Source organism: Enterococcus sp. AZ194, from assembly GCF_051713825.1.
Taxonomy (GTDB): Bacteria; Bacillota; Bacilli; order Lactobacillales; family Enterococcaceae; genus Enterococcus_K.
Genome location: NZ_JBIOQR010000001.1, coordinates 3,140,415 through 3,255,757, shown reverse-complemented (window position 1 = coordinate 3,255,757; position 115,343 = coordinate 3,140,415). Strand labels below are relative to the sequence as shown.

The following is a 115,343-nucleotide window of genomic DNA, read 5'->3' as shown; positions in this document are numbered from 1 at the left end:
ATGTTGGCTTCAAATATTGCCCAATCGGGTGCAACTTTTGCGGTTGCTATGAAAACTAAAAATAAAGAATTAAAACAATTAGCTGCTTCTTCTGGATTAACTGCTCTGATGGGGATTACGGAGCCATCTTTATATGGGGTTACTTTAAAGCTGAAAAAACCATTAATTGCGTCAATGATTGGTGGTGCGTTAGGTGGTTTGTATGCTGGTCTTAGCGGATTGGTACGTTATGCCTTTGTTTCACCAGGACTAGCTGCTTTACCAGCTTTTATTGGAGAAAATCCAATGAATATCGTTCATGCAATTGTGACTTGTCTGATTGCCTTTGTTTCTACTTTTATCATTGCTTACATTATTGGCTTTGAAGATATTCCAGAAACTGGAGAAGCTGCATATGAAGGCACTACTGACTCAACAATCGATATCCAAGCACCTGTAAAAGGAAGGGTTCTCCCTCTTGCTGAAGTAAATGACGGTGTATTTTCAAAAGAGCTGTTAGGCAAAGGTGTAGCCATTAAGCCTGAAAGCAATATGATTACCTCACCTGTTGCTGGAGAAGTTCTAACTGTGTTAGAGTCTAAACATGCTATTGGTATCCGTTCAGAAGCTGGTGTTGAATTATTGATTCATGTGGGAATTGATACAGTTAATTTAAAAGGTGCGCCTTTTGAGGTCTTTGTAAAAGACGGTGATTTTGTGACTGTAGGACAACCATTAATGAAGGTGGATTTTGAACAAATTAATGCAGCTGGTTATGATGAGACAGTGATTCTTGTTGTAACAAATAGCGAAAGCTTTTCCACTATTAATGAACATACTGGCAATTTAGCTGAGCTTGAGCCAGTTATAGATATACTTTAGGAGGAAGAAATTACCATGCATTACCATAAATTAGAGCAATTTCCAAAAGATTTTTTATGGGGTGCCTCTATTAGTGCTTATCAAGCAGAAGGTGCCTTTGACGAAGATGACAAGCTATTATCAATTATTGATAAATATAATCACCCCAAAGATGTCGCAAACTTTGAGGTCGCCTCTGACTTTTATCATCATTTTAAAGAGGATATTCAATTGTTAGCAGAGATGGGACTTAAAGCTTTTCGTTTTTCTATTGCCTGGACTCGAATCATGACGTTTGATGAGTCTCGCGTGAATAAAAAAGGAATTGCCTTTTATCATCAGGTCATTGATGAATGTTTAAAACATGGAATTGAACCAATTGTAACCATGTACCACTTTGACCTACCTTATTGTTTAGAAGAAAAAGGGGGTTGGGCAAATAGGGCGACTATTGACCAATTTTTAGATTACGTACAGGTGCTATTTCAAGAATATGGCGATAAGGTTAACTATTGGTTGACAATTAATGAACAAAATACGATGATTCTTCATCCGGGAGCTATTGGAATACCTGAAACTGGCGAATTGCCAACAAAAAAAGAACTATTTCAAATCAATCATCATGTATTACTAGCACAAGCCAAAGCGTTTAAACTGTATCATGACTTACATCTTAAAGGCCAGATTGGACCAGCGATTAACCTAACTGCTATGTACCAAGCAACTGCCGCACCAGCAGATGCTATTGCTGCTCACAACTGGGAAACGTTAAGAGGCTGGTCGTTCTTAGATACAGCTGTTCGAGGAACTTATAACTATCTATTTGAGAAATATTTAATGGATCGTAAACTATATCCTACGGTAAACAATGGGGATTTTGATATACTAAAGGCAGGAAAGCCAGATTTTATCGCCATCAATTATTATTCAACGGCAACCATCGCTGCTAGTAAAAATGACGGAACCGATCAGTCTGCACGTGCAGGTGATCAACAAATTATGCTTGGTGAAGAAGGGGTTTATCGTGCGGCTGAAAATCCATATGTAGATAAAACCCCTTATGGTTGGGTTGTTGACCCCATTGGTTTAAGATTAACTTTAAGAAAGTTATATGACCGCTACGGATTACCCATACTTATAACGGAAAATGGCTATGGCGCACCTGATACCTTAGAAGTAAATGGCTCTATCCATGACCCTGAGCGGATTAACTATTTGGCGCAACATATCTATGCAATTCAAGAGGCGATTACTGATGGAGTGCAAGTTATTGGTTACTTACCATGGTCTGCTATTGATGTTGTCAGCACACACCAAGGCTTTAATAAACGATATGGCTTTATTTATGTGGATCGGACGGATTCAGATTTGAAGGAATTAAAGCGATGGAAAAAAGATAGTTTTTATTGGTATCAAAAGGTGATTCAACGCAATGGACTAAATTAGAAAAAAGGGAGTCGAATCAAATGAAGGTATTGAAATCTTTGAATAATAGTCTCATCCTTTGTCTTGATAGTAATGGCGCTGAAGTCATCTTAATGGGGAAAGGGCTGGGGTTCCAACTCACAAAAGGTGACCGTGTTCCTTTAGATAAAGTGGAAAAAACTTTTATCTTGGATTCTCTTTCCCAATCTGTAAAAAATGACTATATCCATTTATTTGAGAAGGTCTCCGATGAATTAATTTTAAGTGTAAAGAAAATCATTGATTATGCCAATACTCAATTTGACTCCCCTCTTAGTAGAAACCTTTTCTTTACATTAGTAGATCATTTAAAATATGCCATTGAACGAAATAAAAATGGGATTATTTTTCAGAATAAATTATTAGTAGAGATTCAGAAATACTATCCAAAAGAATTTGCGATTGGCCTTTATGGAATTGATGTGGTGAATAAAGCTCTTGATATTGAGCTTCCAGAAGAAGAAGCTGGCAACATCGCGTTTCATATTGTCAACGGCCACGATGAACAAACAAATATGGAAGAAACGATTCAGTATATTCGTATGTTAAAGGATATTTTAATGCTGTTAGACTACCTTTTCCCTGAAAAAGAAGTGGAGAAGGAATCCATGCTCTACTTAAGGTTTGTTACTCATTTGCAATTTTTCCTGAACCGCATGCTAAAAGGAGAAGAGCTTCCTAACAAAGATGATTTTTTGTTAAACTCGGTAAAAGTTCGCTTAGTAAAAGAGTATGAGGCTGCAAAGAAAATAAAAGACTATATAGAAGAAGAATTACCTGTTAGTGTTAATAATGATGAGGTACTCTACTTGACTTTGCATATTTCTAGAATATATTAACTCACTAGCGTAGATATTATCTGAGTATTTAGATAATTGCTTATGTGTTACTCAAATATATGGTAGTGAAATACACGTTTTAGTTGAAAAATATGGCGGTAAGTCCTATAGTTGTTTTGAGTAAAGGGAATCTATTCTGGCCATGAAAGCTTGCTTCATCTATCTCAACGAACGAAAGGAGTTTTCCAGTGGAAGCATATAAAATAGAAAATACCGATATTATTCGTGTGAAGAGCGATGAGGTGTTGATTAAAGATACACAGTCGGCCTTGGATTTTGTTATGAGTGTGACTTTTGAGAATACGAGCAATCGAGTGATTATTGATCAAGCGGTTATTGCTGAGGAATTTTTTGATCTGAAGACGAGATTATTGGGCGAGGCGTTTCAAAAGTTTATCACGTATCAGATTAAACTCGCGATTATTGGTGAGTTTGAAAAGTATAATAGCAAAAGTTTGAATGATTATATTTTAGAATCAAACAAAGGCAATTCGATATTTTTTGTAGCGGATGAACAGCAAGCAATTGAGAAGTTATCTCACTAAAAAAGGAGGTAGAAGGCTAAATATAGCTCTTCTGCCTCCTTTTATATTGAATACCTCATTAGAAAGTATAAAAGTTGAGTCGTAATAAATGAATAATAACTACAGATCAACAATTACTATTCAACTAACCATTGACTTTTCGAATAACGTACGATACTTTTAAAGTGCACCAAGGCTTAATGCACGTTTATGTTTTATAAATGAGATTGGGACAGAAGTGTTTAACTTCGAGAAATAAGAAGGAATTCACGGAAATTGCTCTTCAAATTTTGTGACCAGGTAGGTATTGTTCTACATCTATTTACTTTGTAAATAGTGTTTCACAGCAATTTCAGCTTATTTTTCGAACCTTCAACTCTAGCATGTCCCATGCGTAGAAGTTGTTGAGAGCGGAACGCAGTCCACCAATTCTAAAGGTGTTCCACCTTTAGAAATTGATGGGGCGGAGTGAAGATGGAGTTGCTTCTGTACCCACCGTTTATTCGGATAAAAAGAGGGTGAGTAGGGTCTAGTTAGGTCCTATTATTTACTTAATCACTTAAATCCATATCTTACATAGGTGGGACAATTTCCCAGATAAAGCCACCAATTAAGCCCCAAATGAATGAACACATATTTTCTCCTCCTTCCTAATTACTGTCTCTAATTTATATGATTGCTTGTACCAATATATTTTTTTGTCCGTTACTTCGTCAAAAGAAGGTGAATACAATGGGGCATTCAAGTTTAGTGAAACGTTTGCGAATTGAAAGAGGATATTCTCAAGAACGATTAGCAAGTGGAATATCGAAACGTAGTACGCTAGCGTCCTTTGACAATAAGGCAACGAAAATTTCTTATGATACGCTTGTTCAATATTTAGAGAGGTTGAATATCACCTTAGAAGAGTATCAATTTTTGCTTGATAATTATAAGGAAAGTGAGAAAAAGGAGATTTCTGCGCGATTCTATCAAAAACTGAAACAAAAGTATGACAAGGAGTTCCAAGGGTTTCTCGAACATAAGTATTGTGAGACGGATAATCGATACTTTGAGTTATTGAAGGCTGTTTACTTGTTGGTGATGTCTAGAATATATCCTGAATTAGGACTCGAAATTGAATCAAGTAAATTAGTTGTTTCAAGTTATTTAGACCCGATTAAAACATGGGGACGATTTGAGTTATCCATCTTCATAAATACTCTTTTCTGCTTCGATAGCCAGTATATTCAGATTCATTTCAGACGATCAATCAAAAAAATGAAAGGGTATACAGATAGTTTGTATTATAGTCGAGACTTATTGGCTTTCCTAATGAATGGCGTGCAACTAGCTTATGAAAGAAATGAGAAGAAGCTGTTCGATGAATTTTTTTCTGAACTGAGATTTTTAGCAGATGAGCTGAATAATATGGAAGCTAATGTAGTTTGTAAGGTGTTTCATTTTTTGTCCTGTTCTGAATCTCGAAGTCAAAAGGAAAAGTACGAGTTGTTTTTTGTTCTTGAGTTTCTAGGTAAGGAAGATTATATCTTGTATATTGAGGAAATGCTAAGTAATAAAAAGGAAGAATAAAAAAACACAAATACTGACGGAATAAGGGTCATTTTCAGTTATAAAATTATTAACTGGGGATAATGATTGGTAAGGACAGGTTGCCATGGAACTTGTTCAAAAATATAGGAGGAAGCATCATGAAGAAAAATGCGTTAGTCTTATTTGTGGGAATATGCATATTGATGGGCTCTGGGATAGCAGCCCTTGCGGATTCTGGTTCTGGTCATTATGGCGGTTGGATCGGAATTCAATGAATAGTGGGTGTAATAGTGTTTATAATATGTGGCTGGAGACTAGGTGTTAGCTTATGTCATCAAATCACTGCTGTAGACCGGAGTGGTGCAAACACAGATGCGAATTTATGCATGGCTGAAGATTTCAGAGCTAGCTTGAATACTCCTACGTAATGAAATCTACAATAATACTAGAGTTTTTAGAAGATACTTCCTCTTTTGAAGTATCATCTACATCTATGTGATTACCTAATGTCGTATAAATATATTTATGAATGGAGAAGATATACATGAAAAAAATAGTAGTATCAATTTTTGTGTTATTAGCAGGATTTACTATTGGGGCAAAGCAAGTAACTGCATATGTCCTTAATAGTCAGAATGTTGGTTATACCTGCCAATATAATAATTTATCATCAGCAAGTGGGTATACCGGAAATCTTAATAAAGCCACCGCTTGGAACTATCAAGGTGCGTTGGTATATGTTAAATTAGGCTCTTCTGGGAAAATTAATATCTATCAAGGTGTGGTTAATACAGACAACGGAAATTATGGTGTATGTTATTACAATACGAGTTCCGAAAGTGATATCCGATATTATAAAGCTTTTATTAATGCAAACACTGATACCAGAAATGAAACGGTAGTTCATGAAGTTGGACACGCCATCGGATTAAGTCATACCCAAGCTCAAAATAATACAAAAGCGGTTATGAGAGCACTTGGATTCAACAAAAAAGCGTATCCATTGTCAGATGATAAGGCTGGTATGAATAAAAAATATAAATAATAAGCGACGGGAGTGCTATAAGCTATGAAAAAACCTATTTTAGTTGTTGCTGTTATTGGTTTATTTGCTGTAACACTAGGAGGCTGGTATGTTAAAAATAATTTTATGGAAGCAAATAAGGGGGATACTGTTGATCAATCAGAATTGCATGATAATGGGATGGAAGGGCACATTTTTGGTAAGGAAATGTATCTTGATGCCAAACTGGATGAGTTTAATTGTCTCGAGGATGTTGAAGCTACAGCAGATGAGATTGTAGTTGCGCAGAAAATTTCTCAAGACTAAGTGTAAAATATATTGCGGTAAGATTTGAAAAAAAGAAAGAAGACCATTATTCTAATTGTTAGGTTTAGCGGCCAATAACAATAAGAGGATGGTCTTCATGGAAACTATTGTAAACGAAATTGCAGAAATTTTAAAGAGTGAATCGCATTTTATTGCAAAAGAAAAAGCATTAGTCATTTATCTCGCCAATTTGATCCGAGAAATCATCACAATGGCCTTTGAACAAATAGATGATGATTTAATTGGAGAATACAAAAAACAAGGGTATCAAATAGAAAAAAAGAACGATCGGAAATTATTGACAGTATTCGGCGAAATTCAATTCCGTAGAAGGCGATACATCAAGGAAGGCGAGTCTTCAGTTTATGCGTTAGATGTCTTTTTAGGATTGAAAAGCCATGATAGGTACAGTCATTTACTCAAACGAAATGTTGCGGAGCTTGCCAGCAAAATGACGTATCGGAATAGTGAGAAAGCCATAGAACTCTTGACTTCCTTCACCATGAGTCATCGAAAAATAAACCGGTTGGTCTTACAGGTGGGTGAAGAAATTAAAAGCCAACAAACGGCGGAAGAACGCTATGATGAAAGAAAAGATAAAAAGAGAAGACCTTCAGCGATTTACATTGAAGGAGACGGTATTCAAATTAAAGGTCAGAAAAAAAACCAATTAGAAATTTATCGATTTCAAGTATGTGAAGGTTCAAGACCAGTCGGGAAAAATCGAAGACAGTTGAAAAATTATCATGAGTTTGTAAGCCTTAGCCGTAAGCAAGCACTAAAAGAAACACAAGAGTACCTAGCAAACACGTATCGCCTTGAAAAAACCATTGTCATCAGTAATAGTGATGGTGGTTCAGGCTTTGAAAAAAATGTATTTGAAGAGCTAGCGGGAAATTGTAGACGGCATGAATTCTTTTTAGACGCGTACCATGTTAATCGAAAAATTAAAGAAAGACTCTCTAACTTCAAAGATTTACAGCCGTATCTAATGGAGGCTATTTGGCAAGCTTATAGTTGGGACAAGGTCGTTGTAGCGTTAGATACGGCGGCGAGCCTGTTAGTGGACGAGCAAGACACAGAAAAAAACCGAGAATCTCTGCGTCTATTAGAAAACTACTTAACTAGAAACTGGAAGTGGCTACAACCTTTTGAACAACGAAATTTAGCTGGGATTCAAAAATGCATAGGCACCTGTGAAAGCAATCATAGAGTGTACAGCTATCGAATGAAACGACAAGGACGCTATTGGACAAAGAGTGGAGCTGAAGCCATGGTGCGAGTGATATCAAGTATAAAAAACAAAGAAATTGAACAATGCTTGATGACAGATTATGCACCAGCAGAAGCGGAAGACGCGTTGAAGAAACGCTGCCAACAAGCATTAAGAAATACGACTAGTAAGCGTTGGAATCGTTTTGAAGAGCATGTAGGCATTCAATACGGACATGTAACAGGAAAAGAAAAAACATCAACGGGCATGGGAAAACTGATTCGCGGATTATGTAGTTAAAAAAATTCATAATGCCCTACCAAATGGCAATTGTGTCAAGTAAATTATTTTTAGCAAAAATGATTTACTTGACACAATTCAACCAAGCGAAGCGCGGTAGGAAAGTGAAATAATATAAATAGAGCCGTACCTATCACTCTAAAATAATGGTTACCGCAAAATACTTGACACATACTTCTCAAGAGGCTCCGACAATAAAAAATGGAGCAGAGGGTAGAATAGATATTGCGTATACATTATCAAAATTTAGAGTGAAAAAGGTTATTTCTGGTGAAAGTCTCAAAGACGAGGATACGTTTACGATGCTTGAAAATGAAGCTTACGACCAGGAAAAGAAGATAACTTATCATATTGCCGGGTACAACTTAATAGAGGCGGATAAAAATTATCTTCTGATTTTGAGACACTCGGAAACGGATCCCTATTACATTGTTTCTGGCGTAAACTACGGAAAAGTCAGTTTGGAAGAGACAGAGACGGACTATCCTAAAGGTCTCAAAGATGCAAACACTGATTATAGTAAAGAGATTCTTTTTGAATATGCCAAGCAAGAAAAAATTCGAAATGATGCAAGAACTAAATATGACAAGGATATTAAGCCATTTATTAATTAAGTATTTAGTACAGATGAGAGAATAATGGAGAAGCAGGTACTAGTTATGGCGTCCTCATGTAACAGATTAGGCTGAAAAGCTATTTATGTAATTTCATTTCATCTCATCTTATATTCCCGATGAGTAACCAGGGGAGGTAACTTTGAAAAAACAATTGGAGTTTTCCCGATTTTTATTCTAGTGTTGTTATTTATCATGACCGTTTTTTTTAATGATATGAACGAACACATTATGATGAATTCAGTGGCTATCAACAAAAGTTTTTTAGTATATTAGAATAGGTGAGCTCACTAGTGTTGCAAAGACTCCTCAACCTATCTAAAACTTGATATAAAGCTATCCAGACAAAAAAAAATCCTTTATACTACTCTTGGATGACTTATCCAAGACCAATAAAAAGGACCACAACATGGATAAGTATAACTCAAAAACTTCATTTCAGAAATGGTTTTCTTCAATAAATTTGAATAATTTATCGGAAGAAGCCAAAAATTGGATGCAACAATTTAATTCTTACAGTAAAAAACTGGACTTCACGACCACAATTAAAGTTCTGTTACATGCCGTTTATGAAGAGCTTCCAAGCTTTCGCGAAATGGACAGATCCTTTATGGATCGAAGTCTTCGCCAAGAAATAGGCATAGATTCGCTGTGCTACAGTTCACTTTCTCGTAAAATTCCTGAAATCAGTCAAGAAGTTCTAATGGAGATCTTTGCGCAGTTGGCTCAGAAAGTGGCAAAAGAACGACCAAGTTCAAAAACAACTAGCCTTCAACTTGTTGATTCAACCACGATCCCGTTGAATAAGACGCGGTTTCCATGGGCAAATTTTCGGAAAACTAAAGCAGGTATCAAGCTTCATTTGAACCTCTGTTATCTGGACAAAACCAATCAATACCCAGAACATTTTACGATTACTAATGCCGAAGAACATGACCGGAATCATTTCGAATGTTTAGTGGACAAAACAGAAGCGACCTATGTTGTGGATCGCGGCTATTTTGATTACAAACTGCTGGATCGCCTGCACAATGACGGTTATTTCTTTGTGACACGAACAAAATCCAATACGACGATTACAGTCTTAGAACAAATTGAACTCGTGAATCCAAAAACAACAGACGGTCAACTTATCAGTGATCAACACGTCATTTTAGGCGGCGGAAACAATCACGTCACCGAACGATTTCGTCTTGTGACCGTTTTGACGAAAGGTCAACGTCTCTTGCGAATCGTTACCAATCGTTTTGATATTTCGCCAAATGAAGTCGCCGACATGCATCAAGCACGTTGGCAAATTGAGCTGTTTTTCAAACATTTAAAACAGAATCTGGCAATCAAGCAACTTTACTCACGAAGCGAACAAGGTGCAATTAATCAAGTGATTCTCACCCTTATCGCGACGCTGTTAACCTATTTGGTAAAGATCGAATTGAATTCGGTAGCGACACTTTTCCAGTTAAAGCGCTCATTTCATTATCTACGTTTTGAGCCTGCAGAAATCTGGTTAGAGCGCCACAGACCCGGGTGATTTTGACTAAATACGTTGTCGACGCTTTTAGGATTCAGTTAAATACGACCAAAATTTTCTGGAAAAAAGTCATCCCTTGCGTAAGCATTCGACTTTTTTTAAAATTTTAGCGAAAGATTGTTTTCAGATTATTCTGACTATATTTGCGCAACACTAGTGAGGTGAGCTCAATCAAAAATAAATAATAGAGGAACTATTTTCTGCCACGAAAGAAAAAGTGGCCAGAGATAGGAAAAACTCTGCACCAGAAATCGCTGAAGCATCTGACAGCGTTTCTGGGGCTATTTTTGTGTTTCTGAATTTTTTTGATGAATGTAGGAATGTCCATCGTTCACCTTTCTTTCGTTTATTGGATGAAAAGGAATAGGTTAAGCCTGTTACTATAATCTTTAAATTGTACTATTCATTTAATGAAAGCGTTTTTGTAAAATGAGTGTATTAAATTGTGAGAAAAGAGTGTGACCTATGCATCCAGTTTTTAACCTGTTAGATTTGTCCTCTCCACGACTTAAAGAGGTAGAGATGGCCGTTCGTGCAAATAATGAGTCAAAGGCACTAGATGAGTTACTTATGTATTACCAAAAAAGAACAGACTATCAAGGGTTTGTTTTTACTGATGAGCAAACACCAAGTGAGCTTCGTAAACAAATGGCGCAGATTCCAGAGTCAGAGAAGGCGCATATTTTTGAGGTTGCAACCCAGTTATCCAAAAAATTATTTTTGTTCCAAGAACCTTGGGATATGGAGAGGACGCAGGTGCCGTTTCAGTTTGAGACTGAGATTGATTGGCAAATGAATCCTGATTATGATCCTGAATGGACATTTATGATAAATCGAATGAATTATTTGAATGTGTTGGCACAGGCCTATCTTTTGACGAATGATCATCACTACACGGAAATTTATACAGGCTTGTTAAGTGACTGGCTTGAAAAAAACAGAGAACCAGATGGGTTACGTTATACGAGCTGGCGTAGTATTGATTCGGCTATTCGGTTGCGAAACTGGGTGAAGTCCTTAGAAATTTTTTTACTAGATCCGGAATTTCCCAAAGAGTTGTTAGCAGAGATTTTAGTTTCCTGTGTGGTCCATTTTGATTATTTACAAGAAGGCTGGACAATGAACCGCCTACAAACAAATTGGGTTATTTTAGAAGCAAATGGGGCTTATTTGGGTGCTTTATTTTTTAAAGAATTGATGTGTGCAAGTCACTTTGAAGCGGTTAGCTTGCCTTACGTTACGCGAGCGGCGCTAACCCAAGAAACCTCTGAAGGCATGCATTGGGAACAATCGTACCAATATCATCATGAGGTTTTACTGAAGCTAGCAGAGATTTATTTGTTAGGGCGTCGTAATCATAAAGAACTACCAAGCGACCTAAAAGCTGTCATTGATCGCATGTCAGTCGTCGCGGCTCATGCAAGAAAACCAGATGGCACGCAGGATAATTATGGGGATAGTGACCGTGAATCGGTGGATGAACTATTGGTCTTGCTGGAGCAAATCACAGGGCTAACATTGTTAGATTCGCATGAATTTGTAGGGCCAAATCGTTTTGTTCTAACGCATTTTGGTAAGGTCGTCAAAAAACGAGACGTGAAGGAGCAGTATCAAGATTCATGTGCGTTTGATGAAGCTGGCATTTATATTTTGAAGGATTCGAGCCATCAGTTTCATGCACAGTTTAAGTGTGGCTTTTTAGGTCATGGTCATGGACATGATGATCTATTGCATCTATCTGTTTTCGATGATGGAGAGGATTTTTTAGTAGATGCAGGTCGTTATAGTTATGAAGAGGCGCATCATCATCGATTGGCATTTAAATCACCGGAATATCATAATACAACGATGGTCGATGGACGCCCAATCAATGAACATGCTAACTGTTGGGATGCTAAAAAGGTCGCACATCAGGTGAATTCAAAGTATCGTTTTCACGAAAAAATGGCTTTTGTTGAAGGCGGACATTTAGGTTATCTAGATTTAACCAACCCAGTGTATACCAATCGAAAGGTACTCTACATCAAACCGGATATCTTAGTGATTGTTGATGAATTTTTAGGACGTGGGAAGCATCAGTTTACTCAGAATCTTCATTTTAAACTGGACCAGTTAGAAAAAGTGGCGCATAACAAATTGCGTTATACAAATAGTAAAAATAAGGAGTACCCAATTACTGTTTTTGTTTCAGATTCAGAGGCAGAATATGCGTGGGAGCTGAGTCAACAATTTGTTTCAGATGATTATAATGAACAGCATTTGACACCCAAAGCGACATTATCTGTCATAAGTGAGGCCCCGTTTACGATGTGTACTTTTATTGGGTTAGGTAATCAAGAGATGAATATTGAGCCAGTTGATGTTTTTAACGAATATGAAGGTCTTCGAAAGAGAAGTACCGCTTCGGCTTTTAAAATGAACGATCTTGATAACAAAGCAACGGATGTAACAAAATATGTCGTGGTTAATCATTATGAAGATGCTGATTCTAGGCGAGCCTATATTGTTGAGGGACATCAGGTGTATGGTCGTGTGGTTTTAGTTGAAGTTCAAGATCAAAAAGAGCAAGTGACCCGTATTTATTAGATAGAGAGAGGAACGGCAGTGATGACAAAATACTTTGAACGAATTTTATACGGTGGAGATTATAACCCGGAACAATGGCCGCAAGATGTTTGGCAAGAGGATATGCGTATATTTAAAAATGCTGCAATTAATAGTGCAACAATCAACGTGTTTGCTTGGTCAAAATTACAGCCTTCAGAAAATGAATATGATTTTTCTGAGTTAGACGCAATTGTCGCTATGTTAGAAAAAGAGCACTATGATATTATCCTAGCAACTTCAACGGCGGCAATACCTGCCTGGTTATTTAAGAAATATCCGGAAGTTGCGCGGACCACGTATGAAGGTCTGCATAACAAATTTGCGAGTCGCCACAATTTTTGCCCGAACAGTTTAATTTATCAAAAATATGCGAAAGCATTGACTGAAAAAATTGTCGCCCGGTATGCTTCCAACAAGCATGTGAAATGTTGGCATATCAATAATGAGTATAATGGCATTTGTTATTGTGACAACTGTGAAAAGGCCTTTCGAGTATGGCTGAAGGAGAAATACCAGATCTTGGACGCGTTGAATGAAGCGTGGTATATGGATTTTTGGAGTCATCGTATTTATGATTGGGATGAGATTGTGGTGCCAAATGCTCGCGCAGAAGGAGTGCACAAAACAAATCCGTATTTTGCTGGTATTTCATTGGATTATCAACGTTTTAATTCGGACTCTTTGTTGAATCTGTTTAAAATGGAACGAGATATTGTTCGAGCATCGGGTTCTAAGGCGCCTATTACAACTAATTTGATGGGAACCTATAAAGGTTTAGATTATTTTAAATGGGCAAAAGAAATGGATATTGTCTCATGGGATAGTTATCCGGCTTATGATACGCCATGGTATGAAGTGGCAATGAGCCATGATTTGATGAGAGGTTTGAAGGATCAATCGTTTATGTTGATGGAACAGACCCCGAGCCAACAAAACTACCAACAATATAATGCACTCAAACGTCCAGGACAGTTGCGTGCTCAAAGTTACCAAACGTTAGCACATGGTGCAGACTCGATTCTCTACTTCCAATTAAGACGTTCAAAAGGAGCAGCTGAAAAATTCCATGGCGCCGTTATTGAACATGGTGGTCGTGACAATACGCGAGTGCTCAGAGAAGTTTCACAAATTGGTCAGGAGCTAAGAGAATTAGGCGACGGCTTTGTGGGTGCATCTATTCAAGCGGAGGCTGGCATACTCTTTGATTGGGAAAGTTATTGGGGGTTAGAGTATACAAGCGGACCGACCAAAGATTTGTATTATGTTCCACAAATTAAATATTATTATAAACAATTTTATGAGAGAAATGTGCCTGTGAATTTCATTTCTACTGAGACGGATTTTTCAAGATATAAAGTCGTAGTTGCACCTGTTTTCTATATGGTGAAAGAGGGAATGAAAGAGAAACTGGAGGCCTATGTCAAAGCTGGTGGAATTTTGGTTACAACTTTCATGAGTGGGTTAGTGGATCAGTCAGATAATGTTCATCTAGGTGGTTACCCAGGACCGTTAAAAGACTTAGCTGGGATATGGGTGGAGGAGATTGACGCCTTGGCGAAAGATACACAGAATCAACTGCAGTTTTCAGATGGAACAAAATCTAGTGGGCGTCTTCTTTGTGATTTAATTCATCTGGAAGGTGCGGAGAGTTTAGCGGATTACACAACTGATTTTTATCAAGGAATGCCGGCCATTACAAGAAACCAGTTTGGAAAAGGAAGTGTCTATTATCTAGGTACGCAACTTGAGGAGGGGGGATTAGGTAAGGTCTTGCAACTGATTTTTGACGAAGTGGCCATTGAACCTATAATAAAAGAACCCTCAGCCTTAGAAATTACAAAACGTGTGATAAATGAGGATGCGTACTTTTTCTTATTGAATTTCACAGAAGAAAAGGTTGCTGTTCCCAAAGAGTTTATTGGTTTAACCGATTTGATTTCTAATCAGCCAATTTCTTCTGAGAGTAAGCTAGCCAAATACGAGGTAATGATTGTAAAAAAATAACTAATTTGAAAGCTGTGACTGTCTACTGAGTAATAGTTACAGCTTTTTTCTAAATAAGTGACAACCTTGACGTTAAGCACTCTGGAAAGTAGAATTAAAGCATTACACTTACAGAGAAGGGGCCAAAATGAGAAAGAAAAAAAACCAAGAACGTTTATTGTCCATGCGATATTTATTATTAATTTACTGTTTATTTATTGTAGTCATATTTGTTTCATTTGGCATCATGAGTTATCAATCTGTCAAACAAATTGAAAACGATGTCATAAACAATGCTGAACGCCAGTTGAACTATATGGATAAGCGTCTGGATAATGCATTTCAATCGATTCAGTTCAGCGTGGCGGGGTTATTAAAAAATCAGGACGTTGCAAACTACCGAAAGATCGCTACTACAGATGAGACGGATGAGGTCATTCATGGCCGAGAACGTGTGCGCTCTAGTTTACAAAACGCTGCAGGCTCTTCTCAGGTCCTTGGTTCAGCAATGGTCTTTTACCAAAGCGCGCAACAATATGTATTTTCAAATTCAATGAATGATGAGAATCAAAAAAAAATAACTGATTTTCTAAAAGAAGTCGATCAATCGGGTTGGTATCGAGTAGACGGGGTGTCATTATACTATGTCAATTTTTCACCATTTCAAGCACGAACGTTTCAAACGAATAGTTTTAATTACGCAATTGCTGGGAAAATAAGGCAGGATTTTATTTATGACTTGTTAGCTGATTCAAACAATGATGCGGATATCCATACATTTTTTTCTTTTTCGGATGGTCAATCTATTCAAGTGAATCAAATACCAAAGAGCCTGCAAGCGAAAATAGACACACTGATTGCTAAGGACGATTTGCCCGCTATAGTTGAACTACGTTTAGATGGTAAAAATTATCAAGTTTTGTCACGATATAATGCACGAACAGCGACTTGGTTGACGTCGTATTTGGATACGAGCATCTTTTCGAAACGAATGATTCGAACGGTCGTTTTCTCAGGGTCTATTCTAGCTTTATTGACGACCTTAGCCTTTTTGGTGTTGGCCTTGTTTTATAGTAAAATCTATCGAAATATGCAAAACATGTTTCATGCTTTATCGGCAGTTGAGAAGGGTGATTATTCGGCACGAATGCCAATGTCACGCGATTCAGATTTTAACTATGTCTTTTTAAAATACAACACGATGCTAGATCAGACAGAGCGTTTATTAATTCGCTTGAAAAAAGAAACTGTTTTGCGAGAGACTGCTGAATTCCGGCAATTACAAGCACATATCAATCCTCATTTTCTCTATAATAACTTGCTGTTTATCATGTCGATGGCCGAGACCTCGCCCAAAGCTGTAGTGATGATGACGAGTCATTTGGCTGACTATTACCGGTATGTGACAAAAAAGAATACGACCGAGGTAACGCTTGAGCAAGAGTTAACCTTAGCAGAGAACTACTTGACAATCTTGGCCTTACGTAAGGAAATCGATTTTTATGTTGATTATCCAGAAGCGTTAGGGAGACAGCCATTTATGCAGCTAGTCATACAGCCTTTAGTTGAAAATGCTATTTTCCATGGTGTAGAGATGCGCTTGGGAAGTCATGAAGTGAATTTGGTAGTAGAGCAGGAAGAAGAAGGTTATCGTATTTCTGTCATTGATGATGGAGTGGGCTTGAGTAATCAGAGAATTGAGGAGCTTTATGAACAAATTAGTAAGGATACACCCAGAACAGATGGTAGTGTAGGACTTTGGAATGTCCATCAACGTCTAATCAATCGTTATGGTGTAAAAAGTGGCTTGTTGATTCAAAGTGATCTGAAACAAAAAGGGTATGGAACGACTGTTTCAATGTGGATTCCAATTATTAAGGATGGGGGTACGTAAAAAGATGAGCGTTTTAATCGTAGATGATGAATCTTATATTGTCGAATACTTACAACATTTGATCAACTGGAAACATTACGGATTTACAGAGGTACTAGCGACAAGTCAACCTCAACAAGCACTACAAATTTTACAAGAAAAAGCCATTGATTTGGTTATCTCAGATATTCGAATGCCTGGTATCAGTGGCCTTGATTTGATTAAAATGATTCACCAAGACTATCCCAAGACGCATGTGATGTTTCTTTCAGGCTATTCAGATTTTGAGTATGCGCAAACGGGGATTCATTATGGTGTAGAGGACTATCTGTTAAAACCAATTACAAAGTTGGATTTAGAAACAGCTCTACAACGATATGTAACGCATCATTGTCCATCAAAGCCAGCAAATCCTGAACATTTAATTGATCATTTTAACTGGCTGATTACAAATGTCGGTTTTTATGCAACACCAGAAGTTAACCCGCAAATCATACCAGAGACATCGTATGTTTTCTTTAAACAAAAAGGGAGAGTGGTGCAGCCAAGCGAAGCGGTAGTCATTTGGTCCGCTAAAGAGACCTCTTTTGGTTTTCTACCAAAAGAGTATGTTGATCAGTTACCAAAAGCGACTGTCTCTCAGCCGTTTTCTTTTGAAAATAGTGATCAATTAAGACAAGTCTTCTATTGTTTTTTTGCCAATCAAAACTATCGCCAGAAAGATTTGAAAAAGGTGTTATTCCTTCCTGCCTTGCAACAATTAAAGACAGAAGAGCGTAACCTGAAGATATTTGAAGAAGGTTATGAGCAAGCGCAAGGTTCAGAAAAACTGATCTATTTACTAGAATGTTTACCTGTATTATTGGGGCAACAAATCCCAGTTGATCCTGGCATTCTGTTAGAAATGGCACAAACCGAGCTGTTTAAAGCGAAGCTCAGTGAATATTTTAAGAAGCTGTTTACTCAGGCAAACGAAAAAAACTCGGTGAAGCGAGTCATTGATCGGGTTAATGAGTACATTGGGAAAAATCTGAGTGAAAACCTAACATTAGAGGTAGTGGCCAACAAAGTCTATGTCCATCCAGCCTATTTATCAAAACTATATAAACAAGAAACAGGTGAAAACTTTTCTGTTTATTTGGCTAACAAACGCATGGAGGCTGCGGCTCAACTTTTAATGGATTCAAATTTGATGGTTTCTGATATCGGAAAACTAGTTGGTTATCGTACATCACAGTATTTTATCAAGGTATTCAAGGAAAAATATCATATGACCCCTCAGCAGTATCGGCGTGCCCATTTATGAGGAGAAGAAGTATCCATCTATAGAACTAGTAAATTTAGGCGCATCAATTATAAGCAGGGAGTCTATCCAATGAATGAAAGCGGAATCAAACAAGTTAAATTTGTCCTTATAATCTTAAAATAGTACTATTCGAAAGTTGAAAGCGTTTTTGTATAGTAATGATGTAATCAAAAAGCATAAATGGGAGGAACAAAAATGAAGAAGAAAAAACTTACCTTGGCTTTTGCTACACTTGCTTGTCTGGGGTTATTGACTGCTTGTGGTTCTAAGGGCAGCTCAAGTGAGGACAAAGGGGCGGAGAAGGCTGATGGTGTAACTTTATGGACGCCGTTTACTATGCCTTCACAAACCGTATCAAGCTGGCGCGAATCTCCGTTTCATAAAGGCTTGGCAGAGGCTTCGGGTGTGGATGTGGATTGGCAGTTTCCATCTGAGGGAACAGATTCAGTCCAAGCGTTTAATTTAATGATGTCAGAGAAAACCTTACCTGATATCATCTGTTATGGAGTAAGAAATGACGCGCAATCATATATTGATGATGATGTTATTTACGACTTAACAGATATGTTGAAAGAAAAGGCACCAAACTATTGGAAGTTCTTGCAAGAAAATCCTGATTTTGATAAGGCAATGAAAACGGATAGTGGACGATACTACGGCTTCGGCTTTTTCCGAGATCCGAGACAGCCTGCAACGTTCATTGGGCCAATGATTCGAAAAGATTGGTTAGATGAAAACAAGTTGCCTATGCCAACAAATATCGCGCAATGGGAAACAACGTTTAAGACCTTTAAAGATAAATATGGCGCAAATATGGCTTGGGTATACGATAAGATGGATCCAGGATTTGCAGGAGCATTTGGGGCATATGGAACAGCTATCCCAACATTTTATCTAGATGATGATAAAAAGATTCAATTTGCTCAAGCGCAACCCGAGTGGAAAGAGTATATGACTTGGATGAACAAGATGTATCAAAAGGGGTATATTGATCCGGATATTGTGACGTTAGATGATGAAGGCTTAAAAACAAAGGTGGCTAATGATAAAGTCGGGATTTCTAATTCTTACGCTTCACAGGTAACGGTCTTCAATGAAAATGCAAAATCAAGTAACACAAAGGCTGAATGGGTCCCAACAATTTATCCAGATCAAGCAAATGGGAAACCAAGTGCGGCAATCTTTGATGATGGCTCTGTTCAGTTTCCGACATACGTGATTACTAAGTCATGTAAAGGAAAAGATTTAGATGAAGCATTTAAATGGTTAGATTTTGCATTCACTGAAAAAGGTTCAAACTATTGGAACTTTGGTAAAGAAGGCGATTCATGGAAAATGGTTGACGGCGTTCCTAAATTTACAGATAAAGTCTTTAAAAATGAATTGGGTATTTTTGAAGCGAAAACGTTGTATACAGGAAATCGTGGCACAGGATTGGGCTTACAAAAGGTAGAAGCAACAGCTATTAGTGCAGAGGATGACCCATTAAAAACTTCTGTATCAACTACTTGGTACAATAAGAATGATGAAGCGAGAGAACACCGTTTGAATGTCCCATTGACGTTTACCTCAGAGGAAGGAAAACAAGTGGCCACCATCAAAGATACGTTGGATTCTTATGTAAAAGAAAATACGTATGATTTTATTACCGGAGATCGTTCATTGGATACATTTGACGATTTTGTTAATGAAATGAATGATTTAGGTCTTAAGGATTTACAAAAAATTAATCAAGATGCCTACGATCGTTATCTAAGTAGGTAGAAAATAGATGAGCTGTGACTGAAGAATAATCTTCAGCACAGCTCTTTTTGAGTGAGGTCGGGACCTAATTGAACCTAGGCTTGCTTGTTCTAAGTGTTAGAGACAGTCCTATAAAAGGCCGTTTGGAGATAGCTTTTTTATTTGTTTTAACGAGAAGGATAGAAAAGATTTGTTGGATAGAGACCAAAAAACTAAGCTAGTCGGGGTTTACTTAAATAGAGAAGAAGATTTGCTTAATGTTGTCCTTATAATCTTAAAATTCTACTATTCAGTAATAGAAAGCGTTTTCGTATGATACAGGTATGGAAAGACAATACAGGGTCAAAAAGGAAGTTAAAAAATGAAGAAGAGGAGTCATGATTATGTTATTAAATGCTGTACCAGAAAAAGCAATAAAGAAACAATCCTTCAGTTACAGAGTCAAACAAGATTTTAAATTGAACAAATTAAAATACTTGATGGTGTTACCGGTTATTATTTACTTTATTCTGTTTGCCTATAAGCCGATGTATGGCATCCTAATTGCGTTTCAAGATTTTAAACCACAACTAGGGATTGCTGGAAGCGAATGGGTGGGACTTGAAAACTTTACCCGATTTTTTTCAGATCCATCTGCTAAACGAGTGATTGTTAACACATTTCGTATCAGTATTTGGAGTATTATTATTGGGTTTCCGGCCCCAATTCTCTTAGCCTTGTTGATTAACGAAATTAAGAACAAGGTGTTTAAACGAGTTGTTCAGACCGTTACCTATATGCCTTATTTCATCTCGATGGTAGTTATGTGTAGTTTGATTAAAGTATTCACTCAATCAGATGGATTTATCAGTCACTTTTTAGGGAATTTTGGCCTTATTCAGACAAACTTATTGGCAAATAAAAGTCTCTTTTTACCTATCTATATCATTTCGGGTATCTGGCAGACGATTGGTTGGGATTCCATCATTTATCTGGCTGCTTTGTCAGGAATTGATCAAGAACAATATGAAGCAGCTCGTATCGATGGGGCAGGTCGCTTGAAACAAATGATTCATGTGACCTTACCTGGCATTCGCTCGACGATTATTATCTTATTTATCTTACGAATGGGTGGGATTCTAAACGTTGGATTTGAGAAGATTTTGCTTCTCTATTCTCCTTCTACCTATCAAGTGGCTGATGTTATCTCCACTTATGTATATCGGATGGGGATATTAAATGCCGATTTTAGTTATTCAACAGCAATTGGCTTATTTAACAATATCGTGAATATTTTGGTTCTTATCGTCACCAATAAAATTGCTAAAAAGACAACTGACTCAGGGTTGTTCTAAGAAAGGAGCATTTGCATGAATAAAACGAAAGTAAATGAAGGCGTAGCAAGCAAGACGTTTGATGTGTTGAATACGTTGTTTATGATATTTTTGATTATTGTTTGTTTTTATCCACTCTGGTATGTTTTGGTCGCTTCATTCTCAACAAGTGCACAGGTTACGGCAAGTGGAGGTGCTCTTGCATGGCCAAAGCCTCTTACTTTAGGTGCGTTTTCAAAAGCATTAGCACATCCGTTGATTGCTGGAGGCTTTAAAAATATTTTTTTGATTTTGATTCTTTCCTTACCTTTGAATATGATTATGACGCTTTTGTGTGGGTACTTTATGGCTGCTAGAAACGTCATGTGGAAAAATATTATCGTTTCCTTTTTCTTATTCACCATGTTTTTTGGTGGGGGTCTAATTCCTAGTTATTTGAATCAAAAAGGACTGGGATTATACAACAATATTTGGGCATTGGTCATTCCAGGCTGTTTGAGTATCTATAACGCGATTATTTGTCGATCGGCCATTGATGCTATCCCTGAGAGTTTGTTTGAATCAGCTCGTATGGATGGTGCGACAGACATGACTATCTTGTTTAGGATTATTGTTCCTTTAATCAAACCAACTCTAGCCGTTTTACTTTTGTATTATGGTGTTGGACATTGGAATAGCTGGTTTGCTGCATCAATTTACATTAAGGATAACGCCCTATTACCGATTCAAAATGTCTTGCGTGCGGTGTTGTTGGCAAATAGTAACATGCTAAATGACGGAGCAGATCCTGAAAATATTAATACATTTGCAGAAACAATCAAGTATGCCGCTATTGTGTTATCTACGTTACCAATTCTCTGTATTTACCCTTTCTTGCAAAAGTACTTTGTAAAAGGGGTCATGGTCGGTTCTGTTAAAGGATAGGAGTATTTACGATGAAATTATTTTTTAATCCGCAAAGTAAGATGTCTCTCTTTTTAGCAAAAGTGATTGATTTATTTTGGTTAAATGTCCTATTTATTGTCACAAGTCTGCCTATAGTTACCATTGGCCCAAGCTTGCTTGCACTTAATACAGTTGCCATGAAGCTGGCGATGAATGAGGATTCAGGCATGATTGTAACACATTATCTGAGCGCTTTTAAAGAAAATATAAAACGAGGGCTCCAATTGACTGGGGTATTGTTTATTTGTTCAGGGCTTGTTCTAACCAGTAGTTATTGCCTAAGTTATTTACAGAACAGTAGTGTGTTTATTGGAGCAGTTAGTCTAGTTGTCTTGTTGGCAATCATGAGTATTTTATTCTTGTTCTTGTTTCCGTATAACGCTCGCTATGAAGATGGACTGATTCATTCGATGAAGACTTCTTTACAGATTGCTGCGTTAAATTGGCAGAGAACGCTTCTTGTAGTGGGGTGTATAGGAATGTATGGGTTATTTTTGACTTGGAATACCTTCTGTTTCGCACTAGGAACTTTATTATTCTTACTTGTCGGTTTTTCAACAGTTGCCTTTTTTGTTTGTAAACAATTATTTCCAATTTTTATCCAATATGAGAAAGGAGCCGCTATATGAGTTCATTTGTTGCGCCTCTAAAGCAAGAAATTCAAGAAGCAGCACAGAACTATGTTCAACAAAAAATCGTCCAGCCTCTTCACTACAAAGGATATATTAGTTATGTTGATACAGGAAATCGGAAAACCTTTGAAAAGGAGTATTTTGCTCGACGTCGCCAACTAGCAACGTTAGCTCTAGCCGCTTATGACAATGAAGACCCTGCGACACTAAATGTATTAAGTGATGTGATATGGGAAATCTGTAATGAGTTTACATGGGCGGTTCCGGCTCATCTTCCGACACAAGTGAAGACCTTGTTTAACCAAGCAACACCATGTGTTGATTTATTTGCTGCAGAAACAGGGCAAGCACTAAGTGAAATCAAGCATTTACTCGGACACAGGTTTGATCCATGGCTCTTACATCGTATTGATTATGAAATTGACAAGCGAATTTTCCAACCTTTTCTATCACAAACTTGGTTCTGGGAAACAAGTGGGAATAATTGGAGTGCGGTAGTAGCAGGCTCAATCGGAATGGCGGCGTTATATCAGTTAGAGAAAAATTCTTCTTTTCAACAGGAGATTTTGGGGAAAGTAGCTCTTTGCATGCAAACGTATTTAGATAGTTTTCAAGAGGATGGTGCTTGCCTAGAAGGAGTCGGTTACTGGGCATATGGGTTTGGTTATTACATCTATTTTGCAGAGTTATATAAGCGAATATTAGGAGATAGTCATTATCTCACAGGGTCCAAAATCAAACGGATTGCAAGCTTTCCTCATGCAGTAATGTTAACAAATAAGCAGTTTGTGTTATTCTCCGACTATACGCAAAGCCTATTGCCGACAGGATTGTTAACCTTTTGCAAGGAGCACTTAGGCGTACCGATCCCGCCAGTTGTCACACCTAACCACTTAGATGATGACCATTGTTACCGGTTTGCTCACATTATGCGAAATGTTCATTGGGCAAAAGAAAAAATAGGAGATAGTTTGTCAGAAGGTGTTACTTATTTGCAGGATGCTCAGTGGTTATTTGTTCGCGATTCACAGAGCCAATGTTTTCTTGCGGCAAAAGCTGGGTCGAATGAAGAAAGTCATAATCATAATGATGTCGGTCATCTGATTGCTGGAATGAATCAAACAATTTTTTTAACAGATTTGGGCGCAGGAGAGTATGTAAAAAGCTATTTTCAAGAAGAACGATACGAATTTTTGGTTACTAGTTCAAAAGGGCATTCAGTCCCTGTAATTAATGGACAATACCAACGAGCGGGAAATTATCGAGCCCATCAAGTCTTTCAAGAGGATAGTCACTTAGAAATGGAAATAAGCGAGGTTTATCCTAAAGAAGCCGGAGTAAACAAATACATCCGAAAGATCGAGTGTGAGCTTTCTAAAAACAAAAGCCGAATAGTTGACTATTTCGAATTTTCTCACAAAAAGAATCATTTGGTTGAAAACTTCGTTACCTTTTATGAACCGCAAATAAATCAGTGTAGTGTAACGCTTACGACAGCAGAAAGTACCTGTTGTTTAGCCTTTGAGACGGACAAACTTACTATCCTAGCAGTCGAGTATCCAAGTCATGATGCACAGACGAAAACGGCCTATTTGATTCAAGCTAGTTATGAATTAGAGCAAAAAGCGGAGATAGAAGTAAACATTACTTTTGAATCGACTCATTAGAAAATGAATAGACAGACAATGAGCGAACGGTTTTGTTTATTGGATTTAAGAAAAGATAGTGACGTGATTATAGAAATAACAGAAGGAGAAGAGCGATGGTAGAGGTGAATAAGCAGTGGGTCAGAGAAGACCTTAAGAAATTTGAAAAGAAGTTTGCCATTGAATTGACTCGTCTACAAGATAAAATTCCTCATTTTGCCAAAGAGGGTTTTTATATACAAGATATGGAAAAAGAGGATATTACTTGGTGGACAAATGGGTTTTTGGGTGGGATTTTATGGCAGTTAGCAGATTATAGTGGCAATCACCAATATGTGGAGCAAGCAAAACGATTAGAAGAACAGCTTGATGGAGCGATGTCTGTGTTCGATGGATTACATCATGATGTTGGGTTTATGTGGTTACACACCGCTGTGGCACACAATCGCAGATTCGCCAATCCGCGCTCAAAAACGAGAGGACTTCATGCAGCGACTTTACTTGCTGGGCGCTTTAACCTAAAAGGTGGTTACTTGCGTTCTTGGAATGGTGACAATCAAACATGGGTGATTATCGATAGTCTTATGAATATTCCACTTTTATATTGGGCGACGCAAGAAACAAAGGATGAACGATTTGCATTGATGGCCCAACAACATGCAGAAAAAGTCTTAAATAATCATTTGCGAAAAGACGGGTCTGTGAACCATATCGTAATTTTTGATGATGAAGGAAATAGTAAAGAAACGCCAGGTGGACAAGGATATGAACCAGGGTCTTCGTGGACTCGAGGACAAGCATGGGCAATTTATGGTTTTGTACTGAACTATACGCATACAAAAGACAGTCGATATTTGGCTGCAGCAAAACAAGTAGCGCATTATTTTTTAGCGAATATCGATGATAGTCAAATTCCACCGGTTGATTTTAGAGCGCCCAAAGAACCTGTGAAATATGATACCTCAGCAGGGTTATGTGCCGCTTGTGGGCTTCTTGAAATAAGTCAGCATGTGCCCGATTATGAAAAAGATTTATATATGAAGGCAGCGACAGAAATGGTCCGAGCAATTAGTAATAAAGCAACAAACTGGAATGAAGACACAGATGGAATTATTGGCTATGGAACAGGCGCATATCATGATGAGTGCTCCCTACACGTTTCTCTGATTTATAGCGATTATTTTTATTTAGAAGCTTTGTTACGCCTTAACGGAACTTACCAACCAATGTGGTAGAAGATTTAGAGTCGAATGAAGTGGGCCTACTTTTTTATGATCATTTGATTGGTCAATTAGTAGCAGTACCGGGCCGATTGTTACCTTTATTTGGTACACAAGTTATAACAACGAACAGGAGTGAGATTGAATGAACGCACAAGAGTTACATGAATTATTGGGGGAAATGACGATTGAAGAAAAAATCGGCCAGCTTGTTCAACTAACACCAGATTATTATTCTGAGTCAGGCGAAATTACGGGTCCTATGGCTTTTTGGGAATATAGTCATAAAGAACGAAATAGAGCAGGTTCTGTTCTTGGAACGCGAAACGCCGAACAGGTTATTCAGATCCAAAAGGCTTATTTAGATAAGAGCCGATTAAAAGTTCCGTTATTGTTTATGGCCGATGTCATTCATGGATATGAGACAATTTTTCCGATTCCTTTAGCACTTGCTGCTAGTTTTAATCCAGAGGTTGTTGAATTGGCGGCGGCTTTATCTGCAAAAGAAGCTTCTGAAGCAGGGATTCAAGTGACTTTTTCTCCAATGGTTGATCATGTGAAAGATGCCAGATGGGGACGAGTGATGGAAAGTAATGGAGAGGATCCGGTCTTATCTTCGGCACTGGCAAGAGCCTATGTTCGGGGATATCAAGGGCAGAACTTGGCGCAAGATTTTACAAAGATTGCTGCTTGTTTGAAACATTTTGTCGGTTATGGCGCTTCTGAAGCAGGACGAGATTATAATCATGTGGATCTTTCTGATAGAGAATTATACCAAAACTATTTGCCAGCCTTTAGAGCTGCGATAGAAGAAGGCGCACAATTGGTGATGACATCTTTTAACTCAATCAAAGGAGTCCCTTCTACGGGGAACTCAGCAGTTGTAAAAGACATTTTGCGAAAAGAGCTGGAATTTTCAGGAGTTGTTATTTCAGATTGGTCTTCCGTTTCAGAGTTGGTGGCGCATCGGGTCGCAGAAAATCGTCAAGAGGCAGCGAGGATGGCATTTGATGCGACAGTTGATATTGAAATGGTCAGTGATTGTTATCAACATTATTTAGCCAATCAATTAACTGAAGAAGACGTGACTCAACTTAATCAAGCTGTGTTTCGTGTTTTGACTTTAAAAAATCGACTTGGCTTATTTGAAGACCCTTACCGTGGACTACTCTCTATAAAGAAGAATGAGTCGAGTTTTACCGCTTCTAAAGAACTACGACAGCAAGCAAAAGAAGTGGCTCATAAAACGATTGTATTGCTGAAAAATGATACACATATTTTACCTTTGAAGAAAAACAAACGAATAGCTCTAGTCGGATCAAAAGCGACCTCTTGTGATATTTTAGGTGGATGGGCTTATAATGGGAAATTCGAGGAAGCTATCCCACTTAATCAAGGGTTAAAAGAAAAGGATCTGCAGCTGACTGTGGTGGGAAGCAAAACTCAAACAATTAGTGAAATGGAAAAAAGGGCGATGTTAGAGGCCGCGGCGACAAATGACGTGGTGGTAGTTGCATTAGGCGAAACATCACAAGAAATTGGCGAAAATAAAAGTAAAGCCTCCCCAACTTTACCATCAGAGCAGATAGACTTGATTAAAGAATTGGCAGAGGTCAACCCAAATCTGGTTTTGGTTTTATTTAATGGGCGACCTTTTGTTTTGACGGAGATTGATACGCAGGTTAAAGCGATTATTGAAGCTTGGTTTCCAGGTTCAGAAGGGGGACGCGCATTAGCAGACATTTTGGTCGGCGAAGTGAATCCTCAAGCCAAGTTGCCAATGAGTTTTCCAAGAGCAGTTGGTCAATTACCACTGAGTTATCAACTTTACAGCACAGGTCGGCCTATGACCAGAGAAAGTGAAGACAAACCTTATGTTACACGCTACGTGGATGTTAAAAATAGCCCACTTTATCCTTTCGGTTATGGGTTATCTTATACGATGTTTGAGTACAATCAATTAAGTCAGTCATCAGATATTCTGACAAATGAAGAGCCTGTGACTATTTCTGTGAAGATTAAAAATACTGGCTCAATGAAGGGAACCGAAATTGTTCAACTATATCTAGAAGATTGTGTGACACAGGTAGTTCGCCCCATGCGAGAGCTTAAGCAATGGCGTGAAGTCGAATTACAGCCAAATGAAGAAAAAGAGGTTCAGTTTACTATTTATTCAACAGAGCTATGTTATGTCCATAATGACCTAACAAATGTCGCAGATTTTGGCACTTTTGACTATTGGATTGGCTCGGATAGTACAGCAGACCTAGCTGGTAAGTTTGTCTATAAAGAAAGTAGGTCAGAAAAGGCAGTGGATTGACATTGATATAGGCGGAGCACTTAGCAAAAATAAGGAATTTAGGCAAGAATTACAACAAATCGCTTGAGATTTCAAGCAAGCACGAAAAAATCAAATCAGCTCTCGAGTTTGGGGTTGGGACAGAAATGTTTAACTCCGAGAACCGGGTAGGTACTGTGCAACATCAACTCATACTTCGTTGTGTTTTACAGCACCGAGTAGGTACTGTGCAACATCAACTCATACTTCGTTGTGTTTTACAGCAATAAGAACCTTCAACTCTAGCATGTCTCATGCGTAGAAGTTGTTGAGAGCGGAACGCAGTCCTTCAATTCTTAAGGTGTTTCACCTTTAGAAATTGATGAGATTGGAGTGTAGATGGAATTCACGGAAATGACAAGAAACACGAAAGCCTTTCTTTCGATGTTGATTGATTCCTACGTGGTGCTCTTCAAATTTTTGTGACCAGGTAGGTACTGTTCTACATCTATTTACTTTGTAAATAGTGTTTCACAGCAATTTCAGCTTATTTTCCGAACCTTCAACTCTAGCATGTCCCATGCATAGAAGTTGTTGAGAGCGGAACAACGTCCTTCAATTCTTAAGGTGTTCCACCTTTAGAGATTGATGAGGTCGAAGTGGTTTTTACGTAGTGAAGACCTTCAACTCTAGCATGTCTCATGCGTAGAAGTTGTTGAGAGCGGAACAACGTCCTTCAATTCTTAAGGTGTTTCACCTTTAGAGATTGATGAGATCGAAGTGGTTTTACGGAGTGAAGATGGAGTTGCTTATGTACCCACCGTTTATTCGGATAAAGAGAGTTATGTCCCAGCCTCAACCTCCACTTGTTGCAACAAAATTAAGGATTCATGCGAGCTTAGTTGGTGCAGTCTATCAAGTGAAACAAAAAAAGCATAAGCATCACTTCACTAAGAAGAGTGATTGAGTAACAACTAGTCAATTGAATGTAGATTTGGCTTTGAGATTAAATTATTTTGCGAACTATTTTTAATAAATAAAAATCGATTCTCATTATTTTAGCCCTTGGAAATGGTTTTTCCAGAGCTAATGTAATGGGAACTTTTTGTTTATCAAGTGAAGTTGTTCTCTGTTATCAGCTAGAGTTTACTCGCCTTCAATTTCACTATCGATAGTGAAATTGAAGGGGTTTCATCAAAAATGCGTGTCACCTATACTTTATTTGTAGCAAACAAGTGAAATGGAGTGATTAGATGGGAAATGAAGCAGCAATCTTATTGATGAGTCATGGTGACTTTGCGAAGGAGGCTAAGAACAGTGCTGAATTAATTATTGGACCACAGGACAACGTAGAAACGTTAGGCGTTCATTTAGCAGATAATGTTGAGGCTCTTGTAGAGGAGCTGAAACAAAAAGTAGCGAAATTGGATGTTTCAAAAGGTTTAGTGGTTGTGACAGATATTGTAGGTGGAACGCCGATGAATCTGGCAGGAAATCTCATGGCTATAGATAATTTGTTGATTTCTTCTGGCTTAAATTTGCCATTATTATTGGAATTATTTTTAAACAGACAGCAAGAAATTGAGAAAATTAAGGAATTGATTCAAGTAGCTTATCAATCGGGACAAACGATTCGAACACAAGATGATTTTAGAGAGGAAGATGAAGAAGATGATCAAATTTTGTAGAATTGATGACCGTCTAATACATGGGCAAGTGGTAACGACATGGGTAAATACGTATAAAATTGAACAAATTATTATTTTGAATGACAAAATTGCTGGAGATAAAACACAGCAGAATATTTTGAAGATGTCGGCACCGCAAGGCATTAATGTTCGCGCTTTTGGTGTGAAAAAATTTGCTGAGATTGCGCAAAATAATCCGATTACTCGTCAAACGATGTTGCTTTTTTCAACAAGTACTGATGTTTTGGAGTTGGTTGAGAGCGGTTTAATGATTGACTATTTGAATGTGGGTGGCATGAGGTATCAAGAAGGTCGCGAGCGGTTAACCAAAACAGTTTCTGTGACACCTGACGAAAAAGCAGCCTTTGAGCGGTTAATGGCGTTAGGTGTTTCGATTGATATTCAAATGGTTCCAAATGATGAAAAAATTAAATTGAGCGAGGTGTTATAAATGATTTCAGCTATCTTAGTTTCAGCGTGGGCTGGCTTATGCGGGATTGACGACATGTCTACACAGATGATTCGTCGTCCGTTATTGATTGCCCCAATTGTTGGTTTGATTTTAGGGGATTTGAAGACAGGATTATTGATTGGCGCAACTTTAGAAGTTATGTGGATGGGCATCGGTAACGTAGGAGCCTATTCAGCACCTGATATTATTTCGGGAACAGCGATTGGAACAGCCTTGGGGGTTATGTCTGGTGGGGGTGTTGCGACAGCAGTAGCTTTAGCCGTTCCAACTTCATTATTAGCCCAGCAATTATTAATTTTGTATCGCTCAAGTATCGTCATGTTAAACCCAATTGCAAAACGAATGGCCAAGACAGGGGATTTCAGTAAAATCTTTACAATCAACTTTGTTCCTATGATTTTTGTTTTCTTGATTCGTGCATTACCGACTTTCTTAGCTATATACTTTGGTGCGGATGCAATTGAAACAGTAGTTGCCGCTTTACCTAAGGATATTATGAACGGTTTGTCTGTTGCAGGGAAAATTATTCCAGCAGTAGGGATTGCTTTGTTAATGCAAATGATGCTCAAAAAAGGCGAAATGTGGGTATTTTTATTAATTGGTTTTACACTAACTGTTTATCTTGATTTATCTGTCTTGCCAATCACACTTATCGCTTTGCCGTTTGCTTTGATTTATGATTTAGCATCAAGCAATAAGGCAGCTGTTGTACAAGGGAATACAGTTGAAGAGGAAGATGAAGGGGGATATGATTTGTAATGGAGGCAACTAAACAATTAACGAAAAAAGATTTAACGCGTGTGTTTTGGCGTATGCAAGTTCTAAATATCACGAATAATTTCGAGTCTATGCAGGCAATCGGCTTTTTATCAAGCTTTACACCAGTTCTAGAACGTCTTTATGAAGATCGTCCAAAAGAAGAGCGTATTCATGCGATGGAACGACATTTACAATTCTTTAATAGCCATGTCAATGCAGATGCGTTAATTTTAGGAATTACAGCGGCGATTGAAGAAACAACAAGTGAGGAAGAAAAAGAGACTGTTGTTGCGATTAAAACGGGATTGATGGGACCACTTGCAGGAATTGGCGATAGTTTATTGAAGTTTACTTGGTTGCCTATTTGTGGAAGTATCGGGGCATCATTGGCATTAACAGGCAATGTGATTGGGCCTATTTTAATGTTTGCTCTTTATAATATTGTGAATATTGCGAGTAAATATTATGGTATTCACTGGGGCTATAAAAAAGGATTGGAAGTAATCAATGGGGATGCTGGAACGGATATCATGCAACGGGTTTCTAACATGGCCAATGTGGTTGGTTTAATGGTTATCGGCTCATTAATTGCCTCAGTGGTAAAAGTCAATCTGGTAGCAGAGTTTTCAGCCGGGGAGAATACCATTTTATTACAAGAAATGTTAGACAAGGTCATGCCTGGACTGTTATCTCTATTGGTAACATTTGGGGTTTATAAATTACTCAAAAAAACACAGGGAAAACATGCGGCAATGATTATTTTGGGAATCATGGTCATCTCAATTTTACTGACTGTAGTGAAGGTAATTGGCTAAGAAGGGGATGGCAAATGTGGAAAATCGGTTTTCGGTAATAGAAACAGGTACAGGAATTTATGAACTAACAATAGACTCAGAGGTTAGGGAATCAACCAAAGTTTATGTGACAGATGAGCCCGTGGTGCTATCAGCGAATAAACGATTCTTGTTGGAAACGACAGAAAAACAGATTACAATTAGAGAGAACTTTAACACGCGTCCGTATTTTATTATTGAAAATGTACGTGAAAGTTATATCATTGGAACACGTAATCTACCAGTTGAAGGAATGAATAATTTTCGAGATATGGGTGGTTACGAAGGGAAAGATGGGAAACATGTCAAATGGGGGGTTCTTTATCGGTCTGATCAACCAGGGAATGCAACAGAAAAAGGGTTAGACTATCTGAATTCATTGGGTTTGCAGACGATTATTGATTATCGAAGCAGTGAAGAGATGGCGAAATATCCAAGCCCTATTTTTCCTGAAAATACACGAACATATCATCTAGATCCTAATGCTCATACAGCAGAACTTTCGGCTCAGTTTCAGTCTTCTAAAGAAGAAGAGGATGTGAATCTTATTGCGAGTATTACGGAGCAACAAAAAAAAGGAGCACTAGTTGATCGATATGATATCGTGATGGAACAATATCATAATTTTGTGACAAAGGGACAATCCAAACAAGCCTTCCGTGAGATGTTAAAAATCATTGCCCAACCTGGGGCGTCCGCGATTGATCAACACTGCCGAGGTGGCAAAGATCGGACGGGCTTTGGGGCAATGCTAGTCTTAGGTCTGTTGGGTGTCTCAAAAGCAGATATTATCGCGGATTATATGTTGACGTATAGTAATCGACTAGCTAGAAATGAAGCAAAAATGGCAAATTATCGAAATATTACGCAAGATGAATCTATATTAAACTATTTGTATTCACTTATTGAAACACGACCAGAGTTTATTGAAGCTTCTTATGAGCGAATCATCCAAGAGTATGAGACGATTGAGGAGTATGTCAAACAAGAGCTTTCGGTGACGCCAGAAGAAATAGCACAGATTCAAGCATTTTATTTAGAGTAGAGAAGACATAGAGGATGGGAGGAAGCTCCTGTCCTTTTAGTGCCAATAATACGATTGAAAGGAGTGAGAACATGGAGTTGAAATTTGATCGGTTACGTCAATTTTTTGAAGAAAATCTACGTTACAAGGCACTCTTTTTAATCTTACTTCGCTCTGATACGGACCTGACAAGTGAGTTTTTGGCAGAAGAATTAGATGTCACCTCACGAACGATAAAGTCTGATTTTAAAAATATGAAGCCAGCATTAGCGGAGTTAGGGATTCAGTTGAATTCGAAAAGAGGTATGGGCTATTCGCTGTCTTATCAAACGGAAAGTCTGTCTAATGAGCTGAAAACATACTTTCAAATGTATCAACCAAGAAAGCTTGATACAGAGACAGATTTGCGTGTTCATTACATAATGAAACGTTTATTAACCACGGCGCGTCCAATTGAGCTTGAGGATCTAGCCGATGAATTATTTTTATCCGGAACAGATGCTTTATCAAGAGAGTTGAAACTAGCAGAAAAGGTATTTGCTTTTTACCAACTAAGTGTGGTTCGCCATCGTCAGAAGGGGTTAATGATTGAGGGGACGGAATTTGCAAAGTTATTGTGTGCGATTCGATTGTGTCGTTATTTTAATGATCCACTTCCACAGATTTATCAGGTGCCAGACTTTGATGAAATCTTTGCTACGAATCAAGAAACCTTTTCGAAAATCCGTAATATTTTGCTTAATACACTAATTCCGCTTGATTTAGTTTTTTCGGACTTGTATGTGGAACGTTATATGTTGCTGTTATTATATTTTAATAATCAGTTGCTAAAAGGACAGACAATTCGTGTTATTTTACCAAGAATTGATTTTGCTTTTCAAGAGACCTTGGAATATCAATTTGTGGATGAACTGACCCACAAATTACGGAATCAATTACCTGGTTTTGAATTTGCAGATGATATCAAAGAAGTATTGACGAGCGTTGCAATCATGAGTATTGATTTGTATCGTTTTAAGGATTGCAGTCACGAACGGTATGGTGTTTTGATCGATTTAGCAGAAGAGACTAGAAACTATCTACTGAAATTTTTTTCAAAGGAATTGGGTGTGAATTTTTTTGATGATTTTACTGTAATGAAGGATTTATTGAAGATTATGATTCCAGTGAGTTTGAAAATCAGATTGGGCGTGTCTGATGATATTGATTTTGGGTTTCATGACTATGAAGAGGGAATGAAAAAGCGTCCGATTGCTTATTTTTATACGCAATTGTGCGCAAAAGAGTTTGCCCGTAGTTATGGGTATCATTTGTCTGTACGCGAGGAATATTTGGTTTTTGAAATAATCTTGGGCTCGATTAATCGAATTAAGTTGGAACCTAAAAAGCTGAAATTAGCCATCATCGCTTTAGATGGACGACTAGCTACTCAACAATTAAAATTCAATTTGCAATCTCATTTCTCTGAGTATATTGATCGAATTGATACCAAGGTCCTTTCTGAGTTGGAGATTATGGGACAACATGACTATGATTATTACCTTTGTATTGAGTATGGTAAAAATTTAGGGATTACTTATCGTCCCATGTATTATGCGGATGAGACCTTGAGCGAAACAGAATATGTGGCTTCTTTGAAGAATATTTTTATGTCGGCATATGATTACGAACTTCAATTACCATTCATTCAAGTTGAGCGAATTAATAATCAACTGTATTTAGAAGATTTTCCAGTAAATGAGTATGCTTCTTCTTCTTTAACAGAATATCATCATATACGTGTAGGGCAACAAGAGCTTGTATCGGTTTATTTCTCTTTGAACAAAGAGACTGAAAAAATTCATATCCTTCGTTATGAAAATCCGGATAAAGTGACTTTGAATGGAGAACAGCTCGTGGTAGTCGCGGATTTATCAATAGTCGATGGGAAAAAGTTGAAAATGTTCATGACTTTAATTGATAAGATTGCTGAAAAACCTCATCTATTGTTAGATGATACCAAAACTTTGCAAGAAACTTATGCGGAACTATTGATATAAAATGGTCGAAATGTAGAGATGCTCACCTCAAAAACACCAGCAACGGGATAGTATGTATCCACGGTGCTGGTGTTTTACTATTAAGAAATTTTAGGGAAATCACCTTAGGGAAACTGAGAAGATATCTGCTAGAGTCAATCCTTTTGACGAAAGCTGACTTAATTGTTGCGTGTCCAGTGCTCAATCTGTGTCTTGAATGCCCCATCGGAAAGAACAATCTTACGGTAGCCTCTTGGTAGGACGCCATAACAATTGTAGCCTGTGACGTTACCGTAAATACAGTGGATTCCCATAAATAGTCCTTCAAAGTTATTATCATGATCGTGGCCACAAAAGATAGCTTGAATGTGTTGGTTTCGCTGGAATCTCGCAAATAGACCAGAGTTTAGCTTAGGTGACGCAATCCGTGGATTCATCTCCCAGAACGAACCGTCAATGATGTGTTCGCCTGCTTGTTCAAACTCAGGGAGTGGGATGTGTAGGAAAGCTAAATCATTGTTAATATGACCGTTTTCTCTATAAAGACGAGCGGTTTTCTCATACCAATCAACTTGCTCTAGAGACACCCAGTCGTAGCCTTCTAGGTCGATCAGTGATTCAGAACCAGAATCAAAAAAGTAAAGAACATGTGCGACTTCATTGTTTTGTTTAATTTCGACAGTGAACGCTTCTTTGTCATCAGAATCTATAAAACTATGTGACTTGGTTACAAAATTTTTGATCATTTTTTCGTAATCCCTTAAAGTCGTTCGATTGAGTCCTTCCTCAGAGTCATGATTGCCATAAGTAATCACAACTGGAATTTGATAGTTATTCAAAATATCGATAATCGCTCGATACCCTTTTTCAGGATTAGTTACTCCCTCAGACCAGATTAGATCCCCAGTAATACAGATTAAGTCAGCCGGAGTTGTTTGTAAGGTCTCGTCAATTTTCTTAAGCGTCAGAAGATCTTCCTCGACAAATGGGTATTGTCCAATATGAATATCTGTGAACTGTAGGATAGTGAATGATTGGTTCTTAATAGTCAGCATAATGATCCCTCCATAAATGTTTATAAATTGAGCCTAGTGATTCTTTAGAAGAAAAGCAAATGTTTGAATGACTTTTTTTAAAATGAAAACGCTTATTTAATGTTATTCATCGACTTGAATGGCATTTTCCCATTTGGTACCATGCAAGTAGGAACTCAAATAAAACATAAATGAAAGGGTTGTCAATATGAAGAAAAGAAGTGTAAATGCGCCAACTGGTGTACTTGAACTTTCCCAAATTATTTTAGGTTCAAGTGACTACCTAAAGCTAGACCAAATGGAGAAAGTGGACAGAATGTTCTCTAGTTATGTCAGTGCTGGCGGCGATACGTTTGATACAGCCAGACATTATAGAGAAAGTGAACCTGTTATCGGAAAGTGGTTACAAGGAAAAAAACGAAGTGATTACAAGATTATCACTAAGGGCTGTCATCCTGTAAGAGAAGCACCACATACCGCGCGTGTTAATCCTCAGGCTATCCGTGAAGATTTAGCGACTAGCTTGGAAATGTTAGGCACAAGCTACGTCGATGTTTTGCTACTTCATAGAGATGATCCGACTGTCCCAGTAGGACCTTTAATGCAAACACTGAATGAACTAGTAAAAGAAGAAAAGATTAAGAGCTTTGGCGTATCCAATTGGACATTGTCACGTATTCAAGAAGCCGTTCAATATTGTGAAGAAAACCAATTGTACCCACCGACCTTTAATAGCCCTAATTTTAGTTTGGCATCAGTTAATGAAGCGAGATGGGAAAATAGTATCACTGCCGATGAGGAAATGATTGACTGGCACCGTGCCAATGATTTCCCTTTGATCTCATGGTCTTCTCAAGCAGAAGGATTTTTCGCTCATCGATTTTCGAAAGAGGATAGTGAAAATCCAGAGATGAAAGAATTTGTTGATGTGTATTTTAATGAATCGAATTGGAAGCGCTTAGAATTATGTGATGCTTTTGCAAAAGAAAAAGGCGTAAAACCTGTTCAGATTGCTTTAGCCTATGTTTTGGAACAAAAATTTCCTAGTTTTGCAACAGTCGGCCCAGAAGAAGAGTGGCAGCTGCAGGACTCTTTAGACACAATGAAAATTCATTTGAGCGATGAAGAATTGGCGACATTAAGAAAGGGGGAAAAATAGTGGAAGTTAAAAAGATTGCTGCACAAATGTATTCATTGAGACACGAACTTGAAAAAAGTCCTGAAGAAACCTTCAAAAGCTTGAAAGAAATCGGGTTTAAAGCCATTCAGCTTGATGGGATGCGGGGGCATGATCCTAAAGAAATTAATGAGTTAGTCAAAAAATATAACTTTGAAATTGCTGGAATGCACATAAAACATGAGCGATTTTTCAATGATATTGACGGCATTGTTGCAGAAGCACTGTTATTTGGTTCAAAGGTTATCTATGACAAGTACATAGATGATGAGGAGCAGCATAGAGAAGGTTATATCAAAACGAAAAACCAATTGTTGAAGGTTCAGGACATGTTGAGACCTCTAGGATTTCAAGTGGGGCTACATTGTCCAGAGTATGATTTTAATGAAAAAATTGATTCGAAAACGGTTCTTGATTATATTACTGCACCTGAAATAGGGCTATCGATTCTGTCTGAACCAGATACTTATTGGATGTCAGTTGCTGGGAAAAATCCAGTAGAAGAGATCAAAAAATTCCATAATAGAGCACCAATCATTCATCTGAAGGATTACATTAAGGGATTTGATCCAAAAGATATGGAACATAATTTAACCGAATTAGGAAAAGGAGATGTCGACTTTAAAGCGATTATTGAATGGGGCAAAGCGAGTGGTGTTGAGTATTACTGTATAGAGCAGGATTATTCACACATTGGCATGTTTAATAGTATGCAGGAAAGCTTCGATTATCTCAGAAATTTATAATAGGAGGATATTATGAAAAAGACAAATGTAGTAAAACTATTGGGAGTTTCGTTGCTTGGGTGTGTTCTTTTGGCGGGGTGCGGATCAAATTCTGATTCAGGCTCTTCGGGGAAAGTTAAGTTGTCAGTTAACTATTATAACGGTGCGATTGGCAAATCAGCGATGGAAGCTGCTAAAAAAGAATTTCCAGATTATGAAATCAGCTTTAAACAGATTCCAGCAAACGATGATTTTGATACCAAACTAAAAGCAAGCTTGAACTCTAATTCAGCGCCAGATATTACAGCAATTAATAGTAATATTCAAGATTATTTACCTTATGCAGACAAGTTTGTCAATTTAAAAGACTACGATACAGAAGCTTTAGCTGACCAATACGTCGAGTGGAAATGGGCATCTTGTTTTACCAACGATAAGAAGACACAAATTGCTATGCCAATCGATATTGGCCCGACAGCACTCTTTTATAATATTGCGGCATTTGAAGCGGCCGGATTACCAACAGATCCAGAAACTGTTAGTCAAACAATTAAAACAGAAGAAGACTTGATGGCTGCAGCAAAACAAATGAAGGAGAAAGCTGATAAGCCAATGTTCCAATCGGCGACAGCTTTGTTGCAAGAAAGAACACGCCGTATGACCAAACATGTCTACGACGAAAATGGGGAGTTGACCTTTGCTGATGGCGAGCTAAAAGAAGCGTGGGATTATGTTGTTGAAGCACAAAAAAATGGGTATACATTAGGAATTAAAGCCAATACTTCTGAAGGTGCAAATTCGACACAACAGGGATTGTTTGGAAGTATGCTTCAAGCATCATGGGGAATTGCCGACTTAGTTGATGTCGGTGTGAAACCAGGAGAATGGTTAATTGCAAAATCTCCAGGACAGGTTTCTAACTACGGAGGCTCATATCTAGCTGTTTTAAAAACAACTGATCATCCAAAAGAAGCAGCAGAAGTTATCAAGTTTTTAACAAACGAAGACAATCAACGATCAAACTATGAGGAATTAAGTCTATTCCCTTCTAACAAAAAAGTTTTCGATGACTCATTCAAGGATGTCAACAATGAATTGTTTGGAGACGAAAAATTCAATCAATACTTCATTGAATCTGCAAATGAACTAAAATATGTGCCATTTGATAGTCGTGAAACAGCAGCAATCAAGGTGTTCGAAGATCAAATGACCTTGGTCGATGAACAAGGAAAAGACCCAGAAAAAGCGTGGACAGATGCCACAAAAAAAGTAGAAGAGATTTCTTAATTAAATGATTACTGTAGCAAATATCAGCGGATGTTTGCTACGGTAAATTGGAGGCTAATATGGAGATCAAAGAACCAGTTTCAGAAAGTAAACATAGAACAAAAATTAATTTTGAACGTCTTTCGCCTTATCTATTTATTGCTCCGTTTTACATCTTATTTTTTCTGTTTGGCTTGTTTCCAATTATTTTTTCAGGTGTTTTAGCATTCAGCAAATGGGATGGGATTGGGAATATACAGTTTGTGGGCTTTGATAATATTGCCCGCTTATTACAAGATACTGACTTTGTTTTAGCTGTAAAAAACACTCTAATCATCTGGGTGGTTGGTACGTTTCCGATGTTGTTTGTGGCACTCATTGTGGCCTTTTTAATTAACTTAAAATTTATTAAGCATAAAGAGTTTTTGAAAACTGTTTTCTTTCTTCCTAACATCACTTCTGTTGTAGCGGTGACGATTCTATTTGGTTTGATTTTTTCAAACTTAGATGGCTTAGCAAATGGGTTACTAGGCTTACTCGGGTTACCGCCTATTGATTGGCTGAAATCCCCATTTTGGGTCCGAATTGTTATTGCCTCAATTAATATTTGGCAGTATTTGGGCTACAACATGATTATCTATCTCACGGGGATTATTAAAATTCCTAATGATTATTATGAAGCAGCTGTGATTGATGGGGCATCTAGTGCGCAGATTTTTTGGAATATCACCATTCCTCAATTAAAGCCGATTATTTTGTTTACAGTTATGATGTCGACTATCGGTGGACTGCAGGTCTTCTCAGAGGCGCAAGTACTTGTGCCATCGGGTGCCACAGCAGAAGGTGGGGCGATGACGATCGTTTATTATTTATATAATACAGCATTTGGTCGAAACCAATTTGGTTATGGTTCAACGATTGCCTGGGCATTAGTGATTATCATTTTAATCTTTTCACTTCTTAATTGGTACTTAACAACGTATAGGATAAAGGGGGAGTAGTTAGTTATGGGCAGTAAGCTTTTTCGAATAGTCACACGTGTGTTTCTATTGATTGGGGTATTCCTTTCAATCTTTCCTTTTTATTGGATGATTATTATGGCAAGTAAACAGAACAGTGAGATTTATAAAACTCCGCCAAGCTTGACTTTGGGGTCCGAGCTTATAAATAATATCCGTACCGTTTTTGAAGAAACATCCTTTTTTAATTCACTACTCAATACTTTATTTATTGCGATCACCTCAACCATTCTTATCTTATTTTTTGATTCATTGGCAGGCTTTGCGTTTGCTAAGTTGAAATTCAAAGGAAAAACTTTTTTATTCACCTTTTTATTAGGAACAATGATGATTCCAGGACAGCTGAATATTATTCCTTCGTTTTATCTGATGGATATGTTGGGCTGGGTAGGGACATACAAAGCGTTGATTATTCCAAGTATGGCGAATGCATTTGGGATATTTTGGATTAAACAATATTGTACGGATGCCATTCCAGATAGCCTATTGGAATCAGCAAAACTAGACGGTTGTACAGTTTTTAAGACGTATTATAAAATTGCGGTTCCCATAATGAAACCAGCAATGGCTTTTCTTGCATTGTATTCGTTTATGGGCGCATGGAATGATTATATGTGGCCTCTGATTATCTTAAATGATGAAGCGAAATACACCTTGATGCTGGCTTTAACACAATTACAAGGGTTATATAGTGTGAACTATCCACTAGTGATTACCGGAACATTACTTGCAACCTTGCCGTTACTTCTTATCTTTTTAATTTTCAGCAAGCAATTAATTGCGGGAATCACAGATGGAGCAGTAAAACAATAGAAATAGTGGGGGATAAGGTATGAAGAAAATACTCATTACTTTTCAAGATCGTCTGATGGATATTGTTATTTTAAGTGGCATTGTTTTGATTGGAACGCTGTCAGTAATTGGTGCCACTTATTCACTTGTTTTGGCATTTACGTATCTAAATGATGAAAAAGACCGAAAGTGGCAAGCGGTATTTAAGCTAAAAACTTTTGTGACAAGTGTTCTTATTGAATTGGGTTTGTTGTTGTCAATGGGGATTGTCTATCTGAACTTCCAGTTATTAAATCATTTAACTGGGATTGGCCGACTTCTTATTTTTTCTATGTTGCTTAGTGTGATACTTATCCTGATCCCGCTATTTTTCAGTATCTTGTGGTTGACGGCACAACATGGTGGACTTACGAAACAGATGTTCAAGTATGCTTTTTATTGCACCTTGATTAAGTTTCCTTTGTGGCTAGGCTTCACGTTAGTTTTGTTGCTGATGGGGTTGCTTGTTTATTTGGACAAAGCCTTAATTATTTTGATATCAGGCCTTATTGTCGCTCTCTTTAATCGTCTGATGAAGAGAACGACGAATCAAATCTCCGTTGTGAGAGAAAGTCCATCCCTATGAAGTTAACGCAAAGAGAAATTGATATTTTAGGTTTGATTGTTCATTCAAGAAATGACATCGACGTAAAGGAAATGTCTAAGAAGCTGGACTTAACGGTGGAACAATTTAAGTATGCGCTTGAAAAAATTAATCGCTATTTACGATTAAAGAATCGGCAAGTTATACAAAGCGAAAGAGGGAAGGTTCATCTTAGTAATCGATACGAGTTAAAAGAAGAGTATAACTTCCTGATTTCGCATACGACACCTGATATTTTTCGATACTCAACAGAACAAATTCAACAGTATATCTTTTTGAAGTTGTTAATTTCTGAGGAGCCTGTTCCAATCGGTTATTTTGTAAAGACGCTGAACACATCAAGAACAACGGTGGTCAACTCATTAAGCATCATTGAAAAAACTTGTGAAGAAGAGCTAATTCATTTTAGACATATTCTTCGACAGGGGTATCAAATACAAGGATATTCATACAAACGGTTTTTCCTGTTTATAGAAGTTTTGTTGAAGTTAATTAATATTCGAGAGTTATACGGGTTTTATTATAAAGACATGATTTACTCCAAAGCGGGTGAATTAATCTTTTTTGAAATGTTTGAACTCGACACGCTTTTTGAGGCGATTGATGAAACTATTGAATTTTCCTCAAAGACTGAGAATTTAGATGATACCAGTTTTCTCTTATTGATGGTTTTAAAGTATAAGTATTTTGAGTTGGATAAACTTGATTTGTCAGGTGACAACAAGGATAAATTAGAGATACTGAGACATTTTTTATATGAACTAGAAAATAATGAGCAGCTAGACCTTGAAAATAGACAATTAGGGGAGCGTTTGATTCTTGGGATTAATCATGAGTTATCGAAAAAGCTTGGTGTAACTCTCCGTTTTTCTGAAGCAAGTAATCGCGCTGTATACAAACATGTCGAGCGAATGATCTTTCGTGTGAAAAACGGGGTGGATTATCAAGATGTTGAAACAAAATCACTGATTGAAGGATACGAAGAGCTGTTTACAATCATGGAGACAGCGATTAAGAAATTTGGCGAAGGGCAGTTTTATCGTATCTCTCAAAGTGAGATTGTTTTATTGACTCTTTATTATATTTCAGAGCTTGAAAAAGCGTCTCCGAAGTATCAGAAAGCACCGAGAGTTTTAATTATTTGTGCAGAGGGAAGAGCCGTCTCGACCATTCTAAAAAAGAGGATTGCCAATTTTGTCGATAGTAAGATGATTCATACAAGTTCTGTCTTCGAGTTTGAAAATTCTTACATTGATTACTACGACTTAGTCATCACAACCGTCCCGTTATTGGAGGTTTCCGATGAAAAAATTATTTATTTGGAAAATATTTTTGAGGACGATGTGATTGAGAAGATTAAGAAAAAGATGCGATACAGTGGTCATCAAATGATTAATCAAAATTTAGGCAAGTTTTCTGGGATTATGGAAGCTATCTATGAAGAGACCGAGGTGGTTAAGGATTTGAGTCGCTTAGAGACCAGAATTCTTAAGATATTGACCTCAGAATCAATGACAGAAATGATCTCAGAAAAACATCAGCTAGTTGGCTCGTTTATCTTTGATGAAACATTGGTGACGTACCACAAACAAAGGCATACCTTCCAACAGGCCATCTTTCAAAGTGCCCAAGGATTGTTGGAAAAAGCAAGTATTCAGCAGAGCTACATTGATAAAATCATTTCAAATGCTGAACAGTTTGGCAATTACATGATGGTTTTACCAGGGATTTTATTAGCTCACGCAGGTGAAGAGGACGGCGTAATCGAAAATGGTTTTTCCATTTCAATGTTTAAACAGGCCGTGCAGTCACCAGAAACAAATGATTATCCAATTAATATCATTATGGTCGTGGCGATGAATCGACATGAATTTTATCCCGCAATTGAGCGGATTATTCAGTGGATCTCTAGTACACAGACTATTGCAACATTAAGTAATGAAGAAAACAAATCTACAATTGCAAAGACAATTAAATCACTTTTGGTAAATGAGGTGCAAGAATAATGACAGTTGACGAAATATCCTTTGAGTTAATCTCAAAAGCAGGAACAGCCTTTTCAATGATGGTTGATAGTTTGAATGATGCCAGAAATTATAATTTTTCTGAAGTCGAAAGAAAACAAGAATCTGCTGAAAAATTGATGAATGAAGCACATAATCTTCAGACAAGTTTGATTGTAAACGAAATGAATGATGAAGAAGTAAAAACAAACGTATTGTTGATTCACGCACAAGATACATTGATGAATACCATCTTAATGCAGACAATTGTTCAAGAATTCGTACGCGTGTACAAGAGAGAAGAGGAGAGAAGCTAATGGAAAAATTATCAATTTGTTTGGCCTGTAATCTGGGTTCATCAACGAGCATTTTAGTTAATAACATGAAAAAAATTGTGGAGGCCAGTGAAAAATTATCAGGGATTGATGTAACAATTGATGCCATTCCCGCTAGTAGTATTGATGAGAGCATCAAAAACTATCAAGTGATTTTATTAGGTCCACAGATTAGTCATAGAAAAGATGAGATTATCGAAAAAGTGAAACAATATAATATTCCAGTTGCTGTGATTGATCCAGCTGATTATGGAACGATGAATGCAAAAAACATTTTGAAAGAGGCAATTTATTTAATTAAGAATTCTTGAATTAGGTGGTGAGGTCCTTGCTGTATGTTTTAGAGAAGATTCAGCACATGCTAGAGAACTATCAACCGACCATTGTGGAGCGTTTGGGGGCTTTAGAGAAAAACAAACTATTTACAAGTACAAAACAAACATTTTTAAAATTAAACTTTCTTTTATTGCTCAGCTCGGCTCTTATGATGGTCAAGTTGGCCAATCGTCAGTTTATCAATTCTGAGCCTTTAGAGCAGAGTCTGACGTATTTAATTCACTTACTCACAAACAATTATGGGTTAGCTTTTGTGGTGGTTCTAGCAGTTGTCTATATGAAGTCTAGTCAAAATTTACATTTTTTATTGACGAATCTCATTGTGTATTCAGCAATCACTAGTAGTGTCAGCGAAACGCTTGCTAAAAGTGAATTCCAACTACTGATGGCTATGCTGACTGTCCTAATTAGCCTGCCTTTAATTTATGTGTATGAACGAATCAACCAGTTCTTAAAGAAAAAAATCCAGTTACCGATGGAGGTTTTGGACAATGTTGTGCTGATTATCTACTTTGGTTCACTATTTCTTTTAATCAAAGGATTAAGTACCTCCTTCTTTTTAACCAATGATCCGTCTGGCTTTTTTGAAGTTATCAATATTGATCATCCGCTAGCTGTTTTTCTGATTGTGTTTGTGGAAATGCTGCTATGGTATCTAGGAATCAATGGTTACGGGATTTTGGTCCCCTTTGTTTTGTTTTTTGCGATTCATAACTTAAATGCGAACCTTTCTGATATGAATCAAGGACTCGTCCCTAAATATATCTTTACGCCCAATTTTTGGGATTATTTTGTCAGTGTCACAGGTGGCGGTTTAGTGGGCGCATTGGCTGTTTTGTCTTATTTTAGCAAAAAGAAAAAGTTGCATACATTAGGCAAATCATCAATTGTCGGCAATCTGTTTTCTGTTTCAGAGCCGATTGTCTTTGGCCTACCGATTGTAATGAACAAATATTTTTTTGTTCCCTTCGTAATCGGTACGCCATTGATTGGTGTCGGACAGTGGTACGTCTTTAAATGGGGCTGGGTGAACTTGCCAACATTTTTTGTAGCAGATTTTCCTCTGCCTTTTTCTTCCCTTTTGGCAACTCTCGATTGGCGTTCTTTATTGCTAGTCGTTGCAACCTTGCTTGTGGCAATCGTCATGTATCTTCCCTTTTTCAAAAAATATGAGCAGTCAGTGGAAGAAGAGAAGGCTGAAAAAAAATATGACGACTTAGATTTAGATTTTTAAAAGAGATTGCTTTGTGTGTCCATCGTTTCTTCGGATACTGAGGGGACAGAAGTCTTACGCTTATAAGATGAAAAAGACTTTATTTGAGAAGAGTCAAAAAATGATTCGAAATGACTAACGAAAAAAGGAGACAACAGCATGGTTTTTATTAGTGAACGACCAAGGAGTACTTCAGGAATCCCACTGGGGGGCATTGGCACAGGCTCAATAGAGCTGCGAGCAGATGGCGAGTTTCATGAGTGGCAAATCGCGAATGTCGATCGATGGGCGAAAGTATGCGGGAACCAAAAAGGAGTAGATGACGGAGAGAATCTGTCAGGCGCTCTTTCCTTTTATATCCGTACACAAGGAGAAAACTCTGAAGAACCTGTTCGAATGCGCCGACTAGGATTTGGTTTTGGTCATGGACAAGATCGAGAAGAATATAACTATCGTATGTTTTCATGGCTAAAAACGATTCAACAAATAAACTATACAGGGGATTTCCCTTCAGCCAAACTTGAGTATGTTGATGAAGATCTACCAGTCGACGTTTCGCTTGAGGCTGTTTCTCCCTTTGTTCCTCATAATCATCAAGTATCAGGAACACCTGGGTTTTATTTGAAGTTTAAGCTAAAAAATAAAACACAACAGAAACTAGAGGTTTCGTTAGCGGGTAAATTAAAAAATATTCTTTCTGAAGAACAACGAACAAATAAAGTCATTCATTCAGAAAATCAAACGTATCTATTTATGGAAAACGAACAACTATCAAAACAGCCAAATAATGGAAATGTTTGTTTTTCTGTTGAGGGATCAGACCTTTCGTGGATTAGTGGTGAATATAGCGATTATATGAATGAGTTTGTTGCTTATGGTGATTTGGGGGTTACAGAGGAGTCCTTCTTATTCAATTTGAGAAGATGTGGTAAGTTGCCGAAGACGAACATAGACCAAAAACCAAACCAATTGAATCAAAAAGAAGCAATCGAGCATTTAACCGAACAAGAAGTGGATAGGTGCCTTTCAAAAATGTTGGAAAATGCTTTCGCCAAAGATTTGATGGATCGTCTACTGTTGATTGATCCCAATCTATATAAAGAGCTGACAACAAAAAGACAAGCATTAGCCTATTTAAAAGAAGTTCACGAAGCACTTCTTGAAGAAAGTGCTTGGGGAGATGGGGCATTGTGCTCAACCGTCTCATTACTACCCGGGGAAACAAAAGAAGTGGCGTTTACGTTTAGCTGGTATTTTCCTAATTTGATTAGTCAAAAAGGGGAACCAATTGGCCATATGTATGAAAACTACTTTACGGATGCGCAGGACGTTTGCAAATATTTGAATGCCAATCGACCAGTGATTGAAGAAAAGGCGCATCTATTTTCTCAAACGTTAAAACAAACGAGCTTCGATTCCTCCTTTGCACAAGCTTGGACCGCTCATCTGGCAACACTTATCAAAAATTCTTGGTGGACAAAAAGAGATGAATTTGGTATTTGGGAAGGCTTGGGAACTTGCGGGTTTCATACCACAGATATCACGTACCACGGCTCATTTGGTCTAGTTCAGCTGTTTCCTGCCTTACAGAAAAAGCAGATGCTTTTAGGTAGTCAGTTCCAACGTGAGGACGGCCGTGTACCTCACTTTTTCACTCCTGATTTTTCAAGTGTTGATGATGGATTTGATCGAGTGGATATGAATTCCCAATTCGTTCTTCTTGTTTGTCGGGATTATTTAGCGACAGGTGATAGAGAGTATTTATTGGCGTTATGGCCAAATATTCTTTCCGCGATGGAAAACCTCAAGCAACTGGACTCTGATAATGATGGCTTGCCCGACTTAGATACGAAAAGAAATACCTATGATTCATGGAATTTCTTTGGGAATTCCTCATATGTTTCAGGTCTATGGCTAGCGGCCGTTCGAGCATTTATATTTTTAAGTCAAAGCTCAGCTATCTCTCAAACGACTGATGAATGGCAAACCCTACTTGATTTAGGCATTAAGAGTTATGAAGAGAAATTATGGAATCAGAAGTATTTTAATTTATGGGAAAAAGATGGGGAAGTTGATGAATGTTGTATGACCGCGCAGCTAGATGGCGAGTGGTTCATTCGTCTAATTGGCTTGAAAGGCAATTTGCCAGATGAAAAAGTTCGCACGAGTCTTGCAACTATTTATGAAGAAAACTATTCACAAGAAGGGGGTTTGGTAAATGCGACTTATCCAAAGGGAGCGAAACCAACGATTCACACTTTTATGAATACACAAGCAGAGGCGAACTGGACGGGCATTGAATATATGTTTAGCTCTTTTCTAATTTTGATGAATAAGGTCGAACAAGCCCAAACAATTGTCAAAAACGTGGATGCGCGTTACCAACGTTTAGGTGTTTATTGGAATCATTCAGAATGTGGCGATCATTATTATCGACCGTTATCAAGTTGGGCACTGTTACAGAGTTTGACGGTTTTTTCATATGATGCAGTGGAGAAGTGTCTGCAGTTAGCTACTCGAGAAGCTGATTTTAATGCTCCTTGGGTAACCTCAACTGGTTGGGGACAATTGTCTCAAGATGAGGGCCGTTGGGAAGTCTATTGTCAATCTGGTCAGCTTATTATTCGACAAGTTGATTTACCGGAATCTATAAAGACGGTCTGCATAAAAATCTTTAGCCTGTCTGAGGATGGGGCGAAAGAAAACCAATCCTTGACGTTTGAAAACGGCTGTGGATTGCCAGAACGTCTTGTCATAAAAGAGAATGAACGGTTTATCCTAGAAGTTTTGTAAGACAGGACTTTGATGGTTACAAAAGACAACAAGCACTGAGAATGGAGGAGAAATGAGAAAATCTATTTTAAAAATTGTTTTTGGCAATCTATTACTGGGAATGGCTTACGCAAAACTAATGGTTCCTCATAAGATAATAAATGGTGGCGTAACAAGTCTGGCTTTGATATTAAGTAATTTTTTTGCGTTGAATGTGACAAACTTTGCCAATATTTTGACCGTTTGTTTACTGGCTTTGGGCTTGGTTTTTTTAGGAAAGTTTTTCTTTTTTTCATCCTTACTAAGTAGTGCTGCGTATCTCTTTTGGTTCAACTTTTTTTATGCAACGCAATTTTCTATTGAGATTAACTTAGTCGTGGACTTTATTCTTGCGGTATTGTTTATCGCAATTGGTTACTATTGTTGTTTATCAGAAGATTCATCGACGGCAGGGCTGGATGTGATTGCCATCATTTTACACAAACGCTACGCGAACTTATCAGTCGCAACATTTCTGCGCTATTTGAATATTTTCGTGTTAATCGTCGGAGCCGTTTCTTATGGTGTGACTTCGGTGATAGTCGGCATTCTTTTTAGTTTATGTTTTACAAAGGTTCTTACGTGGATGACTGAAAATCAGCGGGTGCCACAAAAGAAGAAATAGGAGGGGGAAATATAAATGAGTATGTTTTATTTGGAAAATAAGCTACAAGCGAGATTAACTGAGATGGAAAAATATCGGTTGATGAATAAAAAAACTTTACCAAATTGGAAAGTGATTGAGGACCAAGCGAGACAGGATAAATATCCGCCAGAATCTTTTGAAGAGGCGCGTGATTTTGCCTTAGGTGATCGATGGGAAGGTAGAGACTTTTATCTGTGGGTGTCTACAGAAATTGCGATTCCTGATTGCGACAATAACTTTTTATATTTGGACTTTGGTCATACAGGTGGAGGGTATAATTCAGGATTTGAATCGTTGATGTTTATTGACGGCGTACCTTATCAAGGTGTGGACTCTAATCACAAAGAAGTTCGAATAGACGAGGCTTACCGCGGAAAAACGATTCGCGTGGCACTAAAACTTTGGTCAGGTCTTGAAGGTGGAGGAGAAGAACAGATTCAAGTTCACCAATTTAAAGAAGCTTTTTTGTGTCAGTTAAATCCAAGTATTGATGATCTTTATTATTTCTCCGACATGATCCATAAGACGTTGGAACAAATAGGTGAAGGCAATCCGATTCGGTATAAGTTGTCAAAAATTATCGATAAAACATTGTCACTCTTGGATTGGAAAAAGCCAGGAAGTGAGGCCTTTTATGACTCCTTTGAAACGGCGGATGCGTTCTTAAATCAAGAAATCAGTGCCTTACCTAAAGAGGAGCTAATTACCGTCACTGCTGTCGGACATACCCATATTGATGTCGCCTGGTTATGGCGTTTGAAACATACCCGAGAAAAAGCAGCAAGAAGTTTCTCGACGGTGTTACGTTTAATGGAAGAATATCCAGAATACATCTTCTTACAAACGCAACCCCAGCTTTATAAATATATCAAAGAAGATTATCCAGAGATTTATTCGAAGATAAAGGAAAGAGTGGCTGAAGGGCGATGGGAAGTCGATGGCGCTATGTGGTTGGAAGCGGATTGTAATATCCCATCTGGAGAATCCTTGACGCGACAAATTCTTCACGGCGCGAAGTTTATTAAAGAAGAATTTAATCAGTCTGTAAACTACTTATGGTTACCGGATGTTTTTGGTTATTCTTGGGCACTACCACAGATCCTTGAAAAATCAGATATCCAGACGTTTATGACGACTAAAATTAGTTGGAATCAGTTTAATAGAATGCCCCATGATACTTTTTACTGGCAAGGGTTGGACGGCTCAAAAGTTTTGACACATTTTGTGACAACGCCTGAACCGGGTGAAGAAAATAGCTGGGAGTCTAAGTGGTACTACACGTATAATGGCGAATTAGAGCCTGAGACCGTTCTTGGAGTTTATGAGGCTTACCAAGAAAAAAATATTAATAATGAGTTACTTATTTCCTATGGGTATGGCGATGGTGGCGGAGGAGTCAACCGGGATATGTTGGAAAAAAGACGGAAAATCGATCAAATCCCTGGTCTACCAGAATTAAAAACCGGAACAGCCAAAGAATACTTTGAACAGCTCCAAACAACCTTTAAAGAAACAGATGAATATGTTCATACATGGGATGGAGAATTGTATCTTGAGTATCATCGAGGAACCTATACATCACAAGCCTTTGTAAAAAAAGCCAATCGAAAGAGTGAGCTAGCATTGAGAAGATTGGAAATCCTTTATTCTCTATTAGAAATTCAAAACAATCAGGCCTATCCTAAAGAGGAACTTTTCTCTATGTGGGAAACAGTCTTAAGAAATCAATTCCACGATATTATCCCAGGGTCATCGATCAAAGAGGTGTATGAGGACTATCGAGAAGAAATGGGTCAGGTCTTTGAAAAGGTTGGCCACTTAACGCCTAACTTAACAGAGGATACAAAAGCCTTTAAAGTGACCAACTTTACAGGCTGGCAACGAAATCTGTTGGTTCATCTTCCTGAATTTAGTACAGCAAAACAATTTAAGGGTGAGGACGGTCAAGTTCTGCCTTCTTATACAAATGAGTCAGGTAGCTACCTAATTGTGGCAGAAGCTCCGCCGTTTTCTAGTACAACCATTCAAGTGGTGGATGTTATCAATGAACCGGTTTTATTAGAGAAAAAAGAGGTTACTAACGGAATTGAGAATGAATTTTACAAGATTCAATGGGCGCAATCAGGCCAATTGACCAGTCTTTTTGATAAACAAAATAAGCGTCAAGTCTTGAAAGGCAAAGGCAATGTGTTCCAATTGTTTGAGGATAAACCGCTCGATTTTGATGCTTGGGATATTGATATATTTTATCAAGAAAAATATACCGAATTACGGGCATCAACAATCACTATTCATCATGAGAATCCAGTCTTTACTGCAGTTGATTTTGTTTATGAATTTGGCGAGTCTCAACTTGTTCAAACGATGAGAGTCTACAAACATACACGCAGAATTGATTTTGTGACGAATGTGGATTGGCATGAAAGACAACAGCTGCTAAAAGTCATGTTTGATGTAGCGGTTCGCACGACAGAAGCGACATTTGACATTCAATACGGGAACGTCAAACGACCAAATCATTGGAATACTAGCTGGGACTACGCCAAGTTTGAATCGGTGGCTCATCAATGGGTTGATTTATCCCAAAGAGATTTTGGGGTGAGTTTGTTAAATGATTCAAAATATGGACATGATATTAAGGGCTCCCAAATTCGCCTAAGCTTATTAAAAGGACCTATCTACCCAGATCCAACAGCAGATATTGGCAAGCACGAGTTTACCTATAGCTTGCTTCCTCACACTGATAGTTTCCTTGAAGGAAAGACGGTTGAAGAGGCTTGGGAAATCAATAATTCATCTATTCTTTTACCAGAACAGTATGAGCTACCAGAAATCAAGCTAGAAGGAGGCGCTTATGTTGCTTTTGATGCAATTAAGAGAGCCGAAGATGGGAACGGCTGGATTATTCGGATGCATGAATACTCTGGTGGGAATCAGCAGCTGAACTGTTCTATTGAGGGGATTCAGTGGTGGAATGAAACCAATTTATTAGAAAAAGATTTAGGAGCGCCGAACGGACAAAAAATTAGTTTGTCCTTCAATCCATTTGAAATTAAAACGATTCGAATTGGCAAATAGTTATCTGAATTGATTTGGATAAGTGTCATACGGATTATTGTAAGGAGAATTTCATGAAACAAAACGAGATACCACTTTCAGTTAAAAAATTTATGGAAGAAATTACCGCTTTATGTGGCGAACAACATAAGTCTTGGGCAGCTAATTTTAATGCCGCCTTTGCCGATACCTTATTGACTACAGTAGAAAAACAAAAGGATGGCACAACCTATGTCGTAACGGGAGACATTCCTGCTATGTGGCTGAGAGATTCTGCAGCACAAGTGCGTCCCTACCTTATTCTAGCAAAAGAAGATCAGGAAATAAGAGAGATGATTTTAGGCCTAGTTGCACGTCAGTTCAACTATATCTTAATTGATCCTTATGCAAATGCCTTTAATAAACAGGCAAATGGTCATGGGCATCAAGAGGATTTAACTCAAATGAACCCTTGGGTATGGGAAAGAAAATATGAAATCGACTCGCTTTGTTATCCAATTCAGCTAGCCTATTTGTTGTATAAGAATACAGGGGAAAAACGCCAATTTACTGAAAAATTTCATGATGGAGTTAAGAAGATTATTCAAGTCTTTGTAACCGAACAATCTCACGAAACCTCTGACTATCAATTTGAGCGTTTGGATGATCGAATAGAGGATACGTTACCTAGAAACGGTCGTGGGACAAAAGTTGCTTATACTGGGATGACTTGGTCTGGATTTCGGCCAAGTGACGATGCCTGTACGTATGGTTATCTTATCCCTTCAAACGCCTTTGCAGTAGTTGTTCTAGCCTATTTGGAAGAGATTTATTCGGAGATTTTATCTGATCCTGACTTGCTCGCACAAATTCAGCAATTAAAAAAGGACATACAGCAAGGAATTGATTCATTTGCGTTAACACAGAACGCAGCAGGCCAAAAAGTATTGGCGTATGAAGTCGATGGTCTAGGAAATCAAACCTTGATGGATGATAGTAATGTCCCAAGTTTATTATCGTTACCGTATCTCGGGTTTATCGATGAAAAAGATCCGCTTTATCAAACAACTAGAGAGACCCTTTTGAGTTTGGAAAATCCTTATTATTACGAGGGCAGTAAAGGGCATGGAATTGGCTCTTCACACACACCTGTTAACCATGTTTGGCCAATTTCTATCGCGATGGAGGGTTTGACTTCTTCTGATAAACAAGTCAAACAGGCGTGTCTGGATCGACTAGTCTCGATGGATGCAGGTACACACTTTATGCATGAGTCGATTCATGTAGAAGATGTCTTTGAGTATACAAGAGAGTGGTTTTCATGGGCTAATATGCTATTTTGCGAGTTAGTTATGGATTATTTTGAGTTCACCATTCAAATTTAATGAGTATATGAGTAGGAAGGAAATAATCATGGAAAAAAAGCTAGGATTACGTGCACGATTCAATTTTTATGAAACACTTGAGGCTTCTCTAGCTTATCAAGAGCATTCAAAATTCCTGACATCCTTAGCAGGCACTTGGGACTTTCTATTTTGTTCATCGATTCAAGCAACTCCAGCAGCCTTTTTAGAAGGGAAGTATGACCAGCTGGAATGGCAGACCATCGAGGTTCCAGGGAATTTTGAATTCCAAGGATATGGGACACCAATTTATGCGAATATCGACTATCCATTTGCTTTGGTTCCGCCTAGAGTCCCGTTTGAAAACCCGACTGGCTTATATCACTTGTCGTTTGAGTATCATAAAAAGTTAGACGGACAACAGATTCTTAGATTTGATGGCGTGGAGTCAGCTTTTGAAGTCTGGTTGAATGGCCGTTTCCTTGGAGAAAGTCAAGGGAGCCGACTAATGACAGAATTTGCCATTTCGGAGCTTTTGAAAGAAGGCAAAAATGAGTTGGCTTTACGGGTTGTTAAATGGTCCAAGGGTAGCTACATGGAGGATCAGGATATGTGGTGGCTCGCAGGAGTGACTCGCGATATTACCATCATTGAAGAATCAGAAATTCAATCAATCAAAGTGACACCTAAGTTAGAACAAGAACAGTGGACAGTTGAGATTAAATTAAAAAGAGCGCATCAGAAAAGGCTGGAATTTGGGGTTTTTAATGAGGGAGAAGTGGTTTGCGATTTTCGTTCTGTGAGTGAAGACGCGACTTTTGCTGCACTAAAAATTCAACAGCCGAAGTTATGGAACTATGAGACGCCCAATCTTTATACATTGGTTGCTAGAATCGATGGAACGGTTTATTTGCCGATTCGATTTGGGTTGAGAAGGATTGAAAAAATCAATCAGATTCTCTGTCTAAACTCAGAGCCTATCTTGTTTAATGGGGTTAATCGTCATGAATTTCATTGCCAGAAAGGGCGGGCTTTGACCAAAGAGTATATGAAAGAAGAGCTTATTCAAATTAAGCGAGCGCATATTAACGCAATTCGTACGGCGCACTATCCAAACCATCCTTATTTCTATGATTTATGTGATGAACTGGGTTTTATGGTGATTGATGAATGTGATATTGAAACGCATGGGTTTCCTGAACAAGCGTCACTTTGCCAAGATCCATTATGGGAAGAGGCGTTTTGTTCAAGAGGGTTACGAATGGTTTCAAGGGACTATCACCACCCAAGTATTTTGTTGTGGTCCTTAGGCAATGAAAGTCATTTTGGAATCAACTTTGTGAAAATGGCGGAAAAAATTCGAGCGTATGATTCTACCCGATTGATTCATTATGAAGGGGATAGAGAATGTCAAGTCGTTGATGTTTACAGTACGATGTATTCTTCTATTGACGAATTAAAAGCGCGAGCGAGCAAAAAGATTTCTCAAATGCCTCACATTCTTTGTGAATATGGGCATGCGATGGGCAATGGTCCAGGGAGTCTAAAAGAATATCAGGAAGTTTTTGAACAGTATGATTCTGTTCAAGGTGGGTTTATTTGGGAATGGAAGGATCACGGAATCTTAGTGGAGGACGGGACTCAAACTTCCTATAAAATAGGTGGGGATTTTGGCGAATATGTCCATGATGGAGATTTTGTTATTGATGGGTTAGTTTTACCAGATAACAGACCTTCACCCGCACTTTTTGAATATACTAAGATTATTCAGCCTGTAGAATTCTTTTACCATGGCAACCAGCTAGTTTTGCGCAACAAGTATAAATATAAACAGTTAACGGGCGTAAAGCTTGTTTGGGAATTTCAAAATAAAGAGCAGACGGTTGTTGGGGAAATTTCTTCTATTTCACCGATTGATCCTGGCACCTTGTCTGAGGTCTTGTCAATCCCCGCTCCAGCAGAGGTAAACGGCGTCATTAGTTTCCGTTTGATTCCTCTTGAACCAGTTGGTGTATTTCAACCAGAAGATATTTTTGCAAGTGAGCAGTTTGAGTATGAAGCAAGCTATCAAAAGCCAGGACGGACAGAAACAAGCTTGGAGAAAACAATTCAGTATACCCAGTCAGATTCATTTATCCAAGTGACGATGGAAGAGACGACTGTTACGATTAATCTGCATACAGGCAATATCAGTAGTTTTGTCAAACAGGGAACGGAGCTGCTAAATGCAGAAATGAACCTTTCCTTACATCGACAACAAATAAGTAATGATGCTGAAATTCAAAAAATCTGGAATGAAAGTTATTTGCGCGAGCTGTTCTCTTATTGCCGCAAGTTCGCTATTTCTAAGAATCAAACGACCGTGTTTCTTCTGATTGACCAATATATCGCGCCTCCTCAAGCACCATGGGGGATGTATGTAAAAAATAAACTCTGGTTACTTGATGGAAAACTGACACGAGATTGCGAAATTTGGTTTGATGGGCAAGCCCCGAGTGAAGTGCCACGAATTGGTTGGGAACTCCCCTTTCAAAACAAAGTGGCGCAAGTTTCTTGGTACGGTCGTGGTCCAGGGGAGTCGTATCCAGATAGCCATTATTCGAGCCACATTGGGCAATATCAGCTTGATGCTAAAGACTGGGCGTTTCCTTATGTCGTGCCGCAAGAGACGGGCAACCGTATGGCGGTGGAACAAGCAAAGCTATTGTTTGAGGATACCGAACTAGAACTGGTTTGTGCGCGACCGTTAAACATGAATTTAGTACCTATGACAGCCAATCAGAATATGAACTATCGTTTCAAACAACCTGAGGATCCTTTACAGCGTGTATTGAGAATCGATGGTGGGATGCGAGGATTGGGAAGTCACAGCTGTGGACCGAAACCTTTAGACAAATATCTACTGAAAAGTGAGTATCACTCTATGAAATTTACGTTGGCCTGAGACGAAGGTTGGGACAGAAAATTTACGCACAAGCAACGTACATTAAGAAGTACAAAGATAAATGAGTGGTGTCATAAGAATTTACAGCACTACAACAAGTATCAAAGCTAGATAACAACAAGGGAGTGGAGAAATCAGATGACAGAAATTAGAAAACTTAAAAATTATATCAACGGGCAGTGGATAGACAGTCAAGCAGTGGACTATGAACTCGTAGTCAATCCAGCCACAAAAGAGCCGTTATGTGAGACTCCTTTATCAACAAAAGAAGATGTTCGTTACGCAGTCGAGAAAGCCAGTGCCGCTTTTCAAATTTGGAAAGAAACACCTGTGCCACGTCGCGCGCGAATCTTGTTTACGTATCAACAGTTATTAACGCAGCATAAAGAAGAGTTAGCCAAACTGATTACTTTGGAAAATGGAAAGGCCTTATCAGAAGCACGAGGTGAGGTGCAAAGAGGAATCGAAAACGTTGAGTTTGCAGCAGGAGCACCTAGTTTAATGATGGGTGATACCTTGTCATCAATAGCAACAGATGTTGAGGCGGCGACTTACAAGTATCCTGTTGGTGTTATCGGTGGAATCACGCCGTTTAATTTTCCGATGATGGTTCCTTGCTGGATGTTCCCAATGGCTATTGCATGCGGAAATACCTTTATTTTAAAACCATCTGAACGCACACCATTGTTAACGGAACGCCTAGTTGAGTTGATGACAGAAGCTGGTTTGCCACCGGGTGTCTTAAATGTTGTGTATGGTGCGCACGAAGTTGTCAATAGCATTATTGAAGAGCCAGAGATTAAAGCAATCTCGTTTGTTGGATCAAAACCAGTTGGAGAATATATCTACACAGAAGGTAGCAAACATTTGAAACGAGTTCAGGCGCTGACAGGTGCCAAAAATCATTCAATTGTATTGAAGGATTGTCACTTAGAAGAAACAGTGACTAATATTATTGCTTCCGCATTTGGCTCAGCAGGAGAACGTTGTATGGCCTGTTCAGTGGTCGCCGTTGAAGAAGAAATCGCAGAGTCGTTCATCCAAGCGTTAACAACGGCTGCACAAAATGTCACGATGGGTAACGGCTTGGAGGATGGCGTATTTTTAGGACCTGTCATTAGAGAAGAAAACTTAAATCGAACAATTGATTATATTGATACGGGCATCAAAGAAGGGGCGGAGCTGATCGTGGATGGTCGAGACCAGCTGGATCCTGCTGGGTACTTTATTGGTCCAAGTATATTTGACAAAGTAACGACAGACATGACTATCTGGAAAGATGAGATATTTGCACCAGTTCTTTCCATTGTTCGGGTAAAAGATTTGAAAGAAGGAATTCGAGTAGCGAATCAATCAGAATTTGCCAACGGTGCATGCTTGTTTACAAATAATGCTGCGGCAATTCGTTATTTCAGAGAAACGATTGATGCAGGGATGTTGGGCATTAATTTAGGCGTTCCCGCCCCTATGGCCGTCTTTCCTTTTGCAGGTTGGAAATCCTCATTTTATGGGACATTACCAGCCAATGGAAAAGCTGGAGTAGAGTTCTATACGCATAATAAAGTTGTTACGGCGCGTCTTTCCAAAGCGAATCTATAATGATTATAGAAGGAGAAACTGATGACTGAACTAAAAAGAAAACCGCATCTAATCCCGTTAGAAACAGACCTGCAACAAGCACATGAAGTTACCTCTTCTAATTCACCCTTACAGTACCTTAGTGCAAGAGTATTAGAAATGCAGGCGGGCGCAACGTTTTGTGAAGTACTTCAAGAGTTGGAAAGTTGTTTGGTGATTTTAACAGGTCAAGTAGATGTCGTCACAAAAGAAGAGGTATTCCGCGGCATCGGGACACGGGCGTCTGTTTTTGACAAGGTGCCAACAGATAGTGTCTATGTTGGAAAGGAAGAAACTTACACGATTCAAGCGATAACTGAGACAAAAATCATGATTTGTTACGGGAAATCTACAAAAAAACTACCGAATACGTTGATAAGAGCTGCACAAGTTGAGGTCGAGCACAGAGGGATTTTGAATAATAAGCGAACTGTTCACAATATTTTGACTGATTCCAGTGAAATTGCAGAGAATCTTTTAGTTGTGGAAGTCTATACGGCAGGTGGCAATTGGTCGAGTTATCCACCACATAAACATGATCAGGATAATCTTCCGAATGAGTCGTTACTGGAAGAGCTTTATTATCACGAGATGAATCCTAAACAGGGGTTTGTGTTTCAGCGTGTGTATACAGACGATCGTTTGATTGATGAAACGATGACCGTTGAGACGGGTGAAATTGTACTTGTTCCAAAAGGGTATCATCCAGTGGCTGTTCCAGATGGATATGAATCCTATTATTTAAATATTATGGCTGGTCCTAAAAAAGTCTGGCAGTTTTATAATGATCCCGCGCATGAGTGGATTTTAAATAGAAAGAGTGAGTGAGATGAATAAAAAATTTGACCTGATTGCTATTGGCAGAGCGTGTATAGATTTGAATGCGGTGGAGTATAATCGCCCTATGGAAGAAACGATGACCTTTAGCAAATATGTGGGTGGTTCCCCAGCGAATATTGCAATTGGTGCAGCAAAACTGGGATTAAAAACGGGCTTCATTGGAAAAGTCCCTAATGATCAACATGGGAATTTTATTGTTGATTATATGAGGAGCGTTGGAGTTGATACTTCAGAAATGGTTAGAGATCAAGACGGTCATAAGGTAGGGCTAGCCTTTACAGAAATTAAGAGCCCAGAAGAATGTAGCATTTTAATGTACAGAGACGAAGTGGCCGATCTTTATTTAGAACCTCAAGAAGTTAGCGAAGCGTACATTGCATCTACAAATATGCTTGTTGTTTCAGGAACGGCATTGGCGCAAAGCCCTTCAAGAGAAGCTGTTTTGAAAGCTGTCTCACTAGCCAAAAAACAGGGTGTTACGGTTGTATTTGAATTAGACTATCGGCCATATACATGGAAAAACGAAGAGGAAACATCCATTTATTATTCTTTAGTAGCCAAACAGTCTGATATAGTGATTGGTACAAGAGATGAATTTAATGTCATGGAGAATGTCGTTCAAGGAGAGAATACGCAGACGGTGGAGCAGCTATTCCAATTTGAGCCAAAATTGATTTTGATTAAGCACGGCGTAGAAGGTTCATACGCGTATACCAAAGAAAATGAAGTGTATAAGGCAACAGCTTATAAGTCTAAGGTTCTGAAAACTTTTGGTGCAGGAGATTCTTATGCCGCAGCGTTTTTATATGCGTTAGTTTCTGAAAAAGGAATCGAAATGGCTTTAAAATATGCGAGTGCTGCCGCAGCGATTGTTGTCAGCCAGCATAGTTCCTCAGAAGCGATGCCAACTGTTGCGAAAATTGAAGAGTTAATCTTAGCTCAAAGAGAGTGAGGGAACAAGATGACTAAGAAAATCCGATTAACAACGGCTCAAGCGCTGATTAAGTTTCTGAATCAGCAATATATTCATATTGATGGAGAAGAATTTCCTTTTGTAGAAGGGATTTTTACAGTATTTGGTCACGGAAATGTTTTGGGCATCGGTCAAGCATTAGAAGAAAATCCGGGACATTTGAAGGTCTTTCAAGGGAAAAATGAGCAAGGGATGTCTCACGCTGCCATTGCCTACAGCAAACAATCATTGCGCAGGAAAATTTATGCAGTGACAGCTTCTGCAGGCCCGGGCTCTGCCAATATGGTGACCGCGGCTGCAACGGCCTTCGCAAATAATATTCCTTTGCTCCTACTACCGGCAGACACGTTTGCCAGTCGACAACCTGATCCAGTCTTACAGCAATTGGAAGTCGAGTCAAGTATTGCTTTGACGACTAATGATGCCTTCAGACCTGTTTCAAGATATTGGGATAGAGTTCAGCGTCCGGAACAATTAATGTCCGCGTTAATTCGAGCGTTCGAAGTGATGACCAATCCTGCAACAGCAGGGCCAGCAACGATTTGTATTGCACAAGATACAGAAGGTGAAGCTTATGAGTATGATTGTTCATTTTTTGAAAAGCGCGTCCATTATATGAACCGAACAGAGCCTACTTCTCGAGAGATAACAGGTGCGATTGAGCAAATTAAAGCCGCCAAATATCCAGTATTAGTGGTTGGTGGTGGGGCACGTTACTCAGGTGCGGGCAGTATTTTAGAGCATTTGTCTGAGAGGTGCAACATACCGATTGTTGAAACGCACGCGGGCAAATCAACCGTTGCCGACACGTTTAAAAATAATTTGGGTGGCACTGGTGTATTAGGGACTGCTGCAGCCAATGAAATTGTTCGTAAATCTGATTTAATTATCGGGATTGGAACAAAATACAATGACTTTGTAACGTCCTCAAAAACGGCCTATTCGTTTGGGAAAACGAACTTCTTAACGATTAATGTCAGTAGAATGCAGACCTATAAATTTGACGGGTTTCAAGTAGTGGGCGATGCGCGAGTGACGTTGGAGAAAATTTCTTTGCTATTGGGTAATTATCAAACACAATTTGGTACACTGATTCATGAAGTGAAAGAGAATTGGAAAAAGGAAAGAGAACGTTTAGCGTCGATTACATTTGATTCTGAGGCGTTTACTCCTGAGATTTCTGGTCATTTTACACAAGAAGTCATGAACGAATATGCACAAGCGCTCAATTCTCAATTCACTCAGACTGCTGCGTTTCTGACGATTAATAACGAAACGGCTTCAGATAGTATCGCCGTGGCTTCTGCAGGTTCTTTACCAGGCGACATGCAACGTCTGTGGGAATCGTCTGAACCAAATACGTATCACTTGGAATATGGTTACTCATGTATGGGCTATGAAATTGCGGGGGCTTTGGGTGTAAAACTGGCTCAACCTGAACAAGAAGTATATGCGATGGTTGGTGATGGTAGTTTTCTAATGCTTCACTCTGAGCTGGTGACGGCACTTCAATACAAACAAAAAATAAATATTATGTTGTTTGATAATTCTGGTTTCGGTTGTATTAATAATTTACAGATGAGTAACGGCAGTGGTAGTTATATGTGTGAGTTTCGAACAAGTGATAATGAAATCATGTCGATTGATTATGCAAAAATTGCAGAAGGGTATGGTTTAAAGGCTTATCGAGTGAGAAATCAAGAAGAGCTCGTTCAAGCACTAAATGACTCGAAAAAAGAGACGGGGCCTGTCCTTTTTGACATCAAGGTTTTACCAAAAACCATGTCAGACGGTTATGATAGCTGGTGGCATGTCGGTGTCGCAGAAGTTTCTGGGAAAGAAACAATAAAAAAAGCATATGAAGAAAAAGAATCTATGCTAAAAGATGCATGGAAGTATTAAAAATCTGAATGAAGGAAGCTATAATGGACATGGTGTAAACTTTGCTAAGGCAAGGTTTACACCATGTTTTTTGTTTTTAAGTACAGTATTTATTTTGACTTCATAAAAAAAACTTGCTATAATTTAAGTGTAGGTAAAAGGTGTTGGTGACACCTCTTACAAAATTGCTTCGGCAGTGGATTTTTTGGGTAGCTTAAAGGATTACTCCTTTGAGCTTTTTATTATTTTAACAATCTCTAACAATAACTTAGTTATTGTTAGGATTGCTATAATGTATTTAAACATTATAGTAATAATTCAACCTTCCTCATTCCACTGATATTCATTGGCGAAACCTCCCTTCAAACCAACGTTTCATTTTATAGTTGAAAAGTTGAGGGTGATTCACCACGACCAAATACAATACTACACTTAAATTAGAGTAAGCAACGGTGTAACTATACCATAGTTTTAGTAGGTCTGCGAAGAGAAATTTTTAAATATTTTACAGCGCACAATTTTTCTTGAGTAAGTAAGCAATACTCAGGAATAGGTGGGCTTTTTTAATTTCAAATTATCCCAGTAATACCTACAAAAATTAGAAAAATACTTTAATCAGTCGTGAATCGTGAGGGAGAGCAGCCTGTGATGTGTGATTTTACAAAATAGATTGTAAAATAATTTTCTGTGTAAGATAATGAGTGAGAGATTGAATGGTAGAATGTTTGAAAAGCATTGACCGATTGAATTCTAAAATAAACATCTAACCAATAGAAACTTCGTATAGGAGAGGAGTAAGTCAAAGGATGGAAAAGAACCTTCTTAGAGAAAAATGGCAGCATTATAATCAGAAAAGTACGATTAATTATAGTAGCATACAAGACAGAGGAGTTGAACAATATCCCGTCATTCGATTTGAAGCCAAAGAGACTGTTATCATGCGTGGCGATTTTCCAGAATATGTCTACTTTATTCTTAGCGGAATTGTTGTTGGTGCTAGGAATTATGCGGATGGAAATGAATATGATTATTTCCAATTAGGAAAAAGTAATGGGAGTGTCGGTTTACTTGAAATTTTGGCACAAAAGGAAGAGACAATTGCGACGATTACTTGTTTGACTAAAGTGGAAGCGGTACGAATTCCCTCTTCAGTTGTTTATGAATGGGTGATGCAAGATATTGAGCTGTTACGATTGAGTGCAGGACTTTTAGCCAAGGATTTATACGATCGTTCAGGAAATGATGGGTTATTGTATCGGTTTGAAGGAGTCAATCGCTTGCGTTATTTCCTTGTTTCATATTATGAGGAGCGGCAGACGGATGAGGATAAACTAGTTGAAGTACAAGAGATTCGCGAAAAAATTGGCAACAAGTTAGGCATGAGTGTCCGTACAGTAGGTCGTTCGTTAAGGAAGTTACGCGAGAATCATGAGATTATCAGCCAGCAACGAAAAATATATATCGGCGCAGAGGAATACCGCCGACTCAAAGAACAACTACAATATTTTTAAAAATAAATTTTATCGATTTTTATCACGAGGGGACATGTGACCTTTCGTGTTTTTTTATTTCTGACTATACTGATGATGAAATTTAGAAAGCTCTTACATTGTGTGAGAAAAAAATTGAAAGTGGGAAAAGGTATGAAACGAGGAATAAGATATGACTTTGGTTTACCGGCATTAATGCTCATTCCAGTAGGTGTTTCCTTAAACGTTGTCGGGTATCAGCTGTGTACAATTTTGAAATTCCCGGTCTTTATTGACCAGATTGGCACCTATTTAGTAGCCATGGTGGCGGGGCCTTGGGTGGGACTAGTAACAGGCTTTTTAGGGAATGTTGTTAATGGGATGCTAAATCCAGTAGCGATTCCTTATGGGATTGTCTCAATGAGTATTGGGTTATTTGCCGGCTACTTCTCGAGATTCAAATTTTTTAAGAATATTTTGGGTATCTTGATTGCCTGTGCTGTATTGACGATTGTTTCGGCGGGGTCAGCCGCGATAGTCACTGTTTTTATGTTTGGTGGGATTACAGGAGCTGGGACGGATTTAGTGACAGCGGCATTTTTGGCAGCAGGTCAGCAGCTATGGGACTCAGTCTTTTCTACCAATATATTGACAGGCACAATCAACACCATTTTAAACTTCTTTATTAGCTATTTAGTGGTTAAACGAATTCCACCAAGGTTCTTAATCAAGTTGAATTATGGACGTCCATATATTAAAAAGGAGGCGTTGAAGCATGGATAGTATGATTGGAAAATGGCATCCTTCGACGAAATTAATGATTGTTTTAACAGTCATAATTGTGAGTATGTTTTCAACTTTACCAACTGTTCAGTATGTACTGTTCGGAGTAGCTTTAGTTCTAAGCTTGTTTTCTGGAACACTAATCAATTTTTTAAACACTTTTTTTAAATCAGTTTTTGTAATTGTTTTATTTATTTTCTTAGTTCAAGTGTTCATCGTCAAAAATGAGGATAGTCAATCACTTTGGTGGTTCATTGGCTACTCTCAAATGGGCATGGAGACAAGTATCGGTTTATCTGCTCGAATTGTGGCGATTAGCTCAATTATTATCTGGTTCTTTCAAGTAACTAGCGTGAAAGATATTGTATCAGCTTTAGAAAAAGCCCGAATTCCTAAGAAGGTTACATTCGTGATAGCGGCAACTATTCAGTTGATTCCACAGATGTCAAAATTATCGCAAACGATAACCGATGCACAAAGAGCAAGAGGCATTGAAACTCAAGGATCGGTCTTTGTTCGTATGAAAGCCTTTGTGCCAATGATGGGGCCACTGGTTTTAACGTCCATTCAACAAACGGATGAACGAGTGCTAACTTTGGAGGCAAGAGGGTTTTCAGCACCAATGAAAAAAACAACGTACTATTCACTTAAAAAGACAGCTGCCGATTATTTGATTGACCTACTTTGTTTAGCTGTGTTGATTGTGTATTTTGTGGGAGGGCCATTATGAGTTTAATCGAATTAAAAAAAGTGACATATAACTATCCATTAGATAATGAACCAGTCATTAAAGAAGTATCTCTGTCTCTTGAAAAAGGGAAGGTATATGGACTTATTGGCAATAACCAAGCGGGGAAAACGACGCTTTGTAATATTATTCGGGGATTTATTCCCAGTTTATTTTTTGGTGAGTTAGCAAGGGAAGTCATGTATAAAGACAAGCCTGTTCAAACATACAATGTGGGTGCGTTAGCTGCTGAGATTGGTTATTCTTCTCAAAATCCCTTTACCCAAATTTCTGGGGTCAAGGATACAGTAGAAGAAGAGATTGCTTATGGAATGGAAAATATCGGGATAGAACCCGAGATTATGAAAGTTAAAGTCCAAGAATTGTTGAAGCTGTTTGCGCTAGAAGCACTAAAAGAAAAAAATCCTTATGAGTTATCTGGTGGTCAAAAACAGCGTGTCGCACTGGCTTCTGTCGTAGCTTTAGATCCAGAGGTGATTATTTTGGATGAGCCGACTTCCCAGCTTGATCCTCAAAGCACGGAGGAAGTCTTTCAAATTATTGCGATGTTAAAGGAGCAAGGGAAGACGATTATCGTAGTGGAGCATAAAGTGGATTTATTGGCGGAATATTGTGATGTTGTTATTTTACTAGAGGATGGTCGTGTGGTGAAATGCGGCGAAACGCATCAGCTGTTAAACGACAGAACGATTTTAGCGCATGGCGGGTCTTTGCCATAAGTTGCTTTGTTCTTTATGGAACAGCTTAAGTTTGATAAGCAAATTCCGATTACGATGGCAGAAGCAATTGCCAAACTAAGGGAGGTCACTTCAAAATGAGTTTCTTAAAATTAAATCAAGTTAGCTATAGTTATCCAAATGGTTTTGAAGCAACCCAAGAAGTCTCAACGGAGTTTCAATTAGGTGAAGCTGTTGCAATTGTCGGTCAAAATGGGGCTGGTAAAACAACCACCGTCAAACTGATGAATGGTTTGTTACGCCCAACAAAAGGGGAAGTTTTGATTGATGGTCAATCAACGAAGGGTCTCACTACGGCACAAATGTCAAAGCATGTAGGGTATGTGTTTCAAAACCCGGATGACCAAATTTTTCAAGAGACGATTGAAAAGGAAATTGCTTTTGGCCCTAAGAGTCAAAAACTAACTTCTGCGGAGATTCAAGCCAAAGTAAAAGAAGCTGCTGAAATCTGTGGACTGACAGATGTTTTGCATGAGCATCCGTATAATCTATCGTATTCTAAAAGAAAGTTTATTACGATTGCTGCAATTATAGCGATGGATCCAGAAGTGATTATTTTGGATGAACCAACTGCAGGACAAGATAGAGAATCAACAGAGCTGCTGGGTAGAATCATTAAAGAATTATCTAATAAGAACAAAGCAGTAATAACAATTACTCATGATATGGAATTTGTCGCAAAAGAATTTCAACGAGTTTTAGTTTTCGCCGATAAACGATTGCGTAAAGAAGGAACCCCTAGAAAAATATTCTGGGATGAGGGTTTGTTAACTTTGAGTGGGTTAAAACAGCCATATATCTGTCAGTTAGCTAAAGCACTGGGCTTCCAAAATGTTTTGACGATGGAAGAACTTGGTAAGGAGGTACTTGGACATGAAGGACATTCTGATTGATTGTGATCCAGGCCATGATGATGCACTCGCTATTATAGTGGCTTTGGCGAATGCTGAAAAACTAAATGTCTTAGGTGTGACGACGATTGGTGGCAATCAGACATTAGCTAAGGTGACAAAAAATGCACAGAACATGCTACATTTTCTACGTGCTGAAATCCCATTAGCGCAAGGACAAGAAGGGCCGTTAGTAAAGTCTTTGGCGACGGCACCTGAAGCACATGGTGAAAGTGGTATGGAAGGACCTTATTTTGAAGGAGCAGACTATCCCGTCAGCCAGATGAATGGGATAGAGTTTCTTCATCAAAAAATAATGCAAGCTGAGGGAAAAGTCGCGATTGCGGCGTTAGGTCCGTTGACGAATATTGCGTTACTTCTTAAAAGCTACCCAGATGTTTTTCCTTTGATAGAAAAGATTGTCTTGATGGGTGGGGGAATTAGCCACGGAAACCAAACACCGTTAGCTGAATTTAATATTTATGTCGATCCGGAAGCTGCGGAGATTGTGTTTCAAAGTGGGTTGCCGATTGTTATGGCAGGGTTAGATGTAACAGAAAAAGCAGTCATTACCGTAGCTGAAATTGATCAGCTACAAGGTCGAGGGCGGGTCAATCAATTGGCTTATGAACTGTTGTCTTTTTATAATACTTCTGGCCGTCAATTTGGGTTTATTGATTCTCCGCTTCACGATTTATGTACAATTGCGTATTTGTTAATGCCTGAAATCTTTACGGGTGTACTTTGTGACATCCATGTTATTACAGATGATTCCCCTGCCAGAGGGGTGACTTATGGCGACTTTAGACGTGCGTTTACATTACCGAAGAAGACTCTTGTTTTACAAGAAGTTGAGCGAGAGAAATTTGTGAAGCTGTTGACAGATGCATTAGACAGACTAGATGCACAGGAGAAAAGCATATGAAAAAAATTCTTGTGGTTGGCTCAATGTCCGTTGATTTAACGATTGAGACCCAACGAATGCCAGAACAAGGGGAAACGATGAAAGCCGAATTTCTTGAACTGTTTTGTGGAGGAAAAGGAGCTAACCAAGCTGTGTCAATTGCCCGTTTAGGGGGTGCGGTTGACATACTTGGCTGTGTCGGCTCGGATACTTATGGGGAAATGGTTATAGAAAATTTGAGGAAAAATCGAGTAGGAACAGAGATGGTTGGTAGGAGTTCATCGGCTTTAACGGGAACAGCCCACATCTTTTTAATTAATCATGACAATCGTATCGTGATTGTGCCCGGAGCCAACGATACAGTGACACCAGAATTTGTGGAAGTACAATTGACGAGGCCGTTTTCTAGTTATAGCATGGTCATTTTACAAAATGAGATTCCTAGTGAGACTATCCGTTTTATAGTAAAACGATGTCAAGAAGAGGGGGTTCCAATTCTGTATAACCCAGCTCCGGCTGACGTAGCTGCAGGAGATTTGATGAATGAGCTAACCTTTTTAACGCCTAATGAGCATGAATGCGGACAGATTTTTCCGCAATGGACACTCGCAGAAGCGGTCGGAAAATATCCCAATCAGTTAGTCGTGACGTTAGGCTCAAAGGGCGTTATCTTTCATGATGGACAAACGATTCGCTGTATTCCAGCGTATAAGGTCAAAGCTGTGGATACAACGGGTGCAGGAGACACGTTTAATGGTGCGTTTGCATTAGAAATCGTTCGCGGAAAATCAATTGCTGAAGCGATTCAGCTGGCGAATAAAGCAGCAGCTATTTCAGTCACCAAAAAGGGTGCACAAGGCGGAATGCCAACTGAGTATGAAAGACAACAATTTAACTCATAAATTAAAAAAAGTGAAAAGATGAGCTGTGGGAAAAAACCGAGGAGGACTTAATGAAAAATAATTTGTTACTTTGTATTGTAATCGCTTCAGTAAACTTAATAGGCACTTTGTTGATTGGCAAGCTAGCTATTGGTCAGTTTATTTGGATTAGCTTCCTAGCATTACAATTTTATTTTATAGGAAATGTTGCGATGCAAAAACGAGCTTGTCTTGAATTATTGGCTTCATTTACTGTCGGTCTTTTTTGGGGGCAGCTCTCTAATTTGCTTTGGTTTTACTTCTCTGATTCATTGTCTTATTTTACTATCAACTTTATTGATGGCGGCCTATTAATTTTTCTGTTAAGTGTTGGGGCGTTAATTTTGTTTGATAAAAAGTTACCTGGACGCCTACCTGCAACCTTCACTGGCTTAACAGTGACGGTTCTGCTGTGGGGACGTCCAGTACCATTTATTGGACAAGGGTTGTTAGGCGACCGGTCAGTTTTTGTTGGTCTGTGTATTGCTTGTGGAATGTATGCTTATGGGTTACTGATGGCTTTTATGATGGATGTCATCTACAGTAATTTGGTTAGAAAAATCTATAGAGAAGATGGGGAGTAAACGATGGACGTTTTTTCGTGTAGTCGTTTAGTGAGAACAAAAAAGCTTTGAAACAACGGAATAAAGAATAGATTACATAAATAATGAACAGAGAAGGAGAACGGACATATGACATTAATGGAAAACTTAGAAGAAACCGTCTTGTATATCAAGAATCATGGGGTCAAAGAAATTGATTTTGCATTGATCTTAGGATCGGGTTTAGGTGAATTGGCAGATGAGATACAAGACGCTGTAAAGATTCCTTACGATAAAATTCCCCATTTCCCAGTTTCGACAGTCCAAGGCCATGCGGGACAGTTAGTGTATGGCACCTTGTCTGGGAAAAAAGTTTTGGCTATGCAAGGACGTTTTCATTTCTATGAGGGGTATTCTATGGAGACTGTAGTGTATCCAGTACGAGTGATGGCTAAGTTGAAGGCACATTCTCTGCTTGTCACGAATGCAAGTGGAGGGGTCAACAAAACCTTTGAACCAGGAGATTTGATGCTGATTACCGACCAAATCAATCATATGGGAACCAATCCTTTAATTGGTATGAATGTGGATGAAATGGGCCCGCGTTTTCCTGATATGAGTCAGGCCTTTGACAACGCGTATCAAAAGACTGTGGTACAAGTAGCGGAAACATTGGCTATTCCATTGAAGACAGGAACTTATATGGGCTTCTCAGGTCCGACCTATGAGACGCCAGCCGAGATTCGTTTTGCTCGAAGCATTGGCGCAGATGCAGTAGGTATGTCAACAGTTCCTGAAGTAATTGTGGCCGTCCACAGTGGCTTAAGAGTGTTGGGCATTTCATGTATCACGAACCTTGCAGCGGGTATGCAAGAAACGCTTAATCACGAAGAGGTGATTGAAACCACGGAGCGTGTGAAAACTGATTTTAAACGGTTAATCAAAGAAATTTTGATGACTATTTAAAGTTGTTTTACCCAAAATGAAGCGTTAGAAAAATGGCTTTTTACCGAGAAGGAAACACAACAAAGAAGATAGCTTGGATTCTTTTATGCGTTTTCTTCTTTTTTGCATCAATAAAACTTGTTTGTTTACAACTTTGTAGATATTCCTGGAGAATAAATTGTAAAATTACATAAAAACGCTTGCAATAATTGGTTTATATTGTATAATCAAATTGTAAAGTTGTAAAAAAACAATTTAGGAGGCCGTTATAATGGATAATGCCAAAATCATTAAGCGACTAGAAAAACCAAAAGGAAAAGTAGACGTAGTTCTTGATACGGATACATATAATGAGATTGATGATCAGTTTGCGCTAGCGTACTTAATTCAGTCTGAAGAAAAGTTGAACTTACAAGCAGTTTATGCAGCACCATTTTTTAATCACCATTCTGAAAGTCCAGAAGATGGGATGCAAAGAAGTTATCAAGAATTATTTAATTGCTATAAATTAATGAATGAAACACGCTATCATGAAGTAACTTTTAAAGGCTCTACGCAGTTTTTGAAGGATGAACAAACGCCTGAAGAGTCAGCTGCCGTTAGAGACTTGATTAATCGTTCGAAGAATTATTCTGAAGAAAATCCTTTGTATGTAATCGGAATTGCAGCAGCTACGAATTTGGCTTCTGCAATCTTGTTAGATCCAACGATTATCGACCGAATTGTTATTTTGTGGTTAGGTGGGTTGAGCTATGACTGGCACGATAACAAATCGTTTAATTCAGGCCAAGATGTTGCAGCAGCACGCGTTCTATTAGATTCTGGTGTGCCCTTAGTTCAATTTCCAGGAAAGAATGTGATATCTGCATTTACAACAACAGGGCCTGAACTGGAGTATTGGTTAAAAGGAAAAAATAAATTCTGTGATTACATGATTGAGAAAACAGCAGAGGAGGCGCGAATTTGTTATGGCGGAAGCGTTTGGTCAAGAGCTATCTGGGATGTCGTTCCCATTGCTTGGTTACTAGATGGAGAATTTATGTTAGACACACTAATTAAAAGCCCAATCATGCAATACAATGATTATTATAGCTTTGATCCTAGACGTCACTTTATCAAGTATGTTTATCGTATTGAACGAGATAATTTGATGAATGACTTGTTCATTAAGTTGTCTAAGATTCCTAGTTAATAACCTGTGAAAGGAAGGTCCGGTATGACTGAAACAACAGCTAAGAAACTAAAACGAGTAAGTAAAAAGAACTTTTTAGGTAAAATCGAACCCTGGTTTTATCTACTGCCCTCACTTGTTGCGATTGGTTTATTTACGTACTATCCCTTTGTTACAAATATTTTTGATAGTTTGCATATCGTGGATTCTTTCGGAAATCGCCGTGCGTTTATAGGAATAGAGAATTATCAAGCGATTTTAGGGAATCCCAAGTTTTTACAAGCAATCGGGAATACGGTTCTGTTTTCAGCAATCACCATTCCAGCGTCATTAATTATCGGACTTATCTTGGCCTTGGTTGCACGAGAAAAAAGAAAGACGTCTCCTATTTATGAAGCAATGTACTCCTTACCAATGGCGATGTCTTTAGCAGCGGTCGCGATGATTTTTCAGTTAATGTTGAATCCAACATTGGGGATGGTTAATAAAATTTTTGGTGTAGATATTAATTGGCTTAAGGATGTGACAACTTCTTTACCTTCATTGATTTTTATTGAAACATGGTTGAATATCGGGTTTAATTTCTTATTCATGCTGACGGCTGTAAGAGGGATTCCCGATGAAATCTTGGAGAGTGCTGAGATAGATGGAGCGGTTGGGTTTACAAGACTCTACAAGATTATTCTTCCATACATCTCACCAACGATTCTATTTTTATTGGTTTCTTCTATTGCTAAGACAATGATTACGAGTGGTCTAACACTCATTTTAACGCAAGGTGGGCCAGATGGAGCGACTGAAACAATTGTCTCCTTTATCTATAAAAATGCTATTTTAAATCAAAATTATAATATTGGTTATGCCGCTTCAGTAGTTGGTTTTGTAATTACATTTCTATTTGCAGGTCTGAGCTTTATTTACGAGAAGAGAGGAGTTCATTACGGATGAAAAAAACAAGAAGTGTTGGGTTTCAATTGTTTGCATTGGCCTTAGGGGTGATTGTCTTAATCCCAGTTTTGTATGCCCTTTCAGTTTCGTTTATGAAACCCGATGAGATTTTAAGTAGAGAGGTCAATTTGTTACCAAGAAGTTTTTATTTAGGAAACTATATTGCGGCTTTTCAAAAAACGACGCTCACTCGGTTTTTACTGAATTCTTTTGTCATGACAGTCGGCTCTTCGACGGTTCGGTTAGTCACAGCTGGTACAGCAGCATTTGCCTTATCCTTTTATAACTTTAGAGGAAAACAAGCGATGTTTTTGTTGATTATTGGGACGATGATGATTCCACCAGATTTATTAATTGTTAAAACTATCGAACGGTTGCCAATATGGGCTTGATCAACACCTATTTGGGTATGATGGTGATATTTTTTGTGACCGCGTTAAACATTTTTGTGATGAGACAACATTTTTTAGCCTATTCAAAATCAATCTATGAAGCAGCAAAAATGGATGGTTGTAGTAATTTTGAGTTCTTTATTCGGGTGTTACTACCCTCTTCAAAACCGGTTTTAATCACGACGTTTATCTCGTCATTTGTCGGTGTCTGGAACCAGTATTTATGGCCTTTACTAGTCACCAATCAAAATGAAATGCGGACGGCCCAAGTAGCGGTTACTCTGTTGAATTTCCCAGATGAAAGCCCTCATGGCGGCCTCAATATTAATTGTAATACCAACTGTTGTCGTATTTATCACCTTCCAACGTTATATCAAAAAAGGTATGATGGCTGGCGGAGTGAAAGGATAGAAGGGAGAAAATAATGAAAAAATTAGTAATAGGTTTCATGTGTGCAATTGCCTTGGCAGGATTGGTCGGATGTGGGAACAAAGCAAAAAGTGGTGGAGACAAAAAGGATGATTTTGCCTTAGTGGATGATTTTTCCGGAACAGAAATTGTCTTTTGGCATGCGATGTCAGGAAGTAATGGCGAGGCACTAGATAAGATTGTTAAGGATTACAATGAAACGGTCGGAAAAGAGCATGGTGTTAAGGTAAGCACAGTCTTCCAAGATACCGAAATTGCGAGTAAAGTAAAGCTTGCTTCTTCAACAAATGATACGAAAAATGCACCAGATATTATTCAGACTGTTGGCATGGACTTGCCATCGATCTCAACTTTACCTCAGATTGTTCCGGCGCAGACCTTTTTTGATGATAAAAAATCAGAGCTGAAAACAGAGGCTTACTACGATCAACTTTTACGAGCCTTTACGTATGAGGATAAGATTATCGGCGTTCCGATGAATGTTTCAACCTTATTGTTATACTACAATGAAGATTTACTGAAAAAAGCTGGTTTTGACCATGCACCTAAAACAATTGATGAGTTAGCCAAGTACACAGAAAAATTAGGAAAGATGGATGGTGTGAATGGTTTAAACACGCAAATTATGCGTTATCAGTTAGTCAATTTTATCGTAAGTCAATTCCCAGAGAGTTTTGTAGGTGATAATGAAGGTGGACGTAAAGCACCTATGACTAAACTAATTATGGGGGAAGATGGCACGTTAGATAAGTTCTTAACCGAATGGCAAAAAGTGATTGATAGTGGTGGTTATAAACATATTGAAGACAATGCGAATGAAGAGTTTGCTACGGGAATCAATGCCATGGCTCTCCTTTCTTCTTCTCGATTAGGTGCAATCAAAACATTGACAACAGGTAAGTTTACTTTCCAAACAGCCTTTTTACCAAAAGTCAGTGAATCAGATACGAGTGGCGCAAGTGTTGGTGGTAGCTCACTAGTATTATACAATCGTGACGATAATAAAAAGTTATCTGCAGCCTGGGATTTCATTTCCTATGCAACCTCTCCAGAAGTTCAAGCAGAATGGTCACAAGCAACTGGTTATATTCCTGTTAATGTGGCAACTGAAGAATTGCCTGAAATGCAGAAGTTCTATGAAGAGAATCCTCAATTTAAGACGGCTCTTGAACAATTGAAGACATCAGATCCATTATCACAAGAACCATTTGATTTAGTTAACTGGGAAATCAATGATATTGTTGCTGATGCGATGCAAAAATTTGCTGAAGGTAAGTTAACGAAAGAAGAAACGGCCAAAGAAATTGTTGATAAGTCGAACAAGGCCTTAGATGAGTACCATAAAGCAAATGGATAATGAAAAACGTTCTGAGGTTGGGACAGAAGTGGTTAACTCCGAGAAATAAGAAGGGATTTACTAAAATTGCTCTTCAAATTTTTGTAAATTCCAGCTTATTTCCGAAGGAGTTGCTTCTGTGCCACCGTTTATTCGGAAAAAGGGAGGCTGGGGCATAACTGATAAAGTTATGTCCCAGCCTCAGAAACTATAATAAAAGTGATACAACCAGTGAACGTACTTTGGTAGCAAAGCTAGTTCAAAATTTTTTGGTAGGAAGTGAGTGATAGGATGACAATCAAGTATATTTTCTGTGATATCGATGGGACATTGATTCAAAATAGAGAGGCATTGACGGCATCATTTATCGATGAGGTCCGTAGAACAACAGATAGAGGCATCTTTTTTACGTTTGCTTCAGGCCGACTACCTTATCGAATTCAACCGTTACTCGATGAATTAGGGTTACATAATCAGCCCTATGTTGCATGTAATGGCGCTTTGGTCAAAAGAGGCCAAGATATCTTATTTCAAAAAAAATTTCCTTTACGTCTTCTGCGAAATCTGGTGGAAAAAGCCTTAGATGCGAACATGACCGTTTTATACGCAATTGATGAAATAGAATATGTGATGGCAGAGAATACCGCGACTCAGAGAAAAAGAAACGAACGTGGTAGCTACCATCCATTAAAAAAGCCAACAGAAGCCGAATGGCAGGAATTAGAAATCATTAAGCTAAATGTTTTAAAAGACGATAGCTTAGAAACAATAGATTTGTTTGAAGAGGATTTTGAAGGAATGAAAGAAAAAATTTTAATTACAAGATATGGCCTGCATGGTATTGAATTGGTAAGCCAAGGCATGAGTAAACAAACAGGGATAGAAATTATTTTAAATGAGTTACATGGCAATCTACAGGAAGTAGCGACCATCGGAGATAATGAGAATGACTCTGAAATGATTCAAGCAGCAGCTTTAGGCATTGCAGTAGGAAATGCAACATCAGAATTACAAGCAATGGCCGATGATACGGTCACAGGAATTGCCATCGAAGGGGTCCAAGAGGCTTTAAAAAAGATCAGACAACAATAGAAAGGACAAAAATCATGAGATTATCTACTTCAACGAATATTTTATTTGAAAGAACCTATGAGGCGCCGGTTGATCCCTTACAATGTATGGAAATTTGTCAACGAGCAGGTTATACAGTATTGGATTTTTGTTTCCATGACTTAACGACTTATGCGAGTGACTTTATGACGGACAATTGGAAAGCGTACATGAATCGAGTGAAAGCTAAGGCGGATGAATTGGGTATTGAATTTAGTCAAGGACATGCTGTGGTGTATGATTTTTGTCGACCAGAAGTGGATCACCAACATTTTGAGGAAATCTTAAAAAAATGTATTGAGGGAGCGGGGATTCTAGGAATAAAATGGCTAGTGATGCATCCTTCAACTGTTATGGATACAGCTGAACCTTACAAGGATTCGAGAAAAGAAAACATTCGCTTTTTTACAAAATGGTGTGAATTTGCCAAGCAACATCAAGTAGGTCTTGCGATTGAAAATATGTGGGATTGTCATATTTCTCCAATAAAACTTTATTGTACGACTGCTGAAGAGATGGTTGATCTAATTGATGCGGTCCCAGGCTTGGGCGCTTGTTGGGATGCTGAGCATGGCGCCATCATGCAACAAAATCAGGCGAAGGCTTTACAACTTTTGGGTCACCGCTTAAAAGCGACACATATCTCAGACTATACCAATGTACAAGATATTCATTTGTTGCCTTACCTAGGAAAAACAGATTGGGATGAGGTGATGGCAGCTTTTGCAAGTATCGATTATGAAGGTGATTTTGACTTGGAGATTCATCGGTATCTAACCAAAATGCCAATGGAAAATGTTGAACAGGCTATTGCTTTAAGTTTTCAAATAGGTCAGAGTCTATTAGAGCTGGCTAAACATAAAAAGGAGACGAATTGAGAATGAGTGATTTTTTTTATCGTGCACCAAAAATTGAACTACATTGTCATTTAGATGGATCAATTACACCTGCAGTGATCAAAAAAATGATTGATTTATCTTCATCTCAGCTGGAAATAACTGAAGAGGAGCTGTTAAAAAAAGTCCGTGCTCCAGAAAAATGTCAAAATTTGACGGAATACTTGTCATGTTTTCCATTGGTCACTTCTGTCTTAAATACCCGCACGGCATTGAAGCTTGCGTTAAGGGATGTCATGGATCAGGCGGCAAAAGAAAATATTCTTTATCAAGAAATCCGATTTTCGCCTAAGTATTTATCAACGGATGATTTTTCTATGGAGGAAGTCGTTGAAAGTTTAGTACAAGCAAAAAGTGAGGTAGAGGCAGATTTTTCGGTTTCGATAGGCTTGATTGTTTGTTGTATGAGAGGGCACGAAGAAGCGACAAACTTAGAAGTGATTCGTCTAGCTAAAAAGTATCAAGCGTATGGGATAGTGGGAATCGATTTAGCTGGTAATGAGATAAAGTATCCAACCAAAGATTACCAAAAATTATTTTCTTATGCAGAAACAGTAGGACTCCCTTACACCATTCACGCTGGTGAGACAGGAAATATTGAGAATGTCCGTTATGCCCTTGAGTTTGGCGCAAAAAGAATTGGCCACGGCATTGCGTTAGCCAAAGATCGCTCGTTGATGAAGATAGCTGAAACAAAAGAGGTTATTTTAGAGATGTGTCCTGTCTGCAATATTCAAACAGGTGCATCTGCCAATTGGCTGGCTTACCCAACATCTGAATTTGATGAGATGGGTATAAAGTATTGTTTCAACACAGACAATCGCACGGTTTCAAATACAACACTAACCAGAGAATTTACGGAAATTGATCAATATAAACAAACGATGAATGAGTCTAAAGTGAAAAACCAAACCCTCCAAGCAGTTGATTATTTGTTTCTCGCGGAAGCTGAAAAACAGAAGTTGAGAGAGCGTATCGGCAGTTTTTATGCGTGAGCTCTGTAATTGCTAAATAACTGCTAGATAGTGCTGGCCATAGCACACATCTAGCAGAGGTAAAAAGGACTTCAAGAGAGTGTTTAGTGAATCTTTGGTATTTTTAACGTTAAGTAAAAAATAAGGGATTGATACAATGTCAATAAAAGAAATTCTATTACGTGTATGTCTCGCATTGTTTTTTTCAGCCTTAATTGGTTATGAAAGGGAAAAGAGCCAAAGTAATGCGGGATTAAAAACGCATGCTTTGGTAGGTGTGTCTTCAGCTTTAGTGGCGATTATTCAGTCGGAAATCGGTCGTCAGGCTTTAGCCAATGCATTGGCTAATCCAACGATGGCGAATTTTTTTAGTGCGGATCCTGCAAGACTGACGGCTCAGGTTATCTCTGGGATTGGCTTTCTTGGCGCAGGAACGATTATTGTCACGAGGCGGAGTATTTCTGGACTCACTACAGCAGCATCTATTTGGTCAGTTGCTTGTTTAGGTATCTCAGTGGGCATGGGATATGTTAAAATATCAATAGTTGGTTTTTTAGCAATTTGTAGTATATTATTTTTGTTGAAGCGTTTTGTCAACCTTTCTGTACCAACAAAATTAATTATTAAGTACACTGGCGGATTATCTACATTGGATAAAATTCGTTCAGATTTAGATAAGTTAAATTTACAGTTTACGACAATCAAATACGATGTCCAGGTTTATGGTGATATCAGACTGTACACGAATATTTTTGAAATAAAGTCTTTAGACCAAAAATATTTTGATAAGCTGCTGGATGTATTTGCCCATAATCAAAATATTATTAATTGCGAGAAAACCAAATTTGATAAGTAGGAGGAGGAATATACTTGACTAAAATTGAAAGAAGACATAAAAAGATTCTGGAAATCTTATCAACCATTCCGTTAGCGACTATCGCAGAACTTTCAGAAACGATTGGTGTCTCTAGTGAAACGATACGTAAAGATTTGAAGGTTCTCTCTGAAGAAAAGATGATTTTTCAAACGCATGGTGGGGTAGCCTTAGCTAGAGGGAGAAATGTCAGCCAACCCTTTGATTATCGAATGCAAATCAATAGTCAAAGCAAACAAAAAATTGGGAAAAAGGCTGTTCATTTAGTTGAGCCAAATGATGTGATTTTATTGGAGAATAGTACCACTTCTCTGGCTTTGGCGAGAGAGTTGTCTAAGAATAAAGAATTATTGGATAGTCTGACCATTGTAACGTCCTCATTTAAAATTGCGGCACAATTAGATGATACGTTCAAAGAGACAAAAACAAGCTGTCGTCTATTTTTTGTTGGCGGTTGGACAAATTTTGAGCAGCATGGAACCTTTGGGCTGCATACGATAGAAACACTGAAGTCCATTCATGTAACCAAGGCCTTTTTGAGTGGGGCGGCTTTAGACGAAAGGCTTAGATTGAGTGGCTATAATGACGAAGATGTGGCGTTTCAAAAGAGTGCGATTGTTTATTCACAACAGGTCATTCTAATGCTTGAAAACGGTAAATACCCAAAATCGGGCTTTTCAAATGTGGGGAGTATCGAGGATATAGACTCGATTGTAACCGACGTTGTATTCGATGATGAACGCACTAGACAGTTAGAGTCAGCGAATGTCAAACTAGTGGATGCAAATTTGTTTGAAGACTAAAAAAGACCTTCATTTAGTGTTAGGAGAAGATGCTCAAATCTTCTCCTAACACTATTTATATTTTATAAATAGAATAACGGCGCCTCGACTGCTTGAATTGAGCAATAATAAAACAATCACTATGGAAGGTTTTCGATAAGGATAAAATAGTTAATACATGACTTAGTAATTAAGTAGTTGTTTTTAATCGCTTTTTTATCGGAATATTTATGATACACTAAACAAAAGCCGTCAGAAAGGAGATCCAATGAATTATCGAGAATTTCTAAATGAGACCACAGACAAAGTCGAAAAAATGAATGAAAATGAGGCAAAGAGAACGCTAATAAACCTGATACGGATGACTCCGGTAGAAAATCGAGAAAGAGTGAGTCAGTTGCTTAATGCAACAAAAAAACAACTTGAAGAGGAGCTTATCAGTTGCCAGCACTTATTTGAAGAGTTAGAAAATCGAGAGTATCATTTTCTTATAGCGGAAGAAGACTATCATAGTGATGGTTGGGGATTAGGGGACACTTTTTATTATAAGGATCATTTGGGTAGCGGCAGAATAATAGATAAAATTTTTGCCTTTGCTGAGCAGCTTGTATTTCAGAAGCATTTTTCAGAAGCTGTTAATCTGTATAAGAAATGTTGTGCGCTGTCTTTTAGAGTTTATGATGCATGTGTGGAAGACTATTATGAGGTATCTTTTGCTGAGATACAATATGAAAAGATATTTAAAAAAGATTTAGATCAAGTAGCAAATCATCTACTCTATTGTGTCTATCAAATATGTCCCCCTGAAAAACGGGCAAAAGATCTCTATGAATGTTTTGCCTTAGAGATTTGTGCATCTGCTACTTTAGATGAGGTTTTTATGTCAGGTCCTCAACCGTTAGAGGATACAGAACTGTTTCTAGTAGATTGGATTCAGCTTTTGAAGAAGATTGACGGGCCGTTTGCTGAGCGGCTGTTGCTAGATGCAATTACGATTAGTTCAGTGTTTAACGATGAGAATAAACTCCATCAATTAGCCCGTGAAACTGCGAGCACACATCCAGTGGTTTATAGCGAATATATTGAGAGCTTACTTGCAAGAGATGAGTTGCACCAAGTATTAACTGTTGGGGAAGAAGCTGTACAACAAATTCCTGAAAAAAGTGAGGTTCGCAGTCAAATAGTGAAAAGAGTTGTCGAAGCGGCTGAACAATTGGGTACTCCAGAAAGCGCGTATAGAGCAAGGTTGACAGCTTTTTATTCTGATCCACAGGCAAATAATTTATTTCCTCTATTAACAATCTCTTTAAATGAAGCAGACCGACTAGAGTTACTTCATTTTATTCGAGTAAATCAACGGGTTCAAGACAAACAAATTTTATTGTTCTTTTTGAAACAGTTTGATGAGGTTTATGAACAAGAAAAGAACAAAAAAGGTGTAAGTACCGGTCATGAGTGGCAATCGTTAGGGTATGGAATGTCTTCAATAGAAGGGCTGCTTCCTCTTTTCCTTCTTCTGCTTAGTGCAGGTGGTATGTCAAAAACAGCAAAGCAGATGTTGCCTTCTACTCGTTACTTATATATACGAGATTTTGAGTCTCGGTTTACACTTTGGAAGTCTTCAGTCATTCTAACAACAGAACAGAAGGAAACCTATTTGGACTGGTGCAAACGCGAAGTGATACGAGTGAGTGATAAGTTGATTAATCTAAAACAACGTAATCAGTATAGAAATATGGCAATCTTGACAATCGTTTTAGGCGAAGCGGAAGAAGGCTGTGGAGTAGTAGGTGCACGTGAAAAAATGATTCAAATTGCTACTAGAAAACATAGTCGAAAACCTCGGTTTATGAAAGAGCTGAGGTCGTTGATTGAGTAAAAAGTTGGTATAGAGATAAGCGCTAAGATTGGTGGGGATCATTAATCTTAGCGCTATTTTGCATGCGGTGTTATACAAATATGTGTCTGATGAGCTAGTTAAAATTAATAATTGAACTCAACTGAACACAAAAATTAAAAATATAATATAAAAGAAGCGCTAAGCCTATTGATAAAAATCAGTGGCCTAGCGTTTTTAGGATTGTTTTGTGCACTTATGTTGCCTTAGTTTCGTCGTCCCAGTTTTCCATCCATCTTGCTTGTGCGTTGAGTCTTTGTTTGAGTTGGTCAACAAATTTGTCTGGTTTTGTGACGGTGATAAATGGACCGAAGGAAAGAAGTCGAATGAGCAGTTCGGTCTCGTCTGCACTGTGATATTGAATGGTTAGCTGGTAACGATTTTCATCTAATCTCCGCGTTGTCTTATGGTAGTCAGCAAAATGGGACATACTTCGTTTTAAGGCTTGCCGTTTATCAATAAGGACACAGGTGACTTCAGCTTGTTTTCGCTGAGAAGTGATCGGCAGAGCTAAGTAATCCCTTGTTTCTTCAACGGGTTGGATGGCGTGTATTCGGTCGAGATTGAGTGTGACTTCAAATCGATCTGTACGCAAAATTCGCCAAGCACGTACTCGAAATAGGTTGTTTTTTGGTGAGTATTCTAATTTAAAAGGGACATAGAGCCTGACCTTTTCTGGCGCAGATTGACGCCGTTGATAAGTAATTTTTAGACAAGCTTTCTCTTGAATAGCGGTTAATAATTCTTTGAAATGTGCTTGCTGCTGTGCCAATCCAACGAAAGAATCAATTTGATTAAACTGATCATAGTAGGTGAGTGAAGCTAAATCAAAAAGTGGTTCTTCCTCTTTCAACTGTTCTTGAAGTGCCGTTATTTCAGAAGGCGACATAAAAAATAAAAGTCGTGGGTCAGTTGTGACTGTTTTGAGCCATCGTCGTTCTAAAGTTGTTTGAATTGCTTGTGGTGCGTGTTTGGTAGTGGGTAGCCATTGCTGTTCACTTTCTCTTAATAAAAACCAAGGATTTTTTTGGTTTTGTAAAGAAGGGAGAACCTGTAGAATGGATTCGCCAAAACCGCGAGTACGAATAATTTTATCAAGATCTGCGGTGGTGAGGGCCTCCTTTGTAGAAAGAATCTCTTTAACAATAGCAAAATAGACACCGTAGATTTCATGAAATAGCGACGGATGCATCAAATCTCTCCTCCTTCTTGTACAGAATAGTGGGTAATCAGCTTTTTCATATCATGGATGAACGTCTTTTGCCACATCTCATCGGTACTGTCGATAGAGATAATTCTGCCGATAAATGTACGGAGAAACGGATTAATCGCAAAAAGGTCAATTAAATCTATTTCAAAAAGCACGGTGGTCGAGTCCAGACGTCGATGGGTCCCCATACGTTGTTCTCGTTGGATACGGCTGACTAGATAGTCTTCTTTTCCTTCTATAATAAAGAGTCTGACGCGTAAATGTTGCAAAGGTCTATCGTTGAAGCTGCCGTTCCAGGAAGTGTTCTTGACGCGAGCAAATCGATCCTTTAATTCCTCATAATTGTCGATGGTTTCACCTATCGAAGTACCTTGGATGTTCTCAATTTTAAATGAAGACAAACGATTTTTCCGAGCGTAACCAATCAAATATTGGCGTCCTGTTTCAGTACTGATATAGAGTGAAACAGGGGCAATTTTTAGTGGGCGATTGTTTGTCCGAGAGATTGTTAAATACTTTCCTTGAGCAATCGCAGTTAGACTATCTAAAACGACCAGTTCATCTAAGCTATGTACGATAAAGTGATGTTTAAAGACAAATGGACTTTTTGTTTGAGGGGCCGTTTGGTTCAGCAAAAATTGTCCAAGCACACCAGCTGGGAGGACCTCCTTGAAAAAGTGTAAGGCCGGAATCATTTTTTTAGTGAGCAACACAGGTGTAGTCAATTGATAATAGATACGTCGGTCTTTTTCTGTCTCCTTTATCAGGCCCAATTGGCAATACTCTTTTAATTTGTTTCGTACAGTAATTTCTGAGAGCGTCGGTGCTTTTTCAAAATGACTCAGATACTCGTCATGAATACGTTCAGTCAGCTCTGTTAAGGACTGCGCACATTCCGCTAGACAATCAAGAAGTACAAAATGTAGAAAAATGTCATTTTTGGTAAAACTTTTTGTTTGCCACAAGTTAAAAAATGGATTCATATCCTCTGAGTTTTGTTTCAAATCCAGTCGAATGATCTTTCCCTGAGCGGTCTGTTCCCAGACGGCATAACTAGCCAGATAGCTCTCAATTCGACGACGCTCATTGTCATAACTACGCAAACTTTTTTCAGTGAACTCTTCTCGCGGCTTAAACCCATTGATATAAAAATCACGGGCATAGGGACGTATCATGTTAAATTCTTTTATTAGTTCATTAAAGGCTCTACTCATAGGGTTTCCTCACAAATCGATAGTTGATAATTTTATTATAACAAATCAGGCCCTCAATCTTCGCAACATTTTTTTAAGGAGACTTCCAAGCAATTATTTTACAATGAGTGTAGTTAAGAAAGAGAGAAGTTAAAGGAGGACAACAAGATATGTTTGTACATTACGAGAAGGAAAAAGAAGCAGCGCCGATTAAGGTTTGGTTACTAAATGGGGCGCTTGAGGAAAATGTGTTGGAACAGGCGCTGAATTTGGCTGAGCTACCTTTTGTTTTTAAATGGGTCTCTTTGATGCCGGATTGTCACTATGGTTATGGCATGCCAATCGGCGGTGTGCTAGCGGCAAAGAACACAATAGTTCCGAATGCAGTGGGAATGGATATTGGCTGTGGAATGTGTTATATTCAAACGAATATTTCGTATGAGGATATCAAAGAGGTGAACCATGACAATCAATCATTGGTTAAGTTGATGGTCAATCAAGTCATGCGCGATGTGCCGGTTGGGTTTTCTTTACATAAACAAAAGCAGCCTTCAAAGGTGATTGATCAAGCAATCGTGGCGATGGCAGATGATCAAAGCTTACCGGGTGCAAAAGAGACATTAAAAAACGGCTACCATCAAATTGGGACATTAGGTGGAGGGAACCATTTTATTGAGTTTCAGGTAGATGAAGAAGGTTATATTGGTATCATGATTCATTCAGGAAGTCGAAATCTTGGCGCCAAAATTTGTCAGCATTTTAACAAGGTGGCTAAAGAGTTGAATCAGCAATGGCATAGCCGAGTGCCAGAGAATAATCAGTTACCTTTTTTGCCTACGGATAGTCAAGAAGGAAAAAATTATCTCAAATGGATGAATATTGCCTTGGATTATGCTTATGAAAATCGTGAACAAATGATGGAGAAGACAACGGCGATTTTTTCAAAATATATTAATAAGTATTTGGGAAAAGAAGTGGCGTATAGTCTGAATGTGAATTGTCATCATAACTATGCGGCTCTAGAGAATCATTACGGCAAGAATGTTTGGGTCCATCGAAAAGGGGCAACGCGTGCTCGTGAAGGTGAACTGGGAATTATTCCTGGAGCGATGGGTTCGTATAGCTATTTGGTAAAAGGCTTAGGTAATCCTGATAGTTTCCAATCCTCTTCTCATGGAGCAGGACGTGTCTATTCAAGAAAGAAAGCCAAAGAAGAGATTACGGTTGAGTCAGTGATTGTTGATTTGAAGGAACAAGAGGTTGTATTAGGAAAGGTTAAAAAAGCAGACGTCGCAGAAGAAAGTCGTTTTGCTTATAAAAATATCGACGAAGTAATGGCTAATCAGCAGGATTTAGTTGTCCCTATCAAAAAACTAAAAACAATTGGCGTTATCAAAGGATAAGTCGGAATTAAAAAAAACCACAGAGAAAGAACCGCGAGTTCGGTCAAAGAAATAGATAGAAAGTCCGAGGTGAAAAAGATGAGACAAATCATTCAAGAAAAATTAAAAGAAATAGAAAAAAGAGAAAAGGTCAAAATTATTTTGGCTGTGGAGTCTGGTAGCCGAGCGTGGGGCTTTGAATCTAAGGATAGCGATTATGATGTTCGGTTTTTATATGTCAGAGAGAAAGAATATTATCTAAAATTAAACAAGCAAAGAGATGTGATCGAGTGGCAGTTAGATGAGGTCTTGGATATCAACGGTTGGGACATAGAAAAAGCCTTACGACTATTGTACAAATCTAATCCAACGTTATTTGAGTGGTTTCAGTCCCCGATTGTCTATCAGAAAACAGCTGAGGCCGATGCAATGCAGCCTTTATTGCAGAAGTATTTTTCACCCAAAAAATTGCTGTTTCATTATTGGCATATGGCAAACTCGAACTACAGAGAATATCTCAAGGGGGATTATGTAAAGGCTAAAAAATATTTTTATGTATTGCGTCCGATTTTGGCCAGCAAATGGGTGATTACTTATGACGAGATTCCACCAATTGAGTTTGAGAAGTTAGCGGAGAAACTACTTGATGATCAATTAAAGCCACTTATTGCAGAGCTCTTACAAATGAAAAAAGGGACGAGTGAAGTAGATTGTATAGAAAAAATCGTCGCCTTAAATGACTATATCGAAGAAGAGATTGTATGTTTAGAGAAAATTGCACAAAATGAACCGACCACCAATACAAAGGAATGGGCAGACTTGAACGAGTTTTTCTTAGCACTGCTACGCTAATCGTTTATTTGAATAAGTGATTAAGAAGCTCCTGTTAGAACGAATAATTTTAGAAAAACACCCCTCTTATTCTGACTTTATCAGCCGGATAGGAGGGGTGTAATTGAGTTAGTTTGAGGGATAAGCTTGATTGATTTTTTTCATCAAGGCAGCTTTTACAGGAGCTGTAGCAAACGAACCGTTAACTGCATTCACGTTCAGTTGTTTCATCTCCGACACAGTTAGTTGACAGTGTTCGGCCAGTAAATGATACTCGTTTGTGAGTGTCGTTTGAGAGACCGTCCGATTATCCGTGTTAATACAACAGGCAATGTTTTGTGTCATAAACAATCGTAGCGGGTAAGCGCACCAATCAGAAATAGCATTTGTTTGGAGGTTGCTTGTCGGACATAACTCGAGTAAAATATTTTTTTCTGAGCAGAGCTTCATTGCATCAATATCTTCTCTGATTGCGACACCGTGGCCAATTCTTGTTGCACCTAAATGAATCGCCTCAACGACATTTTGAGCGCAGCCACATTCGCCTGAGTGTAAGGTTAAACCTAGTCCAGCATCAATTGCTAGAGCGGTTGTCCTTTTTATTTTGTCGTTTCCAACTTGCTGCTCATCCCCAGCAAAATCAAAACCCGCAATCGCTTCATTTTGGCTTTTTTTGAGGGAGTCGATTAATTCGGCATTCTGTTGATCGGTATGATGACGCATGGCCGAAACAATTAAATTTGCTTGAACATCAAATTTCTCTTGCGCTTTTCGAATGCCTTGGACCACGGCTTGAATGATCTGTTCAATCGATAAGCCCTTTTGTTGATGAAACAACGGTGCAAAACGGATTTCGATATAACAAACATTTTCATTTCCTGCTTGCTCAATTAGATCAAAGGCCGCAATTGATAAATTTTCTTCACTTTGAAGAAGAGGTAAAATAACCTCAAAGCTTTCTAAATACTCTTTCAAATTTAAACATTTTTTTGGCGCCATCACCTTACTTAGACTTTTTTTAGAGAGACCTTCCTTTGCAGCAAGCTTCTCTAAGGTTTCTATCCGGATGGAACCATCCAAATGACAATGTAATTCGATCTTTGGTAACTCTTTGATTGTTTTTTTGTTTAGCACGTCGTCTGACCCTCTCTATTTTGTAATGGAAGTAATTAGTCGTTCACAGGAGCGGTCTGGACTCGGAAAGTTAATCGCAAGCTTAGAGATACAAACCAACAAACTCATCAATCGTTGCTTGAAGAGGCAATAATTGGTTGGCTTCTTGCATCTTTTTGATGTACGCAGTTGGAATACTTTCTAGGCCATTCAATCCGCCTAAAATGCCACCTAACATGGATGCCATGGTATCTGTATCGCCCCCGACATTCACTGCGGCATAAATTCCTTGCATTGTATCACCATTTACGCCTGTTAGCAAGCTGAACACGGCAGGAATTGATTCTTGAACAAGGAAGTTTGTGCCGACTTTATCTGCTGTTTGTTTTAATAAATCTTCAAAATCTTTGGCACTTGCGCCAATCTTGACTGCTTCTTGAATTTTGTAGGCGATATCTGGGCCAACAGAAATATGTTGATTTTTTTTACCAAATTCCTTTCCTTTCTGCGCGCCCCACAAAGCGGCTTCAATAATTCCCTCAAGAGTTGCGCCATCAGTTAACGCTGTAGTAGCCGCGCAACAGATTGCTGCTGCTGCAGAAATGGCATTACTGTTGTAGTGAGTGGGTTTACACATAGCAATCGTATATTCGAGGGCTTTTTCTAAATTCCCAGCGGCTAAAATAGCTAGAGGAATTGTTTTCATGGCCCCTCCATTGGTGGCCATACTATTATAATTAACCAACCCAAATGGATCAACATCAGTTGGTAGACCTTGTTTCATATTTTCAATCGCAGCTCTTGTTGTTGGTCCTGAAAATTTATCAAAATAATGCTCATCAGCGCCCCAATTAATGATGGCTTGTTTGGCAATCAGTTCATCAAATGCGCCATTATTTTTGATAATTTCTTTCATCAGATAATAAGACATGCTGAAATCATCTGTGACTGTGCCAATGGGGTAATCTCTTGAAAAGGTATCATTCGGCGATTTCGTATATTCTTTTACATAGCCTCCAAATGTTTCTAAAATTTGATCCGTATTACGCAGTTCAGTAGGAGCTCCAAGGGCATCTCCGACAGCGGCACCATATAAAGCGCCTAACATTTTTTCTTTATTCATGAGTAAGTGACTCCTTTTCTGTTTGTGTTTTTTGGCCATCTAATACTTTCAAGAATACATACCACATAAAGGCTAATAAAATTAATAGTAGTAGTTGCAAGATAGCTCCTCGAATTGAGTTTGTAACAATTGCGCCACTAATTACTAACGGCATTGTATAAGGCAAGGCGACTCCTGTTGTTAGAGGAACAAGACCTGATGCCATAGCAAAATATGAGAGAGTCGTTGTAATGATAGGTGTCGCAATTAAAGGGATAAACAAAATCGGATTTAGCATAACGGGTAAGCCAAAAATTAATGGTTCATAGACACCAAAAATTCCAGGAACCAAAGCGATTTTTCCTAAATCATTCCACTCTGAGCGTTTTTTGAAAAAGAATAATAAAGAAATCAAGACAGGAATCGATAGGTAACCGCCATTTAATACAAAAAAGTCTGTTAGATACGGACTAGTAATTGTTTTACTTAGTCATATAAAAAAGTTGTTTTTTCTCTATTTTTCATATGGTATACTAGTTTTTGACGTATTTTCGTCGTTATTTTTAGGAAAGGTGGGATTACGATGTTTAAAATTGCGGTTGTTATTCCAAATATGATGCGATTAAGAAAATCGTAGAGGTTGATTTTTGAAAACACTCAGAAATTGACCGGCAAAGAGTATACAAAAAAGTCTTTTTGAGGAGTGTTTTAAATGAGTAAAGTAGATAAGTCCTTTGATTTATCCCATTGGAAAAGAAATTTTTATTTGTTCCTAACAGGACAATTTTTATCAGGAATCACGAGTATGATTGTGCAGTATTCGATTATTTGGTATTTAACCGTGCTGACAGGTTCAGCGACTGTTATTAGCCAAGCAACATTATTGGGAATGATTCCAACGATTGTGTTGAGTCCCTTCGTCGGTCCATTAATTGATCGCTGGAATAAAAAATACTTGTTGATTATTACAGATGTGGTCGTGGCAATCTTTGCTTTGGTTTTAGCAATTGTTGGTTTTACATCTGATGGTTTCCCGCTTTGGTTAGTTTATGTAGCCTTGTTTGTTCGAGCAGTGGCCCAAACTTTCCAAATGCCAACGATTCAATCCATTTTACCAACGATGGTTCCAGAATCTGAAATTACGCGAGTGAATGGGCAACTGGGAATGGTTCAGTCAGCCAATTATATTATTGCTCCAGCATTAGGTGCCTTTTTATTCACCGTTATGGATATGAATTTTTTGATTTTATTTGATGTGTTAGGTGCTATTTTGGGTGTTGGATTATTGTTATTTGTTGCGATTCCTCACTTACCTTCTGAAGGTGAACGGGTTCATATTTTAACGGATTCAGTTGAAGGCTTAAAGATGTTAAAAAGCCGCAAAGGGTTATGGCACTTAGCATTGAATAATACCTTATTCATGTTGATTTTTATGCCAGCAGCTAGTCTTTATCCTCTGATGACAATAAATTATTTCAAAGGGACGGCAGCAGACGCCGGGATTATTGAAGTATTATATGCAGTGGGAATGTTAGTCGGCGGCTCATGTATTGGTCTATTTGGTCAATGGAAAAATCGGATGAAACCAGTCTTCATATCCTATCTGATTATTGCAGTAACAGTGCTTCCAAGTGGGCTTTTACCGGGAAATAGAATGGGCTTTATCCTGTTTGGTGTCTTAAATGCTATCACAGGACTAGCAACACCTTTCTTTTCAACGATGCTTATGGCGATGGTTCAGCAAAGTTATGAACCAAAATTCTTGGGTCGAGTATTAGGGATTTTAAACTTTCTTATGAGTTTGGCCGGACCAGTCGGCTTGTTAGCAGCAGGTCCTTTAGCAGATAAATTAGGAGTTGAAAAATTATTTGTCATTGCAGGGGCTGGAACATTTGTCTGCTTAATTATTCTTTTACTATCACCGAGTGTGAGAAATTATGATTTAGAATTGCAGAAAGAGTTGAGTCAAAAAGAAGCGGAAGCAGCGTCTTCTAGTGAAACGACCGCTGATTCTGTAGAGTCATAATCGACTGAACATTGTAGACGAAACAAGCACAAATTACGACTAATTTTATGTGTAATTAGAAAATAATAAGAAGAGGTTGCTTTAGTGCCCAATGTTTATTGGGAGGAGCGTGGGAACATAACAAAAAGTTATGTCTCACGCTTTTTTTTATAGTTTAGCTCCATAAGTAAAAGGCATAGACTTGTTAGAGAACTTGGGGGTTCGTTTTTTTAGTGTGGTGTGAAAGAATGATAAGTCCCAAAAATAGTTTGAAGAAATGGTGAATAGGTTATATGATAATGGTTAATAGATTATAAGATAAAGAGAAAGTTGTTTCCTTTCATTGTAGGTTTCCTTTGTTGAAGGAAGTATTGTAATCAAAACATAGAGGGAGGTGCTGTATGAATACAATCGATTTGTATCCTCATCAGAAAAAAATACTCGATTATGTCAAGACAAATCCACAACAAAAAACCTATCATTTTGTTGCGCCGCCAGGTTCAGGAAAGACGATTGTCGGGTTGTCTTTAATTGATTATTTTAAGAAAAAAACGTTGATTTTAGTTCCGTCTTTATTACTGAAAGAGCAGTGGGCGAGCCAAGCGCAGCTGTACATTAAAGAATCTGTGAGCGTGGACATTCTTTCACCTAAAGAACTGACAATTGCAACGTATCAAGGTGTTTACCAACAGCTACAAGAAAATTCTGAGCTGCTGCAAGAATTTGAGTGGATTATTTTGGACGAAGCGCATCATTTAAAAAAGGTCTGGGGCGATAGGTTGGGGCAAGCGAGGGAAAAAGCGAGTCATCTGGTCAGCATTTCTTTGACTGCAACCCCTCCTCTGTCAAGTAACCAAGAAGAATGGACGACCTATATGACGTTGAATGGTCTGATTGATGATGAGATAACTACACCGGAGCTTATCAATCAACAGTTATTAAATCCATATCAAGATTTTATTCATTTCGTTCAGGCAGAACCTAAAATTCAAGAAGAACATACAGCTTTTGTTAATCAACAAAATGATATAGTTGATCAAATGTTGGCAGATGAGGAAGTCGTTCAGACGCTTATGAGCCATCCATTCATGGTTTCGCCACTTACTCAGACACATGAAATTTATGATCAGTTTGAAGTCTATGTTGCGATGCTGTTATTTCTAGACAATAACCAAGTTGACTTCTCGTCAGAACATTGGCAGGTTTTAGGCTTTAAAAAACAGCAACCGCTACCTCTTCTTTCCAAAACGCAGCTGTCTATATTATATGAATGGTTGTGGCGAGAATTTCCTGAATTGGCTATATTTCATCGATTAAAAAAGGAACATTGGTTGAAAGAGGAAAAATTGCTCTTATTTCCTATTTTTCCAAAAGAAAAACTGGTTGGCAGCCATGTGGCAAAGATGGAAGCAATCAATCAAATTGTGATCAAAGAAGAGGCGAATCTTGCTCAAGCGTTGAGCTGTGTGATTTTGTTTGATCGAATCTATGAGGAAGCCTTTGATTTCAAAGAGAATCCAGCCTATTATGGCGCGGTACCACAATTTCTTCAGCTACATGAGTTAGTAGCAGCTGAGACTGAAATCGCGCTAATCTGTGGTCGTTTTCTCGTTGTTTCAAGGAAAGTTGCGCACACGTATTTTGAAGAAGAGGCGTTTCAAGAAATAGCTGGAATCCATGGCTTTTTACGCATCAATCTCTCTGAAAAAAATCGTAAGCAGCTGATTGCTCAGATGACGAATCTTTTAGAACTAGGTGAACTTCAACTAGTGATTGGGACGGTTGCGTTACTTGGGGAAGGGTGGAATTGTAGACAAGTAAATACAGTTATTTTGGGAAATAATTCAAGTTCGTATGTTCAGGTACAACAATTACGTGGGCGCGTTTTACGAGTGAAGGATAAAAAACCAGTCAGCACAATTTGGCATATTGGCCAGTATTTGCCTGATCTTACTTGGGAAGAGCAACCGGAGTTAGCTTCAGTGATTAAGCGATTATCTTATATTGAAGGGATTTCGAATCAACAGGTTCCTGAAAGTGTCACTACGGGAATTCTAAGGTTAAACTTCCCTGATGAGGTAACGAGAGTTAAACTAGAAAACTATAATCAACAAAACTTCTTTTTTGCAAAAAATCGAGAGCTACTTGCTGACTTTTGGAGAAAAGGCTTAGCAATTGGTACTCAAATGACGATGCCTATCTTTATTCGGCCAAAAGGAATAGAAAAGCCTACAGGGTTTATGCAACCAAAAGAAACGGTTCTTCACTACCAAAAGCTAGGGCTCTGGCAAGCGTTAAGCAAAGGGCAGCTGGGTACTTATTTTGAGCGAGTAAAAGCTAGGCGCACATGGAAGACCACCTGTCAGTTACGAGAGAAACTAGCTGAGGCCACACTAAGAGTCAGTCAAAAAAGAGGCGATATCGGTCATCAAGCAAAAGTTGTTGTTCAGATGAGTCCAAGTGAATTTACTGTGCAGTTATTGAACGCTACGTATCAAGAGGAACGATGCTATAATCAACTATTCATGGATATTATACGACCGGTACTTGATGCGCGTTATCTGCTGAAGATAAACGACCACTATTTTTGTGTCCCAAAAGAGCTAGCGCGCACTAAACAGTCAGCGACAACATTTCTAAAAGAAATTCAAAAGGGATCACCAAAATGTGAGCTAATCTATACAAAGAATACAATTGGCCGACAAAAACTCCTGCAGGCCCACATCAAATCGCTAAAAGAGCAGGGCATAGACGTCTCAATGGAACGGCTCTGGCAATAAATGTGGCTTATCAAATATCCAAAATTTACAGAGGGATTCTCTGTAGATTTTGGGTATTTGTTGTTTCTCTAAAATGAACTTACTAACAAACATGTTTCTGATTGTTAGTAACACAGACTTTCAGAAAGGTTGTTAGACAGAGTTAGCCAAGTTTTTCCTGCAGTTGTTGACGGTATTTTTTGGGTGTCATATGGAATTTCTCTTTGAAAAGAGAGTAGAACATATTCTGATTCGAGAAGCCGCACTGCTCGCAAATTTCTGTGATAGATAATGAGGTATTATCTAGTAAAATTAACGCATTTTTTAAGCGAACCTCTCTAAGAAGCTGACAATAATTTTTATGAAACATCTTTCGGACAAGATTACTAAAATAGTTTGGCGAGTAATTAAAGTAGTCTGCGGTTGCTGCAAGGTTTGTGTCACTGAAATTTTCATCAAGATAATGGAGAATATCAAAACGTAACTTGGTCTGTTTTTCGGAGCTATTTGTTGTATCTGAGGGAATATTTTTTTCATAATGTTGAATGAGCTTTTCAAATATAATTGAAATATAATGGTGAAGTATGTTTAAAGACTGTTGAGAATCTTTTAAAAACTCAATAACCAACAGCTTAGTGACATAAGTCAGTTCTGTCTCTTCTAGTATATTGAAATAAAGGTAGCGTTTGTACTTCTGACTTTCAAAAAGGGATTTGATTAAGAAATCGCTCATAGGATTATTCGTTTTAAAATCTTTGAAAAAAGTCATCATAAAATATTCTTTTGAAAAACGAAAGGCGAGTAGAATATCATCTTCGCCAGGCATTTCAATTGAATGACTTACTTGAGTATCTAAAATTATGAGGTCTCCTTTTTTTAAATGAATTTTTTTATCATTGATTATTTGTGTGATGGAACCTGAATAAACATAATTTAGCTCGATATATTCATGCGTATGTTCACCAACAGCTAAAAAGCGACTTGTTTTCTTGAAGTCGAATAACTGTAGGTGATTTTCTGTAGGCCGAAAAATATTTTTTTGTCCAGAATTAATGATACGCAAATAATCTTGTTCATGTTCTGTAAACTGTCTTAAATAGTGATCTAATTCATCGAAATTCATGTGAGCCCTCCTAAAAAACGTAGAAATTGATAGAAAACAACAAGAAATATATCATTTTTACACTACGACACTTAAAGTATAATACAGTTGTTACGAATTTGTAAACGCTTAATTAGGAGGAGTATTATGGAAAAGTATATTGACAAGGTACAGATATTTGCAAACAAGTTTGGAAGCATTAGTTATATTAAGGCAATAACGGATGGTGTATCTGCGGTTATTCCGGCGATTATTATTGGTTCACTTTATACGTTACTAGGAAACATTCAATTTCAGCCATACTTAGATTTTTTGGAATCAACGGGTATTAAAGGGTATCTATCCATTCCAAATAACACAACGATGGGCATTATTAGTATTTTATTAACCTTTACTGTGGCGTATAATTTTGCCCGTAATTTCAGACAAGATGGGCTTTCTGCAGGGATTATTTCTGTTTGTAGTTTTGTGTTATTGATCCCTTTCGAGTTATTGGAAAGTGGGAGTAAAGCCATTCCTACATTATGGTTAGGGGCACAGGGAATGTTTATGGCAATGATTGTCGGTGCAATTACAGGGAAATTATTCGTTGTAATGAAAGAAAAAAATATGGAGATTAAAATGCCAGAAAATGTACCACCAGCAACAGTTCGAGCTTTTAGTGCGATTATTCCGGGCTTTATTATCATCACGCTTTTCTTACTTGTGCATATTGGTTTGGAAAAAACATCATTTGAGACATTTCCACAATTGGTTTCTACAGTGATCCAAACACCATTATCAGGCATTGGAAGCTCTGTTTGGGCTGTCGCATTAATATGGTTGTTGAGTAACTTTGTCTGGTTTTTCGGGATTCATGGGATTGTGGTTGTTTCAGTTGTGAATCCGATTTTGATATCTATTGATTTGGAAAACTTAGATAGAGTCACTTCAGGACAGGAAGCAACTCAAATTATTGGGAAGAACTTTACCAATGTATATGGAGGAATGACCGGGGCTGGGATTATTATGGGTCTCATCATTTTGATGACTTTCTTTGCTAAAAGTAAACAATATAAGACATTGGGCAGACTTTCTATTGTACCAGATATCTTTAGTATTGCAGAACCTGCAATTTTTGGGACACCAATCGTATTAAATATGGTATTGATTATTCCATTCGTTTTGGTCCCAACAATTTCTACGATTGTTGCTTATTTTATGACGCAAGCTGGCATTTTACCAATTTTGAGTGGGATTCAACTGCCATGGAGCATGCCAGTAATTTTACAAGGATTTCTACTTGGCGGATGGCGAGTAGCATTGTATCAAGCAGCCTTACTTGTGTTTTCAGCAGCCGTTTATTATCCATTCTTTAACGTCTTAGATAAACGAGCTTATGCCATTGAGCAAGGTGAGCTCGAAGCTGAATAAATTGCGAGGTAAGTACGAGGGAGAATTGATAATGAAACACACGCTTGAAGATATCTTAAAAAATAAGTATGAAAATCATGTTTTACCATTCTTTTGGCAAAAGAGTGAAGAGGATGAAGCGACGATTGTCGAGTATATTCAGAAAATATATGACGCTGATATCCGAGAATTTTGTATTGAATCTCGTCCGTTTGAAGGTTTTTGTGAAGAACCATGGTGGCAAAGAGTTTCTTTAATTATAAATGAAGCTAAAAAAAGAGGAATGCGAATTTGGATTTTAGATGACATCCATTTTCCAACGGGGCTTGCAAATAAAAAAGTTAAAAACTATCCTGGTCTAAACAAAAAAGTATTAAAACATCATGTTGTAAACGTGGTTGGGCCCTGCAACAATCTTTCATTGTCTATTTATCAACCCTATCCGGTAGAAAAGTCTGCAGAGTTTTTAGGTGCTGTTGCTGTTGGAATGAATCAGACAATCGTACTTGAAAATAACGTAGTTGACGGCTATCTGTATTTTGATTTACCTGAAGGACGCTGGGATATCTATGTACTAAATAGTAGCTCTGAAACGGATGTTGCCCCTGATTATATTAATATGATGAGTAAAGAATCTTGCGAGATCTTAATCAAAGAGGTTTATGAAAAACATTATGAGCAGTTTGCAGATGAGTTTGGTCAAACAATTGTTGGTTTTTTCTCTGATGAACCCGGTTTTCAAAATGAAAAAGGACTCAAAAGTGATAGTTTAATTGGTAAGAATATGCCTTTACCTTGGAGCCAAGAAGTTTTAGAAAAATTGAGGGGCCTATATGGTGAAAACTTTATGGCGAAAATCCCTCATTTATGGAGACTTATCAATGAGGAAACGCCTACGATTAGAAAACAGTTTATGGATGTGGTCACAGAATTATACAAAGAGAATTTTAGTAATGCTTTGGGGTCTTGGTGTCAGCAACATCGTGTGAAATACATCGGTCATATTATCGAGGATAGAGAATCTCATGCTCGTTTAGGTGTAGGTGCTGGGCATTTCTACCGTTCTATGATTGGTCAGGACATGGCTGGTTCAGATATCATTTCTAATCAGTTGATTCCTGGTTTGGATTCTGGACAGCACTCATGGGCTCGTGGCGTTTGGGATGGGGAATTCTTTCATTATGCATTGGGGAAAATGACTTCTTCATTAGCTAGAATCGATCCTAAGAAACAAGGGAATTCTATGACCGAAGTATTTGGTGCATATGGGTGGCATGAAGGTCTGAAATTAATGAAATGGATTCTAGATCATTTACTTATCCGTGGTGTGAATAACTTTGTTCCGCATGCATTTTCACCTGCACCGTTTCCGGATGATGACTGCCCACCTCATTTTTATGCGCAGGGTCAAAATCCACAATTTCGCTATTTTAGAAAACTAATGACTTATACCAATAAGATGGCCACTTTGTTATCAGATGGTCAAATTAAAGCTGAGGCGGCAGTCATCTATCATGCTGAAAGTGAGTGGACAGGTTCCTATATGTCTTGTCAAAAACCTGCACGAGTGCTGACTCAGCAACAGGTAGATTTTGATATTCTTCCCAATGATCTCTTTAAAGAGGAGAATGATTATTCAATTGTTTTAGATAAGAAATTACAAATTAACGGAGTGGAGTACTCTTTGTTAGTCGTTCCATATAGTGAATATATCGATGACGATCTGTATCAATTTATCTGTCGTAGTCAAGAAGTGACGGTTATTTTTATAGGGGATTATCCTATAGCAACGATGGAAAATAAAGTGAACTTTGATAGCGCCCTTCTAAAAGAAAAAACACAGTTAATGAGTTTAGAAGAGTTTGAAGTGTATCTTCAAGAGAATGAGATTAGCGAATATCAGTTAGAAAAAAAACAACCCTACTTGCGGGCCGTTCATTATCAAAAAGATACAGAAGAGTATTATATGTTTTTTAATGAGCATCCACATAATCCAATCGAGACTAAAATTTCGTTTCCAGGAATAAAAAATCCGTATCGCTTCGACGTATTAAACAATCGAGTGACGCAGATAAGAGATGGGCGAGTGTCATTAGAGGCGTATGAGTCGTGCGTGATCTTTGAGGGTGCAGGAAAAGAAGCATTTGTCAAAGAAGAATCATTATACACCAAGAAGATGGTCTTGGCTGAACAAGCAACGCTCTCGTTTGCAAAAGCTGCAGAGTATCCCGAGTTTACTAAGGAAGTTAAGCTAGACAAATTAGTTGATGTTACAAAATGTATGGCATCGACATTTGCCGGTACTATCCGTTATGAATTTAATTGGTACTCAGAACAAGAGATAACGACTGCCAAAATAGAGTTACAGGGTGTATATGAGATTGCTGAAGTAAGCTTAAACGGTGAGAAGCTTGGGGTTAGAATTTGTCCGCCTTACGAGTTCTTTGATTGTAGGCTGAATAAAGGGCGTAATCAATTGATTATTGATGTGACGAATACTTTAGATAAAGAAGTCTTTGAGAAACATTCAGCAGCACAAGTGCGGCAACCATCAGGATTACTAGAACCAGTAGCGATCTTTTATTAAACCATAAAGGAAATGGAGTTTTTAGATGATACAATTACCAAAAGATTTTGTACTCGGCGCTGCCACAGCGGCTTATCAAACTGAAGGTGCAACAAAAATAGATGGGAAAGGTAGAGTGTTATGGGATGATTTTTTAGAAAAGCAGGGGCGCTTCTCAGCAGATCCCGCTTGTGATTTTTATAATCAGTACCCAGTTGACTTCAAGAATTGTCGCGATTTTGGGATTACTTCGCTTAGAGTATCCATTGCTTGGTCAAGAATTTTTCCAACAGGTTATGGAGAAGTAGAACCTAGAGGAGTCGCATTTTATCATCGGCTGTTTAAAGAAATGAGATGCAATGGGATTGAACCCTACGTTACTTTGCATCATTTTGATACACCAGAAACATTATTTTCTGAAGGAGATTGGTTAAACAAAGAGATGGTTGCACACTTTGTTGATTTTGCCGCTTTTTGTTTTGAAGAGTATCAAGAGGAAGTTTACCATTGGATTACAATTAATGAACCAACTACCTTAGCGAAACAGCAGAGAATTACGGGGACCTTTCCACCAGGAGAAAAATACCAATTTAATCATTGTTTTCAGCAACAGCACTACTTGAATCTTGCGCATGCCAGAGTTGTAAACCAGTTTAGAGAAATGAACATTCCTGGAGAAATCGGGGTTGTTCATGCAATCCAAACCGTTTATCCAAATAGTGATAAAGAAAGTGATCGATTAGCAGCACAGAGACAAGATGTATTAGAAAATAAATTTTTATTGGATGGAACCCTAAAAGGAAGTTATGATCCAGAGTTATTGGAAGTAGTGGAAGCCATCTTAAAGGATAATCACCAAGACATGATTCGGGTGACTCAAGAAGAGCTAGACGAATTAGCAAAGGCTGCCGAAAAAGTTGATTTTGTCGGGGTTAACTATTATTATAGTAAATTTGTTGAAAGTTATGATGGACCGTCCGAGTTTATTCATAATGGAACAGGAACAAAAGGTAGCTCTACACGGAAATTAGCTGGCGTAGGGCAAGAAGTTCTGAGAGAAGAGCTCAGAACAACCGATTGGGATTGGCCAATTTATCCTCAAGGGTTAGGAGATACTTTGCGGAGAATTCATGCAGAGTACTCAAATGTTGAAAAAATTTATATCACAGAAAATGGTTTAGGGAAAAAAGAAGCACCAGATGAAAATGGCGAAATACTTGATTTAGAAAGAATTGATTATATAGAGAGTCATCTAGAGGAAGTAGCTAAGGTGATTTCAGAAGGGGTTCCCGTCAAAGGATATTTCGTCTGGTCCTTCCAAGATATGTTTTCTTGGACAAACGGCTACAATAAGAGATATGGTCTTTTCTATGTTGATTTTGAAACGCAGGAAAGAAGACCAAAAAAGAGTGCGTGTTGGTACAAAGAATTAATAGCGAATAAGAAAAAATAAAATTTTGATCGTGAGAATGGATAGATGACAGAAATAAAAGGAATTGTTTTCGATTTTAATGGAACCATGTTTCAGGATTCAGATTTGCATGAACTAGCCTGGATTCATATGATTAAGCAATATGCAAAAGAGAATATTGCTGAACAAGAGATATTACTTAACATTCATGGGCGCACAAATGACGAAATTATAAAAAAATTCATTTCTGCTGATTTATCAGCAGGTGAAGTGGCCATACTCGGAATGGAAAAAGAGAAAAATTATCGAATGCTCTGCCTCCAAGATGAACAAAGAGTCGTTTTGACGAAAGGTTTGGCCGAGGTATTAGATACATTAAAGTGTGCGGAAATGCCGATGACTATTGCGACAGCGACGACAAAAGAAAATGTTGATTTTTATTTTGAACGATTTCAGCTGAGCCAATGGTTTGATTATGATAAGGTGGTCTTTGATGACGGGACATTTCCTGGAAAACCAGAACCGGATATTTTTCTCAAGGCAGTCAAAAATATCGCTATTTTACCGGAGAATTGTTTAGTATTTGAGGACTCCTATTCTGGTATTTTAGCTGCTTCAAAAGCAAAAATTGGTCAGATTATTGCGGTGGATAATACAGGGGCGAATAAAGAATTATTCTCAAACCCTGTGCTTAACATCTCCTATACAATAAAAGACTTTACGACTTTTCAACTATAAGAATGATTTTTAAAAGTTTAGTTAATCAATTGTAAAAGAATAGAACAGGCATGGAATCAATAACGCTATTGGTTTCATGCCCGTTTTTTTGATAAGATAATAGTTCATCAATCAGTTTTTAATTTTTAATTTTTCTCAAATATCAAGTGTAAGCCCGAAGTAAACTTTATTAGTGAGTAATTAAAGGTAAGTCCTGCGTAGTGAAAGTTTGTCGTCATTTAATTTTAGCTCATTCGCAGAACAGATAATTATTCTTTCTCATTCACCAATTCTAAGTAAGACCTTTCCTTTTGGATGTCCTGTTGCCATATGCGCGAGGGCTTTATTTATGTCTTCCAATCTAAATTCTGTTGGATCAATAGCTGGAATAATTTGTTTCTTTTCAACAAGGTCGGAAACGGCTTTTAGTTGTTTGCCATCTGAGCGGACAAACATGAAACGATACTCAATTCCTTTTTCTTTCGCTTTTTTATCTAATTTGGCTCCTGCTACACCAAATAGGGCTTGTTTCCATTTTGGAAATTTCTTAGAAACAGCAAATTGTTTATTAGGACCTGCTTTTAAACTTAATAATCGGCCACCGGGTTTAATAATGGATAACTCATGCTCAAATTCTTCTGCTCCTAAGGTATCAATGACAAAATCAACTGGTTCAAGGATTTCCCAATAATTCTCTTCTTTGTAGTTGATATATTTGTCTGCGCCTAATGCAAGTGAGCGTTCTTTAGCTTCGGGGTTTCCTGAGACAATGACAGTCAGCCCCATTTCTTTTGCGAGTGGAATAGCCATCTGACCAAAACTCCCAGAACCACCAGGAATAAAGAGCGTTTGACCGGCTTTGGCTTCTAATTCTTCATGTAATCCTTGGTAAGCAGTCAGCCCTGTTAAAGGAACAGCAGCGCCTGTAGCGAAAGTTAAATGTTTGGGTAAAGGCCAAATAGCGTCCACGTTGACTGCGACATATTCAGCGAAGGCGCCTATCTGTTCAATAGGCAAGCGAGAATATACCGCCTCACCAATGGAAAACCCCTTTACGTTGCTCCCGATTTTTTCGATGACACCTGTCAGCTCGTTTCCTAGAGTGAGTGGCATTTTGTAATCTTGAATTAGTTTGACCGCACCTGTAATATTAAGGATTTCAAGAGGATTGACAGCCGCCACTTTGACTTTTATTAATACTTGATCCTCAGTTATTTCGGGTACGGGGATATTGACCACCTGTGCCTGTAGTTCTTTGGTGTAACGTTCAATTTGTATAGCTTTCATTTGTATTTCCTCCTTTTTAGAATGTTCGTTCTAGTTTTAGTTAAAAAAATTTATCGTGGAAATGAGGGCAAAATTTGTTTACGTAATTTAAATTTTTTTTTTTCATTGACTACGCCGACAACAATGCTTTTGTCACTATCGTATAGTTGAAGCAAAAAGTTGGCGACTTCTTTTGGTGAATGCAAGGATTCTTTGAGGCGTACATTTGCTGTTCCGATGAAATCAGTCGCTGTTAGTGCAGGGGCCAATACTTTTACTTGAATAGGCGCTTCTCTAAGTTCTGCTGCCAAACCTTCTGTTAGTGCGCTGGTAAAAAATTTACTGGCAGAGTAGGGGACATTTCCAGCAGCAACGACATACCCCATAGCGGAGGAGACATTTATTAATTGTGTTCCTTCAACCTGTGCATAATCTTTGACGTACAGTGTGGAAAGTAGCGTAGTTGCTTCTACATTCAGATGAATCATTTGTTCAATTTTGTCTAAGTCAGCCATTATCATGGGGTCAGAAGAGCCAGTACCTGCATTATTAATCCAGGTTTCAATTGAGTAAGCTGTTAATGATTCATAAAGCTGATACACTTGTGTTTTATCGGATAAATCACAGCACTTCACAAGAATCTCTAACTCAGGATATTCGGTAACTAGGAGTTCTTTTAAAGCGAGTAGACGTTCTTTTCTTCGTGCTACTAAGATGAGATTTTTTCCTCTTTTGGCAAAGGCCCAAGCTACTTCATAGCCAATTCCTGAGCTTGCGCCGGTGATTACAGTGTAGTTTTTTTTCAAAAAAATTCCTTCTTTCATCGACTAAATGATTGCTAAACTAACATCAACAATTGTTTGTAATTTATCAGAATCGTCAGTTGTTTTTGCGAGGACTCGAAACCCAACCCAAGCATTGTGCAAATAGGCAGCTACATCCTTCAAGGATAGCGCCACTGTAAGCTCCCCCTTTTTCTCAGCCGCAACGAGTAATTGATAAATATAGTTTTCCGTTTTGGCGAACTGAGTTTTGACTTTTTTTGCGACTTCTTCATCGAATAAAGATAGTTCAGTTGCGCTATTGACAATTAAACAGCCTCGAGGTGCATCGACATTTTCTGATAAGACAAGGGTAAATAGTTTTTCTAGTTTCTCTTTGATGGGTAACTCAGGTGTGATGTTGGTTACAATTTTTTGTTCAAGTTCTGTAGAGTATCGATCAAGTGCGCGTAAAAATAGCGCATGTTTGTCGCCAAAGGTATCGTATATACTGCGCCGATGAATCCCCATGGTGTCCACTAAATCTTGAATCGAGGTTTTTTCATAACCCTTTTGCCAAAAGATTTGAACAGCTTTATCTAAAACAACTTCTTCATCAAATTCTTTGGTTCTTGCCATATATCTGAATCTCCTTTTCACTTTATTAGAATGAACGTTCTAATAATAGCAAACGAAGACAAGTTTGTAAAATAAACAGTTTGAGTTAGTAAAGAAACTATGTGGGAATGAATAGCTTATTAACATTAACCATTAAAATGATAAAAAGCTACGAGCACCGAGACTCGTAGCCTACACAACTAATTACACTAACCAATCAACTTCATATTCGAAGCCATTTTCATCACTTAGTTTTTTGTAAAATTCGCCACTTTTTTTGATGGTACGTCTTTGCGTTGGCAAGTCGAGTGACACTAGACCATAACGGTTTTTATAAGAGTTAATCCATGACCAGCAGTCGATAAAGGTCCATAAATGGTACCCTTTAATATTACAACCTTCCTCAATGGCTTTCCAAAGATAGGCTAAATGGTCCTTGATGTATTCAATACGATAGTCATCAATCACTTGACCGGTTTCATCCATGAAGCGTTCTTCATTCGCGACACCCATGCCATTTTCAGAAATAAAAGCTTCGATATTTCCGTAATTCTCTTTAATATCCATGCAGAGATCATAAATTCCTCGTTCATAAATTTCCCATCCGCGATACTCATTCATGCGTCTGCCTGGCATAATGTGGTTTTCAAAGAACCATTCTGGAAGGAAGGGACTGTCGGGATTGACCGCACAAGAGCGAGCTTTTACCCGTCGAGGTTCATAATAGTTGAGACCTAAGATTTGTGCAGTATGCTCGTGAATTGTCTGTAAGTCTTCTTCGCAATAGTCGGGTAGCTGATCATAAGTTTTTAAAAGATCAATTAAGACTGACGGGAAGGTTCCTTTCACCATTGGATCTAAGAAACTACGTGTATAAAACAAATCGGCAATTTCAGCCGCTTTGACATCAGCTGGATTTTGACTGCGAGGGAAAGTCGGACTTAGATTCAAAATAACGCCAATTTTACTTTCCAATCCATGAGTTTTAAAAGCTTCAATCGCTTTTGCATGAGCAAGTATTGTAAAGAAAGCAGCTTGGGCTCCACGTTTAAAATCAATTAGATTTGGATAATGGAAGTCTTCTAAATAGGAGCCTAAAATAGGTCCTAGAGGTTCGTTAAATGTGAACCAATGGAAAACAAGGTCGCCAAATTCTTTGAAGCAAGTATCAGCGAAATGAACGTAGGCGTTAACGACCTCACGAGATTCCCAGCCCCCTTTGTCTTGAAGCTTCGCCGGCATATCAAAATGATAAAGATTCGCGAAGACCTTAATTCCTGCTTTATTCATCTCTGTAAATAAATCTCGATAGAAAGCGATGGCCTTGGGATTGACGGCGCCGACCCCATCTTCTGGAAACATACGTGCCCAAGAAATTGAGACACGAAACGAGTTATGCCCGGTTTCTTTCATAAGTTTTACATCCTCTTTATAACGATGAATGTGGTCTGTTGTAATAGAAGAGTCAATCCGATTATAAAAACGGTAGGGTTGCTCAGCATACCAACGTTCCCAAACTGTTTCAGCTTTGCCTGTTTCGCCGCGACCTTCCGCTTGTTCTGCAGACCATGCAGAGCCCCACCAAAAGTTTTCTGGAAATGATAATTTTTGTGTTGTCATTCTAAATACCCCCTTATTCAGGAATATCATATCATTCCTTGTTTGAAAAATAAATAGTTTTAATTAAAAATATATATCTTTGTTTGTTGAGTATAATTTTCCAGTGGTGTTTTCTATCGTTTTTATGGTAAAGTATAGATGTGTATATAGTTTTGATTGGAGGGAAGTCAATTGAAGAAAATTGCCAAGTATATGGAGATTTATTTAGATATAAAAAAGAAGATTGCTAGTGGCTCCTACCAAATTGGCGAAAAGCTGCCAACAGGTGATGAACTAGCGAAACAATATGATGCTAGCAAACTAACCGTAAAAAAAGGAATTGATTTGTTGGTTTCTGAAGGAGTTCTCAGAAGTCGGAGTGGATTTGGTACGGAAGTTTTGAGAAAACCAATTGATAATTCGAAGGTCTTCGGTCCAAACGAAGGGTTATTCAGTGTTGTAGGTGAAGAGCATGTGGATTCTGAAATCCATACATTTTCTATCGAGTTACCTTCTGAAGAGGTTGCAAAAAAACTAGAGATTAGTCAAAAAGATTACGTCTATAACATTATTCGAAGTCGGTTTATTGATCGTGAACCGTATTCAATCGAACAGACCTTTATGCCCTTAGCTATTATTCCGGGCTTAGAGCCTAAGCATCTAAAAAAATCCATCTATTCGTATATTACCAATGACTTGGGATTAGAGATAAAAACCTCGCATATTTGGATAAAGGGTGATATTGCTAAAGAGTTTGATGCTCATATTTTGGATATTGAGGCCGGAGAATTTATGATCGAAGTAGATAAAGTGGTCTCGCTTTTATCAGGTGTGCCGTTTGAGTATTCCTTATCAAGACATATCTATAAAGATTTTGTTTTTGAAGCTGTTTTTGTCGAAAATTAAGAGTTTAAAGTCCCTGACTTTAAGCTCTAATTTTTTCTTTGATTAAAAGTATATAATTTTGTATAAAGATATTTACTTTTTGTAAAAAGTGTTGTATTATCGTTCCTATAAAGAGTAATCGGTTTCAAAGAAAAGGAGCGTTTAATTTATGGAAAAGACCAGTAAAAAAGATCTCGTGTTTGAAAAGTTTGGCATGATTGCCACACGGTTAGGGAACCAGATTCATTTGCGGACATTGAGAGATGCTTTTGCGACATTCATGCCATTCATGATGTTAGCGGGGTTCGTGACATTAATCAATTATGTCATCTTAGAACCAACAGGATTTATGGGGAAAATAATTAATCCTGAGACCTTAACAACGATTCAAAAGGTTGGGGTATCTATCGGTAATGGGACACTCAGTATTACTACACTATTAGTTGTTGCAGCTGTTTCTTATCATATGTGTGTTAGCAGAAATTATACCAATCATATTGCTGCCGTATTAGTAGCCATTTCGACATTTGTTGTGTTAACACCGATGACCACAATGTTCACACCTGAAAATGCAGAAAAAGCGATTGAAGTGACAGGTGTTATTCCGGTGAGCCATACAGGCGCTTCAGGAATGTTTGTCGGAATCTTCGTTGGACTTGCTGCGACAGAATTATTTATTAAGTTATCAAAAAACAAGAAATTACAGATTAACCTGTCAGGAAATATTCCACCTGCCGTGCTTAAATCATTTAACGTGTTAATCCCAATTATGATTACAATTACATCATTTGCTATTCTTTCGTTCTTAATTATGCAACTATTCAATAGGGATGTGAATAGTCTGATCACCAATGTCATTACAGCACCGTTGAGTAAAGTCACTACTGGCTTGCCAGGATTTTTATTGATTACTTCAATTGCTAATTTATTTTTCGGTTTTGGGATTCACCAAGCTGTGATCTCTGGGTCATTACTTGATCCATTTTTAATTCAAAATATGCAAGAAAACATGGCGGCTTATGCCGATAAAGCTGAGATTCCTCACATTATCAACATGGCCTTCAAAGATACATTTGCCGTTATGGGTGGCTCTGGAAACACGATTGCATTATTGATTGCTATCTTTATTTTCAGTCGCCGAAAAGATTACAAAGATTTTGCGAAGTTGTCAGTGACGCCAGCTATATTTAATATTAGCGAGCCAATCATTTTTGGTTTACCAATTGTTTTTAATATCAGTTTGATTATTCCATTTGTATTAGCCCCAATATTTTCGTTAACAGTTGCCTATTTTGCGACAGCAGTGGGGTTAATTAATCATGTTGTTGTTCAGATTCCATGGACAACGCCACCGATTATTTCAGGTTTCTTAGCAACAGGCGGAGACTGGCGGGCTTCTGTTTTACAAATCTTGATTATTGCAGCAAGTGTTTTTATTTACTTACCATTCTTGCGTGTTGATGAAAAAGTCACTTCAAAAATGAGCGCAGAAGAACAATAAGTAATGTGCTGTTTGTTTGACAGTTAGTTAAATAATAGATTAAAAAAGATTGCGAGTGATTCTACCGCAATCTTTTTTTATGGAATCAGTAAAAAGTAGAAAAACGAATACCTGTAATTGTTCGATAAATTGTCTTATTTATAAATAGCTGTAGGATGTGATTGTTTCCATTTCTAACAAGAATCAAGACAAATAAAAAGACTATTAGAGTCAATTTCGATAAAAGGTGTTATCTGAGTAGAGAGTCATTCATAAAATTACGTTTCTTGATTTTTAGTAATCGTTATCATATCGGTGGCTTAGGCATTATTTTGTCAAAAAATAATAAAAATGGTAGTCAAATTGAAACTTTGTGATATAATTTACAATAGCAACATAATAATTTTTAGGGGGAACAAAAATGAAAAAGATTACTTTAACAACAGTGGCTTTAATGGCACTATTGGCAATGGTCGGATGTTCAGCTGATAACAAGGGTGCAGCGGAATCATCAAGTGCTTCAACAGCGCAGAGTAGTTCTACAAAAGAAAGCTCAACTGAAGAAGCCAAAGCAGAGGTTAAAATTGCAGACGGAAGCTCAACTGATACTGCACCCGCTGAAGGAACTGTTTATATGAGACAATTACTGACAGCACCTCACGGAACGAAGTCGTTTGCAGTAGTGAATGTCACAATGAATGGCGAAAAAATTCTAAAGGTTCAATTGGATGAATTCCAATATGTTTCACCTGCTGATTTTGAAGGTGTACCGAATGCAGATAAAGCATTTGGCGAAGCTTTCCCAGCAGATACCGTTTTATCAAGTAAACGTGTGAACAATGAAGCCTATTCTAAAATGATGGCAGATAAAGGTGGCGCGACTCAGACTTGGGAAAAAAGCATGGGGGCAATTGCCAAATTTGCTGAAGGAAAAACAGCGGCTGAATTAGAAAAAGCTGTCACAGATTTAGGTGCATTAGGGGAGAAAGATAGCCCAGCTGATGTTGTAACAGGTGCGACCTTCTCTGATACGGCTGGTTACTTACAATCAATCGTTGATGCAGCAAGTAAAGGAAAGATTTTTGAAGGGACGAAGACAGCGAGTGCTGATCTGTTGGAAGTTCAAGTTCTTGGAGCGCCTCATGGGGACAAATCATTCTCAGTAACAACTGTTGCGATGGATGGTGATAAATTAGCGGCTGTTGCTCTTGATGAGTTCCAATATGTCAGCCTCACTGATTTTGGTGGCGTACCAAATTCGGATGCCGACTTTGGCGCTGACGTGAAAGACGGTTTAGTCTTATCTTCAAAAGAAGCCAATAATGAAGCCTATTCCAAAATGATGGCAGACAAAGGTGGCGCGACAAACACTTACTCTGATAACATGAAGGCTGTTACGCAATTTGCATTGGGTAAAACAGTGGCAGAATTAGAAACAGCTGTCGGTGATTTAGGTAAATTGGGTGAAAAAGATAGCCCAGCAGATGTCGTGACAGGTGCGACCTTCTCGGATACAGCTGGCTACTTACAAGCGATTATTGACGCAATGAAAGCCGTAAAATAAAGAGAATAAGTTGATAATAGATAAGTTGAAGCATAGACATCGTGGAGTGTCTGCTTCAACTTATTTTTCTTTTACCATGTAAGTAATTCAAATAAAAACGATAAAGAAACTATCAATTTTATGAGTAATGGGATACTATTCTTTTAAACGGACGAAACAAGGAGAATTCCCAAAAGCCCAATTTCTCTTTTGATTGAGGAATAAATCATTATTTTTTATTTCAAGAAGGAGGTAGTCATGAAAGAAGAGTTAATCAATTATTTGAATAATCAAACGGATTTTATCGATTTGAATAATATAAGTGAACTATTTACTGCAAAAAAACTAGCCGAAATTTTTAAGGTGAAAAGAAATACAATTAGTCATTACTTGAATCAACTAACCAATGAAGGCAAGCTAGTAAAAATAAACTCTCGTCCTGTTTATTTTTTTCATAAAGAGGCCTTTGAGAGGCATTATTTTATCTTAAGTGAAACGGTCTATCGTTCTGCCGAGGAGATTCAAAAGGAACAGCCTTTATTTGGTCGACAGACAGACTTTTTCTCGCTGATGATTGGTCATGATAAAAGTTTGAACCGGGTGATTGAACAAATTAAAACGGCACTGAATTATCCTGACAACGGACTTCCTGTATTGATTACAGGTGATAGTGGGACAGGTAAGAGTTATTTGGTTCAGTTAGTTTATCAATATTGTTTGGAGCATGATTTGATTAGTGAAGATGCGCCGTTTGTTACGTTTAATTGTGCGCAATATGCCAATAATCCAGAGCTTTTGACCAGTAATTTATTCGGTCATACGAAAGGAGCCTATACAGGAGCTGAAGAAGATAAGAGTGGGGCTTTTGAACATGCAAATGGCGGGATTCTTTTCTTAGACGAGGTTCATCGACTGAATGCTGAGGGACAAGAAAAGTTGTTTACATACTTAGACCAAGGAATCATTTATCGCATGGGAGATACAGGAAATCCTCGTCAGATAGAAACGCGTTTATTTTTTGCCACGACAGAAGAATTAACTAGTACATTTTTAACGACATTTATTCGACGAATTCCTATTCAGGTGGTGATGCCTGCTATAAAAGAGAGAAGCCGAAACGAACGCGTGGAGTTAGTCTATTCGTTTTTATTAAATGAACGAAGAAAAATAAATAAGGCGATTCAGGTTTCGGGACAAGTGATTAGTCTATTGACTAGTCGGAGCTTTAAAGGAAATATCGGTGAATTAAAAAATGTTATAAAAGTGACAGTTGCCAAAGCTTATATCGAACAAAAAAATGAAAAAGAAATTCAGCTTACGATTTATCATCTTCCGGATTCTATTTTGGATAGTAAACTACAAGGGCTGCAAACTGTAACGCCCGAGAAGATTCTGCTAACAGAAAACACCACAACCAATCAATTGGTTGAACGTCATAATCCAAATGAAAAGCGCTCAATTGCAACATTTGAAAAGCTGATTAATGAATTTCAGCAAGCAGAGTGCCAGCTTGAGAAATGTGAAACTCAATTAAAACAAACCGTGGATCATTTATTCGACTATTTGCTTTTTGAGACGGATCGACAACAAAATCATGAACTGTTAGTTTATTTGACGCAATATATTCGTGATACCTTCCGTCAGATGGAGAGTGCGTATCAAATTAAATTTAATGGAAATAGCGTTTATGCCCTCAGTTATTACCTTTTTCAACGGGGATCAAGTAAGTGGTTTCCAGAAGATAATGAATTACTCGACTTAATTAAGGAGATGGAGCAACAAATTAAAGATGCTTACCCAACAAGCTTTCATTATGTCGAGCGACTGTTGGATTTATCAAAGCATAAGTTAGATTTGGACATTTCAGCGATGGACCGAATCGTTTTAGCCCTGTATTTGAAAAAGGCTGATTGGACAAAAGAGCGGGGGATTCCTAAAGCTGTGATTGTTGCCCATGGGTATGCAACTGCAAGCAGTATTGCCAATGTAGCCAATCGTTTTTTAGGCAAAGATATTTTTGAATCCTTTGATATGCCATTAGATGTTTCTCCTCAAAGAATTGCAGAAGAAATCCTTGATTATAGTGAAAATAATGATATTTCTAATGGCCTGGTTATACTTGTTGATATGGGTTCATTAAAAGAAATCTATCAGTATTTTCCAAAACAAATAACGGTTCCGATTGCCATCATGAACAATGTAACGACCCCTTTAGCAATCGCAGTTGGCGAAAATCTTCAGAAAAAACTTTCTCTGTCTGAAATTACCGAACGTTCTGCTAGTCAGGCCACTCTTGATTGGAAGATTATTTACCCAGAAGAAAATCGGACAAAGGCTCTATTAACGACCTGTCAAACAGGGATCGGTACAGCAGCACATATCAGTCATTTATTAGAAAAAAGCTTACCTAGCAGTTGTAATCTGAAGGTTTTACCTTATGAGTTTCAAGTGTTGGCAGATAAGAAAAAGTCTGAGACGGTTTTTTCTGCGTACGATGTTTTGGGCATTATCGGAACAGATAACCCTTATGTAGAACAAATTCCTTACCTTTCTTTAGAAGAGTTGATATCAGGAGATGAGAACCAGCGATTAAATGAATGGTTAGAGACGGTTATGACAAAAGAAGAGAATCAAATTTTTAATAAAAACGTCATTCGTAATTTTTCTTTAGAAAAGGTGATTGATTCAGTGACGATTTTAGATACTGAAAAAGTAATGAAAGAGATCGACCTGTTTATGCGAGAGCTGGAATTGCAGGCTGATTTATTATTAAGTAATGCCAAAAAACTGGCTCTTTATGTACATGTCAGTTGTTTGATTGAACGGCTCATTCGTAACGTTCCCATTGATAGTACTTACTGTGAAAGCGGTTTGAATCAGTGTCGGGAATCTGGGTTTGAACAAATCAGAAAAGCGTTTAGTGTCATTGAAAGTGTTTATAGTGTCAAAATTCCTGATGCTGAAATTGTTTACATTTATGATATTGTGTATAAAGAGACTGATACATCGACAAAAGATGACGATTTTTAATAAGCAAAAGACGCGTGCCACTATTTTTGGCACGCGTCTTGCATTTAGTAAGGTGTAAGTGAGGTGAAGCGAGTGAATAGAAAAATAATTTTAGCCTCTCATGGAAAATTTGCGTCAGGGATTCTTTCTTCTTTGCAATTAATCTGTGGGACGACTGACAAGGTGACGGCTCTCGATTGTTATTTGACAGAAGCCTTTGATTTAACGAAGGCAGTTTCAGAAATCATTCAAGAAAATGAAAATAAGGAGCTTGTGATTGTGACGGATTTGTTTGGTGGAAGTGTAAATAACGAATTTTTACACCATATTCAACAACCCAATTATTATTTGGTTGCAGGGATGAATTTACCATTCTTAATTGAGTTGGTCACAGGGTTTGAGCAAGTTGAGTCGTTATCTGAATTTATCCAACAAGCATTGGAAACATCAAAACAATCCATTCAATTTTGTAATCAAACCTTTGAACAAGAAATTGCTGAAGAGGATTTTTAAGGAGGAAGAAAATGATCTTATTAACAAGAGTAGACCACCGTTTGTTACATGGCCAGGTAGCATTTTCATGGACACAAAATTTAGGCGCAGATTGTATTCTAATTGCGAATAATGATGTGCCCAACAACGAAATTCGAAAAACGACAATCAAACTGGCGAAACCTCAAGGCGTCAAATTAGTTATTAAGACAATTGATGATGCGATTGAAGCGCTGAAGAGTGGCGTGACAGATAAATATAAATTATTTATCGTGGTTGAGTCGATTGCGGATGCTCACAAATTAGCTGAAGCTTATCCTGCTATTAAACAAGTCAACTTAGGTGGAATTAAGTCTAAAGAGGGCACGCGTAGTCTAGGAAAAGCAGTGAATGTTTTCCCTGAGGAAGAGGAGTTACTTAAAAAAATGGTTGACTTAGGGGTCTATGTAGAGATTCGCCAAGTACCATCTGATAAGAAAGTGGAAGTCACTGAAGTATTGTAATGAAAGGGGAATAAAATATGTTACAAGCTATTTTACTAGGTCTTGTTGCTTTTGTTGCACAATCTGAGTATGCATTGGGCACCTCACTTTTATCAAGACCGATTGTTACGGGGTTGTTTACGGGGATTGTTTTAGGCGACATAAAAACAGGAATTATTATGGGTGCGACATTGGAGCTAGCTTTTATTGGTTCATTCTCTGTGGGTGCTTCAATTCCACCAGATGTTGTTACTGGTGGAATTTTGGGAACGGCATTTGCAATTACGGCTGGTGCTGGAACTGAGACAGCCTTATTGTTAGGCTTACCGATTGCTACCTTAACGTTAATTCTTAAAAATGTTTATCTAGGATTATTTATTCCAATTATGAACCAAAAAGCGGATAAGTATGCCGAAGATGGAAATTATAAAGGCGTTGAGGCGATGCATTTGATTTCAGGTTTTGGTCTGTCTCTGATGTTAGCATTGGTGGTGTGTATTTCCTTTATGGTAGGGAGTAAAACCATTGGGAATCTGCTAGATATGATTCCAGACTTTGTTCAAAATGGATTGACTGTAGCAACAGGCTTGATTCCAGCACTTGGGTTTGCGATGTTAGCACGACTGTTAATCAATAAACAGGTCGCGCCTTACTTTTTCCTAGGTTTTGCGCTAGCCGCTTATTTGCAAATTCCAGTAACAGGAATCGCGATTTTTGGGGCAATCACAGCAGTGGTTATAGTGAATTTGCGTAATATTCGTGGACAAGGAACACCGATTCAAACAAACTCTGGGGAGGTAATTGATGATGACGAAGACTTCTAATCCTGATAAAAAAATAACAAAAAAAGAATTAAGTAGTGTATTTTGGCGGTCGTTTCAAATGGAATTTTCGTGGAACTATGAGCGTCAGATGAACTTGGCGTATGTCTATGCCATGATTCCCATTTTAAAAAAGTTGTATACGACAAAGGAAGCTATGGCAGATGCTTTAAAACGTCACCTAGAGTTTTTTAACACGACGCCTCATATTGTTACGCTGATTTTAGGGATTAATGCAGCTATGGAAGAGGAAAATGCCAATGACGAAAATTTTGATTCTTCAGCGATTGATAACATCAAAATGTCTCTAATGGGTCCTTTAGCTGGGATAGGGGATTCCTTCTTTTGGGGAACCCTGCGTCTTATTGCGACAGGGGTAGGAACTTCTCTTGCGTTACAAGGAAATATCTTAGGTCCTATTTTGTTCTTGTTAATCTTCAATATCCCTCATTTATTGTTCCGATATATGGCAACTGGCTGGGGGTACAAATTAGGCACAGGCTTTTTGAAAAAGATTCAAGAAAACGGCATGATGGAAAGCTTGACATATGGCGCAGCAATTATTGGATTAATGGTTGTTGGTGGAATGTCAGCAACGATGATTGAAGTGAATATTCCCTTACAGATTGGTTCTGGTGACAATGCAGTGACTGTTCAAAGTATTTTTGACGACATTGTTCCGAATATTCTTTCATTGGGTGCTTTTGGTGGCGTCTTTTATCTACTGAAAAAAGAAGTGAAACCGTTAATGATCCTATTGGGCTTAGCAGTTGTTGGGATTTTAGGTTCATTAGTGGGCATCTTTTAGGAGGGATGAATTTGGCAACGATGCTGGATTATATAAATGAAGAACAATCGATGTTAATGAATAATTTACGGACTTATTCATTTATAGAGAACCCACAGCAACAAAAAATCAAAAATATTCTCATCTTAGCAACTGGTTCGTCTTATAATGCTTGCCTATCCGCAAAGCCTGCATTAGAAAGTCTTTCAGGTGCAAGCGTGAGTATCGAAGAACCCTATCATTTTAATCACTATGGGCGTTTATCTGAGGCAGTGGATACAGTAATTGCTGTTTCTCAGAGTGGTAAAAGTGCGTCAACTATTGATGCACTAGACCAACTGAAAAGTCAAACAATTCATACGATTGCACTGACCAGTAATTTGGCTAGCCCGCTTTGTTCGAAGGTAGATGAAGTAATTGATTTAGAAATGGGCGTCGAAACAGTTGGTTTTGTAACGAAGGGTTATTCGGCCACTCTTCTTAAGCTGTTTTTGCTCGGCTTATCAATTGGTCAAAATAAAAACAGGTTGTCTAGTGAAAAGGTCGAATTCTTATTGAAGCAGCTCACTGAGGCAATCGTGAAAATTCCAGAAATCATTGAAAAGAGTCAAGCGTTCTTCGAGAAAAATAAAAGTATCTTCAAGCTTTCCAATCGCTTTGTGGCAATTGGGTATGGTCCTAACTGGGGAACGGCAAAAGAGTTCGAAACGAAGTTCACAGAAACAATCCGTAAACCTTCGCAAGGGTTTGAGCTAGAAGCTTATATGCATGGGCCTTATCTTGAAGCGGATCATGAGCATGTTCTCTTTTTTATTGATACAAAAAGCGAAAATCACGCGCGTGCCCAACAGTTACAAACCTATATGAATTCGTCTGTTGGGAAGACTTACACAATTACTACAGAAAAAAGTAATGACGAGGATAGTTTGAGCTTAGATATTGCCTGCGAGGAATGTTTTACTTCTCTATTTCTAGTCATCCCATTCCAAATTTTTTCATACCTTGGCGCAGGGGTAAAAGGAATTGATTTGAGTAAACGAATTTTTGATGATTTTGATTCAGTATTAAAAAGTAAAATATAAAAGGTGGAAAAATAATGTTAAAATTCAACGAACAACAACAAATTGACAATATTCAAGGAGCACTTGCTCTTCGTTCAGAGGTAGAAACAATCATTGATACTGTTTGGGAAAAAGGTTTTGATAATATTTTTTATTTGGGTATCGGTGGGACGTATGCTTCGGCTATGCAGGCAGTCACTTATATGAACGGTAAAAGTGATTTACCCGTCTATGTTCAGCATGCTGCGGAATATTATACAACCGGCAACCGTCGTTTAACGAAGAACTCATTAGTGATTTTGTCTTCGGTTACTGGAACGACTCAAGAAGTAGTCCAAGCAGTAAATGAAATTAAAAAAATTGGTGCAACTTTATTAGGTTTTGTCGACCAAGAAAACAGTGCGCTTGCCAATGCTTGTGAGTACGTGGTGACTTATCCAGCACCAGGGACAGAGCAGATTAAATTCTTTATGGCAGCGGATCGTTTGATGAATAAAAATGGTGACTTTGATGATTACGCAGCGTATTATGCTGAGTTAGAGCAGCATTTAGCTAAAGGTTTGGTAGAAGCTGAGAAAAAAGCGGATGCATTTGGTCTAGAATTTGCGCAAAAACATCGTCATGATGCCATGCATTATTTTATCGGTGCAGGGAATCAATGGGGCGCTGTCTACTCTTATGCAATGTGTTACTGGGAAGAACAGAGCTGGTTACGTTCAAAATCTATTCATGCGGCTGAATTCTTACATGGTACATTAGAAATTGTTGATGAAACAACCCCAGTAACGGTCTTTCTAGGAGAAGATGAGCAGCGTCCATTATCAGAACGCGTTCAAAATCTATTACCACGCATCTGTGGAAATGCTACTTTTATTGATACAAAGGATTATCCTGTTGAAGGAATTAGCGAAAAATACCGTGGCCGTGTGTTGTCACATTTACTTATGCACTGTGTCACACAAAGAATCGACGCGCATGTGGAGAAACTAAACTGTCACCCATTAGATATTCGTCGTTATTATCGTCAGTTTGATTATTAAGACTTATTAGGAAAGTAAATCATCCGTCAAGGCAAGAGAGACCTGTCTGAAACAAGGAGGTTGCCTCGGCATTCTTAACAATCAATATTCAGTATATATGGCTCAAAAGTCTGCGGACTTTTGGGTCTCTTTTTTTTGTCAGTCCCACTTTTTCAAGACCATTTAGTGGGATGATAGGCGTGAGGCGATAGTACAAAATGGTACATTTTGTCACCTTATAACTAGCCTTAGCTGTCAGTCCCACTTTTTCAAGACCATTTATGCCAGTTCTACTTATTCAGGCTACTAGTAGAATGGTAGACGTAGTGCGATACTGGAGGTTGGGACATAACTCAAAAAGTTATGCCCATGCTCCTATTTCCCGAATAAACGGTGGGCACAGAAGCAACTCCATCTTCACTCCGCCCCATCAATTTCTAAAGGTGCAACACCTTTAGAACTGATGGACTGCGTTCCGCTCTCAACAACTTCTACGCATGAGACATGCTAGAGTTGAAGGTTCGAAAAATAAGCTGAAATTGCTGTGAAACACTATTTACAAAGTAAATAGATGTAGAACAGTACCTACCTAGTCACAAAAATTTGAAGAACACCACGTAGGAATCAATCAACATCGAAAGAAAGTCTTTCGTGTTTCTTGTCATTTCCGTGAATTCCCTCTTATTGCTGTAAAACACAACGAAGTATGAGTTGATGTTGCACAGTACCTACTCGGTGCTGTAAAACACAACGAAGTATGAGTTGATGTTGCACAGTACCTACCCTGTTCTCGGAGTTAAACACTCCTGTCCCAGCCTCTTCCTACAA

General features: G+C 38.2%; 95 protein-coding genes (1 of these 95 only partly in view). 84 read left to right on the top strand and 11 right to left on the bottom strand.

Annotated elements, in window-relative coordinates:
• From IGI37_RS15175 to IGI37_RS15045, 27 genes are all read left to right on the top strand, one after another.
• Positions 1-861: the 3' end of a beta-glucoside-specific PTS transporter subunit IIABC gene (locus tag IGI37_RS15175; RefSeq protein ID WP_438762906.1), read on the top strand. The gene continues 975 nt to the left of window position 1, outside the view; only the last 861 of its 1,836 coding nucleotides appear in the window; its start codon lies beyond the left edge, outside the window; it ends in the stop codon at positions 859-861.
• 15 nt (positions 862-876) lie between these two features.
• On the top strand, positions 877-2,286 hold the full coding sequence (locus IGI37_RS15170) for a glycoside hydrolase family 1 protein (RefSeq protein WP_438762905.1): 1,410 nt from the start codon (positions 877-879) through the stop codon (positions 2,284-2,286).
• Between the two features lie 20 nt (positions 2,287-2,306).
• Positions 2,307-3,143, top strand: a complete 837-nt coding sequence (locus tag IGI37_RS15165) for a PRD domain-containing protein (protein WP_438762904.1) — start codon at positions 2,307-2,309, stop codon at positions 3,141-3,143.
• A gap of 188 nt (positions 3,144-3,331) precedes the next feature.
• A complete protein-coding gene (locus IGI37_RS15160) occupies positions 3,332-3,688 on the top strand; it encodes a DUF4180 domain-containing protein (RefSeq protein WP_438762903.1) in 357 nt (118 codons plus the stop codon).
• 711 nt (positions 3,689-4,399) lie between these two features.
• Entirely contained in the window at positions 4,400-5,239 is an 840-nt protein-coding gene (locus IGI37_RS15155) for a helix-turn-helix domain-containing protein (protein WP_438762902.1), read from the top strand.
• Between the two features lie 505 nt (positions 5,240-5,744).
• Positions 5,745-6,245 (top strand): zinc-dependent metalloprotease family protein, encoded by a 501-nt coding sequence (locus tag IGI37_RS15150; RefSeq protein ID WP_438762901.1) that lies wholly within the window; start codon positions 5,745-5,747, stop codon positions 6,243-6,245.
• 24 nt (positions 6,246-6,269) lie between these two features.
• The gene (locus IGI37_RS15145) at positions 6,270-6,530 is read left to right on the top strand and encodes a hypothetical protein (RefSeq protein WP_438762900.1); all 261 of its coding nucleotides are present in this window, start codon (positions 6,270-6,272) and stop codon (positions 6,528-6,530) included.
• A 97-nt stretch (positions 6,531-6,627) separates the two neighbouring features.
• A complete protein-coding gene (locus IGI37_RS15140; RefSeq protein ID WP_438762899.1) occupies positions 6,628-8,043 on the top strand; it encodes an ISLre2 family transposase in 1,416 nt (471 codons plus the stop codon).
• A 302-nt stretch (positions 8,044-8,345) separates the two neighbouring features.
• A complete protein-coding gene (locus IGI37_RS15135; RefSeq protein WP_438762898.1) occupies positions 8,346-8,657 on the top strand; it encodes a hypothetical protein in 312 nt (103 codons plus the stop codon).
• 409 nt (positions 8,658-9,066) lie between these two features.
• Positions 9,067-10,188 (top strand): IS4 family transposase, encoded by a 1,122-nt coding sequence (locus IGI37_RS15130; protein WP_438762897.1) that lies wholly within the window; start codon positions 9,067-9,069, stop codon positions 10,186-10,188.
• A 465-nt stretch (positions 10,189-10,653) separates the two neighbouring features.
• Complete coding sequence (locus IGI37_RS15125; protein WP_438762896.1) at positions 10,654-12,774, top strand: alginate lyase family protein; 2,121 nt, start codon at positions 10,654-10,656, stop codon at positions 12,772-12,774.
• A gap of 21 nt (positions 12,775-12,795) precedes the next feature.
• Positions 12,796-14,799, top strand: a complete 2,004-nt coding sequence (locus tag IGI37_RS15120; protein ID WP_438762895.1) for a beta-galactosidase — start codon at positions 12,796-12,798, stop codon at positions 14,797-14,799.
• Positions 14,800-14,926: 127 nt separating this feature from the next.
• Positions 14,927-16,672, top strand: coding sequence for a sensor histidine kinase (locus IGI37_RS15115; protein WP_438762894.1), 1,746 nt, complete (start codon positions 14,927-14,929; stop codon positions 16,670-16,672).
• A 4-nt stretch (positions 16,673-16,676) separates the two neighbouring features.
• Positions 16,677-17,957: a response regulator transcription factor gene (locus IGI37_RS15110; RefSeq protein WP_438762893.1), complete on the top strand. Its 1,281-nt coding sequence runs from the start codon at positions 16,677-16,679 to the stop codon at positions 17,955-17,957.
• 195 nt (positions 17,958-18,152) lie between these two features.
• Positions 18,153-19,721: a hypothetical protein gene (locus IGI37_RS15105; RefSeq protein ID WP_438762892.1), complete on the top strand. Its 1,569-nt coding sequence runs from the start codon at positions 18,153-18,155 to the stop codon at positions 19,719-19,721.
• Positions 19,722-20,077: 356 nt separating this feature from the next.
• Positions 20,078-21,034: an ABC transporter permease gene (locus tag IGI37_RS15100; RefSeq protein WP_438762891.1), complete on the top strand. Its 957-nt coding sequence runs from the start codon at positions 20,078-20,080 to the stop codon at positions 21,032-21,034.
• Positions 21,035-21,049: 15 nt separating this feature from the next.
• A complete protein-coding gene (locus IGI37_RS15095) occupies positions 21,050-21,937 on the top strand; it encodes a carbohydrate ABC transporter permease (protein WP_438762890.1) in 888 nt (295 codons plus the stop codon).
• Between the two features lie 11 nt (positions 21,938-21,948).
• Positions 21,949-22,587: a YesL family protein gene (locus IGI37_RS15090; protein ID WP_438762889.1), complete on the top strand. Its 639-nt coding sequence runs from the start codon at positions 21,949-21,951 to the stop codon at positions 22,585-22,587.
• A complete protein-coding gene (locus IGI37_RS15085; RefSeq protein WP_438762888.1) occupies positions 22,584-24,257 on the top strand; it encodes a hypothetical protein in 1,674 nt (557 codons plus the stop codon). The genes IGI37_RS15090 and IGI37_RS15085 overlap by 4 nt, the downstream gene beginning before the upstream one ends.
• Before the next feature lie 95 nt (positions 24,258-24,352).
• Positions 24,353-25,471 carry a glycoside hydrolase family 88 protein gene (locus tag IGI37_RS15080; protein ID WP_438762887.1) on the top strand — a complete coding sequence of 373 codons (1,119 nt, stop codon included), beginning with the start codon at positions 24,353-24,355 and terminating at the stop codon, positions 25,469-25,471.
• 130 nt (positions 25,472-25,601) lie between these two features.
• On the top strand, positions 25,602-27,776 hold the full coding sequence (locus IGI37_RS15075) for a glycoside hydrolase family 3 N-terminal domain-containing protein (RefSeq protein ID WP_438762886.1): 2,175 nt from the start codon (positions 25,602-25,604) through the stop codon (positions 27,774-27,776).
• A gap of 1,211 nt (positions 27,777-28,987) precedes the next feature.
• A complete protein-coding gene (locus IGI37_RS15070; protein ID WP_438762885.1) occupies positions 28,988-29,422 on the top strand; it encodes a PTS sugar transporter subunit IIA in 435 nt (144 codons plus the stop codon).
• Positions 29,397-29,873: a PTS system mannose/fructose/N-acetylgalactosamine-transporter subunit IIB gene (locus tag IGI37_RS15065; protein WP_438762884.1), complete on the top strand. Its 477-nt coding sequence runs from the start codon at positions 29,397-29,399 to the stop codon at positions 29,871-29,873. The genes IGI37_RS15070 and IGI37_RS15065 overlap by 26 nt, the downstream gene beginning before the upstream one ends.
• Positions 29,874-30,653 carry a PTS mannose/fructose/sorbose/N-acetylgalactosamine transporter subunit IIC gene (locus tag IGI37_RS15060; RefSeq protein ID WP_438762883.1) on the top strand — a complete coding sequence of 260 codons (780 nt, stop codon included), beginning with the start codon at positions 29,874-29,876 and terminating at the stop codon, positions 30,651-30,653.
• Positions 30,653-31,468 carry a PTS system mannose/fructose/sorbose family transporter subunit IID gene (locus IGI37_RS15055; protein ID WP_438762882.1) on the top strand — a complete coding sequence of 272 codons (816 nt, stop codon included), beginning with the start codon at positions 30,653-30,655 and terminating at the stop codon, positions 31,466-31,468. The genes IGI37_RS15060 and IGI37_RS15055 overlap by 1 nt, the downstream gene beginning before the upstream one ends.
• Complete coding sequence (locus IGI37_RS15050) at positions 31,461-32,531, top strand: tyrosine-protein phosphatase (protein ID WP_438762881.1); 1,071 nt, start codon at positions 31,461-31,463, stop codon at positions 32,529-32,531. The genes IGI37_RS15055 and IGI37_RS15050 overlap by 8 nt, the downstream gene beginning before the upstream one ends.
• Before the next feature lie 71 nt (positions 32,532-32,602).
• On the top strand, positions 32,603-34,549 hold the full coding sequence (locus IGI37_RS15045; protein WP_438762880.1) for a BglG family transcription antiterminator: 1,947 nt from the start codon (positions 32,603-32,605) through the stop codon (positions 34,547-34,549).
• 158 nt (positions 34,550-34,707) lie between these two features.
• On the opposite strand, the gene IGI37_RS15040 is transcribed toward IGI37_RS15045, so the two are convergent.
• Complete coding sequence (locus IGI37_RS15040) at positions 34,708-35,583, bottom strand: metallophosphoesterase (RefSeq protein WP_438762879.1); 876 nt, start codon at positions 35,581-35,583, stop codon at positions 34,708-34,710.
• 187 nt (positions 35,584-35,770) lie between these two features.
• On the opposite strand from IGI37_RS15040, the gene IGI37_RS15035 reads away from it, so the two are divergent.
• The 39 genes from IGI37_RS15035 to IGI37_RS14845 all read left to right on the top strand — a co-directional run bounded on the left by IGI37_RS15035 (position 35,771) and on the right by IGI37_RS14845 (position 79,891).
• The gene (locus IGI37_RS15035; RefSeq protein ID WP_438762878.1) at positions 35,771-36,721 is read left to right on the top strand and encodes an aldo/keto reductase; all 951 of its coding nucleotides are present in this window, start codon (positions 35,771-35,773) and stop codon (positions 36,719-36,721) included.
• Entirely contained in the window at positions 36,721-37,485 is a 765-nt protein-coding gene (locus tag IGI37_RS15030; RefSeq protein ID WP_438762877.1) for a sugar phosphate isomerase/epimerase family protein, read from the top strand. The genes IGI37_RS15035 and IGI37_RS15030 overlap by 1 nt, the downstream gene beginning before the upstream one ends.
• Positions 37,486-37,497: 12 nt before the next feature.
• A complete protein-coding gene (locus IGI37_RS15025; protein ID WP_438762876.1) occupies positions 37,498-38,751 on the top strand; it encodes an ABC transporter substrate-binding protein in 1,254 nt (417 codons plus the stop codon).
• A 59-nt stretch (positions 38,752-38,810) separates the two neighbouring features.
• Positions 38,811-39,731, top strand: a complete 921-nt coding sequence (locus IGI37_RS15020; RefSeq protein ID WP_438762875.1) for a carbohydrate ABC transporter permease — start codon at positions 38,811-38,813, stop codon at positions 39,729-39,731.
• Positions 39,732-39,737: 6 nt separating this feature from the next.
• Positions 39,738-40,562: a carbohydrate ABC transporter permease gene (locus IGI37_RS15015; protein ID WP_438762874.1), complete on the top strand. Its 825-nt coding sequence runs from the start codon at positions 39,738-39,740 to the stop codon at positions 40,560-40,562.
• 19 nt (positions 40,563-40,581) lie between these two features.
• Positions 40,582-41,166, top strand: coding sequence for a hypothetical protein (locus IGI37_RS15010; RefSeq protein ID WP_438762873.1), 585 nt, complete (start codon positions 40,582-40,584; stop codon positions 41,164-41,166).
• Positions 41,163-43,190 (top strand): BglG family transcription antiterminator, encoded by a 2,028-nt coding sequence (locus IGI37_RS15005; protein WP_438762872.1) that lies wholly within the window; start codon positions 41,163-41,165, stop codon positions 43,188-43,190. The genes IGI37_RS15010 and IGI37_RS15005 overlap by 4 nt, the downstream gene beginning before the upstream one ends.
• Positions 43,190-43,504: a PTS lactose/cellobiose transporter subunit IIA gene (locus IGI37_RS15000; protein WP_438762871.1), complete on the top strand. Its 315-nt coding sequence runs from the start codon at positions 43,190-43,192 to the stop codon at positions 43,502-43,504. Before IGI37_RS15005 ends, IGI37_RS15000 begins: the two co-directional genes overlap by 1 nt.
• The gene (locus IGI37_RS14995) at positions 43,504-43,833 is read left to right on the top strand and encodes a PTS sugar transporter subunit IIB (protein ID WP_438762870.1); all 330 of its coding nucleotides are present in this window, start codon (positions 43,504-43,506) and stop codon (positions 43,831-43,833) included. The genes IGI37_RS15000 and IGI37_RS14995 overlap by 1 nt, the downstream gene beginning before the upstream one ends.
• 47 nt (positions 43,834-43,880) lie before the next feature.
• Positions 43,881-45,092, top strand: coding sequence for a PTS transporter subunit EIIC (locus IGI37_RS14990; RefSeq protein ID WP_438762869.1), 1,212 nt, complete (start codon positions 43,881-43,883; stop codon positions 45,090-45,092).
• A gap of 138 nt (positions 45,093-45,230) precedes the next feature.
• Entirely contained in the window at positions 45,231-47,864 is a 2,634-nt protein-coding gene (locus tag IGI37_RS14985) for a GH116 family glycosyl hydrolase (protein ID WP_438762868.1), read from the top strand.
• A gap of 52 nt (positions 47,865-47,916) precedes the next feature.
• On the top strand, positions 47,917-48,507 hold the full coding sequence (locus IGI37_RS14980) for a YitT family protein (RefSeq protein WP_438762867.1): 591 nt from the start codon (positions 47,917-47,919) through the stop codon (positions 48,505-48,507).
• A gap of 15 nt (positions 48,508-48,522) precedes the next feature.
• Positions 48,523-51,606, top strand: a complete 3,084-nt coding sequence (locus tag IGI37_RS14975; RefSeq protein WP_438762866.1) for an alpha-mannosidase — start codon at positions 48,523-48,525, stop codon at positions 51,604-51,606.
• A gap of 53 nt (positions 51,607-51,659) precedes the next feature.
• Positions 51,660-52,949, top strand: a complete 1,290-nt coding sequence (locus IGI37_RS14970) for a glycoside hydrolase family 125 protein (RefSeq protein ID WP_438762865.1) — start codon at positions 51,660-51,662, stop codon at positions 52,947-52,949.
• Positions 52,950-52,977: 28 nt separating this feature from the next.
• On the top strand, positions 52,978-55,851 hold the full coding sequence (locus IGI37_RS14965; protein ID WP_438762864.1) for a glycoside hydrolase family 2 TIM barrel-domain containing protein: 2,874 nt from the start codon (positions 52,978-52,980) through the stop codon (positions 55,849-55,851).
• A 138-nt stretch (positions 55,852-55,989) separates the two neighbouring features.
• Positions 55,990-57,450: a CoA-acylating methylmalonate-semialdehyde dehydrogenase gene (locus IGI37_RS14960; RefSeq protein ID WP_438762863.1), complete on the top strand. Its 1,461-nt coding sequence runs from the start codon at positions 55,990-55,992 to the stop codon at positions 57,448-57,450.
• Between the two features lie 18 nt (positions 57,451-57,468).
• Positions 57,469-58,296 carry a 5-deoxy-glucuronate isomerase gene (gene iolB, locus IGI37_RS14955; protein ID WP_438763665.1) on the top strand — a complete coding sequence of 276 codons (828 nt, stop codon included), beginning with the start codon at positions 57,469-57,471 and terminating at the stop codon, positions 58,294-58,296.
• A 1-nt stretch (position 58,297) separates the two neighbouring features.
• Positions 58,298-59,260 (top strand): 5-dehydro-2-deoxygluconokinase, encoded by a 963-nt coding sequence (gene iolC, locus IGI37_RS14950; protein WP_438762862.1) that lies wholly within the window; start codon positions 58,298-58,300, stop codon positions 59,258-59,260.
• A 9-nt stretch (positions 59,261-59,269) separates the two neighbouring features.
• Positions 59,270-61,183: a 3D-(3,5/4)-trihydroxycyclohexane-1,2-dione acylhydrolase (decyclizing) gene (gene iolD, locus IGI37_RS14945; protein WP_438762861.1), complete on the top strand. Its 1,914-nt coding sequence runs from the start codon at positions 59,270-59,272 to the stop codon at positions 61,181-61,183.
• Positions 61,184-61,968: 785 nt separating this feature from the next.
• The gene (locus IGI37_RS14940; protein ID WP_438762860.1) at positions 61,969-62,673 is read left to right on the top strand and encodes a Crp/Fnr family transcriptional regulator; all 705 of its coding nucleotides are present in this window, start codon (positions 61,969-61,971) and stop codon (positions 62,671-62,673) included.
• A gap of 132 nt (positions 62,674-62,805) precedes the next feature.
• Positions 62,806-63,414, top strand: coding sequence for an ECF transporter S component (locus IGI37_RS14935; protein WP_438762859.1), 609 nt, complete (start codon positions 62,806-62,808; stop codon positions 63,412-63,414).
• A complete protein-coding gene (locus tag IGI37_RS14930) occupies positions 63,407-64,144 on the top strand; it encodes an energy-coupling factor transporter transmembrane component T (RefSeq protein WP_438762858.1) in 738 nt (245 codons plus the stop codon). Before IGI37_RS14935 ends, IGI37_RS14930 begins: the two co-directional genes overlap by 8 nt.
• A complete protein-coding gene (locus tag IGI37_RS14925) occupies positions 64,141-64,881 on the top strand; it encodes an energy-coupling factor ABC transporter ATP-binding protein (protein ID WP_438762857.1) in 741 nt (246 codons plus the stop codon). The genes IGI37_RS14930 and IGI37_RS14925 overlap by 4 nt, the downstream gene beginning before the upstream one ends.
• Positions 64,882-64,976: 95 nt before the next feature.
• Entirely contained in the window at positions 64,977-65,792 is an 816-nt protein-coding gene (locus IGI37_RS14920) for an energy-coupling factor ABC transporter ATP-binding protein (protein WP_438762856.1), read from the top strand.
• Positions 65,773-66,714 (top strand): nucleoside hydrolase, encoded by a 942-nt coding sequence (locus IGI37_RS14915; RefSeq protein ID WP_438762855.1) that lies wholly within the window; start codon positions 65,773-65,775, stop codon positions 66,712-66,714. The genes IGI37_RS14920 and IGI37_RS14915 overlap by 20 nt, the downstream gene beginning before the upstream one ends.
• The gene (gene rbsK / locus IGI37_RS14910) at positions 66,711-67,595 is read left to right on the top strand and encodes a ribokinase (protein ID WP_438762854.1); all 885 of its coding nucleotides are present in this window, start codon (positions 66,711-66,713) and stop codon (positions 67,593-67,595) included. The genes IGI37_RS14915 and rbsK overlap by 4 nt, the downstream gene beginning before the upstream one ends.
• Positions 67,596-67,645: 50 nt before the next feature.
• Positions 67,646-68,197: a hypothetical protein gene (locus IGI37_RS14905; RefSeq protein ID WP_438762853.1), complete on the top strand. Its 552-nt coding sequence runs from the start codon at positions 67,646-67,648 to the stop codon at positions 68,195-68,197.
• Between the two features lie 108 nt (positions 68,198-68,305).
• Positions 68,306-69,121 (top strand): purine-nucleoside phosphorylase, encoded by an 816-nt coding sequence (locus IGI37_RS14900; RefSeq protein WP_438762852.1) that lies wholly within the window; start codon positions 68,306-68,308, stop codon positions 69,119-69,121.
• A gap of 250 nt (positions 69,122-69,371) precedes the next feature.
• The gene (locus IGI37_RS14895; RefSeq protein WP_438762851.1) at positions 69,372-70,292 is read left to right on the top strand and encodes a nucleoside hydrolase; all 921 of its coding nucleotides are present in this window, start codon (positions 69,372-69,374) and stop codon (positions 70,290-70,292) included.
• Positions 70,293-70,316: 24 nt separating this feature from the next.
• Positions 70,317-71,219 carry a carbohydrate ABC transporter permease gene (locus IGI37_RS14890; protein WP_438762850.1) on the top strand — a complete coding sequence of 301 codons (903 nt, stop codon included), beginning with the start codon at positions 70,317-70,319 and terminating at the stop codon, positions 71,217-71,219.
• Positions 71,216-71,611, top strand: a complete 396-nt coding sequence (locus IGI37_RS14885) for a hypothetical protein (RefSeq protein WP_438762849.1) — start codon at positions 71,216-71,218, stop codon at positions 71,609-71,611. The genes IGI37_RS14890 and IGI37_RS14885 overlap by 4 nt, the downstream gene beginning before the upstream one ends.
• Positions 71,602-72,036: a carbohydrate ABC transporter permease gene (locus tag IGI37_RS14880; protein WP_438762848.1), complete on the top strand. Its 435-nt coding sequence runs from the start codon at positions 71,602-71,604 to the stop codon at positions 72,034-72,036. The genes IGI37_RS14885 and IGI37_RS14880 overlap by 10 nt, the downstream gene beginning before the upstream one ends.
• The gene (locus tag IGI37_RS14875) at positions 72,036-73,397 is read left to right on the top strand and encodes an extracellular solute-binding protein (RefSeq protein WP_438762847.1); all 1,362 of its coding nucleotides are present in this window, start codon (positions 72,036-72,038) and stop codon (positions 73,395-73,397) included. Before IGI37_RS14880 ends, IGI37_RS14875 begins: the two co-directional genes overlap by 1 nt.
• 270 nt (positions 73,398-73,667) lie before the next feature.
• Positions 73,668-74,468, top strand: a complete 801-nt coding sequence (locus IGI37_RS14870; RefSeq protein WP_438762846.1) for an HAD family hydrolase — start codon at positions 73,668-73,670, stop codon at positions 74,466-74,468.
• A 14-nt stretch (positions 74,469-74,482) separates the two neighbouring features.
• Positions 74,483-75,364, top strand: coding sequence for a sugar phosphate isomerase/epimerase family protein (locus IGI37_RS14865; protein WP_438762845.1), 882 nt, complete (start codon positions 74,483-74,485; stop codon positions 75,362-75,364).
• A gap of 2 nt (positions 75,365-75,366) precedes the next feature.
• Complete coding sequence (gene add, locus IGI37_RS14860; RefSeq protein ID WP_438762844.1) at positions 75,367-76,377, top strand: adenosine deaminase; 1,011 nt, start codon at positions 75,367-75,369, stop codon at positions 76,375-76,377.
• A gap of 136 nt (positions 76,378-76,513) precedes the next feature.
• Complete coding sequence (locus IGI37_RS14855; protein ID WP_438762843.1) at positions 76,514-77,212, top strand: MgtC/SapB family protein; 699 nt, start codon at positions 76,514-76,516, stop codon at positions 77,210-77,212.
• 14 nt (positions 77,213-77,226) lie between these two features.
• Positions 77,227-78,033: a DeoR/GlpR family DNA-binding transcription regulator gene (locus IGI37_RS14850; protein WP_438762842.1), complete on the top strand. Its 807-nt coding sequence runs from the start codon at positions 77,227-77,229 to the stop codon at positions 78,031-78,033.
• A 247-nt stretch (positions 78,034-78,280) separates the two neighbouring features.
• Complete coding sequence (locus IGI37_RS14845) at positions 78,281-79,891, top strand: hypothetical protein (protein ID WP_438762841.1); 1,611 nt, start codon at positions 78,281-78,283, stop codon at positions 79,889-79,891.
• 214 nt (positions 79,892-80,105) lie between these two features.
• Here the strand turns inward: IGI37_RS14845 and IGI37_RS14840 are convergent, their stop codons facing one another.
• Both IGI37_RS14840 and IGI37_RS14835 read right to left on the bottom strand, forming a co-directional pair.
• Positions 80,106-81,101: a WYL domain-containing protein gene (locus IGI37_RS14840; RefSeq protein WP_438762840.1), complete on the bottom strand. Its 996-nt coding sequence runs from the start codon at positions 81,099-81,101 to the stop codon at positions 80,106-80,108.
• Positions 81,101-82,333, bottom strand: a complete 1,233-nt coding sequence (locus IGI37_RS14835) for a hypothetical protein (protein WP_438762839.1) — start codon at positions 82,331-82,333, stop codon at positions 81,101-81,103. Before IGI37_RS14835 ends, IGI37_RS14840 begins: the two co-directional genes overlap by 1 nt.
• 149 nt (positions 82,334-82,482) lie before the next feature.
• On the opposite strand from IGI37_RS14835, the gene IGI37_RS14830 reads away from it, so the two are divergent.
• Together IGI37_RS14830 and IGI37_RS14825 are read left to right on the top strand one after the other, a co-directional pair.
• A complete protein-coding gene (locus IGI37_RS14830; RefSeq protein WP_438762838.1) occupies positions 82,483-83,715 on the top strand; it encodes an RtcB family protein in 1,233 nt (410 codons plus the stop codon).
• Between the two features lie 78 nt (positions 83,716-83,793).
• Positions 83,794-84,546 (top strand): nucleotidyltransferase domain-containing protein, encoded by a 753-nt coding sequence (locus IGI37_RS14825; RefSeq protein ID WP_438762837.1) that lies wholly within the window; start codon positions 83,794-83,796, stop codon positions 84,544-84,546.
• A 108-nt stretch (positions 84,547-84,654) separates the two neighbouring features.
• Here the strand turns inward: IGI37_RS14825 and add (IGI37_RS14820) are convergent, their stop codons facing one another.
• The 3 genes from add (IGI37_RS14820) to IGI37_RS14810 form a co-directional block, all read right to left on the bottom strand.
• A complete protein-coding gene (add, locus tag IGI37_RS14820) occupies positions 84,655-85,659 on the bottom strand; it encodes an adenosine deaminase (RefSeq protein WP_438762836.1) in 1,005 nt (334 codons plus the stop codon).
• An 82-nt stretch (positions 85,660-85,741) separates the two neighbouring features.
• Positions 85,742-86,761, bottom strand: coding sequence for an ADP-ribosylglycohydrolase family protein (locus IGI37_RS14815; protein WP_438762835.1), 1,020 nt, complete (start codon positions 86,759-86,761; stop codon positions 85,742-85,744).
• On the bottom strand, positions 86,754-87,218 hold the full coding sequence (locus IGI37_RS14810; protein ID WP_438763664.1) for a PTS transporter subunit EIIC: 465 nt from the start codon (positions 87,216-87,218) through the stop codon (positions 86,754-86,756). The genes IGI37_RS14815 and IGI37_RS14810 overlap by 8 nt, the downstream gene beginning before the upstream one ends.
• Positions 87,219-87,452: 234 nt before the next feature.
• On the opposite strand from IGI37_RS14810, the gene IGI37_RS14805 reads away from it, so the two are divergent.
• Together IGI37_RS14805 and IGI37_RS14800 are read left to right on the top strand one after the other, a co-directional pair.
• Complete coding sequence (locus tag IGI37_RS14805) at positions 87,453-88,766, top strand: MFS transporter (protein ID WP_438762834.1); 1,314 nt, start codon at positions 87,453-87,455, stop codon at positions 88,764-88,766.
• Positions 88,767-89,146: 380 nt separating this feature from the next.
• Positions 89,147-91,525 carry a DEAD/DEAH box helicase family protein gene (locus IGI37_RS14800; protein WP_438762833.1) on the top strand — a complete coding sequence of 793 codons (2,379 nt, stop codon included), beginning with the start codon at positions 89,147-89,149 and terminating at the stop codon, positions 91,523-91,525.
• A 142-nt stretch (positions 91,526-91,667) separates the two neighbouring features.
• Here the strand turns inward: IGI37_RS14800 and IGI37_RS14795 are convergent, their stop codons facing one another.
• Complete coding sequence (locus tag IGI37_RS14795; protein ID WP_438762832.1) at positions 91,668-92,627, bottom strand: AraC family transcriptional regulator; 960 nt, start codon at positions 92,625-92,627, stop codon at positions 91,668-91,670.
• A gap of 126 nt (positions 92,628-92,753) precedes the next feature.
• Here IGI37_RS14795 and IGI37_RS14790 point away from each other — a divergent pair, with 126 nt between their 5' ends.
• Genes IGI37_RS14790 through IGI37_RS14775 form a run of 4 tightly spaced genes read left to right on the top strand, consistent with a single transcriptional unit; the run spans position 92,754 to position 98,713 of the window.
• Positions 92,754-94,019: a PTS sugar transporter subunit IIC gene (locus IGI37_RS14790; RefSeq protein WP_438762831.1), complete on the top strand. Its 1,266-nt coding sequence runs from the start codon at positions 92,754-92,756 to the stop codon at positions 94,017-94,019.
• 31 nt (positions 94,020-94,050) lie between these two features.
• Positions 94,051-96,585: a glycosyl hydrolase gene (locus IGI37_RS14785; RefSeq protein ID WP_438762830.1), complete on the top strand. Its 2,535-nt coding sequence runs from the start codon at positions 94,051-94,053 to the stop codon at positions 96,583-96,585.
• 25 nt (positions 96,586-96,610) lie between these two features.
• Complete coding sequence (lacG, locus tag IGI37_RS14780; RefSeq protein WP_438762829.1) at positions 96,611-98,017, top strand: 6-phospho-beta-galactosidase; 1,407 nt, start codon at positions 96,611-96,613, stop codon at positions 98,015-98,017.
• A gap of 33 nt (positions 98,018-98,050) precedes the next feature.
• The gene (locus IGI37_RS14775; RefSeq protein ID WP_438763663.1) at positions 98,051-98,713 is read left to right on the top strand and encodes an HAD family hydrolase; all 663 of its coding nucleotides are present in this window, start codon (positions 98,051-98,053) and stop codon (positions 98,711-98,713) included.
• Positions 98,714-98,971: 258 nt separating this feature from the next.
• Here IGI37_RS14775 and IGI37_RS14770 read toward each other — a convergent pair whose 3' ends face one another.
• The 4 genes from IGI37_RS14770 to IGI37_RS14755 form a co-directional block, all read right to left on the bottom strand.
• Entirely contained in the window at positions 98,972-99,979 is a 1,008-nt protein-coding gene (locus IGI37_RS14770) for an NADP-dependent oxidoreductase (protein WP_438762828.1), read from the bottom strand.
• 50 nt (positions 99,980-100,029) lie between these two features.
• A complete protein-coding gene (locus IGI37_RS14765) occupies positions 100,030-100,782 on the bottom strand; it encodes an SDR family NAD(P)-dependent oxidoreductase (RefSeq protein WP_438762827.1) in 753 nt (250 codons plus the stop codon).
• A gap of 3 nt (positions 100,783-100,785) precedes the next feature.
• Complete coding sequence (locus IGI37_RS14760) at positions 100,786-101,358, bottom strand: TetR/AcrR family transcriptional regulator (protein ID WP_438762826.1); 573 nt, start codon at positions 101,356-101,358, stop codon at positions 100,786-100,788.
• A 183-nt stretch (positions 101,359-101,541) separates the two neighbouring features.
• Entirely contained in the window at positions 101,542-102,957 is a 1,416-nt protein-coding gene (locus tag IGI37_RS14755; RefSeq protein WP_438762825.1) for a glycoside hydrolase family 1 protein, read from the bottom strand.
• Positions 102,958-103,128: 171 nt separating this feature from the next.
• Between IGI37_RS14755 and IGI37_RS14750 the strand changes: the two genes are divergently transcribed.
• The 10 genes from IGI37_RS14750 to IGI37_RS14705 all read left to right on the top strand — a co-directional run bounded on the left by IGI37_RS14750 (position 103,129) and on the right by IGI37_RS14705 (position 114,536).
• Entirely contained in the window at positions 103,129-103,842 is a 714-nt protein-coding gene (locus tag IGI37_RS14750) for a GntR family transcriptional regulator (RefSeq protein ID WP_438762824.1), read from the top strand.
• Between the two features lie 148 nt (positions 103,843-103,990).
• Positions 103,991-105,322 (top strand): PTS sugar transporter subunit IIC, encoded by a 1,332-nt coding sequence (locus IGI37_RS14745; protein WP_438762823.1) that lies wholly within the window; start codon positions 103,991-103,993, stop codon positions 105,320-105,322.
• Between the two features lie 400 nt (positions 105,323-105,722).
• Positions 105,723-106,865, top strand: a complete 1,143-nt coding sequence (locus tag IGI37_RS14740; RefSeq protein WP_438762822.1) for a peptidoglycan-binding protein — start codon at positions 105,723-105,725, stop codon at positions 106,863-106,865.
• 237 nt (positions 106,866-107,102) lie between these two features.
• Entirely contained in the window at positions 107,103-109,874 is a 2,772-nt protein-coding gene (locus tag IGI37_RS14735) for a sigma 54-interacting transcriptional regulator (protein ID WP_438762821.1), read from the top strand.
• Positions 109,875-109,946: 72 nt separating this feature from the next.
• Positions 109,947-110,366 carry a PTS sugar transporter subunit IIA gene (locus tag IGI37_RS14730; protein WP_438762820.1) on the top strand — a complete coding sequence of 140 codons (420 nt, stop codon included), beginning with the start codon at positions 109,947-109,949 and terminating at the stop codon, positions 110,364-110,366.
• Between the two features lie 11 nt (positions 110,367-110,377).
• Positions 110,378-110,848: a PTS sugar transporter subunit IIB gene (locus tag IGI37_RS14725; RefSeq protein ID WP_438762819.1), complete on the top strand. Its 471-nt coding sequence runs from the start codon at positions 110,378-110,380 to the stop codon at positions 110,846-110,848.
• A 17-nt stretch (positions 110,849-110,865) separates the two neighbouring features.
• A complete protein-coding gene (locus tag IGI37_RS14720) occupies positions 110,866-111,651 on the top strand; it encodes a PTS mannose/fructose/sorbose/N-acetylgalactosamine transporter subunit IIC (protein ID WP_438762818.1) in 786 nt (261 codons plus the stop codon).
• Entirely contained in the window at positions 111,635-112,456 is an 822-nt protein-coding gene (locus IGI37_RS14715; RefSeq protein ID WP_438763662.1) for a PTS system mannose/fructose/sorbose family transporter subunit IID, read from the top strand. The genes IGI37_RS14720 and IGI37_RS14715 overlap by 17 nt, the downstream gene beginning before the upstream one ends.
• 5 nt (positions 112,457-112,461) lie before the next feature.
• Entirely contained in the window at positions 112,462-113,517 is a 1,056-nt protein-coding gene (locus tag IGI37_RS14710; RefSeq protein ID WP_438762817.1) for an SIS domain-containing protein, read from the top strand.
• 14 nt (positions 113,518-113,531) lie between these two features.
• Positions 113,532-114,536: an SIS domain-containing protein gene (locus tag IGI37_RS14705; RefSeq protein WP_438762816.1), complete on the top strand. Its 1,005-nt coding sequence runs from the start codon at positions 113,532-113,534 to the stop codon at positions 114,534-114,536.
• Positions 114,537-115,343: the final 807 nt, after the last annotated feature.

Excerpts from the sequence above, each read along its gene's own strand:
- IGI37_RS14830 (WP_438762838.1), top strand. The coding sequence starts at position 82,483 with ATGTTTGTACATTACGAGAAGGAAAAAGAAGCAGCGCCGATTAAGGTT.
- IGI37_RS15120 (WP_438762895.1), top strand. The coding sequence starts at position 12,796 with ATGACAAAATACTTTGAACGAATTTTATACGGTGGAGATTATAACCCG.
- IGI37_RS15065 (WP_438762884.1), top strand. The coding sequence starts at position 29,397 with ATGAAGAAGATGATCAAATTTTGTAGAATTGATGACCGTCTAATACAT.
- IGI37_RS15000 (WP_438762871.1), top strand. The coding sequence starts at position 43,190 with ATGACAGTTGACGAAATATCCTTTGAGTTAATCTCAAAAGCAGGAACA.
- IGI37_RS15140 (WP_438762899.1), top strand. The coding sequence starts at position 6,628 with ATGGAAACTATTGTAAACGAAATTGCAGAAATTTTAAAGAGTGAATCG.
- IGI37_RS14735 (WP_438762821.1), top strand. The coding sequence starts at position 107,103 with ATGAAAGAAGAGTTAATCAATTATTTGAATAATCAAACGGATTTTATC.
- IGI37_RS14940 (WP_438762860.1), top strand. The coding sequence starts at position 61,969 with ATGGAAAAGAACCTTCTTAGAGAAAAATGGCAGCATTATAATCAGAAA.
- IGI37_RS15040 (WP_438762879.1), bottom strand. The coding sequence starts at position 35,583 with ATGCTGACTATTAAGAACCAATCATTCACTATCCTACAGTTCACAGAT.
- IGI37_RS14990 (WP_438762869.1), top strand. The coding sequence starts at position 43,881 with ATGCTAGAGAACTATCAACCGACCATTGTGGAGCGTTTGGGGGCTTTA.
- IGI37_RS14930 (WP_438762858.1), top strand. The coding sequence starts at position 63,407 with ATGGATAGTATGATTGGAAAATGGCATCCTTCGACGAAATTAATGATT.
- IGI37_RS14770 (WP_438762828.1), bottom strand. The coding sequence starts at position 99,979 with ATGAAAGCTATACAAATTGAACGTTACACCAAAGAACTACAGGCACAG.
- IGI37_RS15075 (WP_438762886.1), top strand. The coding sequence starts at position 25,602 with ATGAACGCACAAGAGTTACATGAATTATTGGGGGAAATGACGATTGAA.
- IGI37_RS15085 (WP_438762888.1), top strand. The coding sequence starts at position 22,584 with ATGAGTTCATTTGTTGCGCCTCTAAAGCAAGAAATTCAAGAAGCAGCA.
- IGI37_RS15045 (WP_438762880.1), top strand. The coding sequence starts at position 32,603 with ATGGAGTTGAAATTTGATCGGTTACGTCAATTTTTTGAAGAAAATCTA.
- IGI37_RS14705 (WP_438762816.1), top strand. The coding sequence starts at position 113,532 with ATGTTAAAATTCAACGAACAACAACAAATTGACAATATTCAAGGAGCA.
- IGI37_RS15170 (WP_438762905.1), top strand. The coding sequence starts at position 877 with ATGCATTACCATAAATTAGAGCAATTTCCAAAAGATTTTTTATGGGGT.
- IGI37_RS14720 (WP_438762818.1), top strand. The coding sequence starts at position 110,866 with ATGTTACAAGCTATTTTACTAGGTCTTGTTGCTTTTGTTGCACAATCT.
- IGI37_RS14790 (WP_438762831.1), top strand. The coding sequence starts at position 92,754 with ATGGAAAAGTATATTGACAAGGTACAGATATTTGCAAACAAGTTTGGA.
- IGI37_RS14915 (WP_438762855.1), top strand. The coding sequence starts at position 65,773 with ATGAAGGACATTCTGATTGATTGTGATCCAGGCCATGATGATGCACTC.
- IGI37_RS15060 (WP_438762883.1), top strand. The coding sequence starts at position 29,874 with ATGATTTCAGCTATCTTAGTTTCAGCGTGGGCTGGCTTATGCGGGATT.
- IGI37_RS15110 (WP_438762893.1), top strand. The coding sequence starts at position 16,677 with ATGAGCGTTTTAATCGTAGATGATGAATCTTATATTGTCGAATACTTA.
- IGI37_RS14965 (WP_438762864.1), top strand. The coding sequence starts at position 52,978 with ATGGAAAAAAAGCTAGGATTACGTGCACGATTCAATTTTTATGAAACA.
- IGI37_RS15005 (WP_438762872.1), top strand. The coding sequence starts at position 41,163 with ATGAAGTTAACGCAAAGAGAAATTGATATTTTAGGTTTGATTGTTCAT.
- IGI37_RS14905 (WP_438762853.1), top strand. The coding sequence starts at position 67,646 with ATGAAAAATAATTTGTTACTTTGTATTGTAATCGCTTCAGTAAACTTA.
- IGI37_RS15070 (WP_438762885.1), top strand. The coding sequence starts at position 28,988 with ATGGGAAATGAAGCAGCAATCTTATTGATGAGTCATGGTGACTTTGCG.
- IGI37_RS15010 (WP_438762873.1), top strand. The coding sequence starts at position 40,582 with ATGAAGAAAATACTCATTACTTTTCAAGATCGTCTGATGGATATTGTT.
- IGI37_RS15165 (WP_438762904.1), top strand. The coding sequence starts at position 2,307 with ATGAAGGTATTGAAATCTTTGAATAATAGTCTCATCCTTTGTCTTGAT.
- IGI37_RS15155 (WP_438762902.1), top strand. The coding sequence starts at position 4,400 with ATGGGGCATTCAAGTTTAGTGAAACGTTTGCGAATTGAAAGAGGATAT.
- IGI37_RS14880 (WP_438762848.1), top strand. The coding sequence starts at position 71,602 with ATGGGCTTGATCAACACCTATTTGGGTATGATGGTGATATTTTTTGTG.
- IGI37_RS14970 (WP_438762865.1), top strand. The coding sequence starts at position 51,660 with ATGAAACAAAACGAGATACCACTTTCAGTTAAAAAATTTATGGAAGAA.
- IGI37_RS14845 (WP_438762841.1), top strand. The coding sequence starts at position 78,281 with ATGAATTATCGAGAATTTCTAAATGAGACCACAGACAAAGTCGAAAAA.
- IGI37_RS15100 (WP_438762891.1), top strand. The coding sequence starts at position 20,078 with ATGATTATGTTATTAAATGCTGTACCAGAAAAAGCAATAAAGAAACAA.
- IGI37_RS15105 (WP_438762892.1), top strand. The coding sequence starts at position 18,153 with ATGAAGAAGAAAAAACTTACCTTGGCTTTTGCTACACTTGCTTGTCTG.
- IGI37_RS14975 (WP_438762866.1), top strand. The coding sequence starts at position 48,523 with ATGAGTATGTTTTATTTGGAAAATAAGCTACAAGCGAGATTAACTGAG.
- IGI37_RS15145 (WP_438762900.1), top strand. The coding sequence starts at position 6,270 with ATGAAAAAACCTATTTTAGTTGTTGCTGTTATTGGTTTATTTGCTGTA.
- IGI37_RS14875 (WP_438762847.1), top strand. The coding sequence starts at position 72,036 with ATGAAAAAATTAGTAATAGGTTTCATGTGTGCAATTGCCTTGGCAGGA.
- IGI37_RS14745 (WP_438762823.1), top strand. The coding sequence starts at position 103,991 with ATGGAAAAGACCAGTAAAAAAGATCTCGTGTTTGAAAAGTTTGGCATG.
- IGI37_RS14925 (WP_438762857.1), top strand. The coding sequence starts at position 64,141 with ATGAGTTTAATCGAATTAAAAAAAGTGACATATAACTATCCATTAGAT.
- IGI37_RS14825 (WP_438762837.1), top strand. The coding sequence starts at position 83,794 with ATGAGACAAATCATTCAAGAAAAATTAAAAGAAATAGAAAAAAGAGAA.
- iolC (WP_438762862.1), top strand. The coding sequence starts at position 58,298 with ATGAATAAAAAATTTGACCTGATTGCTATTGGCAGAGCGTGTATAGAT.
- IGI37_RS15055 (WP_438762882.1), top strand. The coding sequence starts at position 30,653 with ATGGAGGCAACTAAACAATTAACGAAAAAAGATTTAACGCGTGTGTTT.
- IGI37_RS14855 (WP_438762843.1), top strand. The coding sequence starts at position 76,514 with ATGTCAATAAAAGAAATTCTATTACGTGTATGTCTCGCATTGTTTTTT.
- IGI37_RS15095 (WP_438762890.1), top strand. The coding sequence starts at position 21,050 with ATGAATAAAACGAAAGTAAATGAAGGCGTAGCAAGCAAGACGTTTGAT.
- IGI37_RS14865 (WP_438762845.1), top strand. The coding sequence starts at position 74,483 with ATGAGATTATCTACTTCAACGAATATTTTATTTGAAAGAACCTATGAG.
- IGI37_RS14710 (WP_438762817.1), top strand. The coding sequence starts at position 112,462 with ATGAATTTGGCAACGATGCTGGATTATATAAATGAAGAACAATCGATG.
- IGI37_RS15025 (WP_438762876.1), top strand. The coding sequence starts at position 37,498 with ATGAAAAAGACAAATGTAGTAAAACTATTGGGAGTTTCGTTGCTTGGG.
- IGI37_RS14935 (WP_438762859.1), top strand. The coding sequence starts at position 62,806 with ATGAAACGAGGAATAAGATATGACTTTGGTTTACCGGCATTAATGCTC.
- IGI37_RS14835 (WP_438762839.1), bottom strand. The coding sequence starts at position 82,333 with ATGAGTAGAGCCTTTAATGAACTAATAAAAGAATTTAACATGATACGT.
- IGI37_RS14785 (WP_438762830.1), top strand. The coding sequence starts at position 94,051 with ATGAAACACACGCTTGAAGATATCTTAAAAAATAAGTATGAAAATCAT.
- IGI37_RS15080 (WP_438762887.1), top strand. The coding sequence starts at position 24,353 with ATGGTAGAGGTGAATAAGCAGTGGGTCAGAGAAGACCTTAAGAAATTT.
- IGI37_RS14795 (WP_438762832.1), bottom strand. The coding sequence starts at position 92,627 with ATGAATTTCGATGAATTAGATCACTATTTAAGACAGTTTACAGAACAT.
- IGI37_RS15130 (WP_438762897.1), top strand. The coding sequence starts at position 9,067 with ATGGATAAGTATAACTCAAAAACTTCATTTCAGAAATGGTTTTCTTCA.
- IGI37_RS14805 (WP_438762834.1), top strand. The coding sequence starts at position 87,453 with ATGAGTAAAGTAGATAAGTCCTTTGATTTATCCCATTGGAAAAGAAAT.
- IGI37_RS14760 (WP_438762826.1), bottom strand. The coding sequence starts at position 101,358 with ATGGCAAGAACCAAAGAATTTGATGAAGAAGTTGTTTTAGATAAAGCT.
- IGI37_RS15090 (WP_438762889.1), top strand. The coding sequence starts at position 21,949 with ATGAAATTATTTTTTAATCCGCAAAGTAAGATGTCTCTCTTTTTAGCA.
- IGI37_RS15015 (WP_438762874.1), top strand. The coding sequence starts at position 39,738 with ATGGGCAGTAAGCTTTTTCGAATAGTCACACGTGTGTTTCTATTGATT.
- lacG (WP_438762829.1), top strand. The coding sequence starts at position 96,611 with ATGATACAATTACCAAAAGATTTTGTACTCGGCGCTGCCACAGCGGCT.
- IGI37_RS14895 (WP_438762851.1), top strand. The coding sequence starts at position 69,372 with ATGGATAATGCCAAAATCATTAAGCGACTAGAAAAACCAAAAGGAAAA.
- IGI37_RS14920 (WP_438762856.1), top strand. The coding sequence starts at position 64,977 with ATGAGTTTCTTAAAATTAAATCAAGTTAGCTATAGTTATCCAAATGGT.
- IGI37_RS14840 (WP_438762840.1), bottom strand. The coding sequence starts at position 81,101 with ATGCATCCGTCGCTATTTCATGAAATCTACGGTGTCTATTTTGCTATT.
- IGI37_RS14870 (WP_438762846.1), top strand. The coding sequence starts at position 73,668 with ATGACAATCAAGTATATTTTCTGTGATATCGATGGGACATTGATTCAA.
- IGI37_RS15020 (WP_438762875.1), top strand. The coding sequence starts at position 38,811 with ATGGAGATCAAAGAACCAGTTTCAGAAAGTAAACATAGAACAAAAATT.
- IGI37_RS14815 (WP_438762835.1), bottom strand. The coding sequence starts at position 86,761 with ATGAATAAAGAAAAAATGTTAGGCGCTTTATATGGTGCCGCTGTCGGA.
- IGI37_RS14885 (WP_438762849.1), top strand. The coding sequence starts at position 71,216 with ATGAAAAAAACAAGAAGTGTTGGGTTTCAATTGTTTGCATTGGCCTTA.
- IGI37_RS14765 (WP_438762827.1), bottom strand. The coding sequence starts at position 100,782 with ATGAAAGAAGGAATTTTTTTGAAAAAAAACTACACTGTAATCACCGGC.
- IGI37_RS15115 (WP_438762894.1), top strand. The coding sequence starts at position 14,927 with ATGAGAAAGAAAAAAAACCAAGAACGTTTATTGTCCATGCGATATTTA.
- rbsK (WP_438762854.1), top strand. The coding sequence starts at position 66,711 with ATGAAAAAAATTCTTGTGGTTGGCTCAATGTCCGTTGATTTAACGATT.
- IGI37_RS15125 (WP_438762896.1), top strand. The coding sequence starts at position 10,654 with ATGCATCCAGTTTTTAACCTGTTAGATTTGTCCTCTCCACGACTTAAA.
- IGI37_RS14900 (WP_438762852.1), top strand. The coding sequence starts at position 68,306 with ATGACATTAATGGAAAACTTAGAAGAAACCGTCTTGTATATCAAGAAT.
- IGI37_RS15035 (WP_438762878.1), top strand. The coding sequence starts at position 35,771 with ATGAAGAAAAGAAGTGTAAATGCGCCAACTGGTGTACTTGAACTTTCC.
- IGI37_RS14980 (WP_438762867.1), top strand. The coding sequence starts at position 47,917 with ATGAGAAAATCTATTTTAAAAATTGTTTTTGGCAATCTATTACTGGGA.
- IGI37_RS14800 (WP_438762833.1), top strand. The coding sequence starts at position 89,147 with ATGAATACAATCGATTTGTATCCTCATCAGAAAAAAATACTCGATTAT.
- IGI37_RS14995 (WP_438762870.1), top strand. The coding sequence starts at position 43,504 with ATGGAAAAATTATCAATTTGTTTGGCCTGTAATCTGGGTTCATCAACG.
- IGI37_RS14890 (WP_438762850.1), top strand. The coding sequence starts at position 70,317 with ATGACTGAAACAACAGCTAAGAAACTAAAACGAGTAAGTAAAAAGAAC.
- IGI37_RS14960 (WP_438762863.1), top strand. The coding sequence starts at position 55,990 with ATGACAGAAATTAGAAAACTTAAAAATTATATCAACGGGCAGTGGATA.
- IGI37_RS15150 (WP_438762901.1), top strand. The coding sequence starts at position 5,745 with ATGAAAAAAATAGTAGTATCAATTTTTGTGTTATTAGCAGGATTTACT.
- IGI37_RS15135 (WP_438762898.1), top strand. The coding sequence starts at position 8,346 with ATGCTTGAAAATGAAGCTTACGACCAGGAAAAGAAGATAACTTATCAT.
- IGI37_RS14740 (WP_438762822.1), top strand. The coding sequence starts at position 105,723 with ATGAAAAAGATTACTTTAACAACAGTGGCTTTAATGGCACTATTGGCA.
- IGI37_RS14985 (WP_438762868.1), top strand. The coding sequence starts at position 45,231 with ATGGTTTTTATTAGTGAACGACCAAGGAGTACTTCAGGAATCCCACTG.
- iolD (WP_438762861.1), top strand. The coding sequence starts at position 59,270 with ATGACTAAGAAAATCCGATTAACAACGGCTCAAGCGCTGATTAAGTTT.
- IGI37_RS14725 (WP_438762819.1), top strand. The coding sequence starts at position 110,378 with ATGATCTTATTAACAAGAGTAGACCACCGTTTGTTACATGGCCAGGTA.
- add (WP_438762844.1), top strand. The coding sequence starts at position 75,367 with ATGAGTGATTTTTTTTATCGTGCACCAAAAATTGAACTACATTGTCAT.
- IGI37_RS14755 (WP_438762825.1), bottom strand. The coding sequence starts at position 102,957 with ATGACAACACAAAAATTATCATTTCCAGAAAACTTTTGGTGGGGCTCT.
- IGI37_RS14715 (WP_438763662.1), top strand. The coding sequence starts at position 111,635 with ATGACGAAGACTTCTAATCCTGATAAAAAAATAACAAAAAAAGAATTA.